Origin of the sequence: Variovorax paradoxus, assembly GCF_024734665.1 — a bacterium.
Lineage (GTDB): Bacteria > Pseudomonadota > Gammaproteobacteria > Burkholderiales > Burkholderiaceae_C > Variovorax.
The window spans coordinates 651,260-763,956 of record NZ_CP102931.1; the positions used below are offsets into that span (position 1 = coordinate 651,260).

104 protein-coding genes (2 of these 104 running past the window's edge) are annotated in these 112,697 nt (G+C 66.6%); 55 read left to right on the forward strand and 49 right to left on the reverse strand.

The window, feature by feature from the left end:
• From sucD to NWF24_RS03060, 5 genes are all read left to right on the forward strand, one after another.
• Nucleotides 1-582 carry the 3' portion of a succinate--CoA ligase subunit alpha gene (sucD, locus tag NWF24_RS03040; protein WP_258352931.1) on the forward strand. Its footprint begins 318 nt before the window's first position, so only the last 582 of its 900 coding nucleotides appear in the window; its start codon lies off the left edge, out of view; its stop codon occupies nt 580-582.
• A 59-nt stretch (nt 583-641) separates the two neighbouring features.
• Nucleotides 642-1,418 (forward strand): fumarylacetoacetate hydrolase family protein, encoded by a 777-nt coding sequence (locus tag NWF24_RS03045; protein ID WP_258352932.1) that lies wholly within the window; start codon nt 642-644, stop codon nt 1,416-1,418.
• A gap of 47 nt (nt 1,419-1,465) precedes the next feature.
• On the forward strand, nt 1,466-2,482 hold the full coding sequence (locus NWF24_RS03050) for a 2-dehydropantoate 2-reductase (RefSeq protein WP_258352933.1): 1,017 nt from the start codon (nt 1,466-1,468) through the stop codon (nt 2,480-2,482).
• Nucleotides 2,479-3,897, forward strand: a complete 1,419-nt coding sequence (gene pyk / locus NWF24_RS03055; RefSeq protein WP_258352934.1) for a pyruvate kinase — start codon at nt 2,479-2,481, stop codon at nt 3,895-3,897. The genes NWF24_RS03050 and pyk overlap by 4 nt, the downstream gene beginning before the upstream one ends.
• A gap of 76 nt (nt 3,898-3,973) precedes the next feature.
• Nucleotides 3,974-4,921 carry a LysR family transcriptional regulator gene (locus NWF24_RS03060; RefSeq protein WP_258352935.1) on the forward strand — a complete coding sequence of 316 codons (948 nt, stop codon included), beginning with the start codon at nt 3,974-3,976 and terminating at the stop codon, nt 4,919-4,921.
• A 42-nt stretch (nt 4,922-4,963) separates the two neighbouring features.
• Here the strand turns inward: NWF24_RS03060 and NWF24_RS03065 are convergent, their stop codons facing one another.
• Complete coding sequence (locus NWF24_RS03065; RefSeq protein ID WP_258352936.1) at nt 4,964-5,128, reverse strand: hypothetical protein; 165 nt, start codon at nt 5,126-5,128, stop codon at nt 4,964-4,966.
• Nucleotides 5,129-5,790: 662 nt separating this feature from the next.
• Between NWF24_RS03065 and oxlT the strand changes: the two genes are divergently transcribed.
• The 7 genes from oxlT (at nt 5,791) to NWF24_RS03100 (ending at nt 14,094) form a co-directional block, all read left to right on the forward strand.
• Entirely contained in the window at nt 5,791-7,074 is a 1,284-nt protein-coding gene (oxlT, locus tag NWF24_RS03070; protein ID WP_375338464.1) for an oxalate/formate MFS antiporter, read from the forward strand.
• Between the two features lie 66 nt (nt 7,075-7,140).
• Nucleotides 7,141-7,680, forward strand: coding sequence for a gamma carbonic anhydrase family protein (locus NWF24_RS03075; protein ID WP_258352938.1), 540 nt, complete (start codon nt 7,141-7,143; stop codon nt 7,678-7,680).
• A gap of 262 nt (nt 7,681-7,942) precedes the next feature.
• Complete coding sequence (locus tag NWF24_RS03080) at nt 7,943-8,476, forward strand: formate dehydrogenase subunit gamma (protein ID WP_258352939.1); 534 nt, start codon at nt 7,943-7,945, stop codon at nt 8,474-8,476.
• Nucleotides 8,473-10,032: a formate dehydrogenase beta subunit gene (locus NWF24_RS03085; protein WP_258352940.1), complete on the forward strand. Its 1,560-nt coding sequence runs from the start codon at nt 8,473-8,475 to the stop codon at nt 10,030-10,032. The genes NWF24_RS03080 and NWF24_RS03085 overlap by 4 nt, the downstream gene beginning before the upstream one ends.
• A gap of 34 nt (nt 10,033-10,066) precedes the next feature.
• Nucleotides 10,067-12,940, forward strand: a complete 2,874-nt coding sequence (gene fdhF / locus NWF24_RS03090; RefSeq protein ID WP_093079747.1) for a formate dehydrogenase subunit alpha — start codon at nt 10,067-10,069, stop codon at nt 12,938-12,940.
• 13 nt (nt 12,941-12,953) lie between these two features.
• The gene (gene fdhD, locus NWF24_RS03095) at nt 12,954-13,805 is read left to right on the forward strand and encodes a formate dehydrogenase accessory sulfurtransferase FdhD (RefSeq protein WP_258352941.1); all 852 of its coding nucleotides are present in this window, start codon (nt 12,954-12,956) and stop codon (nt 13,803-13,805) included.
• Nucleotides 13,806-13,842: 37 nt separating this feature from the next.
• A complete protein-coding gene (locus NWF24_RS03100) occupies nt 13,843-14,094 on the forward strand; it encodes a formate dehydrogenase subunit delta (RefSeq protein WP_093057526.1) in 252 nt (83 codons plus the stop codon).
• On the opposite strand, the gene NWF24_RS03105 is transcribed toward NWF24_RS03100, so the two are convergent.
• From NWF24_RS03105 to NWF24_RS03135, 7 genes are all read right to left on the reverse strand, one after another.
• A complete protein-coding gene (locus NWF24_RS03105; RefSeq protein WP_258352942.1) occupies nt 14,036-14,362 on the reverse strand; it encodes a hypothetical protein in 327 nt (108 codons plus the stop codon). The two genes, NWF24_RS03100 and NWF24_RS03105, sit on opposite strands and share 59 nt — an antisense overlap.
• Before the next feature lie 95 nt (nt 14,363-14,457).
• Nucleotides 14,458-18,519 (reverse strand): translocation/assembly module TamB domain-containing protein, encoded by a 4,062-nt coding sequence (locus tag NWF24_RS03110; protein WP_258352943.1) that lies wholly within the window; start codon nt 18,517-18,519, stop codon nt 14,458-14,460.
• Between the two features lie 9 nt (nt 18,520-18,528).
• Entirely contained in the window at nt 18,529-20,469 is a 1,941-nt protein-coding gene (locus tag NWF24_RS03115) for an autotransporter assembly complex protein TamA (protein WP_258352944.1), read from the reverse strand.
• Nucleotides 20,470-20,531: 62 nt separating this feature from the next.
• Nucleotides 20,532-21,719, reverse strand: coding sequence for a vWA domain-containing protein (locus NWF24_RS03120; RefSeq protein ID WP_093057530.1), 1,188 nt, complete (start codon nt 21,717-21,719; stop codon nt 20,532-20,534).
• Between the two features lie 21 nt (nt 21,720-21,740).
• Nucleotides 21,741-22,328, reverse strand: a complete 588-nt coding sequence (locus NWF24_RS03125; RefSeq protein ID WP_258352945.1) for a GNAT family N-acetyltransferase — start codon at nt 22,326-22,328, stop codon at nt 21,741-21,743.
• A gap of 19 nt (nt 22,329-22,347) precedes the next feature.
• Nucleotides 22,348-22,593, reverse strand: a complete 246-nt coding sequence (locus NWF24_RS03130; protein WP_093057533.1) for a hypothetical protein — start codon at nt 22,591-22,593, stop codon at nt 22,348-22,350.
• Between the two features lie 4 nt (nt 22,594-22,597).
• A complete protein-coding gene (locus tag NWF24_RS03135) occupies nt 22,598-23,452 on the reverse strand; it encodes an AAA family ATPase (RefSeq protein WP_093057534.1) in 855 nt (284 codons plus the stop codon).
• A 160-nt stretch (nt 23,453-23,612) separates the two neighbouring features.
• On the opposite strand from NWF24_RS03135, the gene NWF24_RS03140 reads away from it, so the two are divergent.
• Complete coding sequence (locus tag NWF24_RS03140; RefSeq protein ID WP_258352946.1) at nt 23,613-24,305, forward strand: c-type cytochrome; 693 nt, start codon at nt 23,613-23,615, stop codon at nt 24,303-24,305.
• A 66-nt stretch (nt 24,306-24,371) separates the two neighbouring features.
• Here the strand turns inward: NWF24_RS03140 and pcaG are convergent, their stop codons facing one another.
• Nucleotides 24,372-24,980: a protocatechuate 3,4-dioxygenase subunit alpha gene (gene pcaG / locus NWF24_RS03145; RefSeq protein ID WP_258352947.1), complete on the reverse strand. Its 609-nt coding sequence runs from the start codon at nt 24,978-24,980 to the stop codon at nt 24,372-24,374.
• Between the two features lie 17 nt (nt 24,981-24,997).
• Nucleotides 24,998-25,723, reverse strand: coding sequence for a protocatechuate 3,4-dioxygenase subunit beta (pcaH, locus tag NWF24_RS03150; RefSeq protein WP_258352948.1), 726 nt, complete (start codon nt 25,721-25,723; stop codon nt 24,998-25,000).
• Nucleotides 25,724-25,839: 116 nt separating this feature from the next.
• Here pcaH and NWF24_RS03155 point away from each other — a divergent pair, with 116 nt between their 5' ends.
• Nucleotides 25,840-26,829: a LysR substrate-binding domain-containing protein gene (locus NWF24_RS03155; protein ID WP_258352949.1), complete on the forward strand. Its 990-nt coding sequence runs from the start codon at nt 25,840-25,842 to the stop codon at nt 26,827-26,829.
• A gap of 4 nt (nt 26,830-26,833) precedes the next feature.
• Here NWF24_RS03155 and NWF24_RS03160 read toward each other — a convergent pair whose 3' ends face one another.
• Nucleotides 26,834-27,268: a DUF1841 family protein gene (locus NWF24_RS03160; RefSeq protein WP_093057539.1), complete on the reverse strand. Its 435-nt coding sequence runs from the start codon at nt 27,266-27,268 to the stop codon at nt 26,834-26,836.
• Nucleotides 27,269-27,581: 313 nt separating this feature from the next.
• On the opposite strand from NWF24_RS03160, the gene NWF24_RS03165 reads away from it, so the two are divergent.
• The 6 genes from NWF24_RS03165 to NWF24_RS03190 all read left to right on the forward strand — a co-directional run bounded on the left by NWF24_RS03165 (nt 27,582) and on the right by NWF24_RS03190 (nt 41,043).
• Nucleotides 27,582-32,117 (forward strand): hypothetical protein, encoded by a 4,536-nt coding sequence (locus NWF24_RS03165; protein WP_258352950.1) that lies wholly within the window; start codon nt 27,582-27,584, stop codon nt 32,115-32,117.
• A 97-nt stretch (nt 32,118-32,214) separates the two neighbouring features.
• A complete protein-coding gene (pal, locus tag NWF24_RS03170) occupies nt 32,215-32,718 on the forward strand; it encodes a peptidoglycan-associated lipoprotein Pal (RefSeq protein WP_258352951.1) in 504 nt (167 codons plus the stop codon).
• 111 nt (nt 32,719-32,829) lie between these two features.
• The gene (locus NWF24_RS03175) at nt 32,830-35,946 is read left to right on the forward strand and encodes a glutamate ligase domain-containing protein (protein ID WP_375338435.1); all 3,117 of its coding nucleotides are present in this window, start codon (nt 32,830-32,832) and stop codon (nt 35,944-35,946) included.
• A gap of 357 nt (nt 35,947-36,303) precedes the next feature.
• Nucleotides 36,304-38,124, forward strand: coding sequence for a peptidase domain-containing ABC transporter (locus NWF24_RS03180; protein WP_258352953.1), 1,821 nt, complete (start codon nt 36,304-36,306; stop codon nt 38,122-38,124).
• Nucleotides 38,125-38,155: 31 nt separating this feature from the next.
• Complete coding sequence (locus tag NWF24_RS03185; protein WP_258352954.1) at nt 38,156-39,472, forward strand: HlyD family type I secretion periplasmic adaptor subunit; 1,317 nt, start codon at nt 38,156-38,158, stop codon at nt 39,470-39,472.
• Nucleotides 39,469-41,043: a TolC family protein gene (locus NWF24_RS03190; protein ID WP_258352955.1), complete on the forward strand. Its 1,575-nt coding sequence runs from the start codon at nt 39,469-39,471 to the stop codon at nt 41,041-41,043. The genes NWF24_RS03185 and NWF24_RS03190 overlap by 4 nt, the downstream gene beginning before the upstream one ends.
• Nucleotides 41,044-41,059: 16 nt before the next feature.
• Here NWF24_RS03190 and NWF24_RS03195 read toward each other — a convergent pair whose 3' ends face one another.
• From NWF24_RS03195 to NWF24_RS03270, 16 genes are all read right to left on the reverse strand, one after another.
• Entirely contained in the window at nt 41,060-42,499 is a 1,440-nt protein-coding gene (locus NWF24_RS03195; RefSeq protein WP_258352956.1) for a sigma 54-interacting transcriptional regulator, read from the reverse strand.
• Between the two features lie 13 nt (nt 42,500-42,512).
• The gene (locus NWF24_RS03200) at nt 42,513-44,555 is read right to left on the reverse strand and encodes a TadG family pilus assembly protein (protein WP_258352957.1); all 2,043 of its coding nucleotides are present in this window, start codon (nt 44,553-44,555) and stop codon (nt 42,513-42,515) included.
• A 16-nt stretch (nt 44,556-44,571) separates the two neighbouring features.
• A complete protein-coding gene (locus NWF24_RS03205) occupies nt 44,572-45,081 on the reverse strand; it encodes a TadE/TadG family type IV pilus assembly protein (RefSeq protein WP_258352958.1) in 510 nt (169 codons plus the stop codon).
• Complete coding sequence (locus NWF24_RS03210; protein WP_258352959.1) at nt 45,078-45,551, reverse strand: TadE/TadG family type IV pilus assembly protein; 474 nt, start codon at nt 45,549-45,551, stop codon at nt 45,078-45,080. The genes NWF24_RS03205 and NWF24_RS03210 overlap by 4 nt, the downstream gene beginning before the upstream one ends.
• A 27-nt stretch (nt 45,552-45,578) precedes the next feature.
• Complete coding sequence (locus NWF24_RS03215) at nt 45,579-45,995, reverse strand: DUF3613 domain-containing protein (protein ID WP_258352960.1); 417 nt, start codon at nt 45,993-45,995, stop codon at nt 45,579-45,581.
• Nucleotides 45,992-46,966, reverse strand: a complete 975-nt coding sequence (locus NWF24_RS03220; RefSeq protein ID WP_258352961.1) for a tetratricopeptide repeat protein — start codon at nt 46,964-46,966, stop codon at nt 45,992-45,994. The genes NWF24_RS03215 and NWF24_RS03220 overlap by 4 nt, the downstream gene beginning before the upstream one ends.
• Entirely contained in the window at nt 46,963-47,922 is a 960-nt protein-coding gene (locus NWF24_RS03225) for a type II secretion system F family protein (protein ID WP_258352962.1), read from the reverse strand. Before NWF24_RS03225 ends, NWF24_RS03220 begins: the two co-directional genes overlap by 4 nt.
• Nucleotides 47,919-48,917 (reverse strand): type II secretion system F family protein, encoded by a 999-nt coding sequence (locus NWF24_RS03230; protein ID WP_258352963.1) that lies wholly within the window; start codon nt 48,915-48,917, stop codon nt 47,919-47,921. The genes NWF24_RS03225 and NWF24_RS03230 overlap by 4 nt, the downstream gene beginning before the upstream one ends.
• Nucleotides 48,910-50,232 carry a CpaF family protein gene (locus NWF24_RS03235; RefSeq protein WP_093079695.1) on the reverse strand — a complete coding sequence of 441 codons (1,323 nt, stop codon included), beginning with the start codon at nt 50,230-50,232 and terminating at the stop codon, nt 48,910-48,912. Before NWF24_RS03235 ends, NWF24_RS03230 begins: the two co-directional genes overlap by 8 nt.
• Nucleotides 50,233-50,236: 4 nt before the next feature.
• Nucleotides 50,237-51,520, reverse strand: coding sequence for an AAA family ATPase (locus NWF24_RS03240; protein WP_258352964.1), 1,284 nt, complete (start codon nt 51,518-51,520; stop codon nt 50,237-50,239).
• Between the two features lie 43 nt (nt 51,521-51,563).
• Nucleotides 51,564-52,955 (reverse strand): type II and III secretion system protein family protein, encoded by a 1,392-nt coding sequence (locus NWF24_RS03245; protein WP_258352965.1) that lies wholly within the window; start codon nt 52,953-52,955, stop codon nt 51,564-51,566.
• A 39-nt stretch (nt 52,956-52,994) separates the two neighbouring features.
• Nucleotides 52,995-53,990, reverse strand: coding sequence for a Flp pilus assembly protein CpaB (gene cpaB, locus NWF24_RS03250; RefSeq protein WP_258352966.1), 996 nt, complete (start codon nt 53,988-53,990; stop codon nt 52,995-52,997).
• An 81-nt stretch (nt 53,991-54,071) separates the two neighbouring features.
• On the reverse strand, nt 54,072-54,572 hold the full coding sequence (locus tag NWF24_RS03255; RefSeq protein WP_258352967.1) for an A24 family peptidase: 501 nt from the start codon (nt 54,570-54,572) through the stop codon (nt 54,072-54,074).
• Nucleotides 54,573-54,578: 6 nt separating this feature from the next.
• Nucleotides 54,579-54,767, reverse strand: coding sequence for a Flp family type IVb pilin (locus tag NWF24_RS03260; RefSeq protein WP_258352968.1), 189 nt, complete (start codon nt 54,765-54,767; stop codon nt 54,579-54,581).
• 425 nt (nt 54,768-55,192) lie between these two features.
• Nucleotides 55,193-56,677, reverse strand: a complete 1,485-nt coding sequence (locus NWF24_RS03265) for a L,D-transpeptidase family protein (RefSeq protein WP_375338436.1) — start codon at nt 56,675-56,677, stop codon at nt 55,193-55,195.
• A complete protein-coding gene (locus tag NWF24_RS03270) occupies nt 56,644-57,747 on the reverse strand; it encodes a nuclear transport factor 2 family protein (RefSeq protein WP_258352970.1) in 1,104 nt (367 codons plus the stop codon). Before NWF24_RS03270 ends, NWF24_RS03265 begins: the two co-directional genes overlap by 34 nt.
• Before the next feature lie 157 nt (nt 57,748-57,904).
• On the opposite strand from NWF24_RS03270, the gene NWF24_RS03275 reads away from it, so the two are divergent.
• From NWF24_RS03275 to NWF24_RS03320, 10 genes are all read left to right on the forward strand, one after another.
• The gene (locus tag NWF24_RS03275) at nt 57,905-58,867 is read left to right on the forward strand and encodes a LysR family transcriptional regulator (protein WP_258352971.1); all 963 of its coding nucleotides are present in this window, start codon (nt 57,905-57,907) and stop codon (nt 58,865-58,867) included.
• Between the two features lie 130 nt (nt 58,868-58,997).
• Nucleotides 58,998-59,519 carry a hydroxyquinol 1,2-dioxygenase gene (locus tag NWF24_RS03280; protein ID WP_258352972.1) on the forward strand — a complete coding sequence of 174 codons (522 nt, stop codon included), beginning with the start codon at nt 58,998-59,000 and terminating at the stop codon, nt 59,517-59,519.
• Nucleotides 59,520-59,556: 37 nt separating this feature from the next.
• Complete coding sequence (locus NWF24_RS03285; protein ID WP_093057561.1) at nt 59,557-60,564, forward strand: hydroxyquinol 1,2-dioxygenase; 1,008 nt, start codon at nt 59,557-59,559, stop codon at nt 60,562-60,564.
• A gap of 82 nt (nt 60,565-60,646) precedes the next feature.
• Nucleotides 60,647-62,110: an aldehyde dehydrogenase family protein gene (locus tag NWF24_RS03290; protein WP_258355228.1), complete on the forward strand. Its 1,464-nt coding sequence runs from the start codon at nt 60,647-60,649 to the stop codon at nt 62,108-62,110.
• Between the two features lie 44 nt (nt 62,111-62,154).
• Entirely contained in the window at nt 62,155-63,408 is a 1,254-nt protein-coding gene (locus tag NWF24_RS03295; protein ID WP_258352973.1) for an ABC transporter substrate-binding protein, read from the forward strand.
• Nucleotides 63,409-63,413: 5 nt separating this feature from the next.
• A complete protein-coding gene (locus NWF24_RS03300) occupies nt 63,414-64,133 on the forward strand; it encodes an ABC transporter ATP-binding protein (protein WP_258352974.1) in 720 nt (239 codons plus the stop codon).
• Nucleotides 64,134-64,263: 130 nt separating this feature from the next.
• Nucleotides 64,264-64,980, forward strand: a complete 717-nt coding sequence (locus NWF24_RS03305) for an ABC transporter ATP-binding protein (protein ID WP_258352975.1) — start codon at nt 64,264-64,266, stop codon at nt 64,978-64,980.
• The gene (locus NWF24_RS03310; protein ID WP_258352976.1) at nt 64,973-65,836 is read left to right on the forward strand and encodes a branched-chain amino acid ABC transporter permease; all 864 of its coding nucleotides are present in this window, start codon (nt 64,973-64,975) and stop codon (nt 65,834-65,836) included. Before NWF24_RS03305 ends, NWF24_RS03310 begins: the two co-directional genes overlap by 8 nt.
• 14 nt (nt 65,837-65,850) lie before the next feature.
• Nucleotides 65,851-66,858, forward strand: a complete 1,008-nt coding sequence (locus NWF24_RS03315) for a branched-chain amino acid ABC transporter permease (RefSeq protein WP_258352977.1) — start codon at nt 65,851-65,853, stop codon at nt 66,856-66,858.
• A gap of 133 nt (nt 66,859-66,991) precedes the next feature.
• The gene (locus NWF24_RS03320; protein ID WP_258352978.1) at nt 66,992-67,999 is read left to right on the forward strand and encodes a Bug family tripartite tricarboxylate transporter substrate binding protein; all 1,008 of its coding nucleotides are present in this window, start codon (nt 66,992-66,994) and stop codon (nt 67,997-67,999) included.
• Nucleotides 68,000-68,020: 21 nt separating this feature from the next.
• Here NWF24_RS03320 and NWF24_RS03325 read toward each other — a convergent pair whose 3' ends face one another.
• Both NWF24_RS03325 and NWF24_RS03330 read right to left on the reverse strand, forming a co-directional pair.
• Entirely contained in the window at nt 68,021-69,478 is a 1,458-nt protein-coding gene (locus NWF24_RS03325) for an esterase-like activity of phytase family protein (protein ID WP_258352979.1), read from the reverse strand.
• A gap of 78 nt (nt 69,479-69,556) precedes the next feature.
• A complete protein-coding gene (locus NWF24_RS03330) occupies nt 69,557-70,342 on the reverse strand; it encodes an IclR family transcriptional regulator domain-containing protein (protein WP_258352980.1) in 786 nt (261 codons plus the stop codon).
• 149 nt (nt 70,343-70,491) lie between these two features.
• Between NWF24_RS03330 and NWF24_RS03335 the strand changes: the two genes are divergently transcribed.
• The 4 genes from NWF24_RS03335 to NWF24_RS03350 all read left to right on the forward strand — a co-directional run bounded on the left by NWF24_RS03335 (nt 70,492) and on the right by NWF24_RS03350 (nt 74,216).
• Nucleotides 70,492-71,193 carry a 3-oxoacid CoA-transferase subunit A gene (locus NWF24_RS03335; RefSeq protein WP_093057570.1) on the forward strand — a complete coding sequence of 234 codons (702 nt, stop codon included), beginning with the start codon at nt 70,492-70,494 and terminating at the stop codon, nt 71,191-71,193.
• Nucleotides 71,190-71,843, forward strand: a complete 654-nt coding sequence (locus NWF24_RS03340) for a 3-oxoacid CoA-transferase subunit B (protein WP_258352981.1) — start codon at nt 71,190-71,192, stop codon at nt 71,841-71,843. The genes NWF24_RS03335 and NWF24_RS03340 overlap by 4 nt, the downstream gene beginning before the upstream one ends.
• A gap of 34 nt (nt 71,844-71,877) precedes the next feature.
• Nucleotides 71,878-73,083 (forward strand): 3-oxoadipyl-CoA thiolase, encoded by a 1,206-nt coding sequence (gene pcaF / locus NWF24_RS03345; RefSeq protein ID WP_258352982.1) that lies wholly within the window; start codon nt 71,878-71,880, stop codon nt 73,081-73,083.
• 128 nt (nt 73,084-73,211) lie between these two features.
• Nucleotides 73,212-74,216, forward strand: coding sequence for a Bug family tripartite tricarboxylate transporter substrate binding protein (locus NWF24_RS03350; RefSeq protein WP_258352983.1), 1,005 nt, complete (start codon nt 73,212-73,214; stop codon nt 74,214-74,216).
• 81 nt (nt 74,217-74,297) lie between these two features.
• On the opposite strand, the gene NWF24_RS03355 is transcribed toward NWF24_RS03350, so the two are convergent.
• The 3 genes from NWF24_RS03355 to NWF24_RS03365 all read right to left on the reverse strand — a co-directional run bounded on the left by NWF24_RS03355 (nt 74,298) and on the right by NWF24_RS03365 (nt 77,262).
• Nucleotides 74,298-76,154, reverse strand: a complete 1,857-nt coding sequence (locus tag NWF24_RS03355; protein ID WP_258352984.1) for an ATP-binding response regulator — start codon at nt 76,152-76,154, stop codon at nt 74,298-74,300.
• Nucleotides 76,151-76,759 carry a response regulator transcription factor gene (locus NWF24_RS03360; protein WP_258352985.1) on the reverse strand — a complete coding sequence of 203 codons (609 nt, stop codon included), beginning with the start codon at nt 76,757-76,759 and terminating at the stop codon, nt 76,151-76,153. The genes NWF24_RS03355 and NWF24_RS03360 overlap by 4 nt, the downstream gene beginning before the upstream one ends.
• A 101-nt stretch (nt 76,760-76,860) precedes the next feature.
• Nucleotides 76,861-77,262 carry a hypothetical protein gene (locus tag NWF24_RS03365; protein ID WP_258352986.1) on the reverse strand — a complete coding sequence of 134 codons (402 nt, stop codon included), beginning with the start codon at nt 77,260-77,262 and terminating at the stop codon, nt 76,861-76,863.
• Nucleotides 77,263-77,466: 204 nt separating this feature from the next.
• Here NWF24_RS03365 and NWF24_RS03370 point away from each other — a divergent pair, with 204 nt between their 5' ends.
• On the forward strand, nt 77,467-79,146 hold the full coding sequence (locus NWF24_RS03370) for an InlB B-repeat-containing protein (protein ID WP_258352987.1): 1,680 nt from the start codon (nt 77,467-77,469) through the stop codon (nt 79,144-79,146).
• Between the two features lie 40 nt (nt 79,147-79,186).
• Here NWF24_RS03370 and NWF24_RS03375 read toward each other — a convergent pair whose 3' ends face one another.
• Both NWF24_RS03375 and NWF24_RS03380 read right to left on the reverse strand, forming a co-directional pair.
• A complete protein-coding gene (locus tag NWF24_RS03375) occupies nt 79,187-79,609 on the reverse strand; it encodes a ribbon-helix-helix domain-containing protein (protein ID WP_258352988.1) in 423 nt (140 codons plus the stop codon).
• Between the two features lie 77 nt (nt 79,610-79,686).
• Nucleotides 79,687-80,265 (reverse strand): DJ-1/PfpI family protein, encoded by a 579-nt coding sequence (locus NWF24_RS03380; RefSeq protein WP_258352989.1) that lies wholly within the window; start codon nt 80,263-80,265, stop codon nt 79,687-79,689.
• A 344-nt stretch (nt 80,266-80,609) separates the two neighbouring features.
• On the opposite strand from NWF24_RS03380, the gene NWF24_RS03385 reads away from it, so the two are divergent.
• Together NWF24_RS03385 and NWF24_RS03390 are read left to right on the forward strand one after the other, a co-directional pair.
• Complete coding sequence (locus NWF24_RS03385; RefSeq protein WP_258352990.1) at nt 80,610-82,289, forward strand: WD40/YVTN/BNR-like repeat-containing protein; 1,680 nt, start codon at nt 80,610-80,612, stop codon at nt 82,287-82,289.
• Nucleotides 82,290-82,544: 255 nt separating this feature from the next.
• Complete coding sequence (locus tag NWF24_RS03390; protein ID WP_093057575.1) at nt 82,545-82,961, forward strand: hypothetical protein; 417 nt, start codon at nt 82,545-82,547, stop codon at nt 82,959-82,961.
• 22 nt (nt 82,962-82,983) lie between these two features.
• Here NWF24_RS03390 and NWF24_RS03395 read toward each other — a convergent pair whose 3' ends face one another.
• The gene (locus tag NWF24_RS03395; protein WP_258352991.1) at nt 82,984-83,499 is read right to left on the reverse strand and encodes a DinB family protein; all 516 of its coding nucleotides are present in this window, start codon (nt 83,497-83,499) and stop codon (nt 82,984-82,986) included.
• Nucleotides 83,500-83,623: 124 nt separating this feature from the next.
• Between NWF24_RS03395 and NWF24_RS03400 the strand changes: the two genes are divergently transcribed.
• The gene (locus tag NWF24_RS03400) at nt 83,624-84,226 is read left to right on the forward strand and encodes a TetR/AcrR family transcriptional regulator (RefSeq protein ID WP_258352992.1); all 603 of its coding nucleotides are present in this window, start codon (nt 83,624-83,626) and stop codon (nt 84,224-84,226) included.
• Nucleotides 84,227-84,230: 4 nt separating this feature from the next.
• Here the strand turns inward: NWF24_RS03400 and NWF24_RS03405 are convergent, their stop codons facing one another.
• The 8 genes from NWF24_RS03405 to NWF24_RS03445 all read right to left on the reverse strand — a co-directional run bounded on the left by NWF24_RS03405 (nt 84,231) and on the right by NWF24_RS03445 (nt 91,387).
• Nucleotides 84,231-84,461 carry a hypothetical protein gene (locus NWF24_RS03405; protein ID WP_093079631.1) on the reverse strand — a complete coding sequence of 77 codons (231 nt, stop codon included), beginning with the start codon at nt 84,459-84,461 and terminating at the stop codon, nt 84,231-84,233.
• A 140-nt stretch (nt 84,462-84,601) separates the two neighbouring features.
• Nucleotides 84,602-85,552, reverse strand: a complete 951-nt coding sequence (locus tag NWF24_RS03410) for an ornithine cyclodeaminase family protein (protein ID WP_258352993.1) — start codon at nt 85,550-85,552, stop codon at nt 84,602-84,604.
• 8 nt (nt 85,553-85,560) lie between these two features.
• A complete protein-coding gene (locus tag NWF24_RS03415; RefSeq protein WP_258352994.1) occupies nt 85,561-86,421 on the reverse strand; it encodes an alpha/beta hydrolase in 861 nt (286 codons plus the stop codon).
• The gene (locus NWF24_RS03420) at nt 86,418-86,993 is read right to left on the reverse strand and encodes an exonuclease (RefSeq protein ID WP_258352995.1); all 576 of its coding nucleotides are present in this window, start codon (nt 86,991-86,993) and stop codon (nt 86,418-86,420) included. Before NWF24_RS03420 ends, NWF24_RS03415 begins: the two co-directional genes overlap by 4 nt.
• Before the next feature lie 44 nt (nt 86,994-87,037).
• Nucleotides 87,038-88,339, reverse strand: a complete 1,302-nt coding sequence (locus tag NWF24_RS03425) for an SMI1/KNR4 family protein (protein WP_258352996.1) — start codon at nt 88,337-88,339, stop codon at nt 87,038-87,040.
• 24 nt (nt 88,340-88,363) lie between these two features.
• The gene (locus NWF24_RS34250; protein WP_375338437.1) at nt 88,364-89,224 is read right to left on the reverse strand and encodes a 2'-5' RNA ligase family protein; all 861 of its coding nucleotides are present in this window, start codon (nt 89,222-89,224) and stop codon (nt 88,364-88,366) included.
• A gap of 16 nt (nt 89,225-89,240) precedes the next feature.
• Nucleotides 89,241-90,845, reverse strand: a complete 1,605-nt coding sequence (gene rtcR, locus NWF24_RS03440) for an RNA repair transcriptional activator RtcR (protein ID WP_258352997.1) — start codon at nt 90,843-90,845, stop codon at nt 89,241-89,243.
• Between the two features lie 107 nt (nt 90,846-90,952).
• Nucleotides 90,953-91,387, reverse strand: coding sequence for a hypothetical protein (locus NWF24_RS03445; protein ID WP_258352998.1), 435 nt, complete (start codon nt 91,385-91,387; stop codon nt 90,953-90,955).
• A gap of 150 nt (nt 91,388-91,537) precedes the next feature.
• Here NWF24_RS03445 and NWF24_RS03450 point away from each other — a divergent pair, with 150 nt between their 5' ends.
• The 7 genes from NWF24_RS03450 (at nt 91,538) to rtcA (ending at nt 98,323) form a co-directional block, all read left to right on the forward strand.
• Nucleotides 91,538-92,689 carry a slipin family protein gene (locus NWF24_RS03450; RefSeq protein WP_258352999.1) on the forward strand — a complete coding sequence of 384 codons (1,152 nt, stop codon included), beginning with the start codon at nt 91,538-91,540 and terminating at the stop codon, nt 92,687-92,689.
• A gap of 276 nt (nt 92,690-92,965) precedes the next feature.
• Nucleotides 92,966-93,460 carry a hypothetical protein gene (locus tag NWF24_RS03455; protein ID WP_258353000.1) on the forward strand — a complete coding sequence of 165 codons (495 nt, stop codon included), beginning with the start codon at nt 92,966-92,968 and terminating at the stop codon, nt 93,458-93,460.
• A 37-nt stretch (nt 93,461-93,497) separates the two neighbouring features.
• Nucleotides 93,498-94,730, forward strand: coding sequence for an RtcB family protein (locus NWF24_RS03460; RefSeq protein WP_309148858.1), 1,233 nt, complete (start codon nt 93,498-93,500; stop codon nt 94,728-94,730).
• 81 nt (nt 94,731-94,811) lie between these two features.
• Nucleotides 94,812-95,462, forward strand: coding sequence for a zinc-ribbon domain-containing protein (locus NWF24_RS03465; RefSeq protein WP_258353001.1), 651 nt, complete (start codon nt 94,812-94,814; stop codon nt 95,460-95,462).
• Nucleotides 95,462-96,418 (forward strand): ribonuclease Z, encoded by a 957-nt coding sequence (locus NWF24_RS03470; protein WP_258353002.1) that lies wholly within the window; start codon nt 95,462-95,464, stop codon nt 96,416-96,418. The genes NWF24_RS03465 and NWF24_RS03470 overlap by 1 nt, the downstream gene beginning before the upstream one ends.
• A gap of 26 nt (nt 96,419-96,444) precedes the next feature.
• On the forward strand, nt 96,445-97,293 hold the full coding sequence (locus NWF24_RS03475; RefSeq protein WP_258353003.1) for a nucleotidyltransferase domain-containing protein: 849 nt from the start codon (nt 96,445-96,447) through the stop codon (nt 97,291-97,293).
• Complete coding sequence (rtcA, locus tag NWF24_RS03480; RefSeq protein WP_258353004.1) at nt 97,286-98,323, forward strand: RNA 3'-terminal phosphate cyclase; 1,038 nt, start codon at nt 97,286-97,288, stop codon at nt 98,321-98,323. The genes NWF24_RS03475 and rtcA overlap by 8 nt, the downstream gene beginning before the upstream one ends.
• A 1-nt stretch (nt 98,324) precedes the next feature.
• Here rtcA and NWF24_RS03485 read toward each other — a convergent pair whose 3' ends face one another.
• Complete coding sequence (locus NWF24_RS03485) at nt 98,325-98,774, reverse strand: MarR family winged helix-turn-helix transcriptional regulator (protein ID WP_258353005.1); 450 nt, start codon at nt 98,772-98,774, stop codon at nt 98,325-98,327.
• Nucleotides 98,775-98,914: 140 nt separating this feature from the next.
• Here NWF24_RS03485 and NWF24_RS03490 point away from each other — a divergent pair, with 140 nt between their 5' ends.
• The 5 genes from NWF24_RS03490 (at nt 98,915) to NWF24_RS03510 (ending at nt 103,663) form a co-directional block, all read left to right on the forward strand.
• Nucleotides 98,915-99,844, forward strand: a complete 930-nt coding sequence (locus tag NWF24_RS03490; RefSeq protein WP_258353006.1) for a Bug family tripartite tricarboxylate transporter substrate binding protein — start codon at nt 98,915-98,917, stop codon at nt 99,842-99,844.
• 7 nt (nt 99,845-99,851) lie between these two features.
• Nucleotides 99,852-100,823, forward strand: a complete 972-nt coding sequence (locus NWF24_RS03495; RefSeq protein ID WP_258353007.1) for an amidohydrolase family protein — start codon at nt 99,852-99,854, stop codon at nt 100,821-100,823.
• A gap of 1 nt (nt 100,824) precedes the next feature.
• Complete coding sequence (locus NWF24_RS03500; RefSeq protein ID WP_258353008.1) at nt 100,825-102,039, forward strand: 3-hydroxybenzoate 6-monooxygenase; 1,215 nt, start codon at nt 100,825-100,827, stop codon at nt 102,037-102,039.
• 16 nt (nt 102,040-102,055) lie between these two features.
• Complete coding sequence (locus NWF24_RS03505; RefSeq protein WP_258353009.1) at nt 102,056-102,466, forward strand: DoxX family protein; 411 nt, start codon at nt 102,056-102,058, stop codon at nt 102,464-102,466.
• A gap of 135 nt (nt 102,467-102,601) precedes the next feature.
• Complete coding sequence (locus tag NWF24_RS03510) at nt 102,602-103,663, forward strand: maleylacetate reductase (protein WP_258353010.1); 1,062 nt, start codon at nt 102,602-102,604, stop codon at nt 103,661-103,663.
• A 24-nt stretch (nt 103,664-103,687) separates the two neighbouring features.
• Here the strand turns inward: NWF24_RS03510 and NWF24_RS03515 are convergent, their stop codons facing one another.
• Both NWF24_RS03515 and NWF24_RS03520 read right to left on the reverse strand, forming a co-directional pair.
• On the reverse strand, nt 103,688-104,047 hold the full coding sequence (locus NWF24_RS03515; RefSeq protein ID WP_258353011.1) for an alpha/beta hydrolase: 360 nt from the start codon (nt 104,045-104,047) through the stop codon (nt 103,688-103,690).
• Between the two features lie 114 nt (nt 104,048-104,161).
• A complete protein-coding gene (locus NWF24_RS03520) occupies nt 104,162-105,826 on the reverse strand; it encodes an adenylate/guanylate cyclase domain-containing protein (RefSeq protein WP_258353012.1) in 1,665 nt (554 codons plus the stop codon).
• 67 nt (nt 105,827-105,893) lie between these two features.
• On the opposite strand from NWF24_RS03520, the gene NWF24_RS03525 reads away from it, so the two are divergent.
• Nucleotides 105,894-106,613, forward strand: coding sequence for a Crp/Fnr family transcriptional regulator (locus NWF24_RS03525; RefSeq protein ID WP_258353013.1), 720 nt, complete (start codon nt 105,894-105,896; stop codon nt 106,611-106,613).
• A gap of 12 nt (nt 106,614-106,625) precedes the next feature.
• Here NWF24_RS03525 and NWF24_RS03530 read toward each other — a convergent pair whose 3' ends face one another.
• The 3 genes from NWF24_RS03530 to NWF24_RS03540 all read right to left on the reverse strand — a co-directional run bounded on the left by NWF24_RS03530 (nt 106,626) and on the right by NWF24_RS03540 (nt 109,442).
• Complete coding sequence (locus NWF24_RS03530) at nt 106,626-107,099, reverse strand: DoxX family protein (protein ID WP_258353014.1); 474 nt, start codon at nt 107,097-107,099, stop codon at nt 106,626-106,628.
• Nucleotides 107,100-107,231: 132 nt separating this feature from the next.
• Complete coding sequence (locus NWF24_RS03535) at nt 107,232-108,161, reverse strand: LysR family transcriptional regulator (RefSeq protein WP_258353015.1); 930 nt, start codon at nt 108,159-108,161, stop codon at nt 107,232-107,234.
• An 81-nt stretch (nt 108,162-108,242) separates the two neighbouring features.
• A complete protein-coding gene (locus tag NWF24_RS03540; RefSeq protein WP_258353016.1) occupies nt 108,243-109,442 on the reverse strand; it encodes an ABC transporter substrate-binding protein in 1,200 nt (399 codons plus the stop codon).
• Nucleotides 109,443-109,760: 318 nt separating this feature from the next.
• Here NWF24_RS03540 and NWF24_RS03545 point away from each other — a divergent pair, with 318 nt between their 5' ends.
• The 4 genes from NWF24_RS03545 to NWF24_RS03560 all read left to right on the forward strand — a co-directional run.
• Nucleotides 109,761-110,600, forward strand: coding sequence for an intradiol ring-cleavage dioxygenase (locus tag NWF24_RS03545; protein ID WP_258353017.1), 840 nt, complete (start codon nt 109,761-109,763; stop codon nt 110,598-110,600).
• Nucleotides 110,601-110,632: 32 nt separating this feature from the next.
• Nucleotides 110,633-111,238, forward strand: a complete 606-nt coding sequence (locus NWF24_RS03550) for a nuclear transport factor 2 family protein (protein WP_258353018.1) — start codon at nt 110,633-110,635, stop codon at nt 111,236-111,238.
• 10 nt (nt 111,239-111,248) lie between these two features.
• The gene (locus tag NWF24_RS03555; protein WP_258353019.1) at nt 111,249-112,229 is read left to right on the forward strand and encodes a Bug family tripartite tricarboxylate transporter substrate binding protein; all 981 of its coding nucleotides are present in this window, start codon (nt 111,249-111,251) and stop codon (nt 112,227-112,229) included.
• 88 nt (nt 112,230-112,317) lie between these two features.
• Nucleotides 112,318-112,697: the 5' portion of a sulfite exporter TauE/SafE family protein gene (locus NWF24_RS03560; RefSeq protein WP_093057601.1), read on the forward strand. The gene runs 379 nt beyond the window's last position; only the first 380 of its 759 coding nucleotides appear in the window; it begins with the start codon at nt 112,318-112,320; its stop codon lies off the right edge, out of view.

Consider the following 112,697-nt stretch of genomic DNA (forward strand, 5'->3'; position numbering starts at 1 on the left):
GACATGATCCGCACCCGTCACCGGATGCAGGGCCGCAAGACGCTGCTGCTCGGGCCCAATTGCCCGGGGCTCATCACGCCCGGCGAAATCAAGATCGGCATCATGCCGGGCCATATCCATCAGCGTGGGCGCATCGGTGTCGTCTCGCGCTCGGGCACGCTGACCTACGAGGCCGCGAGCCAGCTTGCAAGCTTCGGCATCGGGCAGTCGACTGTGGTCGGCATCGGTGGCGACCCGGTCGGCGGGCTGCGGCACATCGACGTGCTGAAGATGTTCAACGACGACCCGCGTACCGACGCCGTGATCATGGTCGGCGAGATCGGCGGCGATGCCGAAGAGGAGTGCGCGCGATGGATTCGCGACCACATGCGCAAGCCCGTTGTCGGCTTCATCGCCGGTGCCAGCGCGCCGCCGGGCAAGCGCATGGGCCATGCGGGCGCAATCATTTCCGGCGGCCGTGGCACTGCTGAGGAAAAGCTCGCGGTGATGAAGGAATGCGGCATCCACGTGACGCGCAATCCGGCCGAGATGGGAAAGCTGCTCGCGTCGCTCGTGATCCCCGACTACCTCCCGTTCGACTGACTGATTGACCGACGGTAGGCCGCCCAGAATTTTCATCAATCCAGAAAGCAGATAACAACATGGAACAGCAGCAGAAAAAATGGGTCCGCTTCGAACATGCCGGTGGCATCGGCTTCGGCACACTGGAAGGCGATGCCGTGCACGAGCGCCAGGGCGACATGTTCGGCAGCTCGGAGCTCACGGGCCGCGTGTTCGCGCTGGCCGGGCTGCAACTGCTCACGCCCACCGAGCCGACCAAAGTGATCGCGCTATGGAACAACTTCCACGCATTGGGCGCGAAGCTGAGCCTGCCGGTGCCGGCCGAGCCGCTGTACCTGCTGAAGACGCCAAACTCATACCTCGCGCCCGGCGCTCCCATCCGCAAGCCGCTGTGCGACGGCAAGGTGGTGTTCGAAGGCGAACTCGGCATCGTGATCGGCAAGACCGCCACCGCCGTCTCCGAGGTCGATGCGCTCGACCATGTGTTCGGCTACACCTGCGCCAACGACGTGACCGTGGCCGACATCCTCAACCGCGACGCCTCGTTCGCGCAGTGGGTGCGCGCCAAGGGCTTCGACACCTTCTGCCCGATGGGCCCGGTGGTCGCCACCGGCCTCGATCCTGCAACGCTCACCGTCACCACCCTGCTCAACGGCGAGGTGCGGCAGAACTACCCGATCAGCGACATGCGCTTTTCGGTGCAGCAACTCGTGAGCCTCATCTCGCAGGACATGACGCTGCACCGCGGTGACGTGATCCTCTGCGGCACCTCGGTCGGCGTCGGCTCGATGAAGCCCGGCAGCCTCGTGGAGATCGAGATCGACGGCATCGGCAAGCTCAGCAACCGCTTCGGCTGACACATCGCCGAAGGGTCGCGCAACGAATTCAACTCTTGGGGATCGACATGAAGATTGCAATCATCGGCGCGGGCGCCATCGGCGGACTGGTTGGCGCAAAGCTCGCGCTGGCCGGCGAGGACGTGACGTTCATCGTGCGCGGCGCCAACCTCGATGCCATCGGCAAGAACGGCATCAAGCTGATCTCGGCCGAAGGCGAGGAACAGGTGGCGCGCAACGTCAAGGCTACCGACCGCTATGACGAGGCCGGCCCGCAGGACATCGTCGTCCTCGCGATGAAGGCCCACCAAGTCGAGGCGGTGGCCAACGACGTGCCAAAGCTGTTCGGGCCCGACACGGTGGTCGTGACCATGCAGAACGGCATTCCGTACTGGTACTTCCACCAGCACGGCGGCGCGCTCGCGGGCACGCCGGTGCGCAGCGTCGATCCCTCGGGGCTGGTCGCCGCGAAGATCCCCGCGCAGCGCGTGATCGGCTGCGTGGTGTATCCGGCGTCGGAGCTGATCGCGCCCGGCGTGGTCAAGCACATCGAAGGCGACCGCTTCCCGGTCGGCGAGCTCGACGGCTCTGCGAGCGAGCGCGTCAACCGCGTCTCGGCCTGCTTCACCGGCGCAGGCTTCAAGGCGCCCGTGCTTGACAACATCCGCTCCGAGATCTGGCTCAAGCTGTGGGGTAACCTGACCTTCAACCCGATCAGCAGCCTCTCGCATTCGACCCTGGTCGACATCTGCCAGTACCCGCCTTCGCGCGAGCTTGCCGCAGCGATGATGCGCGAGGCCCAGGCCGTTGCGCACAAGCTCGGCATCGAGTTCCGTGTGACGCTCGAAAAGCGCATTGCGGGCGCCGAGAAGGTCGGCAAGCACAAGACATCGATGCTGCAGGACGTGGAGGCAGGACGCGCACCGGAGATCGACGCACTGGTAGGCGCGGTGGTCGAACTGGCCCGGCTCACTGAGACCCCGACGCCGCACATCGACACCGTCTACAGCCTGGTCAAGCTGCTCGCGCGCACCATGGAAGACCAGCGCGGCCGCGTCAAACTCCACGAAATGACGACAGCATGAGACGCACACGCAGCGCAAAGATCGTCGCCACGCTCGGCCCGGCCACCACCGACGAGCCGGCCATCCGCGCGCTGTTCGAGCGTGGCGTGGACGTGTTCCGGCTCAACTTCAGCCACGGCACGCAGCACGACCATGCGCGGCGGCTGGAAACCATCCGCCGTTTGGAGAAAGAATTCAACCGGCCGATCGGCATCCTGCTCGACCTGCAGGGGCCGAAGCTGCGGCTGGGTACTTTCGAAGGCGGCCGCGCGCAGCTCGATGCGGGCGCGCGCTTCCGGCTCGACATGGACAAGACCAGCGGCAGCGCACGCCGCGCGCCGCTGCCGCATCCGGAAATCTTCGCCGCGCTGCAGGACGGTACCGAGCTGCTGCTCGACGACGGCAAGCTGCGGCTGCGCGTGGACAGCCACGGCGCCGACTTCGCAGAGACCACGGTGCTGGTCGGCGGGCCTATCTCCGACCGCAAGGGCGTGAACGTGCCGAGCGTGCTGCTGCCGATCTCGCCGCTGACACCGAAGGACCGCGACGACCTCGACTTCGGCCTGTCCATGGGCGTCGACTGGGTTGCGCTCTCGTTTGTGCAGCGGCCCGAGGACATCGAGGAGGCGCGCGCCATCATCGGGACGCGCGCCTGGATCATGGCCAAGCTGGAGAAGCCCGCCGCCATCGAGCACCTGGACGCGATCGTCGCGCTGTGCGACGGCCTGATGGTGGCGCGCGGCGACCTTGGCGTGGAGCTGCCGCCAGAGCAGGTGCCCGAGCTGCAGCGCCTGATCGTGCGCGCCTGCCGCAAGGGCGGCAAGCCGGTGGTGGTGGCGACGCAGATGCTCGAGTCGATGATCGCCTCGCCGGTGCCCACGCGCGCCGAAGTGTCAGACGTTGCGACCGCCATCTACGACGGCGTCGATGCGGTGATGCTCTCGGCTGAATCGGCTTCGGGCAAGTACCCGCTCGAAGCGGTCGCGATGATGGACCGCATCATCGTGCGCGTGGAGGCTGATCCTTCATACCGCGCGGGCATCGACGCCACGCACGATGCTGCGCTGTCGACCACGGCAGATGCTGTCTGCGCCTCGCTGCGCCAGGTGGCCGCGCTGCTCGCGCCAGCCGCCACCGTGACGTACACCTCCTCGGGCTTCACCAGCCTGCGCGCGGCGCGCGAGCGCCCGGCCGTGCCGATATTGAGCCTCACGCCCGACACCGTCGCGGCGCGCCGCATGGCGATGGTCTGGGGCGTGCATGCGGTGCTGGTCGACGACGTGCACGACGTGGGCGAGATGATCGAATGCGCCTGCCGCACGGCACGCACCGAGGGCTTCGCGAAGGCGGGCGACGACGTGGTGGTGGTCGCGGGGCTGCCCTTCGGGCAGTCGGGCACGACGAACCTGTTGCACGTCGCGCGAATACCGGACTGAAGCGGACTGAGCGCGCGGCGTCAGCGCAGGTGTTGCGCTGTACGATGCCGCTCGACTGCAGCCACCTTCTTTCCCGATGAAGCATGCGACCCTGCGCCAGTTGAAAGTCTTCGAGGCAGTGGCGCGGCTGCTGAGTTTTTCGCGCGCGGCCGAGGAGCTTCATCTCACGCAGCCCGCCGTCTCCACGCAGGTGCGCAAGCTCGAGGAACACGCGGGCAATGCGCTGTTCGAGCAGTTCGGCAAGAAGATCTACCTCACGCCCGCGGGCACCGAACTGCTGCAGATCAGCCGCGCGATCATTCAGCAGTTCGAGGCGGCCGAGAACGCGATGATGCAGTTCAAGGGCGTCTCGGGCGGAAAGCTCAACGTGGGCGTGATCAGCGCGGGCGACTACTTCTTTCCGCGCCTGCTGGTCGAGTTCGCTAGCCGCCACCAGGGCGTGACGCTGAACTTCACGGTGCACAACCGCGCGGGGCTGCTGACCCACATTGCCGAGAACCTCACGGACCTCGCGATCATGGTGCGGCCGCCGACCGATCTCGACACGGTCAACCAGCCGTTCGCACCGCACCCTTACGTGATCGTCGCGGCACCGGGCCACCCGCTGGTGGGCGTGAAGAAGATCCCGATGGCGCGGCTGATGCGCGAGCCCTTCGTGGTGCGCGAGAAAGCATCGGACACCTGGCATTCGATGGAAGACGGCTTTGGCGGCGATCTGAGCGGCATCAACATCGCAATGGAAATCCGCAGCACCGAAACCATCAAGCAGGCGGTGATTGCGGGTATGGGCGTGAGCTTCGTGTCGGCCCACACGGTGAGCCAGGAGATGCGCGCGGGCAGTCTCTGCGTGCTCGATGTCGAAGGCTTTCCGCTGATGCTCAACTGGTACGTGGTGCACCGCCGAAGCAAGCGCCTGCCGCCGGTGGCGCAGGCCTTCAAGGACTTTCTGCTGAGCGACGGGCCGTCGCTGATCTCGCAGATCGTGCCGTTCGGGAACCACAAGGAAAAAGAGCGCGGCGAGTAACTCGCGCGCGCTCTTTGTGGGGGAGGGGTCCGGTGCGGCGGCTCAACGCTGCACTGCCGCCCTGCGGCGTTGCATCAGCGCGGCGCGTGCGGCCTTGTAGAAGATCACGATCGGCAGTGCGGCGAACAGCTCGCGCATTGCGTCGTTGGCGGTGGACGAAGAGGCAGGGGTACGGAGGCTGCTGGAATTCAGGGTGGTGTGGCTCATTGAGGGCTCCAAAGGATTGAATCTAAAAGACCGAAGGGATTACCCTGAATTTTAGGGTTTACCCTAGACGAGAGCAAACGCCATTTTCGCGTTTCTTGACCTAGGTCAATTTTTTCGGAGGCAGACAGGTTCTTGCGTAGGCCAGAAACCCGTCTGCGGGAGCGCTTCCGGAGCACATGACGGAGCGAGCAACGCGCATCGCAAATTCATGAAGGCCATCGCACGGGCCATCGAAAGTTCGCGCGAAGACTTCCGCGATTTTTTCTTCATCGCAATGCCATCGCATCGCGCGATGCACATCGCATGCAGCGTGATGCGTGCACGCATCGCAGTGTGTTCAGTGCGGCATCCGACACACGCAAAATGCGCGCGCAACGAGACCTCGTGCTAGGGATATCACGGGGGTCCCACGAGAGCGCGATTCGTGTGAACTTGACTGAGGTCAAGAGTTTTTGAGTCGCTCGGTCCGACAGTCATTCACGCGCAGAAAACTGGTGATCCCAATGCCGTGTAGCGATGCCAAGGAAACCTCGTCGCCTTTCGATGCGCACCGATCGCTCGACTGATTGCTCTGTATTCGCAGCCTGTCGGACTTAAACGAAAACACCAAGGACAACTCCATGACTCGGCCCACCTCCACGACCGCGGGTTCCAACCCCGCGATGTACCCCCCGTCCGAAACCTATGGCGCCACCGCGACGCGGTCCGAGGCGTTCCGATGGGGGCAGTTGCTGATCGGCATCGTCTGCATGGCGATGATCGCGAACCTGCAGTACGGATGGACGCTCTTCGTCAATCCGATCGCAGACAAGCACGGCTGGAGCCGCGCCGCGATCCAGGTCGCGTTCACCATCTTCGTGCTCACAGAGACATGGCTCGTGCCCATCGAAGGCTATCTGGTCGACCGCTTCGGCCCGCGTCCGGTGGTGCTGGTGGGCGGCGTGCTGTGCGGCCTGGGTTGGGTGCTCAACTCGGTGGCCGACTCGCTGCTGCTGCTGTACATCGCGGCGGCCGTTGGCGGTATCGGCGCCGGCGCTGTCTACGGCACCTGCGTGGGCAATGCGCTCAAGTGGTTCCCCGATCGCCGGGGGCTTGCCGCGGGCATGACCGCAGCGGGCTTCGGTGCGGGCTCGGCCCTCACGATCATTCCGATCTCCGCGATGATCAAGTCGAGCGGCTATGAATCTGCGTTTCTGTATTTTGGGATCGGGCAGGGACTCATCGTGTTCCTGCTCGCATGGATGCTGACCCGCGCGCCCAGCCACTCCAAGGCGTCGAACAGCCGCAACGTGCAGCAGGCGGGCCGCGACTACGCGCCGTCCGAGGTGCTGCGTTCGCCCGTGTTCTGGGTGATGTACGCGATGTTCGTGATGGTGGCCGCCGGCGGCCTCATGGCCACGGCGCAGCTCGCGCCTATCGCCAAGGACTTCAAGATCATGGACGTGCCGGTCAACATCATGGGCCTGGTGCTGCCCGCGCTGACCTTCGCGCTCGCCATCGACCGTGTGCTCAACGGGCTTACGCGGCCCTTCTTCGGCTGGGTGTCCGACAAGATCGGTCGCGAGCAGACCATGTTCATCGCCTTCGCGATGGAGTCGGTCGGCATTCTGATGCTCTACCACTACGGCCAGAACCCAGTGCTCTTCGTGATCCTGACGGGTATCGTGTTCTTTGCCTGGGGCGAGATCTACAGCCTGTTCCCATCGACCTGCGCCGACACCTTCGGATCGAAGTACGCGGCGTCGAACGCCGGCATGCTCTACACCGCGAAGGGCACGGCCTCGCTGCTGGTGCCGTTGTCGAGCGTGCTCGCGGCAGCCACCGGCAGCTGGCAGGCGGTCTTCATCGTGGCCAGCGCGGTCAATGCGCTCGCGGCGCTGATGGCGTGGTTCGTGTTGCGGCCGATGCGCCGCAAGCACATCGAGGCGAGCCGCGTCGTCGAATAAATAGACCAACATCGGCTTTCCGTCAGCCGGTACCATCCGGCTTTCTTTCGCCCACGCAGCCCTGCCATGAAGATGGCAGGGCTTTTCGCCGATGCACAGGAGCCCGCAGTGACCATCTACCGACTTGACGCGCATGAACCGGTCATCGACGCCAGCGCCCGCGTGGCCGAGAGCGCCAGCGTGATCGGCCAGGTCGTGCTCGCAGCCGGCAGCCGCGTCGGCGCGAATGCGGTGCTGCGCGGCGACAACGAGCCCATCACCATCGGCCGCGGCAGCCATGTGCAGGCGGGCGTGATGCTGCATGCCGACCCGGGCTATCCGTTGACCATCGGCGACGACGTGACGGTGGAGCCGCATGTGATGCTCCACGGCTGCACCGTTGGCGACGGCGCAGTAGTCGGCGAGCACACCATTGCGCTCAACGGCTCGGTGGTCGGCCGTGCGTGCATCGTCGAGTCCGGTTCGCTGCTGACCGAGGGCAAGGTCTTTCCCGACCGCTCGCGCATCGCGGGCAGGCCCGCGAAGGTGACGGGCGAGGTCGATGACGCCGAGGCCGAAGCGCTTCTGCGCAGGGCGCGCGACAGCGCCGGTCCCTTCGCCCGTTAGGGCCTTTCCGCACCCTCCCGAAACCCTGCGCGCCCGCAGGGTTTGTGCGCATTGGCACCGTGCTTGTTTCGGCGGAAATTGACTTGCGTCAAGGCCCCCGGCGCCCGATTCATCGACAGTGATCCTCAAGCGGATGGCCGCGGGATTCACGTCGAATTTCATGACGTTGGTCCCGTGACAGAACCACGATGAAAACAGCTCCGCTTGCAGGCAGACAGCAATGCAGCAGCGGCGCCGGCAACGGACCAGATCGGACGGGATCATGAAACTACAACAAGCGCAGCAGGGGCACGAGGTACCGCATCCGGCCTTCGGCCCCACCGACAAGGAAGACGAACTCGTCGCCGTGCATCGCAGCCTGCTGCAGCATGCGGACGAACCCGGCGCGCTGCTGCCGATCCTGCACGACGTGCAGGACGCATTGGGCTACATCCCCGCGCACACGGTGCCAGTGATCGCCGACGCGCTGAACCTCTCGCGTGCGGAGGTGCACGGTGTCGTCACCTACTACCACCACTTCCGTGCCGAGCCCGCGGGCCGCCACGTGATCCAGATCTGCCGCGCCGAGGCCTGCCAGGCCATGGGTGCGGACGCGCTGCTCGCCCACGCGGAGCTGCGACTGGGATGCAGCGCGCATGGCACCTCGAAGGACGGCGCCTTCACGCTGGAGCCCGCGTTCTGCCTCGGCCTGTGCGCCTCGTCGCCCGCGATGACGCTGGACGACCAGCCGCATGCGCGCATGACGGCCAAGAGCTTCGATGCATTGGTCGCGCAGACCGCAGGAGGCCGTGCATGAGCACCATCACCGTCTACGTGCCGCGTGACTCGGCAGCGCTTGCTGCAGGCGCCGACCGCGTGGCCCGATGCATCGCGAAGGAAGCCGCCGCGCGCGGCCTCATGCTCGAACTCGTGCGCAACGGTTCGCGCGGCATGTTCTGGCTCGAACCGCTGGTCGAAGTGAACACGCCGAGCGGCCGCATCGCCTACGGACCGGTGACGCCCGACGACGTGGCTGGCCTGTTCGATGCCGGCTTCCTCACCGGCGGCAAGCATCCGCTCGCGCTCGGCCTGACCGAAGACATTCCCTACCTCAAGAAGCAGGAGCGCCTGACCTTCGCGCGCATGGGCATCACCGACCCGGTGTCGCTGACCGACTACCAGGCCTACGAAGGCTTTGCCGGCCTGCGCCGCGCGCTGGCGCTCGCACCCGAAGAAATCGTGCAGCAGGTGCTCGACTCGGGGCTGCGCGGGCGCGGTGGCGCGGCCTTTCCGGCCGGCATCAAGTGGAAGACGGTATTGGGCACGGCTGCGGCGCAGAAGTACATCGTCTGCAATGCCGACGAAGGCGACTCGGGCACCTACTCCGACCGCATGACGATGGAGGGCGACCCCTTCATGCTGATCGAGGGCATGACCATCGCCGGCCTCGCCACCGGCGCGACGCAGGGCTACATCTACGTGCGCTCCGAATACCCGCACGCGATAGCGACGCTGAACGAGGCCATCCGCATCGCCGAGGCAGCGGGCTTTCTCGGCGACAACATCCTGCGTTCGGGCAAGCGCTTCTCGCTCGCCGTGCGCAAGGGCGCAGGCTCGTATGTGTGCGGCGAAGAAACGGCGCTGCTCGAAAGCCTCGAAGGCAAGCGCGGCATCGTGCGCGCCAAGCCGCCGCTGCCGGCCATCGAAGGGCTGTTCGGCCAGCCCACGCTGATCAACAACGTCATCACGCTGGCAAGCGTGCCGCTGATCCTGGCGCGCGGCGCGGCCTTCTATCGCGACTACGGCGTCGGCCGTTCGCGCGGCACGCTGCCGATGCAACTGGCCGGCAACATCAAGTACGGCGGCCTGGTGGAGAAGGCCTTCGGCGTCACGCTGCGCGAGTTGCTGTACGACTACGGCGGCGGCTCCGCCTCGGGCCGGCCGATCAAGGCGGTGCAGGTCGGCGGGCCGCTGGGCGCCTACCTGCCCGAATCGCAATGGGACCTGCCGCTCGACTACGAAGCCTATGCAGCCGTCGGCGGCACGGTGGGCCATGGCGGCATCGTGGTGCACGACGACACGGCCGACCTGTCGAAGCTCGCGCGCTATGCCATGGAGTTCTGCGCGCTCGAGTCGTGCGGCAAGTGCACGCCCTGCCGCATCGGCTCGACGCGTGGCGTCGAGGTGATCGACAAGATCCGCAGCAACCAGAACCGTCCGCAGCAGGTGATCTTGCTGCGCGACCTGTGCAACACGATGGTCCACGGCTCGCTGTGCGCCATGGGCGGCATGACGCCGTTTCCGGTGCTCTCGGCACTCGACCACTTCCCGCAGGACTTCGGTCTCGTGGTTCCCGATCGCGAAGCTGCCTAGGCGGTTGCGGCGCAGCAGCAGGAGTAAGAAAGACATGTTGGACCATCTCAAGGAAACCGATTACGGCACCCCCAAGCGCGAATCCACGCGCGAGGTGACGCTGGAGATCGACGGCAACGAAGTGACGGTGCCCGCGGGCACTTCGCTGATGCGCGCGGCGGTGGATGCGGGCATCCAGGTGCCCAAGCTCTGCGCTACCGACAGCCTGGAGCCCTTCGGCTCCTGCCGGCTGTGCCTGGTCGAGATCGAAGGCCGCAAGGGCTTTCCGGCCTCTTGCACCACGCCCGCCGAAGCCGGCATGAAGGTGCGCACCCAGACGCCCAAGCTGCAGGACCTGCGCAAGGGCGTGATGGAGCTCTACATCTCCGACCATCCGCTGGACTGCCTCACCTGCTCGGCCAACGGCAACTGCGAACTGCAGGACATGGCGGGCGTCACCGGCCTGCGCAACGTGCGCTACGGTTTCGACGGCGCCAACCACCTGAAGAGCGAGAAGGACGAGTCGAACCCGTACTTCAGCTACGACCCGTCGAAGTGCATCGTGTGCAACCGCTGCGTGCGCGCCTGCGAGGAAACGCAGGGCACCTTCGCGCTGACCATCAGCGGCCGCGGCTTCGAGTCGCGCGTGTCGCCGGGCCAGGACGAGGCCTTCATGGATTCGGAGTGCGTGAGCTGCGGCGCCTGCGTCGAAGCCTGCCCCACCGCCACCCTGCAGGAAAAGTCGGTGATCTGGCTCGGCCAGCCCGAGCACAGCGTGATCACCACCTGCGCCTACTGCGGCGTGGGCTGCGCCTTCAAGGCCGAGATGAAAGGCAACGAGGTCGTGCGCATGGTGCCGTGGAAAGACGGCAAGGCCAACGAAGGCCACTCCTGCGTCAAGGGCCGCTTCGCCTGGGGCTACGCGACGCACCAGGACCGCATGCTCAAGCCGATGATCCGCAAGAACATCACCGACCCATGGCAGGAAGTGAGCTGGGACACCGCGCTCAACTACGCCGCGGGCGAGTTCAAGCGCCTGCAGGCCAAGTACGGCAAGGACTCGATCGGCGGCATCACCTCGTCGCGCTGCACCAACGAGGAAACCTACCTGGTCCAGAAGCTGGTGCGCGCCGCCTTCGGCAACAACAACGTCGACACCTGCGCGCGCGTGTGCCACTCGCCCACGGGCTACGGCCTGAAGCAGACGCTGGGCGAATCGGCGGGCACGCAGACCTTTGCCTCGGTCGACAAGGCCGACGTCATCATGGTGATCGGCGCCAACCCGACCGACGGCCATCCGGTGTTCGCCTCGCGCATGAAGAAGCGGCTGCGCCAGGGCGCGAAGCTGATCGTGGTCGATCCGCGCCGTATCGACATCGTGAAGTCGCCTCATGTAAAGGCTTCGCACCACCTGCAGCTCAAGCCGGGCACCAACGTGGCGGTGGTGACGGCACTGGCGCACGTCATCGTCACCGAAGGCCTGATGGCCGACGACTTCGTTGCAGAGCGCTGCGACACGGCTTCGTTCAAGGAATGGAAGTCGTACGTCGAGCAGCCCGAGCAATCGCCCGAAGCCACCGAGAAGGCGACCGGCGTGCCGGCAGCCGAGTTGCGCGCCGCAGCGCGCCTGTTTGCAACGGCCGGCAACGGCGCCATCTACTACGGCCTGGGCGTGACCGAGCACAGCCAGGGCTCGACCACGGTGATGGGCATCGCCAACCTCGCGATGGTCACCGGCAACGTCGGGCGCGAAGGCGTGGGCGTAAATCCACTGCGCGGCCAGAACAACGTGCAGGGCGCGTGCGACATGGGCTCGTTCCCGCATGAGCTGCCGGGCTACCGCCATGTGTCCGACAGCACCACGCGCGCCTCGTTCGAAGCCGCCTGGGGCGTGCAGATCAACCCCGAGCCGGGCCTGCGCATTCCCAACATGTTCGACGCCGCCATCGGCGGCAGCTTCAAGGGCCTGTACTGCGAGGGCGAGGACATCGTGCAGTCCGACCCGAACACGCAGCACGTGGCGGCCGCGATGATGGGCATGGAATGCGTGGTGGTGCAGGACATGTTCCTCAACGAAACCGCCAAGTACGCGCACGTGTTCCTGCCGGGCTCTTCCTTCCTGGAGAAGGACGGCACCTTCACCAACGCCGAGCGCCGCATCTCGCGCGTTCGCAAGGTGATGCCGCCGAAGGCCGGCTATGCCGACTGGGAAGTGACCGTGAAGCTCGCGCAGGCCCTCGGCTATCCGATGGACTACAAGAGCCCCGAAGAAATCATGGACGAGATCGCCGCGCTGACGCCCACCTTCCACGGCGTGAGCTACAAGCGCATCGACGAGCTCGGCAGCATCCAGTGGCCCTGCAACGACGAGGCGCCCGACGGCACGCCCACGATGCACATCGACCACTTCGTGCGCGGCAAGGGCAAGTTCATCGTCACGCAGTACGTGGCGACCGATGAGAAGGTCACGCGCAAGTTCCCGCTGCTGCTGACCACCGGGCGCATCCTCTCGCAGTACAACGTGGGCGCGCAGACGCGCCGCACCGACAACAACCAGTGGCACAGCGAAGACCGGCTGGAAATCCATCCGCACGATGCCGAGGAACGCGGCGTGAGCGACGGCGACTGGGTCGGCATCCAGAGCCGCGCGGGCGAGACGGTGCTGCGCGCCACGGTGTCCGAGCGCATGCAGCCGGGCGTGGTCTACACCACCTTCCACTTCCCCGAGTCGGGCGCCAACGTCATCACCACCGACAACTCCGACTGGGCCACCAACTGCCCCGAGTACAAGGTCACGGCGGTGCAGGTGATGCCGGTGATGCAGCCTTCGGCCTGGCAGCAGGAGTACAGCCGCTTCAACCAGACGCAGCAGGACCTGCTTGCCGCCGCATCGGCGCAGCAAAGCGGCGAGACGGTGCCGGCCAAGTGAGGATGCTCGCTGCATGAACCTCGTCACCGACGCCGTTCAGTTCTGCGAAGGCGCGCAGCTGCTGCCCGTGCGCGGTATGCGCGGTGGCCGGCCGTTCGACGTGCAGGACTGGGTGGCCGAAGAGGTGCCCGTGGCGCTCGAATACAACGGCATCTCGCATGCGGTGATGCTCGCGACGCCGCTCGACCTGGAAGACTTCGCGCTCGGCTTCTCGCTCAGCGAAGGCATCCTCGAAGCGGCGCACGAGCTCTATTCGGTGGAAGCCGAGCCATCGGCGCTCGGCGTCACGGTGCATCTGCAGGTGTCGAGCGCGGCCTTTGCGCGCCTCAAGCTGCGCCGCCGCTCGATGGCCGGGCGCACCGGTTGCGGCCTGTGCGGCACCGAGAGCCTGACGCAGGTTTCGCGCGAACTGCCCGTGCTGAGTAGTGATGGCACCGCGCAGTTCGACCGCGAAGCCATCGGCCGCGCGATGTCGCAGCTGCCATCGCAACAGACTTTGCAGGAAGCCACCGGCGCCGTGCACGCGGCCGCCTGGTGTTCGGCCGATGGCGAAGTGATGTGGCTGCGCGAGGACGTGGGCCGCCACAACGCGCTCGACAAGCTGGTGGGCGCGCTCGCGGCCAACGACGTCGACGCCTCCACAGGCTTCATTGCCGTGACCAGCCGCGCGAGTTTCGAGATGGTGCAGAAGGCCGCGATGGCCGGCGCGCCGTTGCTCGCCGCGGTGTCGGCGCCGACCTCGTTCGCGGTGGCCACGGCGCAGCGCGCGGGCCTTACGCTGGTGGGCTTCGTGCGGCAGCAGGATCTTGGGGTCTACAGCCATCCGCAGCGGCTGCGCACGGCAGACACGCAGCGCGTGCGCTGACGCTTCATCAACAAAAACTCACTTTTTCGAAGGCCCCATGGAGCACGATCATTCGGCACAGCTGGTCAAGATGGCCAATCAGATCGGCACCTTCTTCCAGGCGCAATCGCCGAGCGATGCCGGCGCCGCCACGCAGGCGATTGCCGGGCACCTGAAGTCGTTCTGGGCGCCGAGCATGCGCATCCAGCTGATACGCGACTTCGACGCCGGCAAGACGCCGCTGCTGATGCCTATCGTGGCATCAGCGATTCGCGGCCATCGGGCGACGCTGCTGCCTGCTGCGCCATGAGCAGCGACTCGTAGTAGAGGCACAGCGGCATGGCCACGAACACCATGCCCGCGACGTAGATCACGAGGCTGGTGACCGGGAACTGCATGTCGTCCCAGTACGGTATGGAAGCCACCGCCGCGCTGATGGCGATCAGCGTGATCACGCCGCGTAGCGCGCCGCGCATGAACGCGATGCGCGAGAGCCCCGGTGGGGCGTATGTCCGAGGGCCTTGCGCAAAGCTCTGAAGGCTTTGAAGGCGTTTGCCCTTGTCTCCATCTTTTTTCATCGTCGTCGCTCCTCGGTGAAGGCGAAGACGGTTCTTATCACGCGCGCAAGACGCGGGTCAAGACCGAAGTCCGGCTACTGCGGGACAACCCGCGCTCAGTCGTACTTCACGGTGTAGATCAGGTCGAGCCCGCTCGTCTGCCCCGCCTGTCCGCGCAGCGTGAGCCGCGTCGTCAGGTCGTAGAAGATGAAGATCGTGCCGAAGGTGCCGCCCAGGCTGCGTTCGTAGGTGAGGTAGAAATCTTTCGACAGCCGCTTGCCCAGCGTGACCGCCGACTCGCGCAGGTCGCCGCCACTGCCCGGCCCCCTGAAGCCGAGTTCGTCCAGCCCGAAGCGGCTGGCCAGGCTGCCGCCGCTGCCACTGCCGCCGATCTTGCCGAGCAGCGAGAGCGCGGCCTGCTGCAGCAGCGCAGACTCGCCGCCGCTGGTGGCCGAAGCGCGGCCCAGGATCACCCATGACAGCGTTTCGGCATCGGACAGCGCGGGCTCCGAGTACAGCTTTACGCGTGGTGATTGCGCGGTGCCGGTGATCTGCACGCCCGCGCGCTGCGACAGGTTCGGGCGGATCGCCAGGACGTCCAGCGCCGGGTTGTCGAAGGGGCCGTTGAAACGCGCCACGCCGGTTTCCACGTCGAGCTGCTGGCCGTAGGCGCGGTACTGGCCCTTCACGGTCTTCACTTCACCGGTGATGCGCGGCGGGGCATTCAGCCTCGTGCTGCGGATCTCCAGATCGCCTTCGAGGCGCGTGGTGATGCCGCGGCCCTGCACCGCGAAGTCGTCGCCAAGGTCGAAGTTGATGACGATGTCCGGCGGCTTGGCGGTCTGCGGCTTGGCGGCTTGCGCGTCGGCCTGGGCGGATTCGCGCTGCGCCGTCTCGGTGGCCTCGCGGTCCTTGGCGGCGGAGCGCACGACGACGTCGCTGCCGAGGCTGGGTGCGGTTTCGTCGGGCAGGATGATGACGGCACGGTCGGTCTTCAACTTGCCGCGCACGTTGAACTGGCCGTTGTCGAGCCGCGCCTGCACATCGCCCGAGAGCGTGACCTGCCGGTCGGTTCGCACCAGCACGCGCAGCGCGCGCAACTGGCCCTGCAGGGCCATGCGGATGCCCGAGGCCGTGCCGCTGGCGGGGCCCCAGCTCAGGTCGCCGCTGGCCGAGAGCGTGCCGCCGTCGCTGCGGGCCTCGCTGGCCGAGGTGCTGCGGTTGCCGCTCTGGCCGCCGATGCGCGTGGAGCTGCCGGTGCCGCCCTTGAGCGTGAATTCGGTGATCTCGATGCGCTCGCCGCTGAGCGTGGCGCGCAGGCGGCCGTCGCGCAGGTCAAGTCCTTCGACGGGCGCGCGCAATGCGAGCTTGTCGGCGCCCAGCGTGCCGTTCCAGCGCGGCACGGCGCGGTTGCCCGACAGCGTGGCGCTGGCGTCGAGCGTGCCGGCAATGCGCCAGCCCGGCGGCGCGAGCATCGACCACACGCCGAGGTTGGGCAGTGCAGCCTTGATGGTGCCGCCCAGCGGTGCGTCGGGCGTCCACTGCCAGCCGCCGGCGCGCTGCTGCACGCGGGTGTTGATGTCGGCGTCGATCTTGCCGGCGCGTTCGCTGTCCCACGCGAGCACGGCGTGCACGGCGTCGCCTTCGGCATCGAGCCGCAGCTCGGCCTGGCGCAGGCCGGCCGGCGTGCTGGGCGCGTCGCCGTTCCCGGAGGAGGAGTTCATCGTGCGCTCGCTCGCAGTGCCCGTCCCGGTGCTGGTGATGCGCGTGACGAGCGCGGCCTCGCCGGCCTGCACGCGAATGTCGCCGCTCTGGCGCCCGATGCGAGCCTTGGCGCGCAGCGTGTCGCCGGCGTCGATGTCCCAGTCGCCGTTGAACATCAGGTCGCCGCTGATGCCGTATTCGCCGAGCGTGGTATTGGCGCCGAACGCGCCGGCCCAGGCCAGCGGCAGGCCTTGCAGCTGGCCCTTCGACTGCACGCGGAACACGCGGTTGGGCGCCGCGCCGCTCTGGCTGAAGCGCAGCGGCTGCCAGTCGATGCGCACGGTGCCGGGCACCGGGCCGCGCAAGGTGGCCGCGGCGGCGGAGGCTTCGACGTCGAGGCGGGGCGCGTTGCCGCTGGTGGTGCGGATGGTTGACGTGACCTCGCGGCTCAGCTCCAGCACCCACGGTTCGCCGGGGCGGGCGCTGTCCTGTGCCTGCAGCTTGAGGCTGGCCAGCGCCGCGCGCCACTGGCCGGCGCCCGCGATGCCGCCGCTGGCACGGGTGTCGATGTTGAACTTCTGCGTGCCGGTGGTGGCTTCGCCCTTCAGCGTGAGCGAGGCCTGTGCGAGGCTGCCTTCGAGGTCAGCGCGCAGGTCGCGCAGCTGCACGGCGGTTGTCGCGCCGCCGGGCGCGGCCGAGGGCAGGCTCAGGTCGAGCCGCGGCACGCCGAGCATGGCCTTGAGGCTGGGCTCAGCGCCGCGCTGCGCGGGCGCGTTGGCGTTCTGCAGCCGGCGCTGGATGGTCTGCCAGCCGCCTTGCCAGCTGGCGTCGAGCTTCGCCGAGCCCTTTGCGCTGGCGTTGCCGAACACGCCTGACAGCCCCGGCAGGCTTTGCACCCAGCGCTGCACGGTGTCGGCATCGTCGATGCTGACCTTGATGTCGCCACCGCCCGCAGACGGCGCGATGCGGCCATCGACCTGCGCGCTGCCGCCCGGCAGCACGAGGTTGAGCTTGCCGCTTGCCGCCTGCTCGGCCACGCGCACCTGCAGCCGGCCGTCGACGCTGGCGCGCTGGGCCTCGATGCGCAGCGTGCGCAGGTCGAGCACCTGGTCCTTCCACTGGCCCTGGGCCAGCGCGCGGTCGAGCGCGAAGCCGGGCAAGGCCTTGCTGCCGGCGCCGCCCTCGGCACGCAAGGCACCGTCGAAGGTGATGGTGCTTTCCTTCTGCTCGGCCTTGAGCTGCCCGCTGACGGGCGCGCCCGAGAGTTCGCTGTACAGCGCACCGGGCCGCACGCCGCGCACGGTGGCCTGTGCCTGCCAGGGCGACGGTGCGGGGCTCCACTTGCCGGCTGCGTCGATGCGCCCGCCGCCCGCGCGCACTGTGGCTTCGGGAACGGTCCAACTGGTGCCGTCGAAGCCGACCTTGGCCTGCACCTGCTCGAGCGGCAGTTTCTCTTTGTCCCACGGGCCGGGCACGGTGTTGCGGATGTCGGCCGAGGCCTTCCATGCGGCGGGGCCGGTGTCGGCGTCGGGCTGCAGTTCGACGGTGCCGGTGAGCTGCGTCTGGGGCGCGCCGGGCCACAGGCTCGACGCATCGACGTTGCGCAGGTCGGCCTTCGCGTCGATCACCGGCTGGGGCAGCCAGGGCGCGATCTGTGCCTGCAGGCTGGCTTCCATCGGGGCGTCGGCGTTCTCTTCGGCCGGCTTCAGCTCGGCCGCGACCTGCAGCCGCGCGGCGGTGCCGGCGAGCGTGCCCTTCACGGTGGCGGTGGCCAGCACGTCGATGTTGTGGTCCTCTGCCAGCGGCGCCTTCACGCGGCCCTCGAGCGATGCGTCGATGGCCATCGGCGCGGGGCCTTGCAGCTTCACGCGGGTGCTGTAGTGGCCGTCGGCAATGTCCACGCCCTTGACCTCGAGCACATGCTCGGCAGCCTTGTAGCTGTAGCTGCCCGAGAGGTTGAGCGCCTGCAGCGCGGGCGGGCCGGCCCAGCGCACTTCGTCGATGCGGAAGGGCAGCTCGATCTCGATCGGCAGCGCGAGCTGTTCGAGCGGCTCGGTGGGCTTGTCGCTGGGCGGGCCGCGCTTTTCGATGAGCACCTGCTTCGCGTGCACCTCGCCGAGTTGCACCTTGCGCTGCAGCAGCGGCGCGAGCTGCCAGCCGATGGTGGCCTCGTTCACTTCGACGGCGATGCTCTCGCTCTGGTACTTGAGCCAGCCGATGTGGCCGCCGGTGCGCAGCGAGCCGCTCACGTCGCGGCTTTCGAGCGTCTGCCCGGCCGGCAGCCGCTGCGCTGCCTGGGCGAGCGCGAAGGCGAGCGAGGTGTTCGAGCCCAGCCACCACCACGCGCCCGCGACCAGCAGCACCACGGCGAGCAGCAGGCCGGCAACGGTCCAGGCCAGGGCGCGCATTGCCCGGCGCGCGCGCGAGCGGCGGGGGGCGAGGGGCGTTGGCGTGGGGTCTGCGTCGGTCTGCATCGAAAAAAATCAGAAGGTGAAGCCGAGGCGGAAGTGCAGGCGGAATTTCTTCGAGTCCACGCCGTAGGCCAGGTCGGCCTGCACCGGCCCCACGGGGCTGCGCCAGCGCGCGCCCACGCCCACGCCCACCTTGGGCTTGAGCTCGCCGGGTTTGTCGGCCACGGCGCCGGCATCGGCGAACACCACACTCTCCCATTCGGTGAGCTTGCCGTTGTAGACGAAGGGGCGCTGCCACTCCACGCTGGCCACGCCGAGGTAGCGGCCCGCAACGGTCTGGCCGTCGGCGCGCACGGTGCCGATCTGCTTGTAGCTGTAGCCGCGCACGGTGGTGTCGCCGCCGGTCAGGAACATCAGCGTGGACGGGATCTGCGCGCTGTCTTTGGCCGACACCGCGCCAGCCTCCAGGCGCAGCTGCAGGCGGCTGCGGCGCGCGCGCGTTTCCTTGTCATCGGCCGCGCCCAGCGGCAGCACGCCGAGCCAACGCGCGTAGGTGCGCGTGAAGGGCGTCTGCTCGCCGGTGAGCGTGTAGCCCGCGGCCACTTCGAGCGCAAGGCCGAAGCCGCGCGAGGGCGACGCGTTGTCGTCGAAATAGCGGCCGGTCCAGCCCCAGTTGGCCGTCACGGCAGAGGCCGAGGGCGGTGCGTTGATGCCGCGGTTCTGCGCATAGTCGTACTGCAGGAAGTAGCTGCGGTCGATGTGGTCGCCCGACTTGCTGCGCCCGCCTCGCAGGCGTCCGCTGTCGACCACGTAGCTGCCCGATTGCTCGCTCTTCAGTTCGGCGCCCGAGAACCATTGCCAGCCCCGGTCGTCGGGAATCGCCTTCCACTCGGTGCCGAGCGACTTGATGTCGTTGTCGACCGACAGCCGTGAGACGGAGCGCCAGCCCAGCAGCGGAATCTGGTTGTGGATGTGGTCGATCGACAGGCGCGGGCCGTTGTCGGTGGTGAAGCCCACGCCCATCACCACCTTCTGCAGCGGCGCCTCGCGCAGCTGCGCGATCACCGGCGCGGCCAGCGGGTTGCCGCTCTCGGTGTCGAGCGTGAGGAACACCGAGTCGTAGTAGCCGCTGCTGGCCAGGCGCTGCTGGGCATCGAGCAGCTTCTGCTGGTCGTAGTCGGTGCCGCTGGGCAGGCGGGCGATGCGGCGTGCGCCGTCGGGGTCGTAGCGCTGGATGCCGTGCAGCATGAGCGGGCCGAACTTGTAGGCCGGGCCCGACTGGTAGGTGACGCTGAGGCGGGCCTCGCTGCGGTCGGCATCGACTTCGGCGCGGCTGACCTCGATGCTGCCGGTGGGAAAGCGCTTGGCCGTCAGGCTGCGCAGCGCGGTGGTCTTGGCATCGTCCCAGGCCTGCTGGGTGAAGGGCTGGCCGGCGCGCAGGGCCCAGTTGGTGCGGATCGAGTCGCGCTGCGCCTCGGCGGTGGCATCGTTTGCGATCGGGCCGCCGTAGCTGATCTGCACGTTGCTCACCTTGGTGCTCTCGCCGGGCGAGACGGTGATGACGATCTCGCGCGGGGCCTTGGTGCTTTCGGGTGTCTCGTTGAGTTCGAGCGTCAGCGTGGGCGAGAAGTAGCCCATGGTGCCGAGCAGCTCGCGTGCATTGGCCTCGGCGGCCACCATGAGGCGGGAGATTTCCGTGGCGCCGAGGTCATCGAGCTCGCGGTAGCGCTGGATCTCGAGGTGCAGCTTGAGGTAGTCGCGTACGGCCTCGGGGCCGCGCACATCGACGGTGAAGGCGTCGCGCTTGTCTACTTTTTTCTTGTTGTCGTCCTTGCCGTCGTCCGAGGTGGTGCTGTCGGCCGCGGCACCGCTGCGCACGAGGCCGGCCGCGGGCTTGTTGTCTTCGGGCGCCTCTTTCTTCGGCAGCAGGCTGCAGCCTTGCAAGAGCAGGACGCCGGAAAAAAGCAAAGCCGGCCACCATGCCGGCGAAGAAACTGAAACCACCCTGACCATGGGCGGATTCTGACAGCAAGATTCGCCGGTTCCTGAAGCGTCCGGATACAGATGGCTTCGTCCTACTTGGACAGCATGCGCATCGCGTCTTCGAGGCCTCGCAGGGTCAGAGGGTACATGCGGTTCGACATGAGCTGCTGCATCACCGCGATGCTCTGGCGGTACTGCCACACGCCTTGGGGCTCAGGGTTGATCCACGCGAACTTCGGAAAGGTGTGCGTGAGCCGCTGTATCCACTCTGCGCCAGCCTCTTCGTTGTTGTATTCGACGCTGCCGCCGGGCTGCAGTATTTCGTAGGGGCTCATGGTCGCGTCGCCGACGAAGATGAGCTTGTAGTCCTTGTTGTACTTGCGCAGGATGTCCCAGGTCGCGAACTTCTCGGAGAAGCGGCGCTTGTTGTTCTTCCACATGAAGTCATACACGCAGTTGTGGAAGTAGAAGAATTCGAGGTGCTTGAACTCGGTCTTCACGGCCGAGAACAGCTCTTCCACGCGCTGGATGTGCTCGTCCATCGTGCCGCCCACGTCCATCAGCAGCAGCACCTTGACGTTGTTGTGGCGCTCGGGCCGCATCTTGATGTCGAGGTAGCCGGCATTGGCCGCGGTCGAGTGGATGGTGTCGTCGAGGTCCAGCTCTTCGTCATGGCCTTCGCGCGCGAACTTGCGCAGCCGGCGCAGCGCAACCTTGATGTTGCGCGTGCCCAGCTCCTGTGTGTCGTCGTAGTCCTTGTAGGCGCGCTGGTCCCACACCTTCACCGCGCTCTTGTTCTTGCCAGCGCCGCCGATGCGGATGCCCTGTGGGTTGTAGCCACCGTTGCCGAAAGGCGAGGTGCCGCCGGTGCCGATCCACTTGCTGCCGCCCTCGTGGCGCTCCTTCTGCTCTTCGAAGCGCTTCTTGAGCGTTTCCATGAGCTCGTCCCAGCCCATCTTTTCGATCTTGGCTTTTTCCTCGGCGGTGAACTCGCGCTCGAGCGTTTTCTTGAGCCAGTCGAGTGGCACTTCCTTCGTGAAGTCGGTCAGCATCTCGACGCCCTTGAAGTAGGCGGCGAAGGCGCGGTCGAACTTGTCGTAGTGCTTCTCGTCCTTCACGAGCGCGGTGCGCGAGAGGTAGTAGAAGTCGTCGATGCCGTAGGCGCCGTCGGAGTTGGGCCCCACCACGTCGGCCTGCAGGGCCTCGAGCAGCGTGAGGTATTCCTTGACCGACACCGGCAGCTTGGCCGAGCGCAGGGTGTAGAAGAAGTCGATGAGCATGGGGTGCTCCTTGTGTGTCTGTCAGCCGCGCGGCTTGTCGAGCAGGTACAGCAGCTGGGCCTTCACCTCGGGCCATTCGCCCGCGCGCAGGCTGTACATGACGGTGTCGCGGATGGTGCCGTCGCGGCGCATCACGTGGCCGCGGATCACGCCGTCTTTCTTCGCGCCCAGGCGCTCGATGGCGCGCTGCGAGGCGTAGTTGAAGTTGTCGGTGCGCCAGCCCACCACGTTGCAGCCGAGCGCGTCGAAGGCGTGTGTGAGCATCAGCAGCTTGCAGGTGGTGTTGACGTGCGTGCGCTGGCAGCGCGCCGCGTACCACGTGTAGCCGATCTCCACGCGCTTCACGCCCGGCAGGATGTCGTGGAAGCTGGTGCTGCCGAGCACCGTGCCGGTGGCCTCGTCGGTCACTGCGAAGGCGAAGCGGTCTGCGGTCTTCAGCGCGGTCTCGATGTAGGCGCGCGTGTCCTGCGGCTCGGGCACGGAGGTGACGCGCAGCTTCCACAACTCGCCATCGGCGGCCGCGGCGCGCAGGCCTTCTTCATGAGCCAGCGACAGCGGCACCAGCGCGATGCCGCGGGCCTTCAGCGTGACGGGTTCGACGAACGCCATTTCAAACTCTCTTGTGTTTTCAGCCTTTGGGATCGCCATACTTGCGCACGTACCAGGCGCGCGCCAGCTGCACCCCGCCACCGCCGCCCAGGCCGATCAGCAGAATCCCGAAGATTTCCTTGTTGCCATAGCCGGCGGCGCCGAAGGCATCGAGCCCCAGCAGCAGCCCGAGCCCGCGGCCGAGCAGCGCACCCAGCACGAACAGCACTGCCTGGGCAATGCCCAGCTTCATCAGTTGCCCGGTGGGATGCGGCGTCTGGCTCATGGACTCAGCGGTTGTTGCGTTGCATGAAGACGAGCTTCTCGAAGAGCGTCACGTCCTGCTCGTTCTTGAGCAGTGCGCCCACCAGCGGCGGCACGGCGACCTTGTCGTCCTTGCTCTGCAGCGCTTCGAGCGGAATGTCTTCGGCCACCAGCAGCTTGAGCCAGTCGAGCAGCTCGGAGGTCGAGGGCTTTTTCTTCAGGCCGGGCAGGTTGCGCACGTCGTAGAAGGTCTTCATCGCGGCCGTGAGCAGCTCTTGCTTCAGGCCAGGGAAGTGCACGGCGACGATGTGCTTCATCGTCTCGGCATCGGGGAACTTGATGTAGTGGAAGAAGCAGCGGCGCAGGAAGGCGTCGGGCAGCTCCTTCTCGTTGTTCGAGGTGATGAACACCACGGGGCGATGCTTGGCGCGGATGAGCTCGCGCGTCTCGTAGCAATAGAACTCCATGCGGTCGATTTCGCGCAGCAGGTCGTTCGGGAATTCGATGTCGGCCTTGTCGATCTCGTCGATGAGCAATGCCACCGGCTGGTCGGCCGTGAAGGCCTGCCAGAGCACGCCCTTGATGATGTAGTTCTGGATGTCCTTGACGCGCTCGCCGCCGTCGACGTCTTTCAGTTGCGAGTCGCGCAGGCGGCTCACGGCGTCGTATTCATACAGGCCCTGCTGCGCCTTGGTGGTCGACTTGATGTGCCACTGCAGCAGCGGCAGGCCCAGCGACTGGGCCACTTCCTCGGCCAGCATGGTCTTGCCCGTGCCGGGCTCGCCCTTGACGAGCAGCGGGCGCTTGAGAGTGATGGCCGCATTGACCGCGAGCATCAGGTCTTGCGTGGCGACGTAATTGTCTGAGCCCTGGAATTTCATGAGTGAGATGAGTGAGACGGAGGCTGGGGTGGAGAAAAGAACACACTCGACACGCGTTGTGCAGCCTCAGGGTTGGCCTGCACAGGGTTCCAGGGGACCCCTGCATATAATCGAATGTTGATTCGAAAAACTGTACTCTCCACGAGATTGTGCGCGCAAAATGAACAAGTTGTTGACCACGATGTTTGCCCTTGCTGTCGCTTGCGTGACGGTCTCGGCTGAAGCCCAGCAAGTCACTGGCAAGGCCCAGGACGGAGCAAAGAAGGTTGCGATGTGCGTGGGCTGCCACGGCATCATTGGCTATCAGGCCAGCTTCCCAGAGATCCACAAGGTGCCGATGATCGCCGGCCAGAGCGCCACGTACATCACGGCCGCGCTCACCGCATACAAGGGCGGCGACCGCAAGCATCCCACCATGCGCGCCATTGCCGACACGCTCACCGACCAGGACATCGCCGACCTCGCTGCTTACTACAGCCAACTGGGTCTGAAGGACGGCAGCGCACCGCCGGCCACGCTGGCCAAGGCAACGCCCCCGAACGTCGAGGCGCTCGTCACCCGCAACGCCGACAACAACTGCACCAAGTGCCACGGCGCCAACTTCAACACGCCGAACGACGGCACCGTGCCCAAGCTTGCCGGCCAGCATGCCGACTACCTGTTCGTCGCGCTCAAGTCGTACCGCGTGAAGAACAACCCGCACCTCGGTCGCTCCAACGCCGTGATGGGCCAGCAGGTCGAAGACAAGAAGTTCACCAACGCCGAACTCAAGACGCTGGCCAGCTACATCAGCTCGCTGCCCGGCGAACTGAAGACGGTGCCCGAATCGCGCATTCACCACGGCGCTGAATAAGCGCTTCACTCATAACAAAAAAGCCCGCTGTGAGCGGGCTTTTTTGCGTCCGGGATTTCCCTGAGATCAGACGTCGAAGAAGGCAGTCTCGTCAGTGCCCTGCATGCGGATGTCGAAGCGATACGTCACCGCGCCGCCTTGCTCCACGCGCTCTGCGATCAGCGTGTGGCGGCGATCGGCCGGCACGCTCTGCAGCACTGTGTCCTTCGCGTTGGCTTCGGCTTCGTCGCTGAAGTACGCGCGCGTGAACGCATGCAGCAGCAGGCCGCGCATCAGCACGATCACGTTGATGTGCGGTGCTTCGCCGGGCGATTCGGCGCCGGGCTTCACGGTGTGGAACACGAAGCGGTTGCCTTCGGCGGTGCCTGTGCCGACGCGACCGAAGGCACGAAAGCCCATGGCGCGCGCCTCGTCGGGCGTGTGCGGGTAACGGCCTTCGCCATCGGGCTGGCTGATCTCGACCAGCGCGTCGTTGATCGGGTTGCCGTCGCCGTCGATCACGCGGCCTTCAAGGCGGATGCGCTGGCCTGCGGCCTTGTCGAGCGCCAGCACGGCGTCGAAGGGCTGGTCGAAGTCGTAGCCGTACTGCGTGGCGGTGAGGCCGTAGGCGAAGTAGGGGCCCACGGTTTGCGAGGGGGTCTGGCCGAAGTCGGCTTCCTGTGCGGTCATCAACATGGTGTGTGTCTCCTGGCTCAGCGGTTCTCGAAAGGCGTTTCGTCTGCGCCGCGCAGCACGATGTCGAACTGGTAGCCCAGTGCGTAGCCCTCTTCGGTGATGTCGAGGCTGAAGTCGGCGATGAGCCGGTTGCGGTAGCGCTCGGGCGTGCCGGTGATCATCGGGTCGTACTGCATCAGCGGGTCGCCGGGGAAGTACATCTGCGTGACCAGGCGGCTCGCGAAGCTCTGGCCGAACAGCGACAGGTGGATGTGTTGCGGGCGCCAGGCATTCGGGTGGTTGCCCCAGGGGTAGGCGCCGGGCTTGATGGTGAGAAAGCGGTAGCGGCCTTCGCTGTCGGTCAGGCAGCGGCCCGCGCCCAGGAAGTTGGGGTCCAGCGGCGCGTCGTGCTGGTCGACCTTGTGCACGTAGCGGCCGGCGGCGTTGGCCTGCCACAGCTCGACCAGCGTGTTGGCCACCGGGCGGCGGCGATCGTCGAGCACCCGGCCGGTGAGGATCATGCGTTCGCCCAGCGGCTCGCCGTTGCGGCGCGCGTTGCGCGTGAGGTCGTTGTCGAACTCGCCGATGCTGTCGTGGCCGTACACCGGCTGCTGCAATTCGCCGAGCGAGGCCTTCAGCGGAATCAGCGGCTTCTGCGGGCCGCGCTTCACGGTCGACTTGTAGCCGGGGTAGACATAACTGGGGTGGGCTTCCCAGTCGCGGGGGGTGAGGATGGGCGAGGAGCCCTTGGTCTTGGTCAACATGTACGTTGTCTCCTGTCGTGGGACGAATCCGGAAGCCGCCACTTTAGAAGCGCCATCCGATGATGTAAATTGAAGATTGCTCCGTTCTCAATAACCAGAAGGCATTGAAAGACCGCGTGAAAGACTCCGCCGATCTTCGCCAGGACTTCGTGCGCAACGTGCAGTTGCGGCACCTGCGCTGCCTCGTTGCCGTGGCGCAGGAGCGCCACCTCGCGCGCGCGGCCGAACGGCTGGCGTTGAGCCAGCCGGCCGTGTCGAAGACGCTATCCGAGCTGGAGGCGATCGTCGGCACGCGGCTGGTCGAGCGCAGCAAGGCCGGCCGGCGCGGCGTGCAAGGCCTCACGGCCGCTGGCGAGCAACTGCTCGCGCACGCGCTGCGCGTGCTCGAAGCGCTCGATGCCAGCGCGCAGGCCGTGGCGCCGGCGGCGGGCGGGCGCATCGAGCGGCTACGCATCGGCGCGCTGCCGAGCGTGGCGCCGGCCCTGCTGCCGGTGGCGCTGGCACGGCTGCGCGACAGCCGGCCCTCGGTGCAGATCGTGGTGAAGAGCGCCGCCAACCCCACGCTGCTCGACGAGTTGCGCGCCGGCGAGCTCGACCTGGTGGTCGGCCGCATGAGCGATCCGCGCCTGATGGGCGGCCTGAGCTTCGAGCTGCTGTACACCGAGCCGCTGGTGTTCGCCGTGCGCGCGGGCCATCCGCTGGCGCTGAAGGCGGCGTCGGTGCAGGCGGTGCTGGCCTATCCGCTGGTGGTGTACGGCGAGGGCACGATCCCGCGCCACAACACCGAGAGTTTCCTGTCGGCGCGCGGCCTCGTGCTGCCGGCCAATGCATTGCAGACGCTCGACGTGGCGGTGGCACGCGCGCTGGTGGCGGTGTCCGATGCGGTATGGATCACGCCGCTGGGCGCCGCGCGCGGCGAGCTGGCGGACGGGCGCCTCGCGCGGTTGCGCATCGAGACCGTCGGCACCGAGGAGCCGGTCGGGCTGCTTCAGCGCAGCGATGCCGAGCCTTCGGCACTGCGCGGCGCCATGGCAGCGCTGCTGCGCGAGGCCGCGAAGCAGCAGGGCGCGGTGCCGCAGCGGCCCCGGAAAACCTCTCGTGGCTAACTGACTAGTCTTTCGTGGCCCTGCGCTGCACGCAGGCCACGTAGCCCTCGCCATCCGGCGGCCGGCCCGCGCGCTGGCTCTCCCACATCATCTGGCCCAGGCAGTCCATCGCCTCGTGATGCGCATGAAGCAGCGAGCCGCGGCGAGCTGCCAGCAGCTCGACGGCCTGGCGGATGCCGCGCGGCTGGTCGATGGAGCACTGCTCGCTGATCGACAGATGCATCGACAGATGAAGGAACGGGTTCTCGCGCCCGTTCGATCCGTCGTAGACACGCGCCACTGCCGCGTCGGCGTCGACAAGGTCCTCGTGGTACTCGGGGTGTTCGTCGATCCAGCCGGCCGCGATGGTCTCTAGCGCTTCCATCGGCAGGCCCTGGCGGTGCTTGGCGTACACGTCGCAGAAGAAGCGGCGCACGTCTTCCTGGGAGGGGTTGAACATATATAGATAGAGCAGAAGAAAAAGAGGGATGGGAGCCGTGTGTGGGGCCGTGTTTGCGAGCCGTTTCGCAGGCGGCTTCGGGCGCTTGGGATGTGTCGGATGTTCCGGGTACAGGGCGTTACATCGTTACGTAACGAATCACCAAATGACCTTCTTACGAGCTGTTTCCACACCCCGGTGGAAACCCCCGCCTAAAGAAAAATTTCCATACAAATCAACAGGTTGCATTGCTCTGGACCGCTTTGGCATGGGGCGCAAAAAAAGCGGCACGCTAGTTGCCCCTTAGTAGGCATCTTTTGTCACAGAGGCTGCCATGACCGCTCAACAAGCATCGACCAATTCGACCGAAGGACTTGCCGCCGCTGGCGTCGCTCCTGTGGTCATTGCCCAGGCCACCGTCACTCCGCTGGGCGCTCCTGCCTCGCTGGGTTCGGCGGCGCCCGCCGCAGCTGCTGGCCCGTCCAGCATCGGCACATTATCGAATGCCACGCCGGGTGTCGCAGTGATGCGCGACGGTGTCAGCATTCCCGTCGATGGCAATCAGACGCTGATGGCCGGCGACCGCGTGATCGTTCCGCAGGACGGCCACGCCAATGTTCTCTTCCCCGGATCGGCCACCAACAAGGCCCCGCTGGCTGGTGTGTTCACCGGCGGCACCGACGCCACCATCGGCTCGACCAAGCTGCCGGGCGGCCTCGAACAAGTGAATGTGGATGTCGCCTCGGGCGACCTGCAAGTGACCCCGCCGGACAGCGACGCAGATGCCGCTGCCCTGGCCGTGACCAAGAAGCTCGCTGCCGGCAGCGGCATCGGGCTGGGTGAATTCGCACTCGGCGCCCTGGGCGCCGCAGCGCTTGGCGCCGCCCTCAGCGGCGGTGGCGGCGGCAGCGACAGCGTTGTTCCGCTGCTCGTCGGTTCGGGCAATCCGACCACGCCCACCACGCCGGGCGACTCCGACGCGGATGCCGACTCGGATGCAGATGCCGACGCCGATGCGGATGCGGACGGTGATGCAGACGCTGATGCCGACGCTGATGCTGATGCTGATGCCGATGCCGATGCCGATGCCGATGCCGATGCCGATGCCGATGCCGATGCCGATGCCGATGCCGATGCCGATGCCGATGCTGATGCTGATGCTGATGCTGATGCTGATGCCGATGCCGATGCCGATGCCGATGCCGATGCCGATGCCGATGCCGACGCTGATGCCGATGCCGATGCCGATGCCGATGCCGATGCCGATGCTGATGCTGATGCTGATGCCGATGCCGATGCCGATGCCGATGCCGACGCTGACGCCGATGCAGACGCAGACGCCGATGCCGATGCCGATGCCGATGCCGATGCAGACGCCGACGCCGATGCCGATGCCGATGCCGATGCCGATGCAGACGCAGACGCAGACGCAGACCACCTCCTCGATCCAGGCGACGGCGCCGTCGGTCACATCACCGACAGCCTCGGCAATGCGCTCGGCCTTGGCGACTCGCTCACGCCGGTCAACAACGTGGTCGACGGCCTGACCGACACGCTCGACGACGTGCTGGCTCCGCTGCTCGGCAGCGAGTTCACGCCGAACGATCCCAACCAGTTCGACCCCATCGACAACACCGTCGGCAGCGTGACCGGCCTGCTGGGCGACTCCCTGAGCCCCACGCTCGACAACCTGCTGGGCGAGGGCGCCACGACCGCCATCCTCGGCACGGTGCTGGGCCAGGTCGATTACCTGACCGACGCGCTGGACAACGGCCTGACCAACCTGATCGGTGACCACGGCATCATCAGCGGCCTGACCGACGCCCTCGGCCTCGGCGGCCTCACCGACCAGCTGGTGGGCGACGACGGCCTGCTGGGCGGCGTGCTCGGCAACGTGCTCGGCGACGGCAGCCTGGTGTCAGGCCTGCTGGCTGACGATGGCCTTGTCGGCGGTCTGCTCGGTGAAGACGGCCTCGTCGGCGGCCTGCTGGCCGAAGACGGCGCCGTGGGCGGCCTGCTGGGCAATGTGCTGGGCAGCGACGGTCTCGTGGGCGGCCTGCTCGGCGACGGCGCGGTGGGCAGCCTGACCGGCGGCCTGCTCGGCGACGAGGGCCTGCTGGGTGGCCTGCTCGGCGACGGCAGCGCACTGGGCGGCATTCTGGGCGACGACGGCCTCGTAGGCGGCCTGCTCGGCGGCGACGGCGCCCTCTCGGGCCTGCTCGGCAGCAGCGGCCTCACTGGCGAACTGCTGGGCCATGGCGGCCTGGTCGACAGCCTGCTCGGCCAGGACGGCGCGATCTCCGGCCTCATCTCTGACAGCCCGCTGGGCGGCCTGCTCGGCGGCGAAGGCGGGCTCCTGGGCGGCGCGCTCGACGGCCTGCTTGCAGACGACGGCCTGGTAGGCGGCTTGCTGGGTGACGATGGCCTCGTCGGCGGTCTGCTCGGTGGCGATGGCCTCCTGGGCGGCGTGCTGGGCGGCGACGGCCTGCTGGGCGGTGTGCTCGGCGACGACGGCCTGCTCGGTGGCGTGCTGGGTGACGACGGTCTGGTGGGTGGCCTGCTCGGTGGCGATGGCCTTCTGGGTGGCGTGCTGGGCGATGACGGTCTGGTCGGCGGCCTGCTGGGCGGCGACGGCATCGTGGGCGGCCTGCTGGGTGACGACGGTCTGGTGGGTGGTCTGCTGGGCGACGATGGCCTGCTGGGCGGTGTGCTCGGCGGCGACGGCCTCGCTGGCGGCCTGCTCGGGCCGGATGGCCTGGTTGGCGGCCTGCTTGGCGAAGACGGTCCGGTCGGTGGCCTGCTGGGTGAAGACGGCCTGCTTGGCGGTCTGCTCGGCGATGTGCTGGGTGGCATCGGCGGTGGCGGCACCCCCGGCACCGGCGCGGCGCTGCTCGACCCGGCCGACGGCGTGCTCGGCAACCTGGCCGACGGCCTGAACACCGGCCTGCTGGGCGGGCTCGGCCTGGGCAACGTACTCGGGCCGGTGGTCGGCGTCGCGGACGGCCTGACCGACACGGTCGACGGCCTGCTGGGCCCGGTGCTCGGCACCAGCTTCACGGAGAACGACCCCAACGTGCTCGACCCGGTCGACGGCCTCGTTGGCCAGGTGGCGAGCGGTGCCTCCGGCCTGCTGAGCCCGCTGACAGATCAACTGCTCGGCGCGAACACGACGGCCGCGTTGCTGAACGGTGTCACGGCTCAAGTCGACTACCTGACGGACGGTGTGGCCAACCTGCTGGGGGGCGATGGCCTCCTCGGCGGTGTCCTGGGTGACGACGGTCTGCTGGGTGGCGTACTCGGCGGTGACGGTGGCCTCCTCGGCGGTGTCCTGGGTGACGACGGCCTGCTGGGCGGCGTGCTCGGCGGCGACGGTGGCCTCCTCGGCGGTGTTCTGGGTGACGACGGTCTGCTGGGTGGTGTGCTCGGCGGTGACGGTGGTCTCCTCGGCGGTGTCCTGGGTGACGACGGCCTGCTGGGCGGCGTGCTCGGCGGCGACGGTGGTCTCCTTGGTGGCGTGCTGGGTGACGACGGCCTGCTGGGCGGCGTACTCGGCGGCGACGGCGGCCTCCTCGGCGGTGTCCTGGGCGATGACGGTCTGCTGGGTGGTGTGCTCGGCGGTGACGGCGGCCTCCTCGGCGGTGTTTTGGGTGACGACGGCCTGTTGGGTGGCGTGCTCGGTGGCGACGGTGGTCTCCTCGGTGGTGTCCTGGGTGACGACGGTCTGCTGGGCGGCGTGCTCGGCGGCGACGGTGGTCTCCTCGGCGGTGTCCTGGGTGACGACGGCCTGCTGGGTGGCGTGCTCGGCGGTGTGACCGGTGGCGACGGCGGCCTGCTCGGCGGCATCCTCGGTGACGACGGCCTGCTGGGCGGCGTGCTCGGCGGTGTGACCGGTGGCGACGGCGGCCTGCTCGGCGGCATCCTCGGTGACGATGGCCTGCTGGGCGGCGTGCTCGGCGGTGTGACCGGTGGCGACGGCGGTCTGCTCGGCGGCATCCTCGGTGACGATGGCCTGCTGGGCGGCGTGCTCGGCGGCGTGACCGGTGGCGACGGCGGTCTGCTCGGCGGCATCCTCGGTGACGATGGCCTGCTGGGTGGCGTGCTCGGCGGTGTGACCGGTGGCGACGGCGGCCTGCTCGGCGGCATCCTCGGTGACGATGGCCTGCTGGGCGGCGTACTCGGCGGTGTGACCGGCGGCGACACCGGCGGCCTGCTCGGCGGCATCCTGGGCGACGACGGCCTGGTTGGCGGTCTGCTCGGCGGTGTGACCGGCGGCGACGCTGGCGGCCTCCTCGGCGGCGTCCTTGGCAGCGACGGCCTGGTTGGCGGTCTGCTCAGCGGCGTGACCGGCGGCGACGCTGGTGGCCTCCTCGGCGGCGTCCTTGGCAGCGACGGCCTGGTTGGTGGTCTGCTCGGCACCGTGACCGGTGGCGACGCCGGAGGCCTGCTCGACGGCGTGCTCGGTAACGACGGTCTCGTCGGCGGCCTGCTCGGCAGCGACGGCCTCGTCGGCAGCCTCCTGGGTCAGGACGGTCTGGTGGGCGGCCTGCTCGGCGGCCTGACCGGTGCCGACAGCCCGGTGGCCAACATCCTGCAGCCGGTGACCTCGGTCGCCAGCGGCCTGACCGACACCGTGTCCCCGATCGTCTCGAACGCGACGAGCGCGGTGCACGACGTGACGGCCCCGGTGACCGACATCCTGGCCGGTGCCACGACGGCGGCCGCTCCGGTGGCAGACGCTGTCAGCACCGTGGTGAACGGTGTCGAACATGCAGTCACCCCGCTGGTGACCGATGTCGTGACCCCGATCACCAGCCTGGTCGAACACGCCGCATCGCCCGTGACGAACATCCTTCACGGTCTGCTGGGCTGATCACTAAAAGACAAAGAAGGAAGAGGGGCGAGGGAGCTAGTAGCTGCTGCAGCACCAGGGACAGGCCACCACCGGCCTGTCCCGCGAAAGGACCGATATGAAAAAGAATTTCCAGACACTGACCATCGTCGCGCTCGGCGCAGTCCTCGTGGGCTGCGCGGCCCCGAAGACCGGCCGTGACGATGCAACGTATTACTACTCGAACAAGGCCGCCACCGCGGTGCCGAAGGTGGAGCCGGCACCGCCGCCGCCGCCGCAGAACGGACCCGTCGGCGTGCCGAAGATCGTCTACTTCGACTTCGACAAATACAACATCAGGCCGGGCGATCGCAACATCGTCGAGGCGCATGCGAGCTTCCTGCGCAACCGGCCGGCGAGCCGGGTCGTGATCGAAGGCCACACCGACCAGCGCGGCGGCCGCGAGTACAACCTCGCGCTCGGCCAGCGCCGTGCCGACTCGGTACAGCGCGCGCTCACGCAACTCGGCGTACCCGCCGAGCGCGTCGAAGCCATCAGCTGGGGCCTGGAAAAACCCGCGTCGCTCGAAACCACCGAGGAGGGCTATCAGCTCAATCGCCGAGCCGAATTCAGCTACCGCTGAACCGGATCACCGCGATGACTTCGACGACGGCGGTTTCCGGCCCACGCACACGTCATCAAAGCGAGAGCAGATGACGGGCGCGGCCGGTCTCCCGCATTCGTCCGGAGCCGAATGATGTCCTTCCCAGACCAGCTCCACGCCTGCCACGAACGCCTGGTGTCGGTGTGCGCGGCGCTGCCTGCCCCGTACCCGGCATTCACGCTGTTCTTCTCCGTGAGCGATGGCTCGCAGCGCGCACATGTCGTGCACGCGCGGGCCGCCGATTTCGAGACCGCCTGGCGCGAAGGCGCCGAGCATGCCGAGCGCTGGGTGCGCGAGCGCGGCATCGTGTCGCCGTGGCTGCGCATCGACTGGGTCGAGGGCGCGAGCCCGATGGACTGGGCCCAGTTCAAGACACAGCTCACTGCCGTCAAGCGCAACTACTTCCGCCTGGGCCTGGCCTTCGACAAAGACTTTGCGCTGGCCTTCACCGAGCAGGAGCTCAACGCCAACGCCATGCTGTGCGGCGATTCGACCATTCCGCATTCGGTGGTGAACGCGCGTAACTTCGAGGTCTACGGCCAGGCGCGTTTCCAGAGTTCGCCGCCGCTGGACATGCCCTCGGACCAGCCGGTCTACCTGCTCGCCACGGTGGGCGTGTTCTGCCAGCCCGACGGCGTGGTGCACAAGCTGGTGGGCACGGGGCTCGACGCGGGCCGCCGGCAGTTGCCGGCACTCAACCCGCAGTCGGTGCTCGACCTCGTGCGCAGCGGCTCGTCGTACCTGGCGCGCCAGGTGCAGAGCGACGGCCTCTTCGTGTACGGCTACTTTCCGTGCTTCGACCGCCGCATTCCGACCTACGACGCGATGCGCCATGCAAGCGCGCTCTACGCAATGATCGAAGCGTGGGAGCTCACGCGCGACGAAACGCTGCGCGCGGCCATCGACCGCTCGCTCGACCATCTCACGAGCTCGCTGATCCGCGACTACACGCTGGTGGACGGGCGCGCGGTGGCGTTCCTGGTCGACACCGGCGGCGAGATCAAGCTCGGCGGCAACGCGGCCTGCGTGCTCGCGCTGGTGAAGTACTGCGAGCTGACGGACACGCGCCGCTGGCTGCCGCTGCTGGAAAAGCTCGCGCTCGGCATCGCGTCGCTGCAAGACCCGGCCACCGGCCGCTTCAACCACGTGCTGCATGCCGCCGACCTCACGGTCAAGCAGGCCTCGCGCATCATTTACTACGACGGCGAAGCGGCCTACGGCCTCATGCGCTTGTATGCGCTCACGCGCGACCCGCAATGGCTGGCCGTGGTCGAGAAGGCCTTTGACCATTTCATCTCCAGCCAGCACTGGCAGGCGCACGACCACTGGCTCAGCTGCTGCGTGTACGAACTCACGCACTGGAGCCCGCAGGAGAAGTACTTTCGCTTCGGCCTGCAGAACGTGGCGGGGTATCTGGACTTCGTGCTCGACCGGAAGACCACCTTCCCGACGCTGCTCGAACTCATGCTGGCCGCGCAGCAGATGCTCCAGCGCCTCGAGGGCATGCCCGCGATGCGGCACCTGCTCGACGAGCTCGACGTCGAAAAGTTTTACCGCGCGCTCGACTACCGCGCGCACTATTTGCTCAACGGCTTCTTCTGGCCCGAGATGGCGATGTATTTCCGGCGGCCATCGACCGTCGTCGGTTCGTTCTTCATCCGCCATCACTCGTTCCGCGTGCGCATCGACGACGTCGAGCAATACGTGTCGGGCTTCGTCGCTTATCACCGCTACCTGGTGGAGCGGCGCGCCTCGCCCGGCGCGGCCGGCACGGGCGGCGGCGGCAGCACCGGCGTGGGCGGCGCGCGCGACGACGGCGCCGTCTGGACCGCGAGCGAGATGGCACGCGTGACCGGCGGCGAATGGGTCGTCAAGCCCGAGGACGGATGGCGCGCCACCGGCGTGGCGCAGCGCTCTTTCATGCGCAAGGGCCGCGTGGTGTTCGACCACCAGACACGTCCGTCGAAGACACCGCTGGCGGCCGTCACGCTCAAGGGCGTGCTTCAGCCGGCTGCAGCCGTGCTGTGCACCGACCCCAAGCCGCACCTTGACAAGCGTGTGCCCGTGCTCAAGGTGCCGAACGTGCTGCAGGCCGTGCTGGAGCTGGGCGACCATGCGCGCGCCGAGTTCACCGGCCGCGTGTGCGGCGTGCTCGGCAGCGCCGCGACGAACGGCGCGGCAAGCGGCACTGTTGCCGCCATGCTGGCCGGTGCACTCACCGTGTGGGGCGAGGTCGGCCAGCCCGAGGGCAACGTCAGCCTGCCATCGGGCATTGCCTGGAACATGACCTGCATGCCGCGGCATGCGGCCTACTGGGTGCTGGAGATGGGCACCTCGCACATGCCGGCGTCGGCGCAGCTGGTGCGGCCTTCGCTGGTGGTGGTGACGGGGCTGTCGGCCGCATCGCAGAAACACCGCGGCCCGTCGGAGGCCGCAGCGCGGCTCGACAGCCGGATCTTCCAGGCCATGGCGCCGGGCGACAGCGTGGTGCTCAACCGCGACATGCCCGAGTTCGCGACCTTCGCCGAAGCGGCGATGGCGCAGCAGCTGCAGATCGTGACCTGCGGCGAGCACAAGGACGCCGACGTGCGCCTGCTCGCCTTCGACCACGGCGAAGTGCAGGCGATGGTGGCGGGCGAGCCCTTTCAGCTGCGGCTCAATGCGCCGGGGCGCCACATGGGCGCGAGCGCCATCGCTGCGCTCGCGGCCCTGCAGGCCATGCGCCTGCCGCTGGCGGCCGCGGTCGAGCCCTTCGCGCACTTCGAGCCGCCGGGCGGGCGCGGTGCGCTGCACACCATTCACATCGGCGGCGGCAGCTTCAAGCTGATCGACGAGACCTACGACGCCAACCCGAGTTCGATGCGTGCGGCGCTGGAGCTGCTGTCGCAGGCGCCCTGCGAGCCGTCGCGCCGCGTGGCGATCCTGGGCGACATGCAGGAGCTCGGCCCCGCCGCGCAACGCCACCACCTCGACCTCGAAGCCGAGCTGCTGGCCTCCCAACCCGACCGCGTGCTGCTGTGCGGCCCGCTGATGCGGGCACTGCACACACGCATCCGCACCAAGGTGCGCTCGCACTGGTTCGTCGACGTGTCAGATCTGTCGACCGCGCTCGGCAGCCTGCTGCAGCCAGGCGACTGGGTGCTGGCGAAGAGTTCAGCGGGCGTCGGCCTGTCCCGGTTGGCCCGGGTTTTGAAAGCACTGCCATGAGATGGAACGTACTCGCGAACTCGCCCTTCGAACATGAGGCGCCGCTGCGTCGGCAGCCGTTGCGCCGGTGGTGGCTGGGCTGGCTGCAACTGCTGTGCGCATGGGTGCTCTGCATGCTGCTGTGCGCCAACATCGCATTGGTGTTCGCAGAGGGTTTGCCCCAATCAAACAGGGAGGCCAAAGCAGGGAGTCCGGCCGGTTGCGCGGTTAAGGGAAGCGCCGCGCAACCGGAACCGGTTCATGGGAGGCGAAAGCTGTCGTGTTGATGTGCACGGCGAGTGAATTTTTGCCTTGTAACAGCCGGGTAACAGTTGATAATGACGCAGGCGTCATTGCACGACGGATCGGCTCTTTCCCATGATCAAGTTCCTCTTGCCCAGTCAGTTGGTTGCCGACACGCCAGACGAACCTGGCGCCAGTCCCTATGCGGGCGCTTTGAACGCCGCATTCCGAGCGGCCTACCCGCTCGTGAAGAGCGCGGCGTGGCGCTCGCTGCCCATCAGCCTGTTCGGGCTGCTGCCTTCGATCTTTCTGCTGCAGGTGTATGACCGCGTGCTCTCGCGCAGCGGCACCTCGACGCTCGCTGCGCTGGTCAGCGGCATCCTGTTTTTCCTGTGCATCGAGTTCTGGCTGCGTACGCGCCGCTCGCGCCTGCTGCGCAACGCGGGCGCGATCATCGACCACGGTGTTTCTGGCGCGCTGCTGAACTCGATGCTGGGCCGCCCGCTGCGCGCGCTCGAAGCACGGCCTGCTTCTGTGTGGCACCTGTACTTCCGCGACGTGGCCTCGGTGCGCGGCACCGTCACCGGCGGGCTCGCGCAATCGATCTTCGACCTGCCGATGGCCATCTTCGCGCTCATCGTCATCGGCATCGTCGCGCTGCCGGTGCTGCCGGTCGTGGCGCTGTTCCTGGCCATCATGTCTTTCCTCGCGTGGTGGTGGGCCGACGAAGTGCGCTCCGGCCGCGTCGAGGAAGTGCAGCGCGGCCGCGGCCTGGAGCGCGTCACGGCCGAGATCTGCAACGCGCGCGAAACCCTCAAGGCCCAGGCCAACGACGCGCCAACCATCGAGATGTGGCGCAAGACCTACAACTCATGGCTCACCGAGAGCTTCAGCAAGAACGGCCAGATTGAAACCGCGCGCGACGGCACCACCGTGCTGCTCACCGTGTTCTCGGTGGTCGTGGTGACCGTGGGCGCGGTCTCGGTGATGGAGCAGTGGATGACGGTGGGCGGTCTTGTCGCCTCGAACATGCTGGCGCTGAAGGCGCTGCAGCCGGTGGCGGGGCTGGTGTCGAACTGGCGCTCGCTGGCTACCGCCAAGGAAGCCGCCAAGCGGCTCGAAACCGTGCTGCGCGAACCGGTCGAGAAGCCGCCCACGGGCATGACGCTGCCGCAGCCGCTGGGCCGCATCACCCTGAAGGACGTGAGCTTCAGCTTCACCGAAACCGCGCAGCAGCCGGTGCTGGAAAACGTCGACCTCGACATCGGCCCGGGCGGGCTGCACGTGATCGTCGGGCGCAACGGCGCGGGCAAGTCAACGCTGGTGAAGCTGCTGTCGGGCCTGTACACGCCCACGCGCGGCATCGTCAGCATCGGCGAGTACGACCTTTCTCAGTTCGGCCGCGAAGAGCTGTCACACTGGATCAGCTATCTCTCGCAAGAGGTCTACTGGTTCGGCGGTTCGCTCATCGACGTGATGCGCCGCACGGCCCCGGGCCAGAGCGACGAGCAGATTGTTGCGGCCTGCAAGCTCTCGGGCGCGCACGACTTCATCTCGCGGCTGCCCGATGGCTACCGCACCATGGTCGGCGAAGGCGGCACCGGCGTGTCGGTGGGCGAGCGGCGCAAGCTGGCGCTGGCCATGAGCTTCCTGCGCAAGCCCTCGGTGCTGGTGCTCGACGAGCCCAGCAACGACCTCGACTTTCAAAGCGAGCGCAACCTGCTCGCCACGCTGCTCGCGGTGGCCAAGGTGCGCACCGTGGTGGTGGTCACGCATTCGCTGCGCATCGTCTCCGCCGCCAGCGTGGTCTACCACGTCACGGGGCTGGGTAATGTGGAGCAGGGCACGGCCGCGGTGATGGTGCCGAAGTTGTTCGGCGTGAAGAAGCCGCTGGTCGCGCTGGGCGATGCGGAAGACGGTGCAGCGGGGGCCACGGCCTCCCGCTCGATGGCGTGATACGCGAATGACGAGTGACCGGGGACGCGACTTGAAATCAGATTTGCCGCAGATTCTTCAGGACGAGAACGACAAGCGCGCGGCCCAGACCTCGCCGCAGGGGCGGCGGCGCCAGTGGATCATCGGCGGCGCGATCGGCGTGCTGGCCCTGGTGGGCCTCGGCTTCCCGATGGAAACCGTGGTGGTCGCGCCCGGCCGCGTGATTCCTTCGGACCGCGTCAAGTCGATCCAGCACTTGGAAGGCGGCATCGTCAGCAACGTGCTGGTGAAGGAAGGCGATAAGGTCAAGCAGGGCCAGTCGCTGGTCGAGATCGACCTTGGCGGCAGCGGCCTCAACCTCGAAGAGCTCACGGCCCGCTATGCCGCCACGCAGGCCACCCGCGTGCGCCTCATGGCCGAGAGCCGCGGCCAGCCGCTCAAGCGCGAATCTTTTGCCACCGACATCGATGAAGCTGTGTTCGAAGGCGAGACCGGCGCCTACCAGGCGCGCGCTCTCGAACAGCGCGGCGTGATGGCCGGTGCCGTGTCGGGCCTGGAGCAGGCGCGCAGCAAGCAGCTGGAGCAGCAGGCCAAGGTCAAGGGCCTGAGCGACCGGCTGGTGCTGGCGCAGAAGGAACTCGAAATCTCCGAGCAACTGCTTAGCGAGAAGCTGGTCGGTCAGGTCGAGGTGCTGGAGAAGCGGCGCCAGGCCGAGAGCGCGCGCAGCGAACTCGCGGTGGCGCGCCAGGGCGTGATTTCCGCCAACGCTTCCATTACCGAGGCGCAGGCCAAGATGGCCGAGGCCGAAGGGCGCTTTCGCCGCCGCGCGTCGGACGAGTTGGCCACGGTCGAGCGCCAGTTCGCGAGCCTGAGCGAAGACCTGGCGCGCGCCCGCACCCAGCGCTCGCGCACGGTGGTGAAGGCGCCGTCGGACGGCATCGTCAAGGGCCTGCGCAACTCCAGCCCCGGCTGGGTGGTGAAGCCCGGCGAGTCGATTCTCGAAGTGGTGCCCGACGAGGACGAGATCATGGTCGAGGCGCGGCTCAACCCCAACGACCGCGGCTTCATCGAAGTGGGCCAGCAGGCGCGCGTGAAGATCACCGCCTACGACTACCTGCGCTACGGCGCGGTCGACGGCAAGGTCAAGCTGGTGGCGGCCGACGCCGACCGCGACCCCGCCATCTCCAGCGGCGCGCCGTACTACCGGCTGCTCATCAGCATGTCGCAGTCCCATGTGGGGCGCGACGAGAACCGCATCACCGCCGGCATGGAGTCCGAAGTGGACTTGCGTGTGGGCACCGACCCGTTCATCTGGTACATCCTGCGACCTGTGCTCAAGCTGCGGCGCGAAGCCTTCCGCGAACCATGAAGTACCGCAAACCGGTCGACCTGCGCCGCATGGGCTCCGGCGCTGTCTGCGCGGCGTTGTGCGCGAGCTTCGCGCTGCCGCCCGCTGCCTTTGCGCAGGAGCAGCAACAACAGCAGCAGGAGGCGGGTGCCACGCTCATGCTCGCACGCCGCCTGTCCCCGCCGTCGCTCGGCGCCGCGAACTACACCCAGCAGGTGAAGCAGGCGCTGATCGCGCTGTCGCAGGAATACCCCGAGGTGCAGACGGCGCAGGCTGCAGCCAACACCAGCAGCTACAGCGTGGACGCGGCCAAGCAGGCGCGCTACCCGCGCTTCAAGCTCGGTACTTCGTCCGGCAACTACAACAGCGGCGCGGAAAACGCCAAGACGCAGAGCTACACCGTGCTCACCGCCGAGGCGCGCGTGAGCCTGATCGACGGTGGCGCCATGAGCGCCGCGCAGCGCGCCGCCGAAGCGGGCAACCAGGCGGACGACGAAGCCGTCATCACCACCTCGCAGAAGGTGGTGCTGGATGCGCTCACCGCCTACCTGCAGGTGCAGCGCTTCGACCTCAAGAAGCAGATTGCGCACAAGGCCACCGAGGTTGTGGCCGAAATCTCCAAGGCCGAGGCCCGCCGCGTGGCGCTGGGCGTGAGTGGGGACAACGACCTGAACATGGCGGCCTCGCGGCGCGCGCTGGTGGCCGCGCGCGAGTCCGACTTCGAGGCGCAGCGCGACGAGGCGCTCGCCAAGTTCCGCAACTACTTCAAGTTCTCGCCCAATGCCGAGTCGCTGCCCGTGCTCGCGGCACCGGCGCAATGGCGCATCGGCTCGCAGGAAGAAGCGCTGCACCGCGCAGAGTCGCGCAGCACCGAGATCGCCGAGGCGCAGGGCCGCATCGACCGCGCCAAGGCGCTGGCCGACCAGCAGGACGCGAGCCTCTATCCGACGATCGACGCCGTGCTTGTGAAGAGCAAAGACCCGCGCGGCGTGTCGCCGCAAGACCCGACGCGCGCGGCCTTCGAGCTCAACTGGAACTTCGGCAACGGCTTCGACCGGCAGCTGCGCCTGAAGTCGGCACTGGCCGAAGTCGCGAACCAGGAAGCCAAGCTCGAAGGCGTGAAGCTCAACCTGTTCGAGCTCACGTCGGCATCGTGGTCGCGCACCGTCTCCGGCCGCGAGCGCGAGAAGCAGCTGATGGAAGCCGTCAGCACCGCCGGCCAGGCCTTCCGTGGTCGCCGCCGCCTGATGGAGTTCGGTCGCGAGACCCTGCCCAAGGTGCTCGACGCGCAACTCGACTACTACACGCTGCTGTTCGACTACGTCGACGGCGTGTTCGACCTGCGCATCTCCGAGCTGCGCCTGGCGCGAACCACCGGCGAACTGCGCATCGACCCGGTGGGCACCAACGGCTGGATCGACCGCCTCTTCGGCGCGCCCAGCCGCCAGGTGCTGACGGAAGACGGCCTGCTGGCAAAGCTCTGTATCTCGAGCAACACGGCCTGCGCGAGCGAGCCGGTGGCCGAGCGCAGCCTGGACGCGGCTGGAGCGAACCCGCCGCTGCGCAGGACCCCGCGCCTTTCGACGCCCTGAGGCCGGCTGTCGTCGGTCAGGCGTCTTCGGGGATGCCCGGTTCGCCGTCGAGGATCTGGTACTTGCGCATCTTCTCCCACAGCACCTTGCGGCTGATGCCCAGGTGTTGCGCGGTGTCCTGGCGCTTCCAGTCGTTGATCTCCAGCGCCGCGATGATGCGGTTGCGCTCGCTGCTGTTCCAGCCCTTGCGGTCGGCGCTGCCGTCGAGCGAGCTGCCATTGCCGTTGCTGCCGCCGCTGCCCATGCCATTGCGGTCGGCGAAGATCGCCGGCGCGGGCGTGCCGCGCGTGAGTGCGATCGCGCGCTGGATCAGGTTCTGGTCCCAGGCGTGCAGTTGCCGCGCGATCACGCCCACGCGCTCCGCAAGATTGCGCAGCTGCCGCACGTTGCCCGGAAAGTAAGTCTCGGCCACCGCGTCGCTGAGCCAATGCGGCGTTTCGCCGAGCGTTTCGAGCTCGTCGCCCAGCACGTTGGTCAGCAGCGCCTTGAAGATCGCGATCTTGTCGACTTCGCCGCGCTCTTCGAGGCTGGGCACGTGCAGCTCGATCACCGCGAGCCGGTAGAACAGGTCGGCGCGAAACTCGCCGCTCGCCACCATCTCGCGCAGGTTGCGGTTGGTGGCCGCCACCAGCCGGAAGTCGACGCGCACCGGCGCCGTCGCACCCAGCCGCGTGACCGCACTGTCTTCCAGCACGCGCAGCAGCTTCACTTGCTGATAGCGCGGCAGGTCGCCGATTTCATCGAGGAACAGCGTGCCGCCCGTGGCCTGCTCGAAGTAGCCGCGATGCGCGTGCACCGCGCCCGTGAAAGAGCCCTTGGTGTGGCCGAAGAACAGCGACTCGAAGAGCCCGTCGGGAATCGCGCCGCAGTTCACCGCCACGAACGCGCCCTTGCTGTAGTGCTGATGCCCCAGGTGCAGCTGCTGCGCGATGCGCTCCTTGCCCACGCCCGTTTCGCCGCGCACCAGCACGCTGTGATCGCAGTCGGCAAAAGCGCCCACCTCGGCCAGCAGCCCCTTCATCGCTTCGGAGTGCGCCACCAGCACATCGGGCGGCTGCGGCGCCACCTCGCGCGCGCGCAACTGCCGCACCAGCTTCGCGACCATCGTGCGCAGCTCCGCGCAGGTGAAGTCGTACGGCAGCACGTGCAGGTATTCGGGCGGATAAGTGCGCGAGTCACGCTCGCGCGAACCTGCCGCGACCCAGATCACCGGCATGCCCTGCAGCAGCTCGGTGGCATGCGCCAGCCCGCCGCTGTCGATGACCGTGACGCTGATGATCGCCACCGAGGGACGCAGCGCCACACCGCGATCCTGCGGCGGAGGGGGCAGGCCATCGGCCCGGATCACCTCCACGTCGAAGCTCGCCATGCACCGCGCGATGCGGTCGAGGATGTCGGCTTTGCCTTCCCAGACAAAGAGGTCGAGTTCGTCGAAGTTGGAGGCGGGGGAATTCATCGGAAAAGGGGCGTCAATACACAAGCATGGGCAGGCCCTTGCAGTCGAGCGACTTCAGGTTCACGTCGATCTGGCCGAGGTTGATGCCGAGTACGTTTGTCAGGAGAGGGGTGAGAACCAATTTGCCGACAGCGTCGAGCACGGGTTTGAGCAGGCCGGCCAGGACAGAAAGTGCGTTTGAAACCTTCCCTCCCGTATTGGCGTCCGTCGTCTTGCTTAGGGTGTCTTTGATCATGCTCTTGCACCCATTGACATCACCGCCGCCGAGAAGAATCACGCCTGAACATGGGTTGGCAATACTTGTGAGCAGGCCAGCAAGCCCATTCAGCAAGCCTGTGAGTAAGCCGCTTGCTTGTGAGTTCTGGTTGATGACGGCACGGGCCTGATCGAGTCGCAGGGCGCGGCAGGAAGACGTATCCGCCGAACAGACACTGACTGTGTTGTCCCAGATCTGGGTGGTAATTTTGTCTAAATCTCCACTACTTGGGGTTCCCGTTGGCGCAGGCCCACCGAAGAGCAAGTTGGTCAATTGGGTTACGAGGTCCGCCACCAGCGTTCCCACCTGCAGGTTGTTGACTGGCGTTGTACCGGTCTCACCTTCCGCGAGTGTCAGTTGAGAGTCGGGCCCAGGCAGCACGCCAAGATCGAGGTGATTGGTCACCTTGAGTAGCCCCAGCACATTGATGAGCTCCATGTCCTTCAGCGTCGTCGGATAGCTGCAGACAGTCGACTTGGAGAACAGATCCGTTGATGCGATTTTTCCCACGCATACGTTCGCGATCTTGCTTGTAACCTGGAACTTCACCCGATCCTTGCCGCTCACCGGGTCCTGGAGTGCGGGGGTGCACATGTCGGTGATCGTGCCGGTGCCTGTCACTGCGTCGAGCACGATCGGCAGGTCGAGCTTGAGTAGCGGAGCCAGCAGTGAACCGAGCAGCCCCGCATCGGTCGTCACATGAATGAAGGTACGCACCTGTGCGTTATAGGCCGTGGCGCCGATGCCGCCGATGGCAATAGACGGAGGCTCGATCACCGTCACCTGGGTCGTGACCTTGGCCAGAGACAGCAGGTTGATGTTGAGCCCCGCATCAACAGCATGCTGCGAGGTCGCCACGCCAATCGAGGTGTAGAGCAGGTCCAGTGCGCTCACGCCCACGTTCAACGCGCCGCTTCCGCTGCCGCCCGGCGCGATGATCTGCGCGAACAGCCCGCGGGGACCGTCGGCCAGCGAACCCAGCTGCACCATGAGGTTGGTAAGCCCGAGCTTGGCCTGGATGGCCTGCAGCAGCGCGATGTTGCTGCTCAGCAGGCTGTTCTGGCCCGCCACCGTCACGATGGCGTTGAGCAGGTCGCCCAACGCCACGGAGCGGCCCGCGAGTAGCGTGTTCAACTCGCCCACGCCAATGTCAGCGGAGACCGGGATGCCCAGTGCGGCCAGCAGTCCGCCCGGCGTGATCTTGGCCTGGGCGAGGCCGTCGTAGGCCACCAGGGAGGTGCCCGACAGGTCGAGCCCGATGCCCTTGAGCAGCCGCCCCAGCGTCGAGTCGCCGCTGACGGTGATGAGCTTGCTGCCCACGGAGAACTCGGCGAGCGGCGCGCCGAGTGCTGCCACGGCGCTGACGCTGATGAGCCGGTTGCCCGTGAAGAACGACAGCAGCGTGGGTGAAGCCTTCTGGAAGGCCACGCGCACTGCATTGGCCGGGCCCGTGACGGCGGGCGTCTGGAAGCTCGTGTCCTTGTCCCAGTAGCCGCACTGGACTTCGCCCGCGGCCAGCGTCAGCCCCACCGGCATGTTGGCGCTCGAGCCGCCCGGCGCACCGTTGGCGTTCAGTTGCGCCGCCGTGATTGCGGCCGCGCAGCCGCCACGGATCTGCTGCGCACCTGCCAGCGCGGCAAGGTCCGCCGTCTTCTGGAACTCCCGCTTCATGAAGTAAATGAAGCCGATCTCGGTGCCGATCAGCGTGATGACGACCAGACTCATCGCGATCGCAGTGTTGATGAGGACCGACCCGCGGGATCGCGTGCGGCGGGAGTGGCTCCGGAATGCGGCGTTCATGGCGATGGCGTCCTCTTCAGGACGATCGAAGCGCGGCGCTCGTCCGGCTTTGGAGTTGGGTGGGCATCCACTGCTCCACCAGTGGAATCTTCGGCAGCAGCTGGTTCGCGCTGTACGGATAGCTCACGGTGACGTCATAGCGGATGTAGGCCCCTGGGCCGCTCGGGTTGCTGCGGGCCACGTTCACCGGAACATTGGTGACGATCCAGCTGCGCCGTGTCGCCACGCTGCTGTTGGCCGATGCGGGCACCACGAGCGAGTTGGCCAGCGAGTCGTACACGGCGTCCTTGACCCGCTGGTCGCCTGCCGTCGGCGCCGGCGTCAGCAGGCCCACGGCCCGCGCTCCCTCCTCCGATGCGCGCGTGACCGACTGCTGCAGATAGAACACCGCCCCGAAGGTCACGAGCGCGTACAGCACGCTGAACAAAATGATGAAGACCATCGCGAACTCGATGGCGGCCACGCCGTGCTGCCGGCCGCGCATGACCGCGCCCTTGCTGCCGTTCGAACGGCGCCCGGTGCTCACGGCGCCCTCCCGTCGAGAAGCATGCTGGCTTTGCCGACGATCTGGTCGGGCATGGCGAAGCTGGGAAAGGGCGGCAGCAGGAGCTTCAGGTTGGTGGCCGTGACGGTCACGACCATCTGGCAACGGGTGTCCCAGGTGGCGCCACAAGTGGGGGCGGCGCAGTTGTTGGTGACCACCCCGCACACGGTGGCGCTGACGCTGCGCGTCACGGTGGCCGGCATCCAGCTGCTGCTTGTCGTGGCAGTGGTCTGGGCCAGGGTGGCGCGTGCTGGCAGGGTGGGCTGGTAGCGCAGTGCTGCGCGCGCGCCGTCTTCCGCCGCGTTCTGCAGCCCCAGGCGAAACGCGAACAGCATGCCGTAGCTGATGATTCCGTAGAGCAAGGAGAAGGAGATCAGGAACACCATGGCGAACTCGACCGCGTACGCGCCGCGCTGGGCGTGGGCTCGGGTGCGAAGGCGATAGGTGTTCATGGCGATGCCTGGCGTGCCTGCCTCTGCCTACTTCGTCGGCGCAGCGCCGCCGCCAACCGCCGTCTGCTTGACGATCGAGCCCATGCTTTCCGGAATCGGGAACTCGAAGCTCTTCAGATAGCGTTGGTAGCTGCGACTCGCGATCTCGCCGGCAATGGGCCGCGGCGTGACGGATGCGATCTCGCCGCTGCGCTGCCATGCGAGCAGGTCCTGCGTGGCGTCGCCCACCTGTGGCGACCCGTACACGAACTCTCCTTCTGCCCCAGCCATTTCTTCCTGGCCCTGCGGCGGCACGGGCACGGGCACTGGCGCCGCCGCAGGTTCCGGCGCCTTGGGCGGCGTCGCCTGCTGTGCGAGCGCGGAGGGGGCGGCTGCCATCAGCGCGGCCGTGAGGCCGAATGCGGCCGACAGCGCGGCGAGACGGGTGGCGTGTGCTTTTCTCATGGGGTGCCTTGTGAGGTCGAGTTCGGCGAAAGGGAGACCGCGGCATCCGCGGTGGACGGATTGCGCTGGCTGGCCGTGCGGATGCCGCCCGTGCCGGACCAGCGCGAGGCCTTGAGCATCAGGGGAGGCTGCTGCGGCGCCGGGTCTTCGCGTGCCGGTTCCTTGGTGGTGTTGGGAAGCGGGCGCACTGCCGCAACAAGAGGCGGCATGGCGCCGGCGGCCGCGAGAGGCACCGCGCCGCCCGCGCGCAGTTGCTGCGCGGCGTCCCGCACTGCTGCGCGCGCAGCGGGGGACATGCGGTTGGCCTCCATCAGGCTGTTCGCCTGCTCGCCCTGGCCTGTGACTTCGAGGTAGAGCGCGAGGTTGGACTGGGCCTGGGTGCTGTCGGGGCGCAACTGCAGCGCCTGCATCAGCGGCAGCCGGGCGTCGGCGATCTGTCCCGCGCGCAGGTTGGCATAGCCCAGATCGCTGAGCAGCAGGGCATCGGTCGGTGTCAGGCGCTGGGCCTGCTTCAACAGCTGCACGGCTTCGGGGTAGCTGCCGCGCGCGCCTGCCAGCAGGCCGAGGCCGCGGTAGCCGGCGCTTTCGAGCGGCGTGCCCAGCAGGCGCTTGTAGGCTTGCTCGCTCAAGTCGGCCTGGCCGGTCTGGCGCAGGGCGTCGGCGCGCATGCGCGTGGACTCGGGCGACACGCCCCAGCGCTGTTCGAGCGCGTCGATGTGCGCCAGCGATGCGAACCACAGGCCTTCCTTCTGCATCTGCTCGACGAGCTTGAGGTAGGTTGCCTTGGTGTCGACGGCGGCACCGGCCTTGGTGTCGGCGGCAGCTTCGGCGGACGCGCGCTGCTGCGCATCGGCAGCGGCTGCGTACTGGTCCTTGAGTGCGCCGCATCCGGTGATGGCCATGGCAGCGGCGGTGCAGGCCAGCACGCGGCCAGCAAGGCCCGCGTGCTTTGAAAGGGCTGGTGTTTTCATTTGCCGATGGCTCCCAGTGAACGGAATATGGCGATGAAGCCCGGCCCCGCGGTGACGATGACCAGCGCCGGCAGCAGCGTGATCACCATGACGCCGGTCATCTTCACGGTGATCTTTCCGATGCGTTCCTTCATCTCCGAGCGGCGGCTTTCGCGCAGCCGGTCGCTGAATATGCGCAGCGGCTCCTGCACCGCGCCGCCGTGCCGGTCGACCTGCACCAGCAGCGAGACGAGGCCGCGCATGTTCTCGTTCTTGTGCAGCGTCGCAAGGCGATGCAGCGAATGCTCGCGGGTGCGGCCCTGGCTGTATTGCGAATTGGCGATGCCCAGCTCGTAGCCCAGCACGCGCAGCACGTGCGAGAAGTCGGTGGCCATGATCTGCAGGCTCTGGTCCAGGCTCAGGCCCACGCCCTGCAGCAGCCGCAGCAGGTCGATGAACAGGGGAAGCTCCCGGGCCGCGCGCTCGCGCCGGCTGGCGGCAAAGCGGCCGAGCACCCACTTGGGCGCCATGAAGCCGACGGCCGCTGCCGTCGCGAGGACGATGGTGACTGTGCTGCGCGTGTGCCCGCTGCTCCAGAAGACATAGGCCAGCAGCGGGAGCGCCAAGGCGAGGGAGATCCGCGTGATCAGGAAGACCAGCTGCGCCCGCTTCGACCGAAGGCCGCACTGGTCGATGAGGTTGCGGTCTTCGTCCGCCACCAGTGCCCGGCCGAGACGCGAGTCCAACCAGTGGAAGGGCAGGTCGAGCTCGGGCTTGGGTGGTGCATCCGGGTCCGCGAGTTCGACGGCGGATTTCGGATCGGGTGCGACGACCGCCTGCCGGATGGCCCGGCCGATGACCTGCCCGCTGCGCGTGCGGCGCAGCTCGGCCGCGACGAGTGCGCCAGCGCCGACCAGCAGGCCCAGCGCCAGCAGCACAAGGCTGAAGATGGCAAGTTGATTGGGTGTCAACGTCATGCCAGCCTCGCCAGCCGGTATAGGAGCGCAGCGCCCGTCAGCTGCAGGCCCACCGCGGAAAAGATCAGGATGCGGCCCGTGCCGTCGTTCCACATTCCCATGAAATAGCTGGGGTTGGTGAAGATCAGAAAGGCGCCCACGCCCACCGGCAGCAGGCCGAGGATCCAGGCCGACAGGCGCGTTTCCGAGGACAGGGCGCTGAGCTCCTGCTCCGCCTGCTCGCGGTCGCGCATGAAGTTGCCAACGCGCTCCAGCAGCAGGTCGGCGCGGCCACCATAGCGCACGCCCAGGCCAAGAATGGAGGCAAGCAGGTACATCTCCTCGATGCGCACGTTGTCAGCCGTCTGGTGCAGCGCGCGGTCGAGATCCACCCCCGCGCGCACCAGTGCCGCCGAGCGATCCAGATGACCGCGCAGCGGCGCCTGCGTGGTGGCAATTGCCAGCTGGAAAGCCGCCTGCGTGGAGTTGCCGATGGTGATCAGGCGCACCATGGCATCGATGTAGCCGGGGAGCTGATGAATCAGCTTGCGGCGGAACTTCTGCAGTTGCAGCCACAGGGCGAAGCTCGCCATCAGCAGCAGAAGAAACAGCACGCCCAGCGCCGCGAGCCATCCGACGAAAACGCCGACCAGCAGGCAGATGGCGACGATGGCGATCAGCGCGAAGACGATGGTGCGCGGCTCGATCACGCCCACCATCCACCCAGGGACCGCGCGCTCGAGCAGGCCGGTGCGAGCGGGCGTGGCGGACCCCGCCCCACCGTCGAACCACGGGTCCGTGGTCAGGCTGGAGGCAAGGCCCTCGCCGGGGAGATCCCGCAGGGGCATCGGCACGGCGGTTGCCGTGGCCGCCGTGCTAGTGGCCAGAATCTGCTGATTCAGATGCCGTTCCGTCGCCTGCCGCGCCTGCCGGCCCTTCGCCCATTGCCACAGCAGCACCCCTGCGGCTGCCAGCAGCAGCGCCACGCAGGCGACCGCGAGCAGGACTTCACGCACGGTTGTCTCCCCCATGCTGCGACGCACGCTGCAGCGACTGGCGGAAGCGCGTGATCTTGGGCGAGTGCGGCGCGATGCCCAGCGACACCCAGCGGTCGCGCTCCTCGCCGTCGGGCGAGGCGACCGGCTCGTAGCGGTACAGCTCCTGCATCGCCACCACGTTGTCGTTGACGCCCGTGACCTCGCTCAGCGAGATGATGCGACGCTGGCCGCTGGACAGCCGCCCGATCTGCACGATGAAGTCGATGGCATTGGCGATCTGCCGACGCAGGCTGACTTCGCTGCCCTGATAGCCGGCGAAGCCCGCGAGCATTTCGAGGCGGTAGAGGCACTCGCGCGGCGAGCTGGCGTGAATGGTGCCCATCGAGCCTTCATGGCCGGTGTTCATGGCCTGCATCATCTCGATCACTTCGGCGCCGCGCACCTCGCCCACGATGATGCGGTCGGGCCGCATGCGCAGGCTGTTGCGCAGCAGGTCGCGGATCGACACCACGCCCGTGCCGTCGAAGCCGCCGGGTCGGCTTTCGAGCCGCACCACGTGGCTGGTGCCGAGCGAGAGTTCGGCCGTGTCCTCGATGGTGATAACGCGCTCGCGCGCCGGGATGAAGCTGGCGAGTGCGTTCAGCAGCGAGGTCTTGCCCGAGCTGGTGCCGCCGCTCACGAGGATGTTGCAGCGCGCGCGCACCGCGATCTCCAGCAGCTGCGCCATGCCCGCGTCGAAGGTGCCGAGCTTCACCAGGTCGGCCGGCGTGAGCGGCTCCTTGCGAAACTTGCGGATCGAGACCGACAGGCCGTCGATGGCCAGCGGCTCGATGATCACGTTGATGCGGCCGCCGTCGGGCAGGCGCGCATCGACCATCGGGTTCGATTCGTCGAGCCGGCGGCCCAGCGGCGCGAGGATGCGGCGCACGATGCGCATCACGTGCTCGGCATCGGCAAAGCGCACGGTCTCGCGCTCCAGCATGCCGTGGCGCGACACGTACACGTTCTGGTAGCCGTTGATCAGGATGTCTTCGACCGCAGGGTCGTTGAGCAAGTCTTCCAGCGGGCCGAAGCCCGCGAGCTCTTTCGTCAGCGCATCGGAGATGAGCTGCATCTCTCGGTCGTTGATCGGCACGCGGCGCAGGCGCACGAAGCTGTCGACCTCCAGTTCGACGAACTGCTGGATCGAGGCGCGCGACCAGCGGCCGAACTCCGCGCCCAGCTCCTCGATGCGACTCAACAGGTGGTCATGCGTCCAGCTCTTGATGTCCTGGAACTGCTGGGAGTTGATGAACGCCTGGTCGTCGTCGGCAAATTCGATATCGGTGGACATGGGCTCAACCTTCGTGTGAACTCTTCCAGAGGCCGGTAACTTGCGACATGAGCGCAACCCAGCGTGGATCCTTGGCCGGGGGTTGGCCCGTGGCAGACATGTATTCCTGGTGCAGGCTGCGGGCGAGTCCCGTCACGGCCTGCGCATAGGGGTCGCTGCGCGCGGTGCGCACCAGCATCTCGCCGCGGCTGGCTGCAGCGAGCAATTGCGCGCTGCGCGCCGGCAGCACATGACGCAGCGGAAGTTCGAGGCGCTCGGCGATGTCCTTGGCCGACAGGCCCACGTGGCCGTCGAACTTGTTGACCACCAGCGACAGGCGTTCGATCTCGACGCCGCGCGCGCGCAGCTCCTTGAGCATGTTGGCCGTGGACACGATGCCGCCGATGCTCTGGTCGCACACGACCCACGCCTGCTGCGCTTCGCGCACGGTCTGCGCCATGAAGTCGATGGTCGAGAAGCCGCCAAGGTCGGCGATCTGGAAATCGAAGAAGTCGGCCAGGCGCTTGATCAGCGCGACCGAGTCGGCATGCGAGATCTCGCGCACCTGCGCCAGGCTCGCGGGTAACGGCAGCACGGCCACGCCGCTGGTGTGATGCGCGAGCGCGGTGTGCAGCAGTGTCTGGTCGAGCCGGCGCAGGTTGCGCACGCCGTCGACAAAGCTGAAGCCGCTTTGCGTGTCGAGGTAAAGCAGGCCGTCGCGCGCCGGCAGGCCCAGGTCGAGCAGTGCCACGCCATGCCGTGTGCTGCGGCCCGGCGGGCGCGCGGGCGCCTGCGTGAGTTGGTCGTTCAGCGTCAGGGCGAGACTGGTGGCCAGCGTGGTCACGCCAAGGCCGGCGCGCGCGCCGAGCAGTGCCAGCGTGCTGCCGCGCGTGCCGCCCTGCAGGGTGCTTCGCCGCTCCAGCAGCGTGCGCAGTGTGGTCACTGCGTCGGAGGGAGGCGCGGCAATGTCGATGAAGTCGTCCACGCCCGCGCGCAGGGCCGAGAGCATGGCGGCGGGCTCGGCCGACACACCGGTGGCCAGCACGGGCAGCGTCGGCCAGTCGCGCTTGAGGCGCTGGTGGAGTTGGTTGGCGGCGGCGGCCTGGTCGGGCGAGAAGTCGATGAAGACCGCCACCGGCCCCAGCAGGGCGATGCGCTCGTCGATCGACTTCGTTTCCGGTGGCAGGACCACCACGGAGCCGAGGGTGCCGAGCGCATCGGTCAGCCAGGTGATGTGGCCGCCATTGCTCGAAGCGAACAGGTAGGTTTCGCTGCCTGTTTCAGGGATGCTGTCGCGTGGTGCGTTCATGGTGCCAGCCTGCGATGCATGTTCCGGGTCATCGTTGTTGCTGTCAGCGGGAGAAGCCGGGCACGGGTGTGTCGACTGCGCCGCCAAGGAAATACGAGCGCCACACTGCGCCGTCGCGCTGTTCGGCGCCGCCGGGCAGGTACGGTGTGAGGTCGGTGCCGCGCGCAATGGGCTTGACCAGGTGCGGGGTGACCAGGATCACCAGTTCCTTCTCGTTCATCTTGTAGTTGGTCTTGCTGAAGAAGGTGCCAATGATCGGCAAGTCGCCCAGCAGCGGCACCTTGTCGGCGTTCGAGGTGGTGGTGCGGCTCACGAGCCCGCCGATGATGAAGCTCTCGCCGTCGCCCAGCTCTACCGTGGTGTCAGCACGGCGTGTGGTGATCGCCGGCACGGCGACACCATTGAGGCTCAAAGAGTTGGTGTAGTCGAGGTCGCTGGCTTCGGGGGCGACTTTCAGCACGATGCGTTCGTTCGACAACACCGTGGGCGTCAGCGTGAGGCCGATGCCGAAGGGCTTGTATTCGATGCTGGTGGTGCCCAGGCCTTGTGGCACTGGAATCGGCAGTTCGCCGCCGGCCAGGAAGCTCGCACTCTGGCCAGACAGCGCCACCAGCGTGGGCTCGGCGAGCACGCGCGCCATGCCGTTGCCTTCGAGGAAGCCCACATTCAGGCCGATGCCGGCCTTGCTGAAGTTGAAGAGAAGACTGAAGGCCTGTGCCAGGGGGTTGCTGTACTCGCCACTGATCTGTCCGTTGGCCGCGAAGGTCGTGCTTCCGAGCGAGGAGGGCGAGAACACGCCGAAGCTGAAACCGTTCGAATTGGGGCGCGTGCTGAAGATGTTCAGGCCGGCCTGCTTGAGCACGCTGCGGTTGAATTCCACCACCTTCACTTCGACCTGCACGGTGTTGCTTCGCACGTTCACGACGGAGCGGTCGATCAGTTCGGCCTTGTCGCTGGCGCTGCTTGCCAGCGCGGTGTCGCGTGCCTGCTGGTGGGCGGGCATGCTGTCCATCGACCCCGCGAGCGTGGACGTGCGGCGCCGCACTTCGACGATGTAGGTCGTGGCTGCGGAGTTGCCCTTTTCCCAGACCATCAGCGAGGTGCGTCCCGCGGCCTTGCCGGTCACGATGAGTCGTGCCCCCGGCGAATTCTGTGTCTTGCGCGTGATGGTGACGCCGGCCACCGCCTCGTCGCCGATGGCCATCCGGTCGATGCCCTTGTCGATCAGCAGCTCTTGCTGCGTGCCGGCGGTCATCACCAGGGGGCGTTGCAGCTGTGGGCGCACCGGCTGTGCGTCCGCGGCCGTCGATGCCACCGGCCAGACGGTTTGAGCCATCGCGCACAGGGCGATCAGGGACGGGCGCAGCAGCCGCGACGAGACATTCATGGGGCTGCGAATGGCACGGGTCGACTGCTCGCGAGGCTTATAGGGCATTTGTTTTTCCTGGATGACGGGTGTCGGCTGGCTGCGTGCTCAGTAGTTCACGGTTTCGCTGCGTTCGCCGCGAATGACCTCGACCTGGAGCCCGCCTCGCGCAGGCCCGGCAGCGCGTGGCGCGCCGGCGGCGGTGCGGACTTCGGCGGCTTGCGGACGGACGCTGGGGCCCTTGCCGCCGGTGACGAGGTCGGCGGCGGTCAGGCCGGCCTGGGCGCGGTCGAGTCCTTCGAGCGGCGCACGGCGCGACTCGCCTGCCTTGGGCGGTGGCAGCTGCAGGGCCGTGGGCAGTTCGGCGAAGAGCTTCGGATCGGGCTCCGACAGATCGGTCGGGTTGCGCAGGGCGAGCATCAGGCGGCCGCTGGCGTCGCCGATGGTCAGGCGGTTCACGTCGTCCAGAGGTACGGCAAGTACGGCCGTGCGGGCCTGCTCGCCGCGCTGGGCCTGCTGCGCGGCCGCCTTGTCCGGCGACTTGGAAGGCAGCCCGTCGACGGAGGCACTGCCGAAGGCCAGCACGCGCTTGCGTGCGAGCAGCAGGCGGGCCTGGCTGCGGTCCACGTCCTTGCCGTCCGACTTGAGCATGATGAAGACGTCGACGAAGTCACCGGGCTGGATCTTGTTGCCTACGCCCATGACTTCGTCGGCCTTGATCGCCACGGCGCGTTCACCTTCGCCGATGCGCAGTGCGAGGCCGGAGACCAGTTGGTTCTCCATCACCGGAGTGCCTTCGGCGAGATCGAGCACCGGCACGCGGCCGGCGGCAACGGTCACATCCTGGAAGGCGCCGGTGGGGTTGATCGTCAGTCGTTCCACGCGCAGCGCGTCTGCCGGAATCGCCAGGCCCGCGGGCAGCGGCTTGGCGGCCACCACGACCGGGTAGACAAGCACCTGCTGGGCTTTGGTGGGAGTGGCCGCAGTGCCGGTAGCCGCTGTTGCCGGTGCGGGCGCCTGGCGGCTCAGCATCCAGGCATAGACGCCCAATGCAATGGCTAGGAGCACCAGGATGGCTGCGAGGATTTTTGAGAGATTGATCATGGGCGGCGGACTACGGAGTGAGGGCAAGCAATCATGAAAAATGAGGGATGAATGGCCTGCATGGACAGAGGCAGCTGTCTGCTAGCTCTGTCGGCCCCAGAACATCCACGCCACCGTGGCCAACGCAAGGTAGGCCGCATAAGGAATGAAGCGAGCCCGGCTTGGCGAAGCGCCGCCGGCGGCTGGAGAGGGCTGGCCCGACAGGATCAGGGCAAGCCGTGGGGAGACGGGCCAACGCTGCAGGGCGTACCAGAGTGCGCCATGCGCCCCGGCCAGCAGACCCGCGCCAATCCAGATCGGCGCCAGTGCCCACAGGCCGACCCAGAGTCCGAGAGCGCCAGCGAATTTCACGTCGCCTGCTCCCATGAGACCCATTGCATAGAAGAGCAACAGGAAACCGAAACCCGATGCGGCGCCTGCGAGTGCCGCTGTCCAGCTGACGCCGAAGGGCTGTGCCTCGAAGCCGATGACTGCCAGGGCCGCGATGGCTCCGGACAGGACCAGCCAGTTGGGCACACGCCGCTCTCGGAAGTCATAGACAGCGACACAGAGCAACCAGAGCAAACAGGCTAATGCCGGCATTTGCTTTTACGGAGTGACAGTCGATGTGAGCTTGTTGGTAATGTCTTGGAAGACTTTGGCCAGTCGTTTGCCAAGGCCGTCGTCTCCGGCCAAAACAGCCACGATCGCAACAGAAATAAGCCCCGCAATAATTCCATATTCAATTGCGGTTGCACCTTCTTCGTCGCGCAGAAAACGAGTAATAGAGCTAAGCATGATTTCCCCTTTCAGGAAGTGTTAACAAAGGCTTGCAAGGTGGATATTATACAGCGTAACTCCGTGTATCAACAAGGCAAACCCGCAAGACTTTCGCCCAGGTGTGCTAGCCAAAAGGAGTAAAGCAGGATGGCTGCAAGCCTCCTGCCAGCCCGAGCCAGGAAGAGATCTGGTCAGCTGATGGACAGTTTGGAAGTGAATTTTTCCCTCTGTAGGGCGCGCGGCGCCTCCCATGAAGTGGGGATGCGACGTTACGTCGCCGGGAACGCGCGAAACGGGGGTGTTACGGGAACAAGTGCGTTACGTGTTACGTAGCACGAAGCCCCGAAGGGCCAGATGTAACAGTGAAAAAAGGCTAAACACGTGAGCAAAAAGTCACGGGTTTGAGGGGGTGACCCCGTCGCCGAGAGGGATTCGACTGGGCCTCAGCCCAGGATTTCTTCGTGAAAGAGCTTCCAGTCGGTACCCTGGCGTAACCAGTACTGGCGCCGGGAACGTCCGCTCTTCTCGCCTTCGAACACTTCGCCGAAGGTAACAATCATGGTGTCGTCACCGTCCCGCCAGTGGAGGTACGACACGTCCTTGAATTGCACGCGCTTGCCCTGCGCGTACTTCACTTCTTCATCGACAGCCGAAATTCCTTCAGTGGATTTTTTGCTGCTGCGCTGGAAATCGGGCAAATAGAATTTCTTTAATTGCGCTTCATTTCCATTGGCTCGTGCATCTTTCCAGCCATTGATGGCACTTGTAATTGACTGGGTTTCTTTTTCGGCCTGCGGTTGTGAAATCCATTGCAGGCTGCGCGCGGTGACCACCGGGGTGGCGCCGATTTGCACTTTTCGCAAAAGCTGCTTCAGGTCAGGGTTTGCCATGACCACGCACCCGTCGCTTGCCAGTGGCGCCCGGGCGAACTGCTGGGGCGGGGTGCCGTGCAGCCAGATGCCGCCGCCGGTCTTGCCGCGCCGCACGTCGTACGGGTTGGGGTAGTTGATGGGCAGGGCGCCCGCGCCGTAGAAGTCTTTCAGCGACTTCGGATCGAGGCTGCTGGTGATGTAGTACACGCCCAGCGGGGTGCGCGCATCGCCCTCGGTGACCTTGTCGGTGCCCGACTTGCCGACCGAGATGTAGTAGTCGGCCGTGAGCTTCAGGCCCTTATCCGAGTTCTCGAACAAGTACAGCCGCGAGCGCGAGGCGTCGACGGCAATGGCATAGCGGCTGCGGGTGGACAGCGTCAGGAACTGCGACGGCACGGTGTTGGCCGGCGGACGCTCGCGCAGGGCCTGCAGGCGGCGTTTCGATTCCTCGTGCAGCTCGGCCATGGCGGGGTTGCCGCGCATCTTGGCGATGCTGGCGGTGTCGGGCAGGGCATTCGACGGGGGCACCTGCGCCGCGAGCAGGTCGCCGTAGACGAGCTGCGCGAGCTGGAAGTTCGGGTAGTCGCGCACCAGGTCGCGGGCCTTGGCCAGCGCAGGGCGGGCCTGGCCACGGCCGAACATTTCATAGACCGCGATCAGGCGGGCTTCGGCGTTGCTGGCTTCCTGGATGGAAGAGGCGGATGCCGACCTGCGTGCGGGCCTTGTTGTCGTCGCGGAAGCCGTTCGGGCCTCTGCAGCAGCCACGCCCTTCTTGCCCTTGGCGGAAGAAGAGCGGCTGGTCGCGCCGCGCGCGGTGGTACGGCTGCTGCTCGCAGCCTTGGCCTTGGTGCTGCCGCCAGCGGCCTTGGCGCTGCCTGCCTTGTGGGTGCTGTTCGACGCCAGCGCCGCACCGGGCGCCGCCAGCATCAGCGCCGATGCGGTCATCAGCGCTGCGAGCAGTTGTCCGCTGCGCAGACGAAACGGGGGATTCTGAAGCCGGCCATGCCGGACGATGTCTGCCACTAGCCGCCGACGCTTTCCTTGCGAATGTGCCATTGATTGCCGGAGCGCTGCAGGTCCAGCGTCTTGCGGCTCGAAACGTTGAGGTTGTCCGCGCGATAGATCTGGCGGAACTTGGCCGTCGCGTTCTGTCCGTCGACCTTGATCGCGAGGTTCTCGATGTTCACGCTGATGCTCGACTTGCCGACGATGCGGGCGCGGCGGTCTTCTTCCCAGCTCTTGCGGCTCTGGCCGCCGGTAGGCGTGAAGTCGGGGCCGTAGGCCGCGAGGTAGCGGTCCATGTCCTGGCTGGCCCAGGCCGAAGCCCATGCGCGCACAGCAGATTCGACTTCGGCATTGGAAGCGGTGTTGGCCGCGGGGGCCGGTGCGGGTGCTGGAGCCGGCGCTGCTTCGGGCGCCTTTGCCTCGGGCGCCTTGGGCGCGGCGGCCACCGGTGCGGGAGCGGCTGCAACCTTGACTGGCGGCGGTGGCGCAGCGGGGGCTGGCGCGGGAGCCGGCGCCTTTGCTGCGGGGACAGGTGCTGCCGAGGCCACCAGGGCTGTTGGCTTGGCGCCCGGCGGCGTTGGTGTGAAGAGCGTGCGGATCACCGCCAGCTTGGGCTGCACGGCCGTGTTGTTCTGGTCAAGCTGCAGGGCCTTGCTGTAGGCCTGGCTGGCCAATCGTGCATACACGTCGCCGAGGTTTTCCTGGGCGGTGGCGTAGCTGGGGTTGGTGCGAATGGCGCTTTCGAGCGCGCTGCGTGCCTTGTCGAACTGGTTCTGGCTCGCGTAGATCACAGCGAGGTTGTTGTACGGCTCGGGCAGCTCGGGCGCGTCCAGCGTGAGCTGCGTGAAGGCGGCGATGGCCTCGTTGCGCTTGCCGGTGTCGAGCTGGATCACGCCCTTGAGGAAGCGCATCTGCGGGTCGCGCGGCTTGTCTTTCAGGAAGGCGTCGGCCTTCGTCAGGGCCTCGTCGAGCTTGCCGGCCTGCATGAGCTTGTCGACCTCCTCATGCTCGATGGCGGCCAGCGCCGGAAGCGCGGCGCCACAGGTTGCCGCGGCCAGGAACAGGGCGCGCACGGTGGGGGAGAAGCTGAAACGGGCGCGTGGCCGGGGGCTCTTGGGCATTGCGGACAAGACCTCGTAGGGGTGGGTGATGCGGCTGGGATTGTAAGTGGGGCACGTAACTCCCCGACACAGGGATAACGGTCTTTCGCGGCCTTTAGGCTTGCCCGCAACGTCCCGTGGCGCCCCGCGCCGACCGGCCCCGCAGTACAGTGCCGCCGTGGACCGCCTCCAAAGCATTGAAACTTTCGTTCGCGTCGCGCAGACCCAGAGCTTTGCGGAAGCGGCGCGGCAGCTGCGCGTGGCCAATTCGGTCGTCACCACGCGGGTCAAGCAACTGGAGGAGTTCCTGGGCGCGCCGCTGTTCCATCGCAGCACGCGCGTGGTGCGGCTCAGCGACATGGGCCAGGCCTTCCTGCGCGACTGCACCGAGCTGGTGGGCCGCGCCAACGACATCGTCGACCAGATGCGCGACGCGCGCGGCACGCCCTCGGGCATCCTGCGCGTGCATGCACTGACCGGCATGGTGCTGGGCCGCTTCGCCACGCTGCTGCGCGAGTTCCAGACGACATACCCCGACATCCACCTCGAGCTGATCGTGAGCGACGCGGTGGCCGACCCGGTAAAGGCCGGCGTCGACTGCGCGCTGCAGATCTTTCCCGCGGCCTCGCAGGAGCTGGTGTCGCGGCCGCTCTTTCCGGTGCGGCGGGTGCTCTGCGCCACGCCGGCGTACCTCGAAGCGCACGGCACGCCTGCTGCGCCACGCGATCTGCATCGGCACAAGCTGGGCCTCTACTCGGGCTACCCCACGCGCGACCGATGGACCTTTCACCACGAAGGCGAGCAGACCACCATCTACCTGAACGCCGCGCTGCTGACCAACAGCGTGCACCTGCTGCGCGAATATGCACTGGAGCATGCGGGCATCGTCTGCCTGCCCACGCTGGTGGCGGGCGACGCCATTGCACGCGGCGAACTGTGCGTGGTACTGGCCGAGCACCAGCTGTCGTCGTTCTCGCTGAGCGCGGTGTATGCGGGCACCTCGCGCAATGCGCTGAAGCTGCGCCTCTTCATCGAACACATCGCCACCCGTTTCACGCGCGTGCCGCCGTGGGACGCCACGTTGATCGAACGGGGCCTCATTCCTGCCGAGCTCATCGAGTTCAGCCGCTCCAGCGGATAGCGCCCGAACGGGGGTAAACCCCTGCGATTGTTCGGAAGCTCCGAATAATCCTCTTCCAAACTGGTCCCTACCGGTGCCGCCGCTTGGCTCCTAGAGTTCACCCATCACTGGAGACAACAGGAGACAAGCCATGACAGCCACCACTGCGACCGCCTACAAGACCCGCTTCGGTTCACTCAAGCACTTCGAGAAGGGCCACGTCGAGCCCATCGACGACGACGTGCGCCACTACGCGTTTTCCAACTGCTTCGAGATCGCGAGCATCAGCAAGCCCTACGAGAAGGTCGTGTTCGGCCAGAACCAGATCTACGTGCTGGAGACGCTGCGCGCCGAAGGCACCTCGCCCTGGTACACCTGCGCGCACGACGAGTTCGCGCTCGTGATGGACGGTGACGTCGAAGTGCACCTCGTGCAGCTCGACGCCGCGCAGACCGTTGCCGACAAGGAAAAGAACGGCGCCGTGCTCGTCAAGGGCGAGCCCAAGGGCAAGAAGATGGGCTGGATGAAGCTCTCGCGCGGTCACCAGGGCCTGCTGCCGAAGAACACCGCCTACCAGTTCCGCAGCGCCGGCGAGCCGGGCGTGATCGTCCTTCAAAGCTGCAAGGGCGACTTGTCCATCGAAAAGTGGGCCGACATCTGCCAATCGCACTGAGTGCATTGACCGCACCCGAACCCAGGAGCCACACACCATGAACGCACCCGCAGAACTCGCCAAGGTGATCGCGTCGCAGCCCGACGCCACGCTCGGCTACAAGGACTTTTCGCTCGGCAGCTTCAGCTTTCGCCGCGACGAATACTTCGTGCACATCGGCTGGAAGACCCGAGACGGCCGCCCCATGAGCCACACCATGGACGCCGGCAGCTACCTGCGCGCATTGATGCGCGACGTGGCCTGGGGCTTCTTCTATGGCTGGGTCAACTTCGACGACGTGTTCGGCACCGTCAACCACTACGAGTCGGTCGACCTGTACGCCGGCAGCTTCAACGGCACGATGAAAGACGCAGGCATCGACCTGCTCGAGAACTTCCCGACCGCGCAGATCCGCGCCACCTTCGAGGCCATGCTCGACGACTGGACCAACGAGAGCTTCGACCCCTTCGCCGCGCCGCAGGAAACCGGCTCGCCCTACGGCCGCAAGAACGGCAACAACACCGCCAAGATCACGAGGGCGCGCGAGCTCGCCAAGCGCTGCGTGGGCCTGAAGGGCGACCTCGACCTGCGCAGCGACGAACGCGGTGCTCCGGTGAACCGCGCCTTCGCCGACGTGCCGCAGGGCCAACCCGAGCTGCACCCCGAGCCCGGCTTCGAGAACGACGTGCACGCCTTCAATCTCTTCGGCTTCCTGAGCCGTTCGCAGGTCACCTGGAACCCGAGCTTCACCTCGGTGGTGAAGCACAGCTACATGTGCCCGACGACCGAGGAGCACATCCTGCCGATCATTCACGGCAACGACCGCGTCGAGTGGTTCTTCCAGATGACCGACGAGATCCACTGGGACTGCGGCGACAAGAACACCGGCAGGCCCATGGCCCGCGTGATCATGAAGGCCGGCGACATGGCCGCCATGCCCGCCTACTGCCGCCACCAGGGCTTCAGCCCCAAGCGCTCGATGCTGCTGGTGTGGGAGAACGGGTCGCCGAGCCTTGTGTACGAAATCCAGAAGGGCGAGAGCCCGGAGATTCCGGTCGAGTTCTGACCGGTTTTCTCTCCCTCCCGACGCCCTTTCATCCAACTCTCCCCACGCGGGGAGGGAGAGGAAACTCATGCCTGCTCTTTCAATTCGCCACCAGCTCTTCATCGACGGCCGCTTCGTCGACGCCGAATCCGGCGAGACCCTCGCCACGCTGAACCCGCACGACAACACGCCCATCGCCCAGGTCGCGCTGGCCGGCAAGGCCGACGTCGACAAGGCCGTCGCCGCGGCGAAGCGTGCCTTCCCCAGATGGAGCCGCATGGCCGCCGCTGACCGTGGCCGCATCCTGTTGAAGCTCGCCGACCTCATCGAGGCCAACGGCGAAGAGCTCGCGCGCCTCGAATCGCTCGACACCGGCCACCCGATCCGCGATTCGCGCCGGCTCGACGTGCCGCGCACGGCGGCGTGCTTCCGCTACTTCGGCGGCATGGCCGACAAGTTCCAGGGCGAAACCATTCCGGTCGAAGAGGGCTTTCTCAACTACACGCTGCGCGAGCCCGTCGGCATCGTCGGCCAGGTGGTGCCGTGGAACTTCCCGCTGATGTTCACCAGCTGGAAGATGGCGCCCGCGCTCGCGGCCGGCAATTGCATCGTGATGAAGCCGGCGGAGATCACGCCGCTCAGTTCGCTGCGCATCGCCGAGCTGATGGCCGAGGCCGGCCTGCCGCCCGGTGTGGTCAACATGCTGCCGGGCCTTGGTAGCGTGGCGGGCCAGTACATCGCCGAGCATCCGGAGATCGCCAAGATCGCCTTCACCGGCAGCACCGCCACGGGCCGGCGCATCGTGCAGGCCAGCGCGGGCAACCTGAAGAAGGTGCAGCTCGAACTCGGCGGCAAGGGGCCCAACATCGTCTTCGAAGATGCCAACCTGCAGGCCGCCGTCAACGGCAGCGCCTGGGCCATCTTCCACAACCAGGGGCAGGCCTGCATTGCGGGTTCGCGGCTGATGCTGCACGAGAAGATCGCCGACGCCTTCCTCGAACAATTCATTCCGCTTGCGAAGTCGATTCGCCTCGGCAACCCGCTCGACGAGGCGACGGAGATGGGGCCGCTCACCAGCGCACAGCACCGCGAGCGCGTGCTGAGCTACGTGGAAGTGGCGCAGGGCGAGGGCGGCGAACTGCTCGCGGGCGGCAAGTCGCCAGGCGGCGATCTGGCGAAGGGCTGCTACGTCGAACCCACCGTGATGCGTGCCCGCTCGTACAAGGACCGTGTCGCACAGGAAGAGGTGTTCGGCCCCTTCGTCACCGTGCTCACTTTCAAGAATGACGAAGAGGCGATGCAGATCGCCAACGGCACCGACTACGGCCTCGGCAGTGGCCTGTGGACCAACAACCTGCAGCGCGCCCACAAGGTCGCACGCGACCTGCACGCCGGCATGGTCTGGATCAACAGCTACAAGCGCGTGAACCCCGGCTCGCCCTTCGGCGGCGTCGGCCAGAGCGGCTACGGCCGCGAGATGGGGTTCGATGCGATGCGCGAATACACGCAGGTCAAGAGCGTGTGGGTGAACGTCGACGCGCAGATACCGCCGCACTTCGCGCGCTGATCCCTGATCGGGCGGCACAAAAAACACAAGAGACGGAGACAACCATGACATTCAATCGCAGACAGTTCACGCAGGCCACGGCCGCTCTGGTGGCCTCGGGCGCGACGCCACTGGTGTTCGCGGCCGACACGCTGAAGATCGGCTACGTGTCGCCGCAGACCGGCCCGCTCGCGCCTTTCGGCGAGGCCGACAAGTGGGTCATCGACCAGATGAAGACTGCCTTCAAGGACGGCATCAGCGTCGGCGGCAAGAAGTACGCGGTGCAGATCGTGCTGAAGGACAGCCAGTCGAACCCCAACCGCGCGGGCGAGGTGGCGAACGACCTGATCCTGAAAGACAAGGTCGCGCTGGTGCTCACCGCCGGCACGCCCGAAACCGCCAACCCCGTGAGCGATGCCTGCGAACTCAACGAGGTGCCCTGCATCTCCAGCGTGGTGCCGTGGCAGCCCTGGTTCTTCGGCCGCAAGGGCGACCCGGCGAAGGGCTTCAACTGGACGTACCACATGTTCTGGGGGCTCGAAGACGTCATCGCCAACTTCACCAACGGCTGGAAGACGCTCGCCACCAACAAGAAGGTGGGCGGGCTGTTCCCGAACGACGGCGACGGCAATGCCTGGGGCGACAAGGAGCTGGGCTTCCCCAAGCCGCTCGCGCAGATGGGCTTCACGCTCACCGACCCCGGCCGCTTCCAGAATGGCACGCAGGACTTCAGCGCGCAGATTGCGGCCTTCAAGAAAGAGGGCGTCGAGATCGTCACGGGCGTGGTGATTCCGCCCGATGCCAAGACCTTTCTCACGCAGGCGCGGCAGCAGGGCTTCAAGCCGAAGATCATCACGCTCGGCAAGGCGCTGCTGTTCCCCGGCGCGATCGAGGCGCTGGGCGAGCTTGGCGATGGCCTGTCGACCGAGGTGTGGTGGAGCCCGTCGCATCCGTTCACCTCGAGCCTCACGCAGCAAAGCGCCAAGGCACTGGCCGATGCCTATGAAGCCGGTGCGAAGAAGCAGTGGACGCAGCCCATCGGCTTCGCGCATGCACTCTTCGAAGTGGCTGCGAATGCACTCGGGCGTGCCAAGTCGCTGAAGGCTTCGGACGTGCGAGATGCCGTGGCATCGACCTCGATCAACTCGGTGGTCGGCCCGGTGAAGTGGGGCGGCCAGGGGCCGTTCAAGAATGTCAGCAAGACGCCGCTGGTGCTCGGCCAATGGGGCAAGGGCCAGAAGTACAAGGTGGAGCTGACCATCGTGAACAACGAGGCGGCAACGAACATTCCCGCCGGCGGCAAGCTGCGGCTGCTCTGATCGTCATGACGCTGCTGGCACTGCATGCCGTGAGCAAGTCCTACGGGGCGCTCAAGGTCACCGACGACATCACGCTGTCGGTGACCGAGGGCGAGACGCTGGGCATTCTCGGGCCGAACGGCGCGGGGAAGACCACGCTGTTCAATTTGATCTCGGGCGACGTGCGCGTCGATGCGGGGCGCGTCGAATATGCGGGCCGCGACGTGACGCGGCTCAAGCCGCACCAGCGCTGTCATGCGGGCATCGGGCGCAGCTACCAGGTGCCGCAGCCCTTCGGCAACATGAGCGTGTTCGAGAACCTCGTCACGGCCGCCTGCTTCGGCGGGCAGCAGACCGAGCGCGAGGCATGGCAGACAGCGCACGAGGTGCTGGAGCAGACGGGGCTGATGCCGCATGCGAACAAGCCTGCGGGTGGGCTGACGTTGCTCGACCGCAAGCGGTTGGAGCTGGCGCGCGCGCTGGCGACGCGGCCCCAATTGCTGCTGCTCGACGAGATCGCCGGTGGGCTGACAGAGCCCGAAGCTGCCGTGCTGGTCGGCGAGCTCAACCGCATCAAGGCGCGGGGCGTGACCATGATCTGGATCGAGCATGTGGTGCATGCGCTGCTGTCGCTGGCGGACCGCTTGTTCGTCATCAACTTCGGGCAGAAGCTGGCGGAGGGTGAGCCGCGTGCGGTGATGAACGATCCGGAGGTAAGGCGGGTGTATATGGGGATGGAGGCATGACTGCGCCATGTCCTTGCGTTGCTCCTTCCCCCTCTGGGGGAAGGTTGGGATGGGGGCACGACGGCGCCACCACTCCAACGCCGCTTGCCCCCACCCCAGCCCTCCCCCAAAGGGGGAGGGAGCAAAGATCATGAACGCCCTGCTCGAAACTCACGCGCTGAAGGCCTTCTACGGCGACGCGCAGGCCTTGTTCGGCATCGACTTCTCGCTGACCCAGGGCGAGCTCGTCGCCATCATCGGCGCCAACGGCGCGGGCAAATCCACTTTCCTCAAGAGCCTCACGGGCCTCGTGCGCGCACCCCGCGATGCGATCAACTTCAAGGGTGAGCCCATCGGCGGGCTGCCTCCCGGCGACATCGTGCGCCGCGGCCTCGCCATGGTTCCCGAAGGCCGCCGCCTGTTTCCCAGCCTCAGCGTCGAAGAGAACCTGCTCATGGGCGCCACCGCCGCGCGCAAGGGGCCGTGGAACCTTCAGCGGCTGTATGCGCTGTTCCCCATCCTCGCCGAGAAGCGTCATCAGCCGGGCACGTCGCTGTCGGGCGGCCAGCAACAGATGGTGGCGCTGGGCCGCGCGCTCATGAGCAACCCCGAGGTGCTGCTGTGCGACGAGCTTTCGCTCGGCCTCGCACCCATCGTCATCCGCGAGATCTATGCCGCCATGCCCGCCATCACCGGCGAGGGCATGACGGTGGTCATCGTCGAGCAGGACGTGACCATGGCGCGGCAGGTCTCGCGGCGCATCTACTGCTTCCAGGAAGGCCGCGTGTCGCTCGAAGGCAATTCTGCCGACCTGACGCGCGAGCAGATCTCGCAGGCCTACTTCGGGATCGAGGCCGCCCATGCTTGAAACCTTTGTTCAAGGCGTGCTGCTCGGCGGCCTCTACACGCTGTTCGCACTGGGCCAGTCGCTGATGTTCGGCGTGATGCGGCTCACCAACACGGCGCAGGGCGACTTCATCATCCTCGGCGCGTTCGCGGTCATCGCGGGCGTGTCGCTGACGGGCGATGCCATGCCCTGGCTCGTGGCGCTCGCGGTGTTGCCGGTGGCCTTCGGCTTCGGTTATGCGCTGCAGCGCTACGTGCTCAACGGCACGCTCGGCAAGGACCCGTTGCCTTCTCTGGTCGTCACCTTCGGCCTGTCGATCGTCATTCAGAACCTGCTGCTCGAACTGTTCTCGGCCGATCCGCGCGCCATCGAGACCGGCGGGCTCAACACGCAGGGCATTGCGCTGGGCGATGCGATGTCGCTCGGCGTGCTGCCGCTCATCGTGCTGGCCATTGCGGTCATTGCAACGGGGGCGCTCCAGTGGCTCTTTGCGCGCACGGCGCTGGGCCGGTCGTTTCGCGCGGTGTCCGACGACCGCGAGATCGCCGAGCTCATGGGGCTGAACGCGAAGAAGGTCTACGCGCTTGCCACTGCGATCGCCTTCGTGCTGATCGCCATCGCGGGTGCGCTGCAGGGCATGCGAACAACCGTCTCGCCTTCCGACGGGCCGCTGCTGCTGCTCTTCGCGTTCGAGGCCGTGATCATCGGCGGCATGGGCTCTTTCTGGGGCACGCTGGCTGGCGCGATGATTCTCGGCATCACGCAGCAGATCGGCTTCAGGCTCGATCCGGGCTGGGGCATCTGGTTCGGGCACATCGTGTTCCTGGTCGTGCTGGTGCTGCGGCCGCAGGGGCTCTTTCCGAAAACGCGTGGATGAACCGAATGACGAGCATGCCCCCACCCCTCATCGCCGTCGAGCGCGCCACCGCCGCGAGCCGCGCCGCGCTCTTCGTCGGCATCGCCCTTGTGCTCGTTGCCGCCAGCCTCCCGTGGTGGGGCGAGTCGAGCTGGATGCGCGAGTTCGTCGAGATCGCCTGCTATTTCATCTTCGCGATGATGTGGAACCTGCTCGCCGGCTATGGCGGCATGGTGAGCATCGGGCAGCAGGCCTTCTTCGGCTTTGGCGGCTACGTGATGCTGATGCTGGGCAACTTCGCGGGCATCAACCCGTTCATTGCGATACCGCTGGGGGCGCTGGCCGCGGGGCTCATTGCCATACCTGTTTCCTTTGTCGCGTTCCGCCTGTCGGGCGGCTACTTCGCGATCGGCACATGGGTCATCGCGGAGGTGTTCCGCCTCAGCTTTGCCAACGTGTCGGCGGTGGGCGGCGGCTCGGGCACCACGCTCACTGCGCTGCGCGGCATCGAGAAGGCCACGCGCGAAAGCACCACCTACTGGATGGCGTTGGCTTGCGTGGTCGCGGCCATCGCGCTGGTGTACCTGTTCCTGCGCAGCAAGCGCGGGCTGGCGTTGCTGGCGATACGCGACAACGAAGTAGCGGCCGAGTCGCAAGGTATTCCGGTCGCGCGCATGAAGCTGGCGGTGTATGTGGTCGCGGCCTTCGGCGCGGGGCTCGCCGGTGCGCTGTACTTCGTGGGCAACCTGCGCATCAGCCCCGATGCGGCCTTCAGCGTCAACTGGACGGCCTTCGCCATCTTCATGGTGGTCATCGGCGGCATTGGCCGCATCGAGGGGCCGCTGGTGGGCGCGCTCATCTTCTGGGCGCTGAACAAGTTCCTGAGCGACTACGGCACCTGGTATCTGCTGGGCCTGGGGTTGCTTGCGATCCTCGTCACGCTGTTCTTCAAGCAGGGGCTGTGGGGCTATGCACAGCAGCGTTGGGGCTGGTCGCTTTTTCCGACGCAGCGGCGGTTGCTGGGGGCTTCATCGCGAAGGTGAAGTGCTGTCGCGTCCGACGCGAAAGGGCCCTGTGCAAACCTCCTTCTGACTTGCGCAGCGCAGCATGATCCTGTAACGTTTGAAACAAAGTGGTGACATTTCGCCGCTTCTTTTCATCGCTCTGGAGCCTCCCTTGACGATCACCAAACGCCGCTTGCTTGAAGGCGGCGCTGCAGCCGTTGCCACTTCGTTGTTCGCACCGGGTTCCTGGGCCCAGCAGCGCCCGGCCGCCGGCGCCGACGCCTGGCCGACCAAGCCCGTCCACATCCTCGTGGGCTTTCCCGCCGGCGCATCGCCCGACCTCGCGACTCGCGCCATTGCAGAACCTCTTTCGAAGATCCTGCGCCAGCCGGTGGTCGTCGAGAACAAGCCCGGCGCCAGCGGCAACACAGTGGCCGACCTGGTGGCCAAGGCCACCGACGACCACACCATCGGCGCGCTGATCAACGGCAACCTCACCATTGCCAAGCTGCTCAACCCGGCGCTGCCTTTCGACCCCGAGAAAGACTTTGCGCCCGTTGGTCTCATCGGCACCGCGCCGCTGGTGCTGGCGGTGTCGGGCAACGCTACGGGCAAGACCGCGGCCGATCAACTGCTGTGGGTGCGCAACCTCGGCAGCAGCGGCAAGTACGGCACGCCGGGCGTGGGCACGGTGGGCCACCTGGGCATGGAACTCATCAAGAGCCGCGCGGCCATCACCGCGCAGCACAAGCCCTACACGGGCAACCCGCAGGTCATTGCGGGCCTGCTGGCCAACGAGATCCAGCTGGCGCTGCTGCCGCCCGGCCTCGCGTTGCCACACATCAAGTCGGGAAAGATCAAGGCTATCGGCGTGACCTCGCCCGAGCGCAGCCCGCTGGCCAGCGAACTGCCCACGATTCGCGATGCGGACGTGCGCGGCGCCGACCTCGAAATCTGGACCGCGCTGGCCGCGCCCGCCGGCATGAAGCCCGCGGCCGTCGTCAAGCTCAACGCCGCGCTGGTCGAAGTGATCAGCTCGCCCGAGGTGAGCGAGGCGTTGCTAAAGACGGGCTGGCAGGCACAGCCCGGCTCACCCGACACGCTGGCCAAGCGCATGCGCGCCGACACCACGCGCCTGGGCGGCGTGATCATCATGAAGGGCATCCACTCGGAGAGTTGACCGAGGGAGCCCCGGCTCTCTTTACGTCTTCGACGCGACGCGCTTGAACAGCGCCTGGTCGAAGCGGATCGTGATGACCTCCGTGTCGTCCGGCTTGCCGGGAACGCGGCCGTCTTCCGTCGGAAAGTTGGTGTCGATTGCAACGGCCAGCGTGTTGTCGTCCACCACCTCGACGCTCTCCACCGAATCGAAGGGCATGCTGAACTTGCCGGCCACCACGCCGGCCAGCGGGCCGCCGATGTCCGTAGGGTCGGAGATGTTCAGCAGGTCGACCAGCAGCGTCTTCTTCAGCACGCCGTCGGCGTCCTTGACGTCGAGGTCGACCATGTACAGGCGCTTGACCACTGCCTTCGTGCCGAACAGGCTGTCGCGCTCGATCAGCACGAACTTGTTGCCGCCCACGTTGGTCATGTCGCCGATCACGATCTGGTTGTCTTTGGCCGGGCCGTCTTTCTTGTAGACCGGGTTCTTGCCGGTGTAGAGCATCGAGGCGGGATCGAACTCGAAGAAGTTCAGATAGCGCTCGTCGTCTGCCACGGGCCGCAGCGAGGCCAGCGAAGGCGCTGCTTCGGGCACCGCGTAGAGGCGGCTGCTGTCGCCGTTGAAGGCCAGGCTCTCGAAGCCCCGGCTCGAGAGCGAGGTCACCGTAGCACCGTCGTTCATCACCAGCGGGTTGGAAGGGCTGCGCAGGAACGGGTGGGGCACCGGGTCGCCCATCAGCGTGCCGTTCTTGTCGAAGTGCAGGATGTAGGGGCCGAACTCCTCGCCGACGAAGTAAGTGCCGTCCTTCGCGCGGGCGATCGATTCGACGTCGAGGTCGAAGCCCGTCAGCAGCCGGCCGCTGACGATGCGCGAATCCACGGGCGTGCCGCTGTCGACGAGCTTGTTGTCCGTGACTTTCTGGTAGTTGGCGTAGTCGGCGGTGATCTTCAGGTCGACGCCCTTGCCGTCTTTCAGGAAGCCGTTGGCGTCGTTGAAATTGACGTGGCTGTTCACCTTGATGGTGCCGGGCACCGTCGTGCCGTTGGGCACCGTGCGGAAGTCGATGCTGACGTTGTAGAAGCCGACCACGAAGTCGCCGGAGTTGCCCTTGCTGCCGTAGCCGTTGTCGGGCATGGCGGTCCAGGTGCCGTCGTCGTTCTTCAGCAGTGCCGAGAAGCCGGGAAGCGGTTGACCATCGACGAAGGGCGGCGTTACGCCGAGCGCGGCGGTGATGAACTGGCCCGTGGTCGGGCCGGGCCAGCGGAACGTGTCGGCCAGGGAGGCCCAGCCGGTCAGCTTGTGCGGCAATCCTGCAGTGTTGTCCTGCGGTGGCTGCGGAGCAGGTGCGGGCGCGGGCGCCGGAGCGGGCGTTGCCGCCACCGGAGGTAAGGCGATGCCGCCTCCGTTACCGCCACCGCACGCGGCGAGGGCAGCAGAAGAAACGACTGCCAGCATCAGGTGACGCGGCAAGTTGGACGAGGCGAAGCGAATGGACATGAATGGACCCTCCCATGGTTTTTAGTGCGAAGCGCAATCTAGAAAGCCGGTGTGACGTGTCCATGAATACCCATTCGATCAGAGCATTCGAGAAATCCGGTCCGCCGCTTCGCGCAGCGCGGGCAGCATCGTCTCCTGCATTGCCTTCGCGCTGGTGCGGTTCGCCTGCCCACTGATGTTGAGCGCGGCCACCATGCGCCCTTGCCGGTCGACGATGGGTGCGGCCACCGAGATGAGGCCTTCTTCGAGTTCCTGGTTCACCAGGCACCACTGCTGCCTGCGTGCCTGCGCCACCTTGGCCATGAGCGCGTCGATGTCGGTCAGCGTGTGCTTGGTCAGCGGCTGGATGTCGGAAGCCTCGAGGCGTGCGCGCGCTTCGTCGTCATCGAGGTCCGCCAGCAGCAGCCGGCCCAGCGATGTGCAGTAGGCCGGCAGGCGAGAGCCCACCCCCAGGTTGATGTGCATGATCTTCTTCGTCGGCACGCGCAGCACGTAGACGATGTCCGTCGCATCGAGCACGGCAGCCGAGCACGACTCCTGCACCTGCTGCACCAGCGCTTCCATCACCGGCTCGGCGCGGTTCCAGATCGGCATGGACGAGAGGTACGCGAACCCCAGGTCGAGGATGCGCGGCGTGAGCGTGAAGAGCTTGCCGTCGGTCACCACATAGCCCAGCGTCTGCAGCGTGAGCAGGATGCGCCGTGCTCCAGCACGCGTCAGCCCGCTGCCGGCTGCCACCTCGCTGAGCGTCTGGTGCGGCGCATTGGCGCTGAACGAACGGATCACCTGCAGCCCCCGCGCAAAAGACTGTACGTAGCTGTCGCCGGGTGCGGGTGTATCGGGTTGTGTGGGGTGGGTTGCCATGGTGCACGATCCTCTCTAAAATTCATTATACGAACAAATGTTCTTTAGACGAACAAATCGGCGGTTCGCAGAATCGGTCGGCGTGTTCAGGCGGTTCGTTTCTTCGCCTTCCTCGCTTTCTTTTTTCTTCACTCCCGGAGACAGGCTTCATGATCAACAAGATCGCGCGCTCGGTCGCCGATGCCCTGGCAGGCATCCCAGACGGCGCCACGGTTCTCATCGGCGGCTTCGGCACAGCCGGCATTCCCAACGAACTCATCGAGGGCCTCGTCGAACAGGGCGCCAAGGACCTCACCGTCGTCAACAACAACGCGGGCAACGGCGAGACCGGCCTCGCGGCGCTGCTGAAGGCCGGCCGCGTGCGCAAGATCATCTGCAGCTTCCCGCGCCAGGCCGACAGCCAGGTGTTCGACGGGCTCTACCGCAGCGGCAAGCTCGAGCTCGAGCTCGTGCCCCAGGGCAACCTCGCCGAGCGCATCCGCGCCGCGGGCGCCGGCATCGGCGCCTTCTTCTGCCCGACCGGCTACGGCACGCAGCTCGCGGGCAACCGCGAGACCCGCGAGATCGACGGCAAGCAGTACGTGCTCGAGTACCCCATCCACGGCGACGTGGCGCTCATCAAGGCCGAGCGCGGCGACCGCTGGGGCAACCTGGTCTACCGCAAGGCTGCACGCAACTTCGGCCCGGTGATGGCCATGGCATCGAAGAAGACCATCGCCACCGTGCACGACATCGCCGAACTCGGCACCCTCGACCCCGAGACCATCGTCACCCCGGGCATCTTCGTGCACCAGGTGGTGCGCATCGAACGCGTGGCGACGCAAGCCGGCGGTTTCAAGAAGGCAGCATGACCATGACCACCACGTACACACGTCGCACCAAGGACCAGCTCGCCGCCCGCGTGGCGCAAGACATCTTCGACGGCGCCGTCGTCAACCTCGGCATCGGCCAGCCCACGCTGGTGGCCAATCACCTGCCCAAGGGCCGCGAGGTCATCCTGCAGAGCGAGAACGGCATCCTCGGCATGGGCCCCGCGCCCGAAGCCGGCGAAGAAGACTACGACCTCATCAACGCCGGCAAGCAACCCGTCACGCTGCTGCCGGGCGGCTCGTTCTTTCACCACTCCGACAGCTTCGCGATGATGCGCGGCGGCCATCTCGACATCTGCGTGCTCGGCGCGTTCCAGGTGTCGGCCACGGGCGACCTCGCCAACTGGCATACCGGCGAGAAAGACGCCATTCCCGCAGTCGGCGGCGCAATGGACCTCGCCATCGGCGCCAAGCAGACGTGGGTCATGATGGACTTGCTGACCAAGCAGGGCGTGAGCAAGCTGGTGCAGGAATGCACCTATCCGCTGACCGGCATCGCCTGCGTCAAGCGCGTGTACTCCGACCTCGCCACGCTCGAATGCACGCCGCATGGCCTGAAGCTGGTCGACCTCGTCGACGGCCTCAGCCGCGAAGAACTCGAAAAGCTCGTCGGACTTCCGATCGCAGCCTGATCCTTTTTCAAGCAATCAAAGAGAGACAGCTTCCATGACCAATCAAGCCTTCATCTGCGACGCCGTTCGCACTCCCTTCGGCCGCTACGGCGGTTCGCTCAGCAGCGTGCGCACCGACGACCTGGGCGCCGTGCCGCTCAAGGCGCTGATGGAACGCAACAAGAACGTCGACTGGCAGGCCGTGAGCGACGTGCTCTACGGCTGCGCCAACCAGGCGGGCGAAGACAACCGCAACGTCGCGCGCATGTCGGCGCTGCTGGCGGGCCTGCCGCTCGAAATCGGCGGCGGCACCATCAACCGCCTGTGCGGCTCGGGCCTTGACGCCGTGGGCACCGCAGCGCGCGCCATCCGCGCAGGCGAAGCCGGCCTGATGATTGCCGGCGGCGTGGAAAGCATGAGCCGCGCGCCCTTCGTCATGCCCAAGGCCGAGAGCGCCTTCAGCCGCAGCAACGCGGTGTACGACACCACCATCGGCTGGCGCTTCGTCAACAAGCTCATGAAGGCACAGTACGGCGTCGACTCGATGCCCGAGACGGCCGAGAACGTGGCCACCGACTACAAGATCGAGCGCGAGGCGCAAGACCTGATGGCGCTGAACTCGCAGCTGCGCGCCGTGGCCTCGCAGAAGTCCGGCTTCTTCGACGCCGAGATCGTGCCCGTGAGCGTGCCGCAGAAGAAGGGCGACGCAATCATCGTCAACAAGGACGAGCATCCGCGCGAGACCAGCCTCGAATCGCTCGCCAAGCTCAAGGGCGTTGTGCGGCCTGACGGCACCGTTACCGCCGGCAATGCCAGCGGCGTGAACGACGGCGCCTGCGCGCTGCTGTTGGCCGACGAAGCCAGTGCCGCGAAGCACGGCCTCACCCCCCGCGCCCGCGTGGTCGGCATGGCCACCGCCGGCGTCGCGCCGCGCGTGATGGGCATCGGCCCCGCGCCCGCCACGCAGAAGGTGCTGGCGCTCACCGGCCTGACCATCGACCAGATCGACGTCATCGAACTGAACGAAGCCTTCGCTGCGCAGGGCCTCGCCGTGCTGCGCCTGCTGGGCCTGAAGGACGACGACGCCCGCGTCAACATCAACGGCGGCGCCATCGCGCTGGGCCATCCGTTGGGTGCCAGCGGTGCTCGCCTGGCCACCACCGCAGTCAACCAGCTGCACAAGGGCGGCGGCCGCTACGCGCTGTGCACCATGTGCATCGGCGTGGGCCAGGGCATTGCGGTGATTCTCGAACGCGTCTGACCGCGCCGCGAACACACGACGACAAAGACAACCAGAGAAGCAAGAAGACAAGGCCATCGGAAGCCGCAGGCATAGCGGCCCGATGGCATTTTTTTAACCCAAGAGGACAGAGAGAAAAGGATCAGAGGATGAAGAACCACACGTCGAAGACAACGCGCCGCAGCGCCGGCCTGGCCGCGCTTGCGCTGGCAACCGCAGCCCTGCTGCCTGCAACGACACCGGCGCAGCAGGCCTTTCCCAGCAAGCCCGTGCGCATCATCACGCCGTTCCCCGTGGGCGGCGGCCCCGATGGCGTGGCACGCCTGGTGGCCGACAAGCTTTCGCGCGCCTGGGGTCAGCCCGTGGTGGTCGAGAACCGCCCGGGAGGCAACGGCTTCATCGCCATCGACGCCTTCAAGCGCGGCGCCAAGGACGGCCACGACATCATCGTGCTCGACAACGTGCACCTGGCCGCGTACCCCGCGCTGTTCAAGAAGCTGCCCTACGACTCGGCAAAGGACTTCGACGCGCTGCTGCCGCTGTTCAAGACGTATTTCTTCTTCACCGTTGCCACCAACAGCAAGTACAAGACCGTGGGCGACCTGATCGCCGACGCCAAGGCCAACCCCGGCAAGCTCGACTACGGCTCGTGGTCGGTCGGCAACCCGGTGCACCTGGGCTCCGAGCTCTTCGAGTCGGCCACCGGCACGCAGATGGAACACGTGATCTACAAGGAAACCACGCAGCTCTACACGTCCGTGGCAACGGGCGAGCTGGCCTTTGCGCTGGGCAGCAGCGCCACGGCCGGCCCGCTGCAGCGGGCGAACAAGCTGCGCTTCCTGGCGGCTGCCGCGCCGCAACGCGTGGCAGCCTTCCCCGATGTGCCGACGGTCAGCGAATCGGGCGGACCGAAGGGCTTCGAAGTCATCGGCTGGAACGCGATCGCGGTGCCCAAGGGCCTGCCCGCATCGGTCACCGAGAAGATCAAGCGCGACATCGAAAAGGGCCTGGCCGAACCCGACGTGCTGGAGAAGTTCAAGAGTTTCGGCTACGAGCCCTTCCCGACCACGCGCCCGCAGTTCGATGAGTTCGTGGCGAGCGAGACGAAGCGGTTCACCGACGTGATCCGCAAGGCGAACGTTTCGCTGGATTGATCGGGTTGCGCAGGCCGCCTGCGCCGATCTGACCGCCATGCGGCCCCCGCGAAAGCGCCGGGGCCGCTTTTGTTTGCGGCATCACTCGGCAACGCCTTGCCGACCGAGTGCCTGAATGTGACCCAGAAACGCCCGGAGCTGGGAGGGCCGCACCGGCTTCACGATGACCGGCAGCCCCGCCGCGCGTGCCGCATCCAGATAGTCGCCTCCCACATCGCCGGTGACGATCAACGCGGGCAGTTCGGCCTCGTTCAGTGCTGACCGCAGATCCTCGATGGCCTGGATGCCGCTCACTTGCGGCCCCAGTCGCAAGTCCACCACCAGCGCGTGGGGCCTGAAGCCGGCGTGGAGCACGTCCAGTGCGCCCCCGACATCGCTTGCGGACCGGACGTCCATTCCCCATGAAGCGAGCAGCCCGTCAAGCGCCTGCAACGAGCTCGGGTCATCGTCGACCACCAGTATTCGCACCGCCAATGGGGTGGCCGATGACGATGCGACGGGTCGCTCGACATCCTCCCTCTGTTCGCTCATGGCGGCATCGGCCAAGGGAAGATGAAGTTCGAACACGCTGCCTTGCCCCTGTACCGAGCGGGCAGTCACCCGAAGGTCCAGCAGTTCGCTCAGCCGCTTGACGGTGGCCAGCCCCAGGCCGTAGCCCAGCCGCCGGTCGCGCGCCGGATTGTCGACCTGGTAGAACTCCTCGAAAACGTGCGGCAGATGCTCGGAAGAAATGCCGATGCCCGTGTCCTCGATGGTCAGCTTCAACCGGTCGCCGTCGATTTTTTGGCTGCTGATGCGCACCTGTCCCTCGCGCGTGTAGCGGATGGCATTCGCCAGCAGGTTGGTGACCACCCTGGCCAGCAAGGCCCGGTCGCTGCGCACGGCCACATGGCCGGCGGAGATTTCGAAGCACAGCCCCTTCGCGATGGCCACCGCCTGGTGCGGCCGGCAGCAGTCGCCCAGCAGTTCGTCGATGGCAAAGGTCGACCACTGCGGGCTGAGCGATCCGGCGTCGGCGCGCGTGATGTCGAGCAGGTCGTCCACCACGTCGGTCATGCCGTCGGCGCAGGCCACCAACTGCTCCGACATCTCCTTCACGCGGTGCTCGGTGCTGACGGTGTGCACGGTCTGCGCCAGCAATGCCATCGCATTGAGCGGTTGCCGAAGATCGTGGTTGGCCGAGGCGAAGAAGCGCATGCGCGCGGCCACGGCCTCTTCGGCTGTTCGCCGGGCCGAGCTGCTGCGCTCGTTTTCGGCACTCAGCGCAATCACCAGTTCGGCATTGCGCCGGCGCTGCGCCTGGATCTCGTGAAGCGCTGAGGACAGCTCCCTGGCGCTGAGCAACGTGTAGACGCCGATGAGCGACACGATCGAGGCCATGGCCACGTGATAGCTGCCGCCGAACCAGATGTCGCGCAATACCAGCGGCCCGAGAATGAGCACCACATAGACGGTGGCCGCTCGGCCCATCGTGGAGAGCCGGATCGCTCCGCCCAGCGAGACCGTGACCATGGTGATGTGAAGAATGGCCTCGGCCTGCGCCGGCCCGTCGCTTTGCAGCAGCACGCACAGCACACCGAACGAGAAGGCCATGAGCTGGTTGGTGGCCATGATGGGCAGCACCATCGCCGGCAGGTTCGCGCGAAGCCCCGGCCGCAACGCCCAAGCCAGCCAAATGCCCATGCGCGCGGCGACGATGACGCAGTAGACGGCGAACCATGCCTTCACGCGCTGGCCGTCCACGCCGTCCCTGTATTCGAGGTAGCACAGAAACCCCGCGGCGGCGGCCAGGATCCACGCCCAGGGCGTGGAGCGGATCATCTGCTCCAGTTGCTGGAACTGAAGATCCGAGAAGGACAGGCGCGAGGCGATGAAGCCGCGTGCGCGCGGCGTTTGCGCGGGAGAAAAAGAGTCGGAAGTGGAGGGCTGCGGCCTCATCGCAAATCCAGCATCAGCCCCGCGCGCCGCGCCTGCACCAGCAGGTGGGTGCGGTTGCGCGCGTCCATGGTGTCGAGCAGGGCCGTGATGTGGAGCTTGACCGTGCGTTCCGCGATGTTCAGCTCGGCGGCGATCTGTTTGTTCTGCCGGCCTTGGGCGACCAGCAGCAGCACTTCGAGCTGCCGCGGCGTCAGGTTGGAAGCAGGCAGGCCGGCGCGCGGCTGCAGCACATCGAAAGCCTCGCCGCCCGCCGCCACTTCGTCCAGCGCGGCGGCGATGCGCGCCACCGACTGCGACTTTCCGATGAAGCCGGCCGCGCCTGCGGCACGTGCGCGCGCGGCGAGTGCCGGTTCTTCGTCGCCCGAGATCATCAGGCGGGACACGAGGGGGTGCCGGGCGCCGAACAGGCGCAGCCCTTCGAGGCCGTCTTCGCCGCCCAGGCGGTAGTCGATCAGCACGATGTCCGGCGGGCACTGCGAGGCGCGTTCCACGCCCTGCCCTAGCGACAGGGCGGTCTCCACCTCGAAGTCGGGCCGCGCGTGCGTCAGCGCATGCGCAAAGCCGACACCGAACAGCGGGTGATCGTCGACAAGCAGGAGTTTCATGGTGCCGTGATCCTCGGCGCGAGCCCGGCAGGCCACGCCATCTCCTCGTAGGGTGCCATTGTCCACACCGGTGGGTGTGGCGCGAGCCCGCGCCTCAGTTCTCAGTTGCAACGACCGGCGGCGCGCAGCAGCGCGTTGCAGGCAGGAGCGGGTGCTGGTGCGGTGCCGGTCGCCGGCCTGGCATTGGAACGACGCGCGGACGCGGGCGCATCGCTCTGGCGCATCTCCTGGCAGATGGCGTCGCTGAGCACCCGGCCCACCACCGACACTGACCCTTCCACGTAGCAGTTGTACGTGCGGCCGCCGTCGGTCTTGGCCAGGAAGGTCGTCTGCACGCCGCTGTCGGCCCGGTTCGAGATGGTGAACGCAGAGGGCGGCAGGCCCAACGCACGTGAGGTGTTGGTGACGATGGCGTCGTCGGTCACGGCATGCGATGCGCACCCACCCACGAGGACGGTGGCAGCGAGAAGCACGAAGAAGAGGGAGGTGGGTGAAGGTGTCATGCAACGCCGGGAAGTTCAGGGATGCGAGCGAACCCGCACTGGAACCCCCAGCCTAGCCAAACACCGCACTCCGGGAAACAGCACCATCGGGCAGGTGCCCGATGGTGCTATGGCCCGCGCCGAACCTCCTTCCTACGATCCGACCCTCTTGAACGAGCACAGAAGGCGCCGGGCCCCGGTGTCAGCTAACGAGGAATGGCAGTTATGACGAAGAAGAGCGCCTGCAGGCGATGGATGGCTTGTGTGTGGAGCCTGGCCCTGTTGACGGCCTGCGGGGGCGGCGGCGCAGGAGGGGCCGGTGGCGGCTTGCTTCCACCCATCGGCTTTCCGCCGCCCGTCGCGGTGACGCATCGGATGGACGTGAGCATCACCGGCGCCGGTCGTGTCGCGTCGCGGCCTGCGGGCATCGACTGCGCCGACAGCTGCGGCGCGGACTTCGCGTCGGGCACGCAGGTCACGCTCACGGCCACGCCGGCGGCGGGGCAGGTGCTCGGCAGTTGGGGCGGCGCGTGCAGCAGCAATGCCGACACCTGCACCGTGCGCGTGGACGCCGCGCTCACCGTCACGGCCGCGTTCGTCGCCGCACCGCCGGTGGTCGGCTGGGGCGATGCGGTCACGCTGTCCGCCGCCGGAGCCAGCTTGCCGAAGGTGGGGGTCGATGCGCAAGGGCGCGCGCTGGTCGTGTGGCGTCAACTCGAGGTCAATTCGCTGACGGACAGGCTGTGGGGCAGCCTCTACCAACCCGGCGGCGGCTGGAGCACGCCGCAGCGCCTCGAGGCCAACAACGGTGCGGTGCGCGACGTCCGTGTCGCCATCGACAAGCCGAGCGGCCGTGCCGTCGTGGTGTGGACGCAGTTGAGCTCGGTAACGGGCTATGACCTGTGGGCGCTGCAAGTCGACCCATCGACCGGCTGGGGCACGCCGGCGCTGCTGGAGACCGGCAGCGGCACGGTCGGCTTCGCGAGCGCGGGCATCGACGCCAACGGCAATGCCGTCGCCGTGTGGTCGCAGATCGGTCCCGCCACCCGCTTCAGTATCTATGCCAACCGCTACACGCCGGCGGGTGGCTGGGGCACGGCCGCGCTGATCGAGACCGACGAGGTTGTGGGCACCGTGGACGGCGACCCGGCGGTCGTGGTGGCGGGCTCGGGCGAATCGCTGGCCGTGTGGAAGCGCTCCACCGGCAGCAGCGCCTCGCTCTGGACCAATCGCGCCGATGCGGGTGGCACCTGGGCCGCGGCGGCTGAACTCGTGCCGGACGCCGGCACCGCGCAGTCGATCGGCGCGCACGATCTGGCAATCGATGCCGGCGGCAATGCGCTGCTGGCCTGGGGCCAGGTCGACCTGCCCGGCGGCGGCAACCAATGGGAGAGTGCCGTGTGGTTCAAGCGGTTCTCGGGAGGCGCCTGGCAGGGCGGCACCGCACGCGTGGGCGCGCCGTTCATGTCGACGCAGGCCTTGCTGAGCACACCTGTGCTGCGCATGAACGCGGCCGGTGCGGCCGTGGTGAGCTGGGGGCGGCTGGACAACGCGCTCATGGCCGCAACGGCGGCGCCGGGCGCGGCATTCGGTGCGGACACCGTGGTCCGGCCGGCAGTTTCACAGGCGCTGACGAGCCTGCCCGCGCTGGGCGTGGATGACGCGACGAATGCGCTGGCAGCGTGGACCCAGGCCAACGGCGCGGGGACCGGCGACCTCTCTGCAGCCCGCCACACGCTGGCCGGAGCTTGGGGCGCGCAGGCGCTGCAGGAAAGCAGCGATGAAGCGGCCCAGACGCCCGACATCGGCATGAACGAACTGGGGAACGCGGTCCTGGCCTGGCAACAGTTTGACCCGGCTGCGGGAACGCGCATCTACATCCGCCAGTACGGTTCTGGCAGATAGGCCTCGCGCTGCTGTGTGCAGTCGCGGGCCGGGGCGGCGACTAAGCCCGCCGCCGTGCGGCCACGTGGAGCGTGCGCACGCGCGTCTCGTCGGGCGGCTGCGCAGGCGTCGATCTTCCCCACCCCTGCGGCAGCTCATGCAGCACGGTTTCCGCATCGAGCGAGCGAATGGCCACCGAGGTATCGGCCGGAATCCGCCCCTGCGCCACCATCGCCTCGTAGCGCAAGGCGCTCACCCGCAGGAATGACGCGAAGTTGCCGACTTCGCCGCGCGCAGCCACCAGCTCGTCGTAAAGCCGCTCGATGAGCTGCACCACGACCATGCCGTCGCGCTGCGCGATTTCTTCGAGCACCTGCCAGAACAGGTTCTCCAGGCGGATGCTGGTGACGACGCCGTGCAGCCGCACCGAGCGTGTGCGCGCGTCGTAGCTCTGCGGGTCGGCACTGATGAAGACTTCGCACATGGGCGGCCTCCTTGTGAGGGATGAGGTGGGGACGCACGCACTGTAGCGCCGCCCGTGGCGCAGCGGGCGCCGGTCGATCAGTGTTCGATGCGCGTGCCCAGCACAACCAGGAACTGCGAGAGCCACGCCGGGTGCGCCGGCCATGCGGGCGCGGTGACCAGGTTGCGATCGGTCACGGCCTGATCGACCGGAATGCCCATGTACTCGGCGCCCGCCAGTTCCACCTCGACCTGACAGGCCGGGTAGGCCGACACCTTGCGGCCCTTCAGCAGCCCTGTGGCCGCGAGCAATTGCGCGCCGTGGCACACCGCCGCCAGCGGCTTGTTGGTGGCCAGGAAATGCCGCGCGATCTCCACCACGCGGCTGTGCATGCGCAGGTATTCGGGCGCGCGGCCGCCGGGAATGACGAGCGCGTCGTAGGCCTCGGGGCGAACGTCGGCGAAGTTGGCGTTCAGCGTGAAGCGGTGGCCCGGCTTTTCGCTGTAGGTCTGCGCCCCTTCGAAGTCGTGGATGGCGGTGTGAATCCAGTCGCCGGCCTTCTTGTCCGGCGCCACGGCATGCACCGTGTGGCCCACGGCGAGCAGGGTCTGGAAGGGCACCATGGTTTCGTAGTCTTCGGCGTAGTCGCCGCAGAGCATCAGGATCTTGCGAGCCATCTCTTGTCTCCTTCGAATGAGGTTGGAATGCGGCTTGGCGCCGGGGCGCTGGCCGTCGCCGCATTATTCGAAGAGGGAGTGCGCAGCGGGTAGCAGCCGGCTGTGATTCCGCCTTGCAGAGCCTGGATCAACGGCGGCTTGTGGTTTGCCGCGATCGGGGCTTCCGCGAACTTGCTTTTGGACGTTGCGGAATGTATCTTCGCGGCGGGCGCGAGCACAGAGGCCGCGCCCGACAAGCAAGAACAACGAGGGGAAAACATGGGAGGAGATGCGCCGGCTGCGCGTGCAGCGGCCAGCCGGTTGGCTGCGCGTGCGGCAACTGCCCTCTTTCTTTTGCGTCGGCATTGCCGCATGCACAACCCCCAACCCATGCTCCTTCAAAGAGCGCCCCTTCGGCTGCGGCCCGCAGAGGGCGCCGTCGTCGTTCGCGCAACATTGCTTCGCTGTCCATCCTTCCGAAAAATGAAAACGAGGAGTCTTCCGTGAGACCGAGTGCCCCGCTCATCCAACGCGTCCTGCGATACCTTTCCTTTCTTGCCGCATGCGCCGTCCTTGTCGCTTGCACCACCGCACCCATTGCCTCCCAGCAGACATTGACTGGGCAGGAAGGCGCGGTAGTCCTCAAGCTCATTACCAATAGCCCCGGCGAAAACGACCCCGCTGAAAGCCTTTCGTCGCTTCATCTGGAGCGCGTGCTGGCGCCTGGCGAAAAGCAGACCGGGCGCGATCTCGTCACCCTCGTGCGGACCCGGCAGGCCACCTACACCACCGCCGTGTTCAGCGGCATGGTGAACCCGGGCCGGTACGTGATCAAGAACGCCATGGGCGGCCAGGGCAACATGGTCTACACCTTTCCGATCGATGCGAAGTTCGGCAGCTTTGATGTGGTGAAAGGTGAAGTCACGCTGCTCGGAACGCTGCTCATCCAGCCTCGCATGGGCACCCGCTTCTTCATCGCCTATGTGCCGCCCGAAGAGGAACTGCAGAAGTCCTTCGAAACGCTCTATCCGGCGCTGGCCAGCCAGACGCGGGGCCGTCCTACGCACGGCTTCACTCCTACGGCGGACCTCGAGCGCCGCGCCGCGCTGACGTCCGAGTCCAAGCGCAGAGCGTCGCTGTGGAACGGTCTTGTCCAAACCGCAGACGGCGAATTCATGGCCGGTAGCAAGCTGGGCAAGGTGCTGTGGCGCAAGGCGGGCACGACCCGCTGGAAGGAACTCGACGTCGGTACCTGGCGCGAAGTGCTTTCGGTGCGCCCCTTCCGTGGCGGCTTGCTTGCTGCCGGCGAAGAGGGGCTGCTGCGTCTTTCCACGGACGAGGGCTTGAGCTGGAAGCAGTTTGCTCCGCCGGACGACGGCCTCATTCAGCTGGCCCAGCCGATGAGCGACGGCAGCGTGGTCGTCTTCTCTCGCAGCGACCGTCTCTGGTCAGCCTATGTGTCCGAAGACCTTGACGCCGGCAAGTGGCGCAAGCTCGGCGAGTTTCCGGATACGCAATCGATCAACGTCCCGTGGAAGCGGACGATGGTCGTCGGCCTGCCCAACGCGGCGGGCGTGATGATGCCCAACGGCGATCTGCACATGACGGATGGCAAGACGGTTACGCGAGTCAGCAACGGTCAATCGACGCTCGACGTGAACGCATTGCCCGACGGCACGCTGGTGTCGCAGACCGTGCTCATGACGAAGTCCACGCTGCTCTCGAAGGACGTGGGCAAGACGTGGACAGACCTGAACACCAGCCGGTTCGTGGTCACGATTGCCTTCAAGGACAGCAAGACCGCCTATGCCGTCTCACCGATCGCACCCGGCGTTTTCCCGGGGCCGCTCGGTTTGATGACGACGCGCGACGGTGGAAAGAGCTGGGCGCACACGGGCAGTTCACCGGGTCTCACCGGTCCCTATGCGGTGCGGCAGATGATGGTGGACCGCTCCGACGGATCGCTGCTCGCTTTCTTGCCGGACAACGCGATTGTTCGATCCGCAGACGAAGGCAAGACTTGGCGGATCGTGAAGGACGACTGAGCGTCGACCGGGCGCCGGCCTCAGATGAGCGTCGTGCGCACGCCGCGCGCCATTACGCGCGCGTCTGGTTGAGGGAAGGCGCCGACGCGGTTAACAGAAGTTCGCAAAGATTGCAGGGCACGCCAAAGAGCTGTGCCACGCCACAGGGTCGTCATTGACCTGCCTTTTCGCCTGAATAGTCTCGCTCAGGGTTTTCCCGCATCTCCGGGCCGACCTCATCCGGACAGGCAGACAACTCACAGAAAAGGCCGAATCATGAAGACCACCCAACTCGCCCTCGCTGCTGCGCTCACCGTGCTTGCAGTCGCTTCCGCCAACGCCCAGCAGCGCACCCGCGAAGCCGTCGAAGCCGAAGCCATTGCCGCCGCCCATGCACCGGACCAGAACGTCACGCGCGGCTCGCGCGGCGCCGATCCGTTCAAGTCCGTGGCCGATCCTGAAGCTGTGTACAAGCAGGCCGTCGAAACTGCCAGCGCGCCCAATCAGAACGTGACGCGCGGCTCGCGCGGCGCCGATCCGTTCACGTCCAGCCGTGACCCGGCTCAGGTCTACCAGGAAGCCATGGCCACCGCCGCGGCGCCCGACCAGAACGTGACCGGCGGCTCGCGCGTCAACAGCCGGGTCATCTCGACCATGCAGAACCCCGTGCTGCAGTCGGCACAGGGCAAGTAAGCAAGTTCCGAAAGCGCCGCCGCTACGCACTGTTCCGCGCGCGGCGCGCGGGCTCGGCCTGATGCAGATAGCCGGTGAATGTGTCGGGCGGCGACGAGCCCGTGAGCTGGGTCAGGATGCGGCCGACTTCGCCCCGGTGATAGCCCGCATGAGTCGCCACGTGGGCCAGCATCTCCTCGCGCGACATCCGCCCCGGGTTTCCGTCGGTGAACGTGAACTCGATGCTTTCCTCGAACTCCTGAGGGTTCAGGCGTGCGACGTAGTCGATGTACCAGCGATCGGTTTCCCTCACCGCCTTGGCCAGTGCCTCCAGCAGTGGTGGCTCTTGCGCACCCGTCGCGGTGTAGGCGTGCGTCATGCGCTGGACATTCGCGACGAAGATGCGGTCGACGATGCAGGCGTGGTTGAAGACGCGAAGCGCCATGCGGTATTCGTCGGGTGGGCCTTGCCTGGCCAGGTCGGCCAGACCGGCGAGCAGCCCCTCGTCAGCCCAGGCCTTGTACTGGAACAGCGAAGTCAGAAGCGTCTGCGTACTCATCACAATCTCCCCTTGAACCATGAAATGCACGCCTCGCGTTTCATAGGATGGCCGCCAGCGTGCGGTCCTATTCTTGAGTGGAGCCTCGAACTTGGGTACTCGCATTCCCCCGCCGCGCAGGACCATGCGCAAAGCGCCGCGCCAGCAGCGTTCGCGCGTCACGGTGGACGTGATCGTCGAAGCCGCAACTCGCGTTCTGGCGCGCCGCGGATGGGCGCGGTTCACGACCAACGAGATCGCTGCCGTCGCGGGCGTGAGCGTTGGCTCGCTCTACCAGTACTTCCCGAACAAGCTGGCGATTGCCGAAGCGATCCGCCAGCGTCATCTCGACGAGGTGCTCGTGGCGTTGTCCAGCGCTGGGGATGACAACGAAGCCGTCTCGCTCGACCAGCGGGTGACACGGTTTGCCGACGGTGTCATTGCCGCCCATTCGGTCGACGAGGCGCTGCACCGGGTTCTGCTCGACGAGGTGCCGCTCGTGGCGCGGTCGAGCTATGCAGAGTTCGAGGCGGAATACCAGCGACGCTACCGGGCGCTGATCGCAGCGAGCGCGAACACGAACGGTGGCGCTGGTGACGACGAGACGGCCGCCCGCGTGCTCTCATCCGCCGTCGAAGGGGTCGTCCACGCGGCGGCGCATCGTGGCGACCTGGGCTTGCCCGCGCTCAGAAGCGAACTTGTCAGGTTGATCCTTGCCTACCTGCGGGACCGCCAGCAGGCAGCGTGAACGCTCAGGCGTAGGCCTTGGTCGAGCGCAATTGCAGCAAGGCCAGCATGCGCGCTTCCTCTGCATCCCGCAGGCTCTTGGCGGCCCGGCTGGCGGAGTACGACACGTAGAGCGTGTCGATCGCTTTTTCCCAGCACTGGGCCGTCTGGTAGATGCTGTCGGCACTTCCCGGCTTGGCTGGCACGGCGTATCCGGCCTTGCGGAGGATGTTGGCTTTGTGGTCGGTGCTGAGCATGACGTGGTCCCCCCAGTCGATGGTGTGAGGAGCACGATATCCGCGATGCGGCGTGTGCGCTATTGGCCACACGACGTATCTAGATGTAGGAAAAACCCGCCCTCAAGGGGCTTGGGCGGCCAAAAACTAGGCCATAAGGCTTAGCTCGTGTCTCTCGATTGCCACACGAGAGTGGCGGCGGTCAGGTCTTCCAGGGCACTGCCGACGGCCTTGAACACGGTGCGTTCTCCGGCGACCGAGCGGCCCGGATGCTCCGCGCGGCACAGCGTGGCCAGCGTGCCCCGGACCTCTTCCGCACGCAGCGCGCCGGCAGCCATCGCGTCGAGCAGATCGCCAGATTTCTGCAGCGCCTCTTCTGTGTCCACGAAGGTTTGCGCGCCTGCAAAGCACTGCACGTCGGCCTCGCGCATCGCGGGTGTGAAGCTGCCGATCAGGTCCAGGTGCGAACCCGGCGCCAGCCATTCGCCGCGCACCAGCGGCGCGGTGGCCAGCGTGGCGCAGCTCACAATGTCGGCCCGGCGCACGGCCGCTTCCAGGTCGGTGACCGCCCGCGCGTTCCAGCCCTCGGCGCGCCACTGCGCGGCCAGAGCTTCGGCGCCTTCGGCCCGGTGGTTCCACACCCACAGTTCGTCGATGGGCCGCACGCTCGCGTGTGCGGCCGGCAGCATGCGAGCGATGCGACCGGTGCCCAGCACCAGCAGCCGATGCGCGTCCTGCCGCGCCAGGAACGACGCGCCCAGCGCCGACGCCGCGGCCGTGCGGCGCGCGGTGATCTCGTTGCCGTCCATCATCGCCAGCGGCACGCCGGTGTGCGCGTCGTACAGCACATAGGTCGCATGCAGCCCGGGCAGGCCGCGTGCGCTGTTGCCGGGAAAGATGTTGATGGTCTTGATGCCGAGGAAGCCCGCGTCGCTCCACGCCGGCATGATGAGCACGGTGCCTCTGCTGCTGCCGTCGCTTCCCGCAGTCTCGATGCCATGCACGTGGCGCGGCGGCACCTGGGCTCCGGCCGTGAAGGCCGCGCGCAGCGCGGGCACCAGCCGCTCGAAGCTCAGCGGTGCGCGGGTGGCGGCTTCGTCGAAATGCTTCATGGCTGTCGTCATTGCTGCAGCGGATGCTGCGCGGATTCGAAGAACGCGGTCAGCGCCTTGCGGTAGGCGGCGCCGTACCGCAGGGCCGTCATCGGCTCGAGGTGGCTGGCGCCTGGCACTTCGATCAGCCGCTTGGGCTCGCGCGCATCGGCCAGCAGGCGCCTCGAATGCGTGGGCGGAATCACCTGGTCGGCCGTGCCGTGGATCAGCAGCAGCGGAATGGGCGACACGGCCGCCACGTACTTCGACGCCGCGTACTCGTCGCTCACCAGCATGCCCGCACCCCACAGCTTGTCGTTGGCAATCGACGAGTAGGAATAGAAGGTCGACTCGATGGCGGCCGCTCTCACGCCAGCCCGGTTGCCAGCGCCCACCACCGCAATGGCATTGGTGCCGCCCAGGCTCTGCCCGAAGACGAACAGCCGCTGCGCGTCGACATCGTTGCGCGAGCGCACGTAGTTCAGCGCGGCGTTGGAGTCCTCGAACACGCCTTTGGGCTCCGGCTTGCCTTCAGACTGGCCGTAGCCGCGATAGTCGAACACGAACACGTTGTAGTCCTGCTTCGGCAGCCAGGCCGCGAAGCGCCAGTGCGTGCTCATGTTCTGCGCGTTGCCATGGAAGTGCACCACCGTGCCCTTGGCTTCCTTCGGGTTTCGGCGGTTCTCCGCGGGCAGGAACCAGCCGCTCAGGCGCGTGCCGTCTGCGCTGGTGAACTGCACACTCTCGTAGCGCAGGCCCAGAACGTCGGGCGTTTCATAGGCCACGCTGTCGGGGTAATAGAACATCGACTGCATGCAGCCCGCCAGCATGAGCGGCAGCGTGCACAGCGCAAGCTTCTTGCACCACCGGCGGACAGCGCTGTTCGTCATGTCTGCTTGCAGCCTGCGGTGGCCGCGCGGTTCTCCGCGAGCATGTTGCAGAAGAGGGCGCCTTGCTCGATGGCGTCGTCCAGCGCGACGTGCGTGTGCGGCAGCTTGTCGAACCAGCGGCGCGGCATGGCGCGCTTGGTGCTGTCGCGGTAGTCGAGCTTGAGCATCGCCATGGCAAACGACTTGACGTCGAGCGCCGAGTGGCTGAACGGGCTCTCGCCCGCGAAGCGCATCAGGTACCAGTAGACGAAAAGAAAGTCGAAGCCCGCCGGGTAGGCGACGAACACCGGCCGCGCGGGCAGGCTCTTGAGCCAGCTCACGTAGTTCTTCATTGCGTGGGCCGGGTCCTGCAGATCGGTGCGGCAGGCGGCCCAGGCCTCGGGCTGAGTCTTCCACCAGGCGGCGGTCTTGGCGTCGGCCTCGGCGCCGGGCAGGGTGTGCAGGTTGGCGCTGAAGGTGGAGACGAGTTGCTTGTCGGCCGTGTAGGCGGCCGAGCCGAAGCTGAGCATCGAGTTCGGGCCGGGGATGGGGCCGTCGGATTCGACGTCTGTGCTTATGTAGATTTCTGACATGGGGGTTGGAGTCTTTCCTGGCTGCAGATGTGCTGCATGCCTCCTTAATTCGAGGTAGCGGAGAGCCAGCGCTTCCACCACGGATGTTTTGCCGATGCGATTGCCGATGGAGCATCGGGCTCGGACGCATCCGGCGACAGGAATATCTTGCAGGCCTTTGCGCGATTTCTGAGGCTTTCGACGGTGCCTGCAGGTGCCCATTCCGACGGTTCGCTCTCGAGCTGGTCGAACGCCCAACGGAGTTCGGATTCCGCCACGTTGAGCATGGGATCGCCGGTGACCGCGCCCTGCGTGGCGGCCAGCAGCTGCTGTGGGCTGCCTTTGTCGAACCAGAACGCGCATGCGGCAATGTACGAAAAAATCGCGGCCTTCATGCCGGCGTTGTCAGGGCTGGGGGTTTTTGTCGACGACAGGTGCCGTGCCAGGTCGTGCTGCACGCCGAGCATGCCGTCCACCATTTCGTCGCATTCAACCGGCAACTCGAAATGCTGCAGCAGCAGTTGTGCCCACAGCACCTCATCCAACCGATCCTGTAGCGCGAACTCTTTGCCGAAGCCGATGGCCGAGGCGTAAGCCTCGAGGTTGGGATAAAGGGCTTGGGCGCAGAAGATCGCAAACGCCGCGGCCTTTGGGTTCGAGAGCTTCGACAGCCTGAGAGAGAAGGCCTCGGAGAAGCGGGTCTGTGCTTGCGACTCGGAGACTTGCTGGATGTTCTGCTCGACCCAGTGCAAGTACCAGTCGTTGAAACCCATAGGGGTTCCATCCTTGTTCAGGAAGGGCTCGATGCCGCCGTAATCCGCGCGCAGGTCGCGCCAGACGGTGCCTGCCAGCGGGCCGCTGACGACCAGCCAATTGCGCAAGGCGCATCCTTCATGGCAGATGGGGATGGCCCCGTCAGTGATGCTTGTTGCGTAGTAGTCGCTTTCAAGCCGTTTGTCCCAGGCTTCATGCAACCGGTCTTGTTCGTCGACGGGCATGTCTTCTGGCGGGTCGGGTTGTTGGCTCCAGAAGTCATCAGGGAGGTTCCATGCGCTGCGCAAGGGGAACGGTTTCGACAAGTCTCCGGCGAGCTTGTAGCCGTCGTCCCAACTGGAGAGGTCGTGACTCTGGTCCTGCATGCCGAGAGGAAACACGCCATACGCCGGGCCTGCGCCGCCATTCCCGATCTCGGTGATGAACCTGCGGTACTCATCGGGAAACCTGCACTGGTGCTTTGCCTCCACCTGCGCGACCTCTTCTTCGGAAAGCGGCGGATTCAGGTCGTACCAGTGCGCTTTTGCCGCGAAGCAACTGCAGTCCAGGTCGAGCCGCTTGAGCGTTTGAAGGCGGGACAGGATATCGGTCACGACGGGTTCATTCCTCTTTGCGAGTCACTCGATTCCGAGGATCGATGGAATCGAGCGTTGAAGCTCTTCGACCAACTCGGGGTCCATGTATTTGTATTCATCCGGAATGTCGAGCACGTGGATCGGCTTGCCTTCCAGCATCCGCGTGAACTCGGCCATCAGCCGTGACTTGTGTTTTTCTTCCATCACTAGGATGACGTCGGCCCATTCGATGTCGTCGACGGACACCTTGTGTCGCGCATTCGGGCTCGTGCCGGCGGAGCGTGCGGAAATCAGCGGGTGCCGGCGCCAGAGTTGTTCCGCGGTCGGGCTGCGCCACTGGTTGCGGCTGCAGATGAAGAGGACGTTGCGCATGAGTCGGGTGGAGGATTGGGGCAGCTGGAAGACATGCAAGTCTTGCCAGCGTCCGGACGAGTTTTCGATCAGCGTGACTTCGGTGCACGCTGCATGCACGGTGCCAGACGCGAGGAGGCGAATCTGCAGTTCGGCCGCTGCAGCATCCGCGTCGAGCGAGTTGCCGTGCGCCACCGTCAGATGCGGAATGACGCCTTGGTGTTCGCCGCCGTACGGAGGGAAATCGGGGAAGGCTTCCACGAGCGCCATCGTCATTTCGATGAAGGGCGCGGCCGGCTCCGGTGCGAGGTAGGCGGTTTCGGGGAAGCGCCCGACCCTGGCCAGGGAAAAGTCAAACGACGGCGTCTTGTTCAGAACCTGCTGCGCACGCTCCAGCACTTCGGGCGTGATCAGTGCAGGGGCCATGAAGGGAACAAGCACCGTGATGTGCGCCGGCACTCCGAGTGCCACAGTCGCGTCGTAGCGGCAGCGCAGGTCCCCGACAAGAGCCTCGGCAGCGGGGACTTTCACGGCGAATGCGGAGATGGCCATCGCGGCGGAGGATAGCTCAGGCGTTGGCGATCTGGCCCCAGTCGAGCCCGTGCTTGACGAGGTACTTGCGCAGCCTGTCCGCATCGTTCACCACGCTGCGCTGCGCGCGCGAGGCCTGGAAGAGCTGGCGACCCGCATCGGACAGGCTGCGCGATTGCCGGCAGACGCGCACCACCGCTTCGAGCTGCAGGCGGTCGAACAGGTCGAGCGCTGCTGCGCGCTCTTCGCCGAGCAACGCATCAAGATCGACGTCGCCGCTCGCAGCCGCCGACGGCCCCTGGTGCTTCCACAGCCACCGCAGCCGCGCGATCTCTGCCTCTACCAGCGCCACCGGAATCCGCCCGCCATCGGCTAGCGTCGCCAGCCGCGTCACGCTCGCCGACAGATCTCGGAAGTTGCCACTCCAGATCGCTTCGCCGCTCTGCGCAAAACGCAGGTAGGCCGCGCGTGCCTCGGCGTTGAAGCGCACCACGCGATGGTTCTCCGTTGCGTGAATGGCCAGCAGGTGATCGACGTTGGGCTCGATGTCCTCGGGGCGCTGCGCGAGGCCCGGCAGGTCATACGTCCAGAGGTTGATCCGTGCGAACAGGTCTTCGCGGAACCGGCCTTCGGCCACGTCGCTGCGCAGGTCGCGGTTGGTGCCGGCAATCAGCTGGAAGTCGCTCTCCACTTCCTTGTCGGCGCCCACGGGGAAGAAACGCTTCTCTTCGATCGCCTTCAGCAGCATCGCCTGCTCGTCGAGCCCGAGTTCGCCGATCTCATCGAGGAAGAGGGCGCCTTGATGCGCCGTGCGCAGAAGGCCCGCACGATCACTTGCCGCTCCGGTGAAAGAGCCCTTCTTGTGCCCGAACAGCGTGGACGCCGCCCCGTCCCCGCGCAGCGTCGCGCAGTTCACTTCCACGAATGGCCCCGTCATCTGGTGCCGTGCCTGCTTCAACTCGAACATGCGCCGCGCCAGGAACGACTTGCCCGCGCCCGTCGGCCCGATCAGCAGGATCGGCGCGCGCGATCGCACGGCCACGCGTTCGATTTCGTCGATCAGCGCATTGAAGCGCGCGTTGCGCGTGGCGATGCCACTCTTCAGGAACGCGACCGCATCGCGCTGCTCCGCATCGAAGCGCCGCGCGATCACGTCGTAGCGCGACAGGTCGAGGTCGATCAGCGTGCACTTGCCGGCCTCGCCTTCGCGCTGCTTCCTGGGCGGCGAGGTCTGCGCCAGCACGCCGGGCACCACGCGCGATTCCGACAACAGGAACATGCAGATCTGCGCGACGTGCGTGCCGGTGGTGATGTGCGTCCAGTACTGCTCGCGCTCGGTGTCGAAGCTGTAGGCGCGCGCCCAGTCGTAGAGGCGCGTGTAGACCTCGCCGAAATCCCACGGGTCCGCGAGGTCGAGCGGCACGAGGTTGACGGTGGTCTCGGGGGACACGGTGGCGATGTCGGCCTTCACCACTTCGGCCAGCGCCTTGTGTCGCAGCGTGTAGAGCAGCTCCATGCGCGAGACGACCATGTCTTCGTGCTGGGCGAGCGAGACAGTGGGACGCCACTTGTTCCAGCGGCCGGCGCCCTGGCCGGCGTCGAGTTGGGTGCCGAGGAAGCTGATGACGACGATTGGCTTCATGGATATAAAGCTAGCTAAATTTATAAATGAATGTGAATTCTATCGAGCTTGATATCGCGAGCAATGGCGCCGAGAAAAGAATTTCTCCTTTCATATCAACGACTTGTTCAACGCCGGCCCGCAACAGCGCCAAGCTGGCACGCTGGCTGCAATAGATCACCCGTCAGGATGCAGTTCAACCGCTCGCAGGTGCCGCATGAAAGCGGCCCGGTGCAGCAAGCCAGGTCTGTCCTTGGGTTTGCCGTATGCCGCAGTTGAACTGGCTGGCAACTGGGCTTGTTCCAGTTCTGCTCATGGTTGAGCACCGTGTTGACCACATGGCGTTGCGGGTTCGATTCCCGCGAAAAACCCGGCGGTGCTTGCACCGCCATCTGATGGGGGCGAAAGCCCCTCCGCCCCGGCACACCGGAGCGATGGCGCAGGGCATGCAAATGCCTTGCGGCGCGCGACACCGTGCCAAGCGCAGGCGGCTTGCGCACCGCGTGTGTGGCAAGGAACTGCGTGCAGCCATCGACGGCGAGGGAAGTGACGGCGTTGCACATGCGACGACGGGAGGCACCTACCGAACCGCGCGACCGCTGCACGTCAGGCCTTGGCTACCGCAGTGCCCGCCGCCTGCCCTTTCGAGGGCCTGGATTGAGTGACTGAACGAAACGAATAACCGAACCGAACAACGAGTGGGAGTAGAAAAAATGCTGGGTTTCAACCGAATCACGATCAAGAAGAACGAACGCGCGCTGCTGCTGCGCAATGGCGATTTCGAGCAACTGCTCGGCGCGGGCAAGCACTGGGTGTTTTCGTGTTTCGACCGCATCGAGTTGGAGCGCTTCGCGCTCGCCCAGCCGGCGTTCGAGCACGAGCTGGTCGATTACTTCCTGGCGCGCGAGCCCGAACTGGTCGAGCGTGAGTTCGTGCACGTGTCGCTTGGTGAGGCCGAAGTCGGCCTGCGCCTGGAAGACGGCGTGCTGGTGCAGATCCTGCCGCCTGCCACGCGCAAGCTGTACTGGCGCGGTCTGCGTGAGCAGCGCGTCGACGTGATCGACGTTGCCGACGATGCACGCCTGCCGGCCGAGCTGGTTTCGAAGCTGCAGAGCGTGGCCCTGCGTCCGCGTGCGGTGGCTGGCCTCGACGGTGTGCTGCTGGTCCAGGTGCCCGAGTTCCATGTCGGTGTGTTGACGCTGCAGGGCCAGATGCAGGAGCTGCTGCCGCCGGGTAACCACGGTTTCTGGCGCTTCAACCGTCAGGTGACCGTGTCCTGTGTGGACCTGCGTGCGCAGATCGCCGAAGTGAGCGGCCAGGAAATCCTGACCCGCGACAAGGTGGGTCTGCGACTGAACATGTCGGCGGTGTGGCGCTTCACCGATGTGCGGCAGGCAATGGCGCAGATGCCGAAACCCGCCGAGCATGTGTATCGCGAACTGCAGTTCGGGCTGCGTGCAGCCGTCGGCGAACAGACGCTCGATGCACTGCTGGAGAACAAGGCGGCCATCGACCAGACAGTGCTGGCGCAGGTGCGTGAGCGGCTGGAAGGTACCGGCATTGCACTGGAGAGCGTGGGCGTGAAGGACATCATCCTGCCCGGCGAGATGAAGACCATCCTCGCCCAGGTGGTGGAGGCCGAGAAGTCGGCCCAGGCCAACGTGATCCGTCGCCGTGAGGAAACTGCGGCCACGCGCTCGCTGCTGAACACGGCCAAGGTGATGGAGGGCAACCCGGTCGCGTTGCGGATGAAGGAACTCGAAACGCTGGAACGGGTGGCCGAGCGGATTGACAAGATCTCCGTGATCGGCGGTCTGGACCAAGTGCTCAACGGACTGGTGACGCTTCGGCCGAACGGTTCCTGAGCGATAGGCAGAGAGAGATACGGGCACGCAGGCACAGAAGGGAGCGCCACTGCCAAAAATGTTGATATTGCCGGCAGCCTGGGTAAGACCAGGTACGGCGGGAAAGTCGGTTGACGAGCAAGGTTGAGGATGCAGGTGCTGGCTCCGATGACGGGTCTGTCACTGGCGCGCGTTTCCAATCGTCGACTGGGCCATCGGACTCAAGAACCATGGTCGCCGTATTGATGCGGGTTCGAATCCCGCCGTGTCCACCAGTGGAGTGAAGCGAGAAAGAAAATGATCGAAGAAGAAATGCGAAACCAGGACCTGATCGGCTATGACCTGCACGACGCAGGCTGGGCCGAGATGAACTTCCGCGCCGATCCGCAGCGGTTGGACTTCGCGGTGTCCTATCTGCACGATTCGCTTGGTGACCTCGCACGCATGGGCCTTGCCCTGCAGAAGGGTGCCACGCACGCCGAGGCTGTGTTCATGGACGAGCCGGGTGAAGTGATCGTGGTGGTTACGGGCGACAAGGATGCGCTGCAGTACGAACTGCGCCAGTACCGTGACTGGGCCAGCTGGGGAATCGTTGCGGTGGACGACCACGAGGTGGTGGCACGAGGCGAGATCCGGCGTGTCGAACTCGTCCGCAACATCCATGCGATCCTGCAGCGCATTCACGTGGAGGTGGGACCGAAGCGATACCGCGAGATGTGGGTCGAGCACGACTTCCCGCTGCAGGACTACGAACGTCTTTCGATCGCGCTGCACAAGCAGTCGATGATCTGACCGAAGGCCAAGCCTTCACGAAACAATGAGTGAAATGATGAAAAACGAACAAGTGAACTACAACCTCCACGAAGTCGAAAACGGCGTGCCCGTGAAGATGTGGACCCGCGGCGTGCCCGTGGAGCCCGAAGCGCAGAAGCAGCTCGAGAACGCCGCGCGCCTGCCCATCGTGTTCAAGCACATCGCGGCCATGCCCGATGTGCATTACGGCATCGGTGCGACCGTGGGTTCGGTGATCCCGACCTTCAAGGCCATCATCCCGGCCGCGGTGGGCGTGGACATCGGTTGCGGAATGATGGCGTGCAAGACCACGCTGCATGCCAATGACCTGCCCGATAACCTGGGCCCGCTGCGCGGCGCGATCGAGAAGGCCGTGCCGCACGGCTCGAACCCCAAGCGCATGGGCCGCGATAAAGGTTCGTGGGAGACCCCGCCGAACGAAACCGACGTGGCGTGGGGTGCGCTGAAGGACGAGTTCGACGCGATCTGCGAAGACTACCCGCGCCTGAAGAACACCAACAACCACAAGCACCTGGGAACGCTGGGTACGGGCAACCACTTCATCGAGGTGTGCCTGGACGAAGCGGGCTCCGTGTGGTTCATGCTGCACTCGGGTTCGCGCGGCGTGGGTAACGCCATCGGTACGCACTTCATCGAGCTTGCGAAGAAAGATGCCGAGCTGCACCAGCGCAACCTGCCCGATCAGGACCTGGCGTACTTCGAGGAAGGCGCCCAGTACTTCGGCGACTACGTGCGTGCGGTGGGTTGGGCCCAGAAGTTCGCGCGTGCGAATCGCGAAGTGATGATGCAGCGCGTGGTCGCGGCCGTGCGCAAGGTCATCACCAAGCCTTTCGAGGCGCACGTGGAAGCGGTGAACTGCCACCACAACTACGTGAGCCGCGAAACGCACTTCGGTGAAGGCGTGCTCATCACCCGCAAGGGCGCGGTGAGTGCAAAGGCCGGCGAGCTGGGGATCATCCCCGGCAGCATGGGCGCCAAGAGCTTCATCGTGCGCGGAAAGGGCAACCCCGAGAGCTTCATGAGCTGCAGCCACGGCGCTGGTCGAAAGATGAGCCGTACCAAGGCGAAGAAGCTCTACACCGTGGCCGATCAGATTGCCGCGACCGAAGGCGTCGAATGCCGAAAAGACGCTGACGTGATCGACGAGATCCCGATGGCCTACAAGGACATCGACGCGGTGATGGATGCGCAGAAAGACCTGGTGGAGGTGGTTTACACGCTCAAGCAGGTTGTGTGCGTGAAAGGTTGAACGCGATGCTGTAGGAAGGGAAAGGGCCCGCGAGAAGCGGGCCCGCCTTCGTAGCGTCGCATTACGAAGGTTTGAAGAAAAATGAAGAGCAACAAACAACGCCGCGCCGAGATCAAGGCGCATCGCCTCAGTCGCGCTGTCGCACAGGCTGCACGCCTGCGCGCGCAGGATGTCCGGCCGCTGCGCGCCGACGACGAATACTCGCCTGGAAGGGAGCTGGCGGACCGGCTCGTTTTGCAGCTGCATAACAACACGTATGGAATGCTGCCTGCCTTCTACGTAGCGCGCCCCTTCACCTGCCGCGATTGCGGCGCCGAAGAGGTGTGGACCGCGAAGCAGCAGAAGTGGTGGTACGAGGTGGTGCACGGCGCCATCGATAGCGGGGCGGTGCGTTGCCTTGCATGCCGCCGCGCGCGTCGCCAGTGCTTGCGGAACACCGGGCCGGGCGCGAACCTTCTGCGCGAGCAGACGGATCGCCTGCGTGCGTTGGGCGCAACGAAGCCGAACGCGCAAGCCAAGACGGAAGTCGAGGCGGCACTGCAAAGCAAATGGTGGAGCCTGCGCGTCGTGGCGATACAGACAATAGGGCGTTGGGGCGGCGAGGCGAACCTTGAAAGGCTCCATGCGTTCATGGCGGCTCGTCCGGAAGGCGGACGCCGATACTTTGGTTGGGAGCGGGTCGCTGCAGACGCCGCGAGAAGCGCACTGATGTACAGGGAGCGATCGACGTGATGATGAAACTGACTTTCCTGGGGACCTCCTCAGGCACCCCCACGCGCCACCGCAACGTCTCCGGACTCGCGGTGCAGACGGTGCTCAACGCCGACTGGTTCCTGATCGACTGCGGCGAGGGCACGCAGCATCGCGTGCTGCAAACGCCGCTGTCCTTGAACGACCTGATCGCCGTCTGCATCACGCATGTGCACGGTGACCATTGCTACGGCCTGCCGGGCCTGCTCGCGAGCGCGGGCATGGGCAAGCGCACGAAGCCGCTGAAGCTGATCGCACCGCTGCCGGTGTGGGAGTGGTTTCAGGCCACGCGTGCGCTGACCGACCTGCATCTGCCCTACGAGATCGAGCATGTGAATCTCGAAGACCAGCCGCTGGTGTACGAAGCGCCCGGCGTGCGCATCGAGCGCCATGTGCTGTTGCACCGGGTGCCCAGCCACGCCTATCGCGTGCAGGTCGAGACTCGCCGTTCGAGGCTGAAGGCCGATGCGTTGCGTGCCATCGGCTTGCCGCCCGGCCCCGCATGGCGTGCGCTGCAGACCGGCGAAGACGTGCCCTTCAACGGTGAGATGCTGCGCAGTGCCGACTACGCGGACACGCAGGTCGACATGGCCACCGCGGTGCTGGGCGGTGACAACGCCGAGCCCGCACTGCTGCGCGATGCCTGCATGGGCGCGCAGCTGCTGGTGCACGAAGCCACCTTCACGCAGGACGCGCTCGACAAGGTCGGCCCCGGGCCGATGCACAGCTCCGCGCGCCTGCTGGCCGAGTTTGCGCAAACCGTCGAAGTGCCGAACCTGATCCTCACGCATTTCAGCGCGCGCCACCAGAACGAAGAGGGCATGGCCGCGCTGATGGCCGAGACGCAGGCGCACTACCGTGGTCACGCGTTCCTGGCCAACGACCTGGACGTCTACGAACTCGACAGTGCCGGCCACGTGACCGTCACCCGAGACTGATTGAAGAGAAAGAAAAGAAGATTGTCATGAGCACCGAAGAAGAATTCCTGCGTTCCGCCCATCCGATCGAGCCCGCTATGCGCGCGCAGATCATGGAGGCCCTGCGCGACATCGAAGCGAAGCATGACGTGACCGTGCTCTTCGCCTGCGAATCCGGCAGCCGCGGCTGGGGCTTTGCCTCACCCGACAGCGACTACGACGTGCGCTTCATCTACGTCAACCGCCTGCCGTGGTACCTCACGGTGACGCCGCGCCGCGACGTGATCGAGGTGCCGATCAGCGGCGACCTCGACATCAACGGCTGGGACCTGCGCAAGGCGCTAGGCCTGATGCGCGAGTCGAACCCGACGCTGCTCGAATGGCTGCGCTCGCCCATCGTGTACCGCGACGACGTGGTGGCGATGCCGCGTTTCCGCGCGCTGTCGGAGGCGGTGTTTTCCAACGCGCGCGGCTGGCACCACTACAGCTCGATGGCGAAGAAGAACTTTCGCGAGCATCTTCAGGCCGACGAGGTGCGCTACAAGAAATACCTCTACGTGCTGCGCCCGCTGCTGGCCGCGCGCTGGATCCGCTCGCATCCTGGCGTGCCGCCGATGCGTTTTGCCGACCTGGCGCAGCGAACGCTCGACCCGTCGCGTGACGCGGCACTGATCGACGAGATCAACGCGCTGCTCGAAGTGAAGATGCGCGCCGGCGAAGCCGCGACCAGCCCGCGCTGGCCCGGCATCCACGCGTTCATCGAGTTCGAGCTGGCGGCCAATGCGGCCGAGCCGGTGACGCCACTGCCGCAGGCCGAAGAGGCCGGCCTCGATGCCTTCCTGCACGAGACGGTGCTGCGCTTCGAGAAAGAAAAGTCGGAGGCTGCGCATGATTGAGCTCGACGGCTCGCAGGGCGAGGGCGGCGGCCAGATCCTGCGCACCAGCCTCGCACTATCGGTGGTCACGGGCCAGCCGCTGGCCATCGAGAAGATCCGCGCGGGCCGCGCCAAGCCGGGCCTGATGCGCCAGCATCTCGCGTGTGTGAATGCGGCTGCAGAAATCAGCGGCGCACAGGTCGATGGCGCGGAACTGGGTTCGCAGTCGCTGCGCTTCCAGCCCGGCCCGGTGCGCGCGGGCGACTACCGCTTCGCGATCTCGGGTGCCGGCAGCTGCATGCTGGTGCTGCAGACCGTGCTGCCACCGCTGCTGCTTGCTGGTGCGACGAGCCGCGTGCACCTGAGCGGCGGCACGCACAACCCGATGGCGCCGCCGTTCCACTTCCTGGAGCGCGCCTTCACGCCGCTGGTGCGCCGCCTGGGCGCGGACCTGCAGCTGACGCTGCGCCGCTGCGGCTTCTATCCGGCCGGTGGTGGCGATGTCGAAGCGACCATCGTGCCGGCTTCTGGCGCGCTGCAGCCCTTCGACCTGATGACGCGCGGCGCGCACCAGTCGAACTACGCCGAGTGCCTGGCGCCCGGCCTGCCGCGCCATGTGCCGACGCGTGAGCTCGACACGCTGGGCGGCGCGATGGGCTGGTCCGCCGAACAGCTGCGCTTCGGCTCCGTGCGCCAGAACGAGGGCCCGGGCAACGCGCTGCTGGCAACGCTGGCCTACGAGCACGTCACCGAGGTATTCACCGCCTTCGGCGAGAAGTCGCTGAGCGCCGAGCAGGTGGCGCATGGGCTGGTGAAGGAGCTGCGCGCGTTCCAGAAGAGCGAGGCCGCAGTCGGCCCGCACCTTGCGGATCAGCTGGCATTGCTGCTGGCGCTCGCTGCGTGGCAGAGCAAGAAGACCTGTGCCTTCACCTGCAGCGAGGTGACGGAGCACACGCGCACCAACTGCGCGGTGATCGAGCGCTTCCTGCGGGTGCGCTTCGCGATCACCGAGAGTCGTCAGGCCTGCACGGTACAGGTCTCGCCAGACTAGCTCAGGCGAGTGGTGTCGCGTTGGCGTACAGGCGCAGCAGCATCGCGCGCAGCGTCTTCACTTCCGCCGCGCTGAAGTCCGAGGTGGCCACCGCCTCGTAGTGCTGCGCGAGCGGAATCAGCTCATAGGTCAGCGCAAGGCCGCGTTCCGTGAGCGCGATGCGCACCGCGCGCTTGTCGGTGTCGCACTTCTCGCGCGCCACCAGTTCGTTTGCCGCCAGCCGGTCGACGATGCGCGACAGCGCCGACAGATCGGTCGACGCGTGCGTCGCCAGTTCCGACAGTGTCTGCCGCGGCGTGTGCTGCAGCGACGCACACACGCGCCATTCGCTGAGGCTGAGTCCGTAGGGCTTCAAAGCCTTCGCAAAGGCATTGCCCATGCGTGCGCCGGCGCGTGCCAGAAGGAAGGGAATGGCCTTCTCGAGGTCGTGATCTTGGGGCAGGGTTTTCATCTAGACATGCTTGAACAATCAAGTATATAGTCCGCCGCAATTACTTGAATAATCAAGCAAATACGGAGACGATCATGAGTCTGAAGCCTTCCCGCAGAGCTGCCATAGCATGCGCCATTGCACTGTCTTTCCTGGGAGCGATGCCTCTGGCAAACGCTCAGGGAACGGCTGCCAAGTGGCCCCAACAGGCGGTGCGCTTCGTGGTGCCGTTCCCCGCAGGGTCGGCGCCCGACGTGCTGATCCGCCATGTGGGCGCCAAGCTCGGCGAGAAGTGGGGGCAGGGCGTGATCGTCGACAACAAGCCTGGCGGCAGTGGCGTGATCGGCATGAATGCGATCCTGGCCGCGTCCGCCGACGGCTACACCTTCGGCTTCGTGCAGGGCTCTGCCATTTCTGTGGCGCCCAGCACCATCAAGGGCGTGACCTACGACTTCAACCGCGACTTCGTACCGGTCACGCTCGCGGCGGTCGCGCCCTTCATGCTCGCGGTGCCGGCCAATTCACCCTACAAGACGCTGGCCGACTTCATCGCTGCCGCGCGGGCCAAGCCGCAGGGCATCGAGGTGGCAGACAACGGCCGCGGCACCGCGCCGCACCTGGCTTCGGCATTGCTTGGGCTGCAGTCGGGCGCGCAGTTTCTCGAAGTGCACTACCCGGGCGGTGCACAGGCCATGCAGGCCACGCTGGGCGGGCAGACGCAGATGATGGTCGAGACCTACAACGTGGTCGCCGGCAATGTGCAGGGCGGGCGCATGCGCGTGCTGGCCAGCATGGGCGACCGCGTCGAGGCCGGGCTGGAGCAATTCCCGCTCGCGAGCAAAACCGTGCCCGGTGCGGTGGCGCATGGCTGGTTTGCCGTCATCGCGAAGAAGGGCGTCGACCCGCAGGTGCTCGCGAAGCTCAACAAGGACATGAACGAGGCGCTGCTGCTGCCCGACGTGGTGGCCAAGTCGCGCGAGCTGGGCACCTACCCGCGCCCTGGCACCCCCGAGCAGCTGGCGCGCTACATCGCCGACGACCGCAAGACCTGGCAGGACGTGCTGGACAAGCTCAACATCAAACCGGAGTGATTCATCCATGAAGAACAAGATTGCGCTCGAAGAGCATTTCGCGATCGACCTGACGATCGGCGACTCGCAGGTATACGCCCGCCCTGAGGTGTGGCAGGGCCTGAAGAACAACCTGCTCGACTTCGAGCAGCAGCGCATCGAGCAGATGGACGAGTGGGGCACCGAGCTGTCGATCCTCTCGCTCAACTCGCCGGCGGTGCAGGCCATTCCCGATGCGAAGCGCGCCATTGAGGTCGCGCAACGCGCCAACGACGTGCTGGCCGAGCAGACGAAGCGCCATCCCACGCGCTTCGGCGGGTTCGCGGCGCTGCCCATGCAAGACCCCGAAGCGGCTGCGCGCGAACTCGAGCGCTGCGTGACACAGCTGGGCTTCCATGGCTTCCTGGTCAACGGCTTCTCGCAGGTGGGCGACGAGAACACCGTCGTCTACTACGACGACCCGCGCTTCGCCGATTTCTGGGCCGTCGCCGCCACATTGAAGAAGCCCTTCTACATGCACCCGCGCGACCCGTTGCTGAGCCGCGAGCCCATCTACGAAGGCGCGCACTGGCTCACCGGCCCCACCTGGGCCTTTGCGGTGGAGACCGGCCTGCATGCGCTGCGCATCATGTCGAGCGGCCTGTTCGACCGGTACCCCGATCTGCAGATGATCCTCGGCCACTTCGGCGAGGGCATTCCCTTCAACATCTGGCGCGTCGACCACATCCTGCGCAAGGGCCGCCGCGGCATGCCCTGTGACAAGGAGATCGGCGACTACCTGCGCAGCAACGTGCACATCACGACCAGTGGCAACTTCCGCACGCCCACGCTGCTGTCGACGATGCTCGAAGTGGGGGCGGACCGCATCATGTATTCGGTCGACTATCCGTTCGAGAAGCACGAGGACGCGGCCCGTTGGTTCGACAAATGCGAGATCAGCGAGAACGACCGCCAGAAGATCGGTCGCGACAACGCGCGCAAGCTGTTCGGATTGAAGTGACATGCGCACTGTGAAAGACACCCGTCCCGTGCTCGTGGCCGGTGGCGGCATCGGCGGGCTCGCCGCGGCGCTGGCGTTGGTGCGCGAGGGCTATCGCGTGAAGGTGATCGAGCAGGCCGGCCAGATCGGTGAGATCGGCGCCGGAATCCAGCTCAGCCCCAACGCCTTTGCGGCCTGCGACGCGCTGGGCGTGGGCGAGCATCTGCGCGCCAAGGCGGTCTACACCGAAGAGATGGTGATGTTCGACGCCATCGACGCGAAGCGCGTGGCGAGCATTTCACTCTCTGACAGCTTCCGCGAGCGCTTCGGCAACCCCTATGCGGTGATCCACCGCGCTGACATCCATGGTGCATTGCTCGAAGGCGTGAAGGCCACGACCGAAGGCATCGAGTTCCTGACCTCGACCAAGGTCGTGCACATCGAGCAGGACGACACGGGCGTGACGCTGATCGACGCGCAAGGCGGCCGCCACGAAGGCCAGGCCGTGATCGGCTGCGACGGCGTGCGCTCGGCGGTGCGACAGCAGTACGTGGGCGACAGCATCCGCGTGTCGGGCCATGTGGTGTTTCGCGCGGTGGTCGATACGGCCGATTTCCCTGAGGCGCTGCGCTTCACCGCGCCGTGCATCTGGGTCGGGCCCAACTGCCACCTGGTGCACTACCCGCTGAAGGGCGGCGACAAGTTCAACATGGCCGTCACCTTCCACAGCGACCAGCCGGAGGAGTGGGGCTCGATGGATGGCGACCCGGCGGAGGTGCAGCGCTACTTCCGGCCTACCTGCGAGCAGGTGCAGCAGCTGCTGCGCATTCCGAAGGCGTGGAAGCGCTACTCAACGGCCGACCGCAACCCCATCGAGCAATGGACCTTCGGCCGCGCCACGCTGCTGGGCGATGCGGCGCACCCGATGGTGCAGTACCTGGCGCAGGGCGCGTGCATGGCTTGCGAAGACGCGGTGACGCTGGGCCTCGCGCTGCGCCGCGAAGAGGGTGACTGGCCGCGCGCGCTGGCTTTGTATGAACGCTCCCGCGTGGCTCGCACTGCCCGCGTGGTGCTCTCAGCGCGAGAGATGGGCCGCATCTATCACGCCAAGGGCGTCGAGCGGCTGGTGCGCAACAGCATGTGGACGGGCCGACCGCAGGAGCGCTTCTACGACGCGCTCGAATGGCTCTACGGCTGGACGGCCGCCAACTGCCTCGACGACGAGAAGGCCGCGTGAAATTCAAGGAAACGACATGACGACAAACGAACCCCTTCGCGGCTGGACCGTGGCCGCCCGCGTGCTGATGGCGGTGATCTTCCTGGTCGCGGGCGTGCGCAAGCTCATGACCTATGGCGCAACGCTCGGCTACTTCGCCAAGCTCGGCATTCCGCTGGCCGACATGGTGCTGCCGCTGACCATCGCGCTCGAGATCGGTGGCGGGCTGCTGCTGATTGCCGGCTGGCGCGTGCAGTGGGTTGCCGGCGCGCTGGCCCTGTTCACGTTGGCCACGGCCTTTGCAGCGCACGCGTTCTGGGCCGCCGATGCGGCGCAGTTCAACGCGCAGCTCAACAATTTCCTGAAGAACGTGGCCATGGCCGGCGGCTTCCTGCTGCTCATCGTGCAGGCGGGCGCTGGCGAGAAGACTGCAGGCAACCGGGGCTGAGCGGAAAACTCCTTTCCGTTCCTGTCGTTGAATGAAGAGGCGGCCCGGCGGGACACTCGCCCGGCGGGCCGCCGGCGTATCGTGATGCCCGGCATCGGCCGTTCATGAACATTCGAGAGACAGACAGGAAAAGCCATGACCACACCATCGTTCGTCTACACCAGCGTGCCCCAGCGGGTGGTGTTCGGCGCGGGCTCGCTGCAGCATCTGGCGCGCGAGATCGACATGCTCGGCGCGCGCCGGGCCCTGGTGCTGTCCACGCCCGAGCAGCGCCCGCAGGCCGAGCGGGTGGCCGACATGCTCGGCGCGCACGCGGCCGGTGTGTTCGACCGTGCCGTGATGCACGTGCCGATCGAAACGGCGCGTGAAGCGAGGGAAGTGGCGGCCCGGCTGGGGGCGGATTGTGCCGTGGCCATCGGCGGCGGTTCCACCACCGGGCTGGGCAAGGCCATTGCGCTCGATTCGGGCCTGCCGATCCTCGCCATTCCGACCACCTATGCGGGTTCCGAGATGACGCCGATCTACGGCATTACCGAAGCCGGCATGAAGAAGACTGGCAAGGATTTCAAGGTGCTGCCGCGCACCGTGATCTACGACCCCGAGCTTTCGCTGGGCCTGCCCGTGGGGATGAGCGTGACCAGCGGCATCAACGCCATCGCGCATGCGGCCGAAGGGCTCTACGCGGTCGATTCGAATCCGATCATGGACCTGATGGCGCAGGAAGGCATTGCCGCACTGGGCCGCGCGTTGCCCGCCATCCGCGCCACGCCCAAGGACCCCGATGCCCGCAGCGACGCACTCTATGGCGCCTGGCTCTGCGGCACGGTGCTGGGCAATGTCGGCATGGCGCTGCACCACAAGCTGTGCCACACGCTGGGCGGCAGCTTCAACCTGCCGCATGCCGAGACCCACACCATCGTGCTGCCACATGCGCTGGCCTACAACGCCGAAGCGGCGCCGCAGGCCATGGCGCGCATCGCGAAGGCACTGAGAGGGAGCAACGCCGCGCAAGCCGTGTACGACCTTGCGCGTGACAACGGAGCGCCGGTTGCGCTGCGCGACATCGGCATGAAGGAATCCGATCTCGACCTGGCCTGCGAGCATGCGCTCAAGAACCAGTACCCCAATCCGCGCCCGCTGGAGCGCGATGCGATTCGTGCCTTGCTGCAGAACGCGTGGGAAGGTGTGCGGCCCTGATTTGCAGCAGGGCCGCGTCGCCGCTTACAGGCCGGCCTGGCGCGTGAACGACACCGTCGGCTTGCTGTAGGCCGAGGGCACCTGGTCGCGGTAGAACGCGCGGCGGTCCAGGCTTTGCAGCGGGTCGTGAGCGGTGGCCACGGCCTGGTCGCGCACCGCATTGCGGTCGAGCGTGGAGTTGACGGCCACAGTGCCTTCTGCGGCGCTGTCGGAGTAGGGATTGCCGGCGCGCGCGGCGGCCACGGCTTCGGCCTGCACGTCCATGCGGCTGGCGGACGAGGTGATGGCGTGCACGCCTTCGTAGGTTTCGGCATGTACCGCGCCCGCGGCACCCAGCATGGCGAATGCGGCGGCGGAGATGGCGATGAGTTGCTTGGTGTTCATGATGCGAGTCCCTTTGACTGTCAGTGTGGGCGGCGGACATTCGTCGTTGCCACGGGATGCAGTGTGAAACCGCATCGTGGTTTGCGCTGTGCGTTTGCGCACCGCTTTCAGCAACTACAGGGGGGCGGCGCTGTGCGGTGCGTAGAGCACCGCAAGAGGTTCGGAGCGGCCGCGCACGGTGAGCGTTTCAACTGTTCCCATGGCATCGGCAACGCCGGCCTGCTCGGCCGCGAACAGCGAGACGACGAGGCGCGATGCGGCCGTCTTCGAATGGTCCTGCAGCCGGCTCGCGGTGTTGACCACTTCGCCGATGGCCGTGAAGGTCGTCGTCTCCAGGTAGCCCACTTCACCCACCGCCGCACGGCCCGCATGCAGGCCCATGCCGAACTCCAGCCGCTGGCCGAACTGCGCCTCGAAGCCTTCGCTCCATGCGTCCATGCGCTGGCCGATCAGCTCCGTCGCGTGCAGTGCCTGCCTGCAGGCGGTGGGCAGGTCGCATTCGAGCCCGAAGATCGCCATCACGCTGTCGCCGATGAACTGGTTCGGCACGCCGCCGCTTTCGCGCACGGCCGCACCGACGGTGGCGAAGTAGCGGTCGAGCACATAGGCCAGGTCGAAGGGCCACTGCCGCTCCGACAGGCCCGACCAGCGCCGCAGGTCGACGAACAGGATCGCCACGTCGCGCTCGCGCCCGAAGCTGCCGACCGGCGCGGGCCGGCCTTCATTGGGCAACGGCGCGAACAGCGGCGTTACTTCGATGTCGCCGCGCGGGCGCAGCTGGCAGGCCAGGCGCACGTCGGCCGGCGCGCGCACGCGTTCGAGCGTGCGCTGCTCGTCGCGGCCGGGCTCGCCGATGTGCTCCGCCGGGCCGGCCACGCGCACGCGGCAGGTCGAGCAGCGGGCCCGTCCGCCGCAGATCGACACGTGCGCGATGCTGTGCGAGCGGCTCGCTTCCAGCACGCTCCAGCCGCGCGGCACCTGCACCGTACGGCCGGGGTAGCGCAGCGTGACCGATGGCTGCCGCGATAAGCGCGCGAAGCTGTTGCGCCCCCAGCGCGCCGCCAGCAGCGCGACCAGCGCCAGCCCGTAGAACCACTTGATGTTGCCTTCGGCCGTATTCAGCGCCTTGCCTTGCTCGGGCGTGGGAAGCACGGTCGGCGGCACGCCGCTCCACTGGAACTCGCGCCCCATGGAGACGAAGCCCATCGCCGCCGTCAACGGCAGCACAACCGCAATGGCCAGCAGCAGGTAGGAAAAGCGCCGCCAGGCCGGCTGCGCCCGCAGCGCGAAATGCAGGCCCAGGCAGCCGTGGACCCAGGCCGCCAGCATCATCAGCAGCTGTGCGGCCGCGCCCTGCCAGTCCCACAGCCCCCAGACCACGCGCACATACGAGCCCTCGATGCCATAGGCCAGGTAGGCGCCGCGCATGGCAGTGAGGTGCGTGGCCAGCAGCAGCGGCAGTGCGAAGCCCAGCAGCACGCGCAGGCCTTCGAGCGGCGGCATGCGCAGGGTGCGGCGCTCCCACAGGGCGACCACGGCCAGCGCCAGGTGCGTGGCGGCCGCGCCGTACAGCAGCACGGTGCCCGGCAGGCTGTGCCAGAACTTCTGCACGCCGCGCAGCACGGTTTCGGCCGCCGCAAAGGAATAGATGCCCAGCGCATGGTTCAGCAGATGCGCCGTGATGTAGGCCATCAGCACCAGCCCGCTCGCCCAGCGGAGATTGCGCCGTGTCGGCGGTCTCAGGGAAAAAGGGGGAGCGTGAGGGGAACGTCTGTCCATGAACGGGTTCGAAGCGGCACCCGAGCATAATCCGCGCGCCTAACCCCGTTGACCATCAACCCCCGGCATGGCCAAACCCGAACCTACCCCCCGCTCCAGCCTCGCGCTGCGCCAGATCGCGCTGCTCGAAGGCCTTTCAGACCAGCGCCTGGACCTGCTGGCCCAGCAATGCCTGTGGCACAGCGTGGAAGCCGGCAAGCCTTTGCTGCTGCGCGCCGAGCAGCAGGGTGACCTGTTCCTGCTGGTGTCCGGCCGGGTGCGGGTGACGACCTACTCGGCCAACGGCCGGCAGGTGACCTTCCGCGATTCCGAAGCCGGTGAGCACTTCGGCGACATCGCCGCCATCGACGGCGGCCCGCGCTCCGCCGACGTGGTCACGCTGGAGCCCAGCGTGGTCGCCAGCCTCGATCGCGCCGCCTTCATGGCCCTGCTGCACGACGAGCCCCTGGTGGCCCAGCGGGTGATGCTGCGGCTGGTGTCGCTGGTGCGGCAGCTGTCGGAGCGCGTCATCGACCTGAGCACCCTCGGCGTGCAGAACCGGCTGCATGCCGAACTGCTGCGCCTGGCCCGCACCGCCGGTATCGACGGCAACCAGGCCCGGCTGGACCCGGCTCCCAAGCACGCGGCGCTGGCCAGCCAGATCAGCACCAACCGCGAGCAGGTCACCCGCGAGCTGAATGTGCTGGTGCGCGACGGCGTGCTGCGCAAGGACGACAAGGCCCTGCTGGTGGCCGACGTCGCCCGCCTGGAACTGATGGTTTCGCAGGTGCGGGGCGACACCGACTGAGCCGGAAGACGCTCAGTTCCAGCGACCCTTGACGCCGCCCACGCTGAAGCGGCCGGCACCCAGCAGCACCACCGTCAGCGCGCCGAACAGGTACAGGCCCTGCAGTTCCAGCGCCCAGCCGCCCTGCTTGGTCAGCGAGAACAGGTCGGCCATGTGCACGAGGCCGAAGGCCACCAGCATGTTGATGACCACCACGGCAGCGGCGGCACGGGTGAATACGCCCGCGATCATCAGCAGCGGAGCGACGATTTCGCCCACGTACACCAGGTAGGCCAGCCCACCCGGCAGGCCGGCCTTGGCCAGCATGCCGCCGATGAAGCCCACGCCGGCAGACAGCTTGAAGATGCCGTGCAGCAGCACCAGGAAGCCGATCGTCACGCGAATCAGCAGCTTGCCGGAATCGTCCAGCGTAGCGGGGGAGAGGGCGGAAAGCGGCGATGCGATCGGCGCACGCGAGGTGTTGGCGGCTGCGGCCTGGGTGTTCATGGCAGATCCTTGCTTGGTGGAAAACGGTGGGTCCGCCGCGGAATGCGACGGTTGCGGTTCCAGTTTGCGGAGCTGCCGAAATCAGGGATGTGCGTTTACGCACATGTTTTGGCGAAAGGCCGTTCTGCGCGGTCAGTGGCTGCCGAAATGGCTTGTCCACTTTCTTTCATAGTCCATTTTTGCGAAATGCGCCGCCATGAAGTCGATGAAGCTGCGCACCTTCGCCGACAGGTGCTTGCGGCTCGGGTACGCCAGGTTGATCGTCAGGTGCGGCAGGTCCCAGTCGTCCAGCGTGGGCACCAGCCGGCCGGCCACGATGTCTTCATAGACGATGTAGGTCGGCTGCACCAGGATGCCCATGCCGTCGAGCGCGGCGGCGCGCAGCACCTGGCCGTCGTTCGACTCGAGCAGGCCCGTCACCGACACCGTGTGCGTCTCGCCGCCTCGGCTGAAGCGCAGCTCGTTCGGGTTGTTGGCGTGGGTGTAGATCAGCAGCTTGTGCTGCTTCAGATCGTCCAGCGTCTTCGGAAAGCCGTGCTGCGCAAAGTAGCGCGGCGACGCCGCCAGGATGCGCCGCGTCTCGCCGAGCCGGCGGATCGTCACGTTCGAATCAGGCTCGTACTCGCGCGTGCGGATCGCCACGTCGATGTTGTTGTCGATCAGGTCGAAGTAGCGGTTTGCGGCCTCCACATGCACCGTCACGCCCGGGTAGCGCTGCGTGTACTCGCGCAGCAGCGGCGCGATGTGGTGGATCGAGAAAGAGAGCGAGGCCGTCACGCGCAGCACGCCGGTGGGGTTCAGCGCGGTGGCGTTCACGGTCGATTCGGCGTCCGCCAGGTCGGCCAGGATGGTGCGGGCGCGGCCGCAGAACTCGCGGCCGGTGTCGGTGAGGTACAGGCGGCGCGTGTTGCGCTCGACCAGCCGCGCGCCCAGCCGTTCTTCGAGTGCGCTCAGGTGGCGGCTCGCGGCGGCGTTGGACAGGCCCAGCGCTTCGGCCGCGCGGCTCAGGCTGCCGGCATCGGCGATCTGCACGAGCAGGGCGATTTCGGTCCAGCGGTCCATGGGCGGTGTCTCCGGGGCTTGTTTTCTTGTCGGGCTGATCTCAAGAAAACATTGTGCTGGATGGCGCACCGGGAGCCGGCTTCAGTGAACGAAATGTCCCCCCGCGCCGATCATGGTCATCTCGACGAACCGCGAGCCGTTGTGGTTGTCCGGCGTGAAAGACACGGTGAAGCCGCCCGCGTCCCAGTTGCCCATCGTCTCCAGCGCCGCCGCCAACCTGGCCCGCGTGAGATCGCGTCCCGTGCGGCGCAGCCCTTCGACCAGGGTCTTCGCGGCCAGGAATCCTTCCATCGATCCGAAGCTCATTCCTGGCACGCCAGCCTTCTGCATGGCCCGGGCATATTCGTTCTGCAAGGGCGAAGCCTTGCCCCAGGGGAAGGGCACGACTTCGGAAATCATCACGCCAGCAGCGGCGCCGCCCAGTTCGTCGGCCAGCGCCTTGCCGCCGACAAAGGACACGCTGACGAACTGGCCGGTGTAGCCGGTCTTCTTCATTTCCTTGATCAGGGTCGCGCTGGAAACGTAGGAGCTGATCAGCACGACGGCATCCGGGCGTGCTGCCTGCAGCGCCTTGGCAGCAGCCCCCACATCGGTGCTGTGCCGCTCCACCATCGCCGTTGCGACGATCGGCAATCCCCGCTTGGCTTTCGCCTTGGTCACGGCGTCGAGTCCGGCCTTGCCGTAGGCGTCATTCTGGTGAAAGACCGCGATGCTCTTCGTGCCGGTGACCGACAACTGGTCGAGGATGTATTCGGCTTCGTCGAAATAGCTCGCCCTGACGTTGAAGACCAAGCGGTTGAGCGGCTGGCGCAGCGCCTCGGCGCCGGTGACCGGCGCAAAGAACGGCACCTGGGCCGCCACGGCCAATGGCAGGGCCGCCAGCGTGGTGGAAGTGCCGACATAGCCGAACAGCGCAACAACATGGTCCTGCTCCAGCAGCTCGGCGGTGTTGCTCGCCGTCGTCTGGGGATCGTAGACGTCGTCCTTGGCGCGCAGCTCGATCTTGCGGCCGTGGATGCCGCCGCCCTCGTTGATCATCTGGAAGTAGGTGCGCGCCCCGAGGTTGAACTCCGTGCCGAGCTGCGCGGACGGGCCGCTGAACGGCGCCGACTGGCCGATCACGATGGTGTCGTCCGCGACCACGGCCTTGTCCTTCTCCCTGGCGGAGCCCGGCAGGCTGGTGAAACCGAGCGAGGCGGCCGCGGTACAGGACACCAGCAGGGAACGCCGCGTGAGCGAGTCGGGCCGTGGGCTATGGGGAGTGGTCTGGCTGAGAGGCATGTTGTATCGAGAGACAAGGCGGAACGCGCTGTAGAGAAACATCCTGTGGCAATTGTTTGCGAACTTATGTACTCCTGACCAGTCGTCGAATTGGAATTCAGCCGATCACTTTCCGGGGTAATCGCCTGCCGCGTTATCAGCGCGCACGCCGGCAGACCGCCTGCGGCGGCGTCGATTGCAGCGACGTCATCGGTCCTTGTTGGGCGAGCAATGAGGGTTCGACCATTCCGCTGGGCGGAAAAATCATTTGCGCCCGGGCGCTTTCGTGCGAACGGCGTGCGGCCTACAGTGCGCCGAGACAACATGGAGACAGCCACGATGCGCAACCTCAACCAGGACAACATCACCCAGGCCGTGCTCGCGCGCTTTGCCGACACCCCGAGCCCGCGCCTGCACGAGATCATGACCAGCCTGGTGCAGCACCTGCACGCCTTTGCCCGCGAGGTGAAGCTCACCGAGGAAGAGTGGTTCCAGGGCATCCAGTACCTCACCGCCACGGGCCAGAAGTGCGACGACAAGCGGCAGGAGTTCATCCTGCTGTCGGACGTGCTGGGCCTGTCGATGCTCACCATCGCGATGAACAACGACAAGCCCGCCGGCTGCACCGAGGCCACGGTGTTCGGCCCCTTCTACTTCGAAGGCGCGCCCGAGTACGAGCACGGCGACGACGTGGCCAACGGGGCAGTGGGCGCGCCCTGTGACGTGTTCGCCACGGTGCGCGGACTCGACGGCGAGCCGGTGGCCAATGCGGTGGTCGATGTGTGGCAAGCCGACGAAGGCGGCCACTATGACGTGCAGCACCAAGGGCTGGACCACGCCGAGAACCGCGGCCGCCTGCGCACGGCGGCCGATGGCTCGCTGCATTTCCGCAGCGTGCTGGCCGAGGCCTATCCGATCCCGGTCGATGGGCCCGTGGGCGACCTATTGCGTGCGACCAAACGCCACCCGTGGCGGCCCGCGCATCTGCATTTCAAGATCGAGGCGCCGGGCTACGAACGGCTCATCACCCACGTGTTTCGCGACAGCGACCAGTGGCTCGACTCCGACGCGGTGTTCGCGGTGCGCCAGTCGCTGGTCGCGCCGTGGACGAAGCAGGACAACGGCCGCTGGCGGCTGGACTTCGACTTCGTGCTCAACCCGTTGAAGCAGCCTGCCTGATCCAAACAAAAACAATGAAGGAGACAACGCAAATGACAGACACCCTGCAGCAGGAGCTGCTGATCCGCCGGATGATCGAACGCTGGGCCGTGTGGCGCGACGCCGGCGACTGGGAGCGCTTCGCCACCGTGTGGCACCCCGATGGCGTCATGATGGCCACCTGGTTCCAGGGGCCGTACTCCGAATTCATCCGCGTCACGCAGGAGGGCTGGGCCAAGGGCGTGAGCATCCTGCACTTTCTGGGCGGCTCGGCCATCGAGGTGGCTGGTGAGCGCGCCATTGCGCAGACCAAGATGACCATCTCGCAGCGCGGCATGGTCGAGGGCGTGCTGTGCGACGTGGTGTGCACCGGCCGCTTCTACGACTTCGCGGAAAAGCATGGCGGCGAATGGAAGCTGTTGCACCGCCAGCCGATCTACGAGAAGGACCGCATCGACCCGGTGGACCCTGCCGCCACCGTGACGCTCGATGCAGCCGTGCTGGCCGACCTGCCCGAAGGCTATCGCCACCTTGCCTACATCCAGCAGCGCATCGGCTACACGGTGAAGCTCGACATGCCGATGCTCAAGGGGCCGGCGGTGGAGGCGCTGTACCAGCGCGGTGCGCGCTGGCTCGCTGGCGGCGCACTCGAGCGCTGACGGAGCGGCCATGGACACCACACTCGACCGCCGCAGCGTCATGGCTGCGGCGCTGGCGATGCTCGCCATGCCGAAACTCGTGCTTGCGCAGGACTGGCCCGTGAAGCCGCTCAAGCTCGTCGTGCCGCAGCCTCCCGGCGGCGGATTCGACTTTGTCGGTCGGCTGATCGCAGAGCGCCTTTCGCGCGCTCTCGGCCAGCCCGTGATCGTCGACAACCGCTCGGGCTCCGGCACGGTGGTCGGCACCGACTTCGTCGCCAAGGCGCCGGCCGATGGCTACACGCTGCTGGTCGGCTCGGTGTCGAACCTTGCGCTCAACATGGGGCTGTACAAGAACCTGCCCTACGACTCGCTGCGCGACTTCGAGCCGCTGGGGCTGGCCGTGGCCTATAGCTACACGCTGATGGCGCGCAAGGATCTGCCGCAGGGCACGCTGAAAGACGTGGTGGCGTTTGCCAAAGCCAATCCGAAGAAGCTCAACTACGCATCGGCAGGCAATGGATCGGGGCAGCATGTGATCGCGGCGGCGTTGTGGCAGCAGGCCGGTGTGGAGCTCACGCACGTGCCGTATCGCGGTGCGCAGGCGGCGTATCAGGATCTGCTCGGTGGGCGAGTCGATCTGTTCTTCGATCTTTCGCCTACGGCGCGGCCGCAGGTGGTGGCTGGCAACGCGAAGGCGCTTGCGGTGTCGGGTACATCGCGGCTGCCGACGCAGCCTGACGTTCCCACCATCGGCGAGACCGGTGTGGCGAAGCTGGAGCTTGAATCGTGGTTCGGTCTCTTTGCTCCGGCGAAGACACCGCCGGCGGTGCTGGAGCGACTGCGTACCGAGCTTGCAAAGGTCATCGCAATGCCTGAGGTGATGGATTCGTTCGTGAAGGCCGGTGGCAAGCCGCTCGCGCTGTCGCAGCCTGACACGCACGCGCTGGTGCGCAAGGACGTGGAGCGCTGGAGTCGCACGGTGCGTGAGCTGGGTATTCAGCCGGAGTAGCGCCAGAGCGCCTGCACGGCGCGCCCTGTCCTGCTACGCTCGCGAAGCCCACCGCCCCGGTGGGCTTTTTTCTGCGCTTCCTCTTCCCATGGCCTTTCCTCTCATCACCGACCCGCATTTCTATGCGGTCGCCATTCCCGCCGTGCTGCTGCTCGGCATCAGCAAGAGCGGCTTCGGCGCGGGCTTCGGTTCGCTCGCGGTGCCGATGATGGCGCTGGCCGTCACGGTGCCGCAGGCTGCGGCCATCCTGATGCCGCTGTTGCTGCTGATGGATGTGCTGGGCCTGGCGGCGTTCCGGCGCGACTTCGATCGCTCGCTGCTCAAGTTTCTGATTCCGTTCGGGTTGCTGGGTACGGTGATCGGCACGCTGCTGTTTCGCATGCTGTCGGCGCACACGGTGGCGGGCATCGTCGGTGTGTTCACGTTGCTGTTTCTGGCGCAGCGCCTGCTGCTTCCGCCCAAGCCCAA

Bases quoted from the DNA above. Each gene is read 5' to 3' on its own strand.
- NWF24_RS03415 (WP_258352994.1), bottom strand. From the start codon at position 86,421: ATGACGAACAGCGCTGTCCGCCGGTGGTGCAAGAAGCTTGCGCTGTGC.
- NWF24_RS03470 (WP_258353002.1), top strand. From the start codon at position 95,462: ATGATGAAACTGACTTTCCTGGGGACCTCCTCAGGCACCCCCACGCGC.
- NWF24_RS03365 (WP_258352986.1), bottom strand. From the start codon at position 77,262: ATGACACCTTCACCCACCTCCCTCTTCTTCGTGCTTCTCGCTGCCACC.
- NWF24_RS03545 (WP_258353017.1), top strand. From the start codon at position 109,761: ATGCGCAACCTCAACCAGGACAACATCACCCAGGCCGTGCTCGCGCGC.
- NWF24_RS03260 (WP_258352968.1), bottom strand. From the start codon at position 54,767: ATGCTTAGCTCTATTACTCGTTTTCTGCGCGACGAAGAAGGTGCAACC.
- NWF24_RS03270 (WP_258352970.1), bottom strand. From the start codon at position 57,747: ATGCCCAAGAGCCCCCGGCCACGCGCCCGTTTCAGCTTCTCCCCCACC.
- NWF24_RS03515 (WP_258353011.1), bottom strand. From the start codon at position 104,047: ATGAACACCAAGCAACTCATCGCCATCTCCGCCGCCGCATTCGCCATG.
- NWF24_RS03390 (WP_093057575.1), top strand. From the start codon at position 82,545: ATGAAGACCACCCAACTCGCCCTCGCTGCTGCGCTCACCGTGCTTGCA.
- NWF24_RS03400 (WP_258352992.1), top strand. From the start codon at position 83,624: ATGCGCAAAGCGCCGCGCCAGCAGCGTTCGCGCGTCACGGTGGACGTG.
- NWF24_RS03180 (WP_258352953.1), top strand. From the start codon at position 36,304: ATGATCAAGTTCCTCTTGCCCAGTCAGTTGGTTGCCGACACGCCAGAC.
- NWF24_RS03550 (WP_258353018.1), top strand. From the start codon at position 110,633: ATGACAGACACCCTGCAGCAGGAGCTGCTGATCCGCCGGATGATCGAA.
- pcaG (WP_258352947.1), bottom strand. From the start codon at position 24,980: ATGTTGATGACCGCACAGGAAGCCGACTTCGGCCAGACCCCCTCGCAA.
- NWF24_RS03060 (WP_258352935.1), top strand. From the start codon at position 3,974: ATGAAGCATGCGACCCTGCGCCAGTTGAAAGTCTTCGAGGCAGTGGCG.
- oxlT (WP_375338464.1), top strand. From the start codon at position 5,791: ATGTACCCCCCGTCCGAAACCTATGGCGCCACCGCGACGCGGTCCGAG.
- NWF24_RS03215 (WP_258352960.1), bottom strand. From the start codon at position 45,995: ATGAGAAAAGCACACGCCACCCGTCTCGCCGCGCTGTCGGCCGCATTC.
- rtcA (WP_258353004.1), top strand. From the start codon at position 97,286: ATGATTGAGCTCGACGGCTCGCAGGGCGAGGGCGGCGGCCAGATCCTG.
- NWF24_RS03500 (WP_258353008.1), top strand. From the start codon at position 100,825: ATGCGCACTGTGAAAGACACCCGTCCCGTGCTCGTGGCCGGTGGCGGC.
- NWF24_RS03490 (WP_258353006.1), top strand. From the start codon at position 98,915: ATGCCTCTGGCAAACGCTCAGGGAACGGCTGCCAAGTGGCCCCAACAG.
- NWF24_RS03220 (WP_258352961.1), bottom strand. From the start codon at position 46,966: ATGAAAACACCAGCCCTTTCAAAGCACGCGGGCCTTGCTGGCCGCGTG.
- NWF24_RS03310 (WP_258352976.1), top strand. From the start codon at position 64,973: ATGCTTGAAACCTTTGTTCAAGGCGTGCTGCTCGGCGGCCTCTACACG.
- NWF24_RS03330 (WP_258352980.1), bottom strand. From the start codon at position 70,342: ATGGCAACCCACCCCACACAACCCGATACACCCGCACCCGGCGACAGC.
- NWF24_RS03255 (WP_258352967.1), bottom strand. From the start codon at position 54,572: ATGCCGGCATTAGCCTGTTTGCTCTGGTTGCTCTGTGTCGCTGTCTAT.
- pcaF (WP_258352982.1), top strand. From the start codon at position 71,878: ATGACCAATCAAGCCTTCATCTGCGACGCCGTTCGCACTCCCTTCGGC.
- NWF24_RS03555 (WP_258353019.1), top strand. From the start codon at position 111,249: ATGGACACCACACTCGACCGCCGCAGCGTCATGGCTGCGGCGCTGGCG.
- pcaH (WP_258352948.1), bottom strand. From the start codon at position 25,723: ATGTTGACCAAGACCAAGGGCTCCTCGCCCATCCTCACCCCCCGCGAC.
- NWF24_RS03200 (WP_258352957.1), bottom strand. From the start codon at position 44,555: ATGAACGCCGCATTCCGGAGCCACTCCCGCCGCACGCGATCCCGCGGG.
- NWF24_RS03460 (WP_309148858.1), top strand. From the start codon at position 93,498: ATGAAAAACGAACAAGTGAACTACAACCTCCACGAAGTCGAAAACGGC.
- NWF24_RS03175 (WP_375338435.1), top strand. From the start codon at position 32,830: ATGATGTCCTTCCCAGACCAGCTCCACGCCTGCCACGAACGCCTGGTG.
- cpaB (WP_258352966.1), bottom strand. From the start codon at position 53,990: ATGATCAATCTCTCAAAAATCCTCGCAGCCATCCTGGTGCTCCTAGCC.
- NWF24_RS03410 (WP_258352993.1), bottom strand. From the start codon at position 85,552: ATGAAGCATTTCGACGAAGCCGCCACCCGCGCACCGCTGAGCTTCGAG.
- NWF24_RS03285 (WP_093057561.1), top strand. From the start codon at position 59,557: ATGAACGCACCCGCAGAACTCGCCAAGGTGATCGCGTCGCAGCCCGAC.
- NWF24_RS03125 (WP_258352945.1), bottom strand. From the start codon at position 22,328: ATGGCGTTCGTCGAACCCGTCACGCTGAAGGCCCGCGGCATCGCGCTG.
- pyk (WP_258352934.1), top strand. From the start codon at position 2,479: ATGAGACGCACACGCAGCGCAAAGATCGTCGCCACGCTCGGCCCGGCC.
- NWF24_RS03495 (WP_258353007.1), top strand. From the start codon at position 99,852: ATGAAGAACAAGATTGCGCTCGAAGAGCATTTCGCGATCGACCTGACG.
- NWF24_RS03380 (WP_258352989.1), bottom strand. From the start codon at position 80,265: ATGGCTCGCAAGATCCTGATGCTCTGCGGCGACTACGCCGAAGACTAC.
- NWF24_RS03140 (WP_258352946.1), top strand. From the start codon at position 23,613: ATGAACAAGTTGTTGACCACGATGTTTGCCCTTGCTGTCGCTTGCGTG.
- NWF24_RS03455 (WP_258353000.1), top strand. From the start codon at position 92,966: ATGATCGAAGAAGAAATGCGAAACCAGGACCTGATCGGCTATGACCTG.
- NWF24_RS03540 (WP_258353016.1), bottom strand. From the start codon at position 109,442: ATGCCTCTCAGCCAGACCACTCCCCATAGCCCACGGCCCGACTCGCTC.
- NWF24_RS03510 (WP_258353010.1), top strand. From the start codon at position 102,602: ATGACCACACCATCGTTCGTCTACACCAGCGTGCCCCAGCGGGTGGTG.
- NWF24_RS03325 (WP_258352979.1), bottom strand. From the start codon at position 69,478: ATGTCCATTCGCTTCGCCTCGTCCAACTTGCCGCGTCACCTGATGCTG.
- NWF24_RS03115 (WP_258352944.1), bottom strand. From the start codon at position 20,469: ATGGTCAGGGTGGTTTCAGTTTCTTCGCCGGCATGGTGGCCGGCTTTG.
- NWF24_RS03355 (WP_258352984.1), bottom strand. From the start codon at position 76,154: ATGAGGCCGCAGCCCTCCACTTCCGACTCTTTTTCTCCCGCGCAAACG.
- NWF24_RS03120 (WP_093057530.1), bottom strand. From the start codon at position 21,719: ATGCTCATCGACTTCTTCTACACCCTGCGCTCGGCCAAGCTGCCGGTG.
- NWF24_RS03295 (WP_258352973.1), top strand. From the start codon at position 62,155: ATGACATTCAATCGCAGACAGTTCACGCAGGCCACGGCCGCTCTGGTG.
- NWF24_RS03265 (WP_375338436.1), bottom strand. From the start codon at position 56,677: ATGGCACATTCGCAAGGAAAGCGTCGGCGGCTAGTGGCAGACATCGTC.
- NWF24_RS03525 (WP_258353013.1), top strand. From the start codon at position 105,894: ATGGCCAAACCCGAACCTACCCCCCGCTCCAGCCTCGCGCTGCGCCAG.
- NWF24_RS34250 (WP_375338437.1), bottom strand. From the start codon at position 89,224: ATGGCCATCTCCGCATTCGCCGTGAAAGTCCCCGCTGCCGAGGCTCTT.
- NWF24_RS03050 (WP_258352933.1), top strand. From the start codon at position 1,466: ATGAAGATTGCAATCATCGGCGCGGGCGCCATCGGCGGACTGGTTGGC.
- NWF24_RS03520 (WP_258353012.1), bottom strand. From the start codon at position 105,826: ATGGACAGACGTTCCCCTCACGCTCCCCCTTTTTCCCTGAGACCGCCG.
- NWF24_RS03100 (WP_093057526.1), top strand. From the start codon at position 13,843: ATGGAGCACGATCATTCGGCACAGCTGGTCAAGATGGCCAATCAGATC.
- NWF24_RS03135 (WP_093057534.1), bottom strand. From the start codon at position 23,452: ATGAAATTCCAGGGCTCAGACAATTACGTCGCCACGCAAGACCTGATG.
- NWF24_RS03080 (WP_258352939.1), top strand. From the start codon at position 7,943: ATGAAACTACAACAAGCGCAGCAGGGGCACGAGGTACCGCATCCGGCC.
- NWF24_RS03335 (WP_093057570.1), top strand. From the start codon at position 70,492: ATGATCAACAAGATCGCGCGCTCGGTCGCCGATGCCCTGGCAGGCATC.
- NWF24_RS03505 (WP_258353009.1), top strand. From the start codon at position 102,056: ATGACGACAAACGAACCCCTTCGCGGCTGGACCGTGGCCGCCCGCGTG.
- NWF24_RS03300 (WP_258352974.1), top strand. From the start codon at position 63,414: ATGACGCTGCTGGCACTGCATGCCGTGAGCAAGTCCTACGGGGCGCTC.
- fdhF (WP_093079747.1), top strand. From the start codon at position 10,067: ATGTTGGACCATCTCAAGGAAACCGATTACGGCACCCCCAAGCGCGAA.
- NWF24_RS03340 (WP_258352981.1), top strand. From the start codon at position 71,190: ATGACCATGACCACCACGTACACACGTCGCACCAAGGACCAGCTCGCC.
- fdhD (WP_258352941.1), top strand. From the start codon at position 12,954: ATGAACCTCGTCACCGACGCCGTTCAGTTCTGCGAAGGCGCGCAGCTG.
- NWF24_RS03475 (WP_258353003.1), top strand. From the start codon at position 96,445: ATGAGCACCGAAGAAGAATTCCTGCGTTCCGCCCATCCGATCGAGCCC.
- NWF24_RS03210 (WP_258352959.1), bottom strand. From the start codon at position 45,551: ATGAACACCTATCGCCTTCGCACCCGAGCCCACGCCCAGCGCGGCGCG.
- NWF24_RS03465 (WP_258353001.1), top strand. From the start codon at position 94,812: ATGAAGAGCAACAAACAACGCCGCGCCGAGATCAAGGCGCATCGCCTC.
- NWF24_RS03195 (WP_258352956.1), bottom strand. From the start codon at position 42,499: ATGAATTCCCCCGCCTCCAACTTCGACGAACTCGACCTCTTTGTCTGG.
- NWF24_RS03450 (WP_258352999.1), top strand. From the start codon at position 91,538: ATGCTGGGTTTCAACCGAATCACGATCAAGAAGAACGAACGCGCGCTG.
- NWF24_RS03395 (WP_258352991.1), bottom strand. From the start codon at position 83,499: ATGAGTACGCAGACGCTTCTGACTTCGCTGTTCCAGTACAAGGCCTGG.
- NWF24_RS03065 (WP_258352936.1), bottom strand. From the start codon at position 5,128: ATGAGCCACACCACCCTGAATTCCAGCAGCCTCCGTACCCCTGCCTCT.
- NWF24_RS03315 (WP_258352977.1), top strand. From the start codon at position 65,851: ATGCCCCCACCCCTCATCGCCGTCGAGCGCGCCACCGCCGCGAGCCGC.
- NWF24_RS03225 (WP_258352962.1), bottom strand. From the start codon at position 47,922: ATGACGTTGACACCCAATCAACTTGCCATCTTCAGCCTTGTGCTGCTG.
- NWF24_RS03445 (WP_258352998.1), bottom strand. From the start codon at position 91,387: ATGTGCAACGCCGTCACTTCCCTCGCCGTCGATGGCTGCACGCAGTTC.
- NWF24_RS03245 (WP_258352965.1), bottom strand. From the start codon at position 52,955: ATGCCCTATAAGCCTCGCGAGCAGTCGACCCGTGCCATTCGCAGCCCC.
- pal (WP_258352951.1), top strand. From the start codon at position 32,215: ATGAAAAAGAATTTCCAGACACTGACCATCGTCGCGCTCGGCGCAGTC.
- NWF24_RS03190 (WP_258352955.1), top strand. From the start codon at position 39,469: ATGAAGTACCGCAAACCGGTCGACCTGCGCCGCATGGGCTCCGGCGCT.
- NWF24_RS03165 (WP_258352950.1), top strand. From the start codon at position 27,582: ATGACCGCTCAACAAGCATCGACCAATTCGACCGAAGGACTTGCCGCC.
- NWF24_RS03075 (WP_258352938.1), top strand. From the start codon at position 7,141: ATGAAGATGGCAGGGCTTTTCGCCGATGCACAGGAGCCCGCAGTGACC.
- NWF24_RS03530 (WP_258353014.1), bottom strand. From the start codon at position 107,099: ATGAACACCCAGGCCGCAGCCGCCAACACCTCGCGTGCGCCGATCGCA.
- NWF24_RS03360 (WP_258352985.1), bottom strand. From the start codon at position 76,759: ATGAAACTCCTGCTTGTCGACGATCACCCGCTGTTCGGTGTCGGCTTT.
- NWF24_RS03350 (WP_258352983.1), top strand. From the start codon at position 73,212: ATGAAGAACCACACGTCGAAGACAACGCGCCGCAGCGCCGGCCTGGCC.
- NWF24_RS03130 (WP_093057533.1), bottom strand. From the start codon at position 22,593: ATGAGCCAGACGCCGCATCCCACCGGGCAACTGATGAAGCTGGGCATT.
- NWF24_RS03305 (WP_258352975.1), top strand. From the start codon at position 64,264: ATGAACGCCCTGCTCGAAACTCACGCGCTGAAGGCCTTCTACGGCGAC.
- NWF24_RS03240 (WP_258352964.1), bottom strand. From the start codon at position 51,520: ATGAACGCACCACGCGACAGCATCCCTGAAACAGGCAGCGAAACCTAC.
- NWF24_RS03485 (WP_258353005.1), bottom strand. From the start codon at position 98,774: ATGAAAACCCTGCCCCAAGATCACGACCTCGAGAAGGCCATTCCCTTC.
- NWF24_RS03085 (WP_258352940.1), top strand. From the start codon at position 8,473: ATGAGCACCATCACCGTCTACGTGCCGCGTGACTCGGCAGCGCTTGCT.
- rtcR (WP_258352997.1), bottom strand. From the start codon at position 90,845: ATGAAGCCAATCGTCGTCATCAGCTTCCTCGGCACCCAACTCGACGCC.
- NWF24_RS03375 (WP_258352988.1), bottom strand. From the start codon at position 79,609: ATGTGCGAAGTCTTCATCAGTGCCGACCCGCAGAGCTACGACGCGCGC.
- NWF24_RS03045 (WP_258352932.1), top strand. From the start codon at position 642: ATGGAACAGCAGCAGAAAAAATGGGTCCGCTTCGAACATGCCGGTGGC.
- NWF24_RS03160 (WP_093057539.1), bottom strand. From the start codon at position 27,268: ATGTTCAACCCCTCCCAGGAAGACGTGCGCCGCTTCTTCTGCGACGTG.
- NWF24_RS03105 (WP_258352942.1), bottom strand. From the start codon at position 14,362: ATGAAAAAAGATGGAGACAAGGGCAAACGCCTTCAAAGCCTTCAGAGC.
- NWF24_RS03280 (WP_258352972.1), top strand. From the start codon at position 58,998: ATGACAGCCACCACTGCGACCGCCTACAAGACCCGCTTCGGTTCACTC.
- NWF24_RS03235 (WP_093079695.1), bottom strand. From the start codon at position 50,232: ATGTCCACCGATATCGAATTTGCCGACGACGACCAGGCGTTCATCAAC.
- NWF24_RS03110 (WP_258352943.1), bottom strand. From the start codon at position 18,519: ATGCAGACCGACGCAGACCCCACGCCAACGCCCCTCGCCCCCCGCCGC.
- NWF24_RS03405 (WP_093079631.1), bottom strand. From the start codon at position 84,461: ATGCTCAGCACCGACCACAAAGCCAACATCCTCCGCAAGGCCGGATAC.
- NWF24_RS03370 (WP_258352987.1), top strand. From the start codon at position 77,467: ATGACGAAGAAGAGCGCCTGCAGGCGATGGATGGCTTGTGTGTGGAGC.
- NWF24_RS03420 (WP_258352995.1), bottom strand. From the start codon at position 86,993: ATGTCAGAAATCTACATAAGCACAGACGTCGAATCCGACGGCCCCATC.
- NWF24_RS03535 (WP_258353015.1), bottom strand. From the start codon at position 108,161: ATGGACCGCTGGACCGAAATCGCCCTGCTCGTGCAGATCGCCGATGCC.